Raw genomic sequence first — 94,791 nt, 5'->3', positions numbered from 1 at the left:
AACAAATTCCGCTTCTCGTGCGAATACATGGACGACGAGCTCGGCCTCATCTACTACAACTACCGGCATCTCAATCCGCGCGACGGAAGGTGGATCAGCCGCGATCCCCATTAAGGAGGAAGGCGGCTGAAATTTGGTTGGGATAAGTCGAATAATACGAGCTATTATTCCCCGCGCCGGAGGACAGCCCCCTTGCTGGCATTCGAGGCGAGCTGGCGGTAACGGCTCAGCCAGGAGGAGGAAACCTTGTTATAGGTAGGTTTCCAATCCGCACGGCGGCGTGCGATCTCCTCCTCGCTCAAACAGGCATTCAGCGTGCGGTCCGGAATGGAATACTCAATCATATCCCCGTTTCTCAGCAGGCCGATCAGGCCGCCTTCCGCCGCTTCCGGAGAAATATGGCCAATACAGGCTCCGTGCGTGGCTCCGGAAAAACGGCCGTCCGTAATAAGCGCCACTTCCGCGCCAAGGCCCTGCCCCATAATATAGGAAGTGGGAGCCAGCATTTCCTGCATGCCGGGGCCACCCTTGGGTCCTTCATTGCGTATGACAACCACATCGCCGGACTTCACCTTCCCGGCAAGGATGCCTTCGCAGGCCTCTTCCTGAGACTCGAAAATCACGGCGGGCCCGCGGAAACTCATCATATCCGGATGCACACCCGCCTTTTTCACCACAGCGCCCTCCTCGGCCAAATTGCCGAACAGAATCGCCAGGCCGCCATCACGGGAATAGGCATTTTCCAACGGATGAATCACAGTTTCATCCGCAATGCCGCATCCCTCCACTGTTTCACCCAGCGTTTTCCCGCTGACGGTCATGGCGTCCAGATGAAGGGCTCCGGGAATTCTGGCAATTTCATGAATGATGGCACTCACCCCGCCTGCACGCAAAACATCCTGCATGTGGAAGCGGGAGGAAGGAGCCACCTTGCAGATGTTGGGGGTTCGTCTGGAAATATCGTTGATGCGCTGGAGGTCATATTCCACGCCGGCTTCCCGGGCAATGGCCAGCGTATGGAGCACGGTATTGGAACTGCCGCCCATGGCCATATCAATTGTGAAAGCATTGTCGATGGCGTCACGGGTTACGATGTCTCGCGGCAGGGGGCCGTCCGCCTTCGCCATCTCCACGGCGCGGCGGGCAGTCTGCTTCCAGAACTCCTTTCGTTCCTCTGAAGTAGCCAGCAGGGAACCGTTGCCGGGAAGGGCCAGGCCGATCACCTCGCTCAGGCAATTCATGGAATTGGCCGTAAACATGCCGGAGCAGGAACCGGCGCCGGGGCAGGCGCGGCATTCCAGGGAATGAAGTTCCGCCTCATTAATCTTGCCTGCCTTAAAGCGGGCGACAGCCTCAAACACGCTGTTCAGGTCCAGCACCGTGCCGTCCTCCGCCATGCCGGCGGCCATCGGACCGCCGCTGCAGAAAATAGTGGGAATATTGCAGCGCAGGGCGCCCATAATCATGCCGGGAACAATCTTGTCGCAATTAGGGATGCAGATCATGGCATCAAACGCGTGGGCGCTCAGCATCGTCTCTACGCTGTCCGCGATCAGCTCACGGCTGGCCAGGGAAAACTTCATGCCGCCGTGGCCCATGGCAATGCCGTCACAAACGCCGGGAAGGTTGAATTCCACGGGAGTTCCTCCGGCCTTGCGTACCTCCTCCTTAATGAGGGCGGCCACCCTGTTCAGGTGGACATGGCCCGGAATCACTTCATTAAAAGAATTGCAAATAGCAATGAAAGGACGGCTTAAATCCTCATCCGTCATTCCGGTGGCACGCATCAAACTGCGGTGCGGCGCACGCTCGAACCCTGCTTTAACTCTATCGCTTCGCATAACAATACAACTGTTGCGGGGCAAGTGTATCACATGACGCAGGGAAGAGAAGTTGAATCTGGGCCAGCCTTGCAAAACGGAAACGCTTCCGTTACAGTATGTTTGCATAAGAAGAGGCTTTAACTGTCCGGAACCGCCTCCCGGGCGGGGAAATGTGAACGAATCGTCACATCTAATATCGGGACACCGCCCTTTCTTTCATCGTAAAAAACAGACATGGCAACCATTCTTATCGCTGAAGACGACCACGCCATTTCAGATCTTGTGGCTTATAATCTGGAACGTGCGGGCCATACGCCCCTGGCGGCCTATGACGGCCTGACCGCGCTGGAAGTGGCGCGCCGGGACAAGCCGGAACTGATCCTGCTGGACCAGATGATGCCGGGCATGGACGGACACGGCGTACTGAGAGAACTGCGCCGGGACAGCCGCACCCAGAACATTCCCGTCATCTTCCTGACAGCCAAGGCCCAGGCGGAAGACCGCATCCAGGGGTTGGAACTGGGAGCGGACGACTATGTGACCAAACCGTTCAGCCCCAAGGAACTTGTCCTGCGCGTGGCCAGCGTGCTGAAACGGTGTGAGCACACGCCGGGCAGCGTCATTGCGGAATACGGCCCCTTCACTTTTGACAAAAACGCCCTCAAATTCTATATCGACAAGGAGGAAGTAGATCTGACGGCCACGGAATTCAAGCTCATGATCCATATGGTTGAACGGGAAGGCCAGACCCTGAACCGCAACGACCTGCTCAGTTGCGTATGGGGGTACAGCCACCAGGCCCAGAGCCGTACGCTGGACACGCACATGAAGCGGCTGCGCCAGAAACTGGCTCCCTATGCGGACTGCATTGAAACCGTCCGCAGCATCGGCTACCGCTTTACCCTGCCGGGACGCCGCATCCCGGAGGAAAAGGCTTAACACTCCGGTTCCATGTCGGCCATCGACTACATCCTAACCATCCTTATTCTGGCCTCCCTGTACCTGAACTGGCATCTGGTCCAGGTATGCCGGTCCGCCATGAAAGCCCGGAAAAAAGCCTTGCGGGACGCTCAGCGCCTGCTGAAGCGCGGGGAAGAAGCGCAGGAACAGGCCATCGCGGACAAACGGCGCTTCCTGGAAGCTCTGGGAGAGGCCTTCCTGCTCATCGGTCCATCCGGACACATCGTGCTGGCTAATACGCTGGCCAAAGAACTCTTTCAGGAAGAAAAGCTGGAAGGGCGCAAAGTGGGGGCCCTGGTCTGCAACCAGGAATTGCTGGGGCATGTTCAGGAAGCATTCGATACGGACGGCCCCGTCACCAAGGAATTCACGCTGAGCGCCGCCAATTCCCCCGGCGGCGTGCAAAACGGCATCACGGCGTGGCATCTGGACAGCGCCATCACGGACGCCCCAATCAGAGAAAAGCGCATCCTGCTGCGCAACATCACGCAGAACTACCTCACCAACCAGATGCGCCGGGACTTCGTGGCAAACGCCTCCCACGAGCTGCGTACGCCCCTCACCATCATCGTGGGATATCTGGAAAACCTGATGGAGGACGATCTGGTGGAGGAAAGTCCCGGACTGGCCCGCAAATTCATCGGAGTCATGCACCAGAACAGCCAGAGGCTGATGAACATTATTGAAGACATGCTCATGATCTCCAAACTCGAATCAGGCCACAAGGCGATTCTGAAGGAGCAGTGGTTCCGCCTCACCTCCTGCGCGGACGACGTCTTCTCCCGTCTGGATTCCATCCGGGAGAAAAAACAGGCCGTCCTGCACATGGACATTCCCACGGATTGGGAACTTTATGGAGACCCCTTTTACTGGACGCAAATTCTGTTCAATTTGGTGGAAAACGCCCTCAAGCAAAACACGGAGCCGGGACTTTCCATTACTGTGGCCGCCGCCAAAACACAGGACGCCTGCGTCATCACCGTCACGGATACGGGCGTGGGCATTCCTGCGGAAAGCATCCCCTTCCTTTTCAACCGCTTTTACCGGGTGGAAACCCACCACTCCTCGGAAATCAGGGGAACGGGCCTGGGCCTTTCCATCGTGAAACGCGCCGTGGAAGCGCACGACGGCGCCATCACCGTCTCCAGCATCCCCCACCGGGAAACTGTTTTTACCATCACCATTCCCCTGAAAAGATTCCGGGAAGAAAAGAGGATACGGCAACTATCACAGGTATCGATTGAAACATCTGCTAACAAATCGACATAATGGAATATAACACTGAAACGCCTTTAAATAGAAGGTTTGCTTGTTGCGCAAATTTTCCTTTCTGGAAATCATTATTAAATACTTGAGCCGATTCTCCATCTTCTGTATTACAACAACATCCTTGATCTTCAGACAACCCTGTTCAATGTTCTTCCTGAGCCTCCGCATAACGGACAAGCGCCCTTTTGTCTTCTAAATGAGTGGCTACTTTCAGCCCTATTTCTGCCACCTTTTTGCGTACAGGCGCCTTGTCTGCCTCCTTCAACCATGCAGTCAAGCAAGCATCGGCCCGCGCAGACAGCTGTTTGTCTTTCCACAAGTCAAGTATCTGACCATAAAATCCGAGAAATTGAAGAGCCGTTTTTTCGTGGGTCAACAACGGGGGCAATGCCTTTTCCAAGACGGCACAGGTCTGAACTCTCACCTTCCGATCTACTTTATTCTGCTGGTAAAATTTCAGCCAGTTTTTGAAAAAGATTCTCTTGGTTTTCACTTCATAAGACAACTTTCCGGCCATGTCGGGAATATCCCTCCGGGCTAAAGCGCAAAAATTACGCATGTAGGCATCCACGGAATCCCACGATTCATTTTCAGCCAGCAATCCGGGATAAACGGCATAACCATTCGCTTTTTTCCAATCAAGCCCCAGTTCTTTTTTCAGAAAGTATTCCCACATGGTGGGATTTCCGGAGAAAGCTTCCTTGAACTGTTCTAGCAAAACCAGTTTTTCTTTCTCGGACCGCTTTGCATTTCTCTTCGTCAAAGCCTGCCACGCAGGATAATTGGAAGCATTCCGTTTCAACGCTTCTTTCAGTAATGTGCCCGCCTTCTGTGGATCGGCAGCCAGCAGGGATAAATAATAACAGAGATTGGATGCAGCGGCATTCTTCTTCCAAAAACGGGGAAGCTCTGTAATCGTGGAAACGGCTCCCTTCCAAGGCCCTCCAGAACCGCCCTCCGACCACACCCATCCATAAATGTTATTTCCTATCTTCCATTCTCCGTCTATCCCTTTCCACACAAAGGCGCAATGCCCTGGCTGGCCAATCGTATAGGAAGGAATTCCCTTCGCTTTCACAAAACCGGCTGCCCCTTTGGAAACGGCGCCGCACACGCCTCCATATTCCACGTAAATCTGTAAGGAAACCGGTTTGTGATCGTAAAACGCTCCACCCACATGCACACTGATTCCCTGTTTATTCTTCATCCGGTATGGAATCAATCCGCAACAGGCATACCCGGCGTTCCCCGCCTGGATCTTCTTTTTGTCGGCTAGATAATCCTGCGCCCAGGCAAGTTCCTCAATACTTTCCCGCCCCCGGAAAAGAATTCCGAATTCCCACGGCTCCAACGTAAGGAACTGCGGAAACAGTTTTTTCTCCATAAAAGACTTTTTGTAAAAATCATACCGCGCTTCGCATGCCTCCGGCTCCCGAGATGAAGAAACCAACGCCGCCCCCAATGCCATGTTAAGGCCAACCCCGGAAAGTTCCTTCCCTTCCTTCAGCCAAATGTTGCGCAGGACTGCCAGAGTATCCTTTCCCGAAGCCTTGGCAAATGACAACTTCTCAAACACTTCCGGATGATTCAACAGCCACAGAACATACTCCTTGTCCTTCAATTCATGAAGGATGTAAGTCCTATCCTTCCCCACCAACGCAAAGAAATGGGCCATATAGCAAGCCTGCGCCAGCTCCCGATCCTTCAACAGGGATTCCACGGAAAACGTTTTTTCCGCCTCCAACTTCTTTTGTACATATTGGCGACACAGTCCGGCAATACTCCGTACATCCCCTCCCTCCATCTGCCATGCCAGACGCTGATAGGATAAATTTTCAGCAGCAACCACTGATAAAAAATACAGAGAAAAGAACAGAAATTTAAACACAGAAACGTTAAAAATAACAATTATGCATCTCAATTTAAAATATGGAACATTTAATTTATTATATTCTATTTATAATTAATCAGTTAATTTATATTTTAATAAATATTCTATAGGCAAAAAACTTCTAAAATTTACTCATCAATCCTATCTCATATACACAAAAATAAAAATCAAGCATTGGCGCAACAAATACTTCTCTAAAATAGTTTCTTACTATTAAAATTCATTTTTGCACACTAATCATACCAGGAGCGATTTCTTTCAAATTAATCTCATGGGTCTTTCTGTATTCATTAATATGAGCCGATACATCAAACATCAAAACTCTAGTATCATCCTCTTTTTCCAACCGGACTCGATCAATAAACTTTTTCCCAAATACCCATGTTGCTCTTGAAATTACTTGATAACCAGGAAAATTTTTCTCCAAATAATTCTTCTGTGCTTCCAAAACTTCCTTCTCAGTTTTAGCATCTTTCAATTCAATGGGAAAATCATAAGAACTTCCTGGTTCCTTATCTTCTTTTACACGTTCTTTTTGTTTCCGGAGATCTCTAGAAATTTTAATAATTTCTTTTTTATGAAGCTCGTTAAATTTCTTTCGATAATCCGTAATATCAAAACACACTTCTATTACATTTCCCTGTTCGTTTTTTAAATACACAGTTTCAATGATTGATTTCTTACTGGAAAGATCCACTTCCCTGTCACCTATATTATAACCAGGATAATTTGTTTCCACATAATTTTCAATCCAGCTATCCAGTTCTCCACGGTTTTTTACACCTTCTACAACGACAGGGGAAGAAGAGTCATTCTTTTCCAAATTGACTTTGCTATCCCTAGGAACTTTATTCATCATATCCTTTTCATGTGCATAAAGAAACCCTGTAGAAAGTAAAATGAGGTTTATTAATATAATTTTTTTCATAATATTTTATCAATGATGTTTTTCACATTCTTCTTTAAGTTCCTTTTCAAATTTCTTAAGAAGATCTCTTTTTGCTGTAGACACGGCACTTTGAGCACTTTTTTTCCCTTCAATATTCGGATCAAAAAAATCCTTCATCCCATCAGCTAAATGTGTTTTCATCCCCGTTTTCCATGGAGTTTTAAATTTATGATTATGAACAAATCTGTAGGCATACCATAGATGAACATGATAAGTATGTTTCATGGAGGCCCCTACTAGATGATCCATATCCACTATCCCTGTTTCTGCGCCTAGAGCTTCAGTAAGAATAGATTCCACCATATCACCCAATGCCTCCTCAACAATGTCAGGCGGAGTAGGAGGCTCTTTACCCCAAGGAGTAAAGAAGGCAAGATATCTTCTTTCTACACGGCATCTTGGCTGATCAGCAGCCAAGACATTTCCCTGAAAAAACAGTAATATAGAGATTATCAAAATAAACACACGCCTCATAACTTACTTCCTAATCTATTGAAAAAAAAGAAAACATCAATATCTATTTCAACATGAAATCAAATTAATATTTTTTGGCTCATTCAAATACATAAAAAACGGCGTCCTTCCGTGATAAGGAGGACGCCGGAATTTTCCGGAAATCGGACAGACTGCCAGTTTGAGCAGCGAAGCGCACAAACCTTAGGACTTGTAACGCAAACGCTTCTTGTGACGGTTCTGACGCATGCGCTTGCTGCGCTTATGCTTGTTGATTTTTGCTTTACGGCGTTTTTTGAGCGATCCCATGATTGTGGTTCGTTTGTTGTTTTACTGTGGTGAGAAAAAAATCTAGTAAACCAGCTTGTTAAGCGGGTATTCAATGATGCCTTCCGCTCCCAGGGCCTTGAGCTGGGGAATGATATCCCTCACAACGGATTCGTCAATGACCGTTTCCACGGCCAGCCAGCCTTCTTCCGCCAAATGGGAAATAGTGGGACGGCGCAGAGACGGAAGAGCCTCTACCAGGCCGTTCAGGGAAGCAGCAGGAAGGTTCATTTTCAGGCCCACTTTCCGGCGCGCTTCCAAAGCGCCCTTGAGCATCATGACCAGGCGTTCCAGCTTCTGTTTCTTCCACTCGTCCTGCATGGTTTCCCGGTTCGCGATAAACTGGGGATAGGAGGTCATCAGGGTGTCCACGATGCGGAGCTTGTTGGCCTTGATGGAGCTTCCCGTTTCCGTGATGTCCACGATGGCGTCCACCAGTTCCGGCACCTTCACTTCCGTAGCTCCCCAGGAGAATTCCACGTGGGCTTCAATACCCTTTTCCTGAAGCCAGCGTTCCGTGATGCCCACGCCTTCCGTGGCGATGCGCTTGCCCTGAAGGTCTTCCGCACAGGTAATGGGGGAATTTTCCGGGACTACCAGCACCCAGCGGGTAGGCTTGGAGGTAGCCTTGGAGTATTGAAGATCCGTCAGCACTTCCACGTCCGCCCTGTTTTCATAAATCCAGTCGCGCCCGGTAATGCCGCAGTCGATGAAACCGTCATTGACATAACGGCCTATTTCCTGGGCACGGATCAGGAAGAGCTCCAGATCGTCGTCGTCGCAGGCCGGGCGGTATCCGCGGCTGGACACATACACATTGTAGCCGGCCTTGCGGAACAATTCCACGGTGGAATCCTGCAAACTGCCTTTGGGAAGAGCTATTTTGAGTTTCTTCGACATGATGGGACGGGAATGAAAACCCACACGGGCCCCATTGTCAAGTTCAGAACCGTATCCGGCCCATTTTACCGGGCCATGAGCCGTTCAATGTCATCAGGCAGCAAAGGCACGTCTCCCAGCAGGTCGATGTTTTCTGTTTCCCCGATCAGGACATCGTTTTCCAAACGGATGCCTATGCCTTCTTCCGCAATATAGATGCCCGGTTCCACGGTGAAAACCATACCCGGCAACACAACGGGGTTGGCTTCGCCTACATCGTGCACATCCAGCCCCAGGAAGTGGGAACACCCGTGCATGTAATATTTCCGGACAATGGGAGGATCGGACGGTTTTTCCGCCACCTGCGCGGGTGTGATGAGCCCCAGCTTGACGAGTTCCCCGGCGGCAAAAACGCGCACCAGGCGTTCGTACTCCGATTTCAGGATTCCGGGTTTCAGAATCTTTTTGGCGTAGGTCATCATATTCAGCACGCTTTCATACACAGCGCGCTGGCGGGGGGTGAATTTTCCGTTCACGGGAACGGTGCGGGTCATGTCGGAGTTGTAATTCCCGTATTCCGTGCCTATATCCATAAGCACCAGATCGCCGTCTTCGCACCGTTTGTCGTTTTGGATATAATGCAGCACGCAGGTATCCTTTCCGGAAGCGATGATGGGCAGGAAGGAGAATTTGCGCGGACCGCGGCTGATGAATTCGTTGGCCAGGAATCCCTCAATCTGCCATTCGCCCACCCCCGGCCTGATGAATCGGAGCAATTCCCGGAAGCCTTCATTGGTGATGTCGCAGGCTTTTTTGAGAGCCTTGATTTCTTCCGGCTTTTTGATTTGCCGCATATCCGCCATGATTTCATAGACATTCTTCAAAACAGCGTCCGGGAATTTTTCCTTCAGCTCCTTGGTCATGCGGGCATTGCGCGTTTCCACCGGGCATGTGCATCGCGGATGCTGGTTGGCTTCCACAAAGACCATGGATGCGGACGGCACCAGGGCCTCCAGCAACGCATCATATTCATCGGTCCAGCGCACGTCCTGGATGCCGCTCAGCTCTCTCGCCTGTTCCTGCGAGAGCCGGGCACCTTCCCAGATGGCAATCTGTTCATTTGTCTCACGCAACAGCAGAATCTCATCCCAGCCGTCCTCCCGGATGGTCATGACCAGGACGGTTTCTTCCTGGTCAACTCCCGTAAGATAAAAGAGGTTGGCATTCTGATGCAGGGCAAAAGTGCCGTCCGCATTCGTAGGAAATACGTCGTTGGCGTGCAGAATCAGCATACTGCCGGCAGGCAGGCGGGAAGCAAGTTCTTCACGGTTGCCGGCAAAAAAGGAAGAAGGAAGCGGCTCGTATCTCATATCAACAGCATGCCCCGCTTTTCCGGCTTGTCAATCATGCATCCGGACACGGGGCAACCTTGCGCGTCTCCTTGTCGTCCGGAGTTCTTCTGACCGTGCCGTTTCCCCGCTCCGGCCTATTCTTATGCGATTGTCCATTTCCTGCCGTCCCGCTACCCGTCCGTTCATCATGCATACCGTTGAAGGAAGCACGGAACCGCCCCGGAATTTCCGGAGACACCCCCTCCGGAAAAAACTCCCGGAGCCAATCGGGTCATGACTCGAACACCACCCGGGCGGATGCCGTCTTATCCTGCATGCACGGCGCTATTCCACGGCTATTCCTGGCGCTGGGAACAGGTTTGGTTTTTTCCTGTTCCAGTTCCCGGACAATGCCCGTTTCCTCTTTGATTACCCATCCCCTTCACACGGACTCCAGGCAGAGTTGTTTTGGAGGCGTCTGGTATAATCCCTCGGAACAGGCCGTCTGGAATTCCCCAAGGCTAAAAGTATATGTAGCCCCCGTCAATATTGACTACATCAAAGCCAGATTCCCCAAGGAATCCCCGGCGCTGGCGGCACAATTCAGGGCCGGGCTGCAAAAAGACATCCGCAACGTGCTGGAAAACAAATCCAAACAGACAGGCGGGAGGATGAAATGGCAGTTGGTTGACCGCCCCGTTCCGGGATCCGTAACTCTCCGCCTCGCCATAGTCAAGCTGAAGCCTACGGACGTGGGCGGCAACATCATGTCCGATCTTGTTTCCCTGGTCTCCCCCCTTCCGGGAACCTCCCTGATCCTGGGGCGCTTCATGAGCGGGGACGTAGGCATTGAGGGACGCCTGTCAAATACGAATACGGACGCCGGCATCATGGAATTCAAAGCTTACAACACGGACCCCATCACCCTGTTTTCCGTCAAGGAATTTGAACGTTTTGCCTTCGACCAACGGAATTTGCGGCTTTTTTCCAGCTGCATTGCAGATATTTTCAAAGCTGGTCCCGCCAGCAGTATTCCCAAAACAGGGGAATTTGACCTGGACCCGTTTTAAACGGCCTTTCCGGACGATTCTTTCCCGTCTTTCTTTTCAGGTTCATAGAAAGCGCATTCCTGAACCGTCTGCCTGGTCTTGAAGGCATATACAAAAAAAGCGGCGCCCACCAGCACGAGGAAAACGGAGAGGAACTGCCCGCGGGTCAATCCCATGGAGAAGGGGGAATCCGGCTCCCGGTACTCTTCGCAAATAATTCTGCCCGCAGCATAAAGAACGGCAAAAATACCGCAGAACAAACCGTTCCACGCACGAGGAAACCTTACCCGTACAAACCACAGCACGGCAAAGAGAAGCACACCTTCCGCAAACGCTTCATACAGCTGGGAGGGGTAGCGTGCATGATCCTGCATCATCTGCCCCACGATTTCCCTGATGGCGGGTGTATCCCTCACCCGGTCGGTCACCCAGGCGGCAGTCATTCGTTCCGGCACAGCTATGCCGGAAAGGGACAGTTTGTCCAGCAATCCGGGCGTTTCATAAATACGGGAGGCCACCCGCACGAACAAGTCCGGATCCTGGGAAAGCTCCGCCGGAAAAATCATTCCCTGGGAAGAGCCGGGCGGGACAATGCGCCCATACAGTTCCCCGTTGATAAAATTGGCCATGCGCCCGAAAAACAGCCCAACGGGAGCTACAATGGCCAGGCCGTCCAGAAGCGCCACCCACTTGACGCGGTGCTTCCACGCATAATAAAATGTGTACAGCCCCACTCCAATCATTCCCCCGTGGCTGGCCATGCCCCCTTCCCACACCCTCAGTACCATGAGCGGATCCGCCAGAAACTGGGACCAGCCGTGATTGGGAATCTGGTAAAAGAGCACATATCCCAGCCTTCCACCGATCAGAACACCAAAAATAGCCACATAAGTAACAAAATCCGCCATTCTGTCCTGAGGGACAGGATACAGCTTCCGGCGGGAAAGCCAGGAAAGCAGATAATACCCGCCGATGAAGCCCATTAAATAGGCCAGGCCATACCAGCGCAGGGCAATTGAGTCCGTTATCTGCCAGATGACAGGGTCCAGATCATGTACGTAAACGGTCGGATTCATGAGCGTTTCTTTCAGGGCAGGTAATGGGTAAGGGCTTCCACGGCCTCCTGGTCCAGGGAACGGGCCAGAGCCACCGTCAATTCCACCGCGGCGCGGTAGTCCCGCAGATCCAGCACGCCGTTATGGGCATGAATGTACCGGGTGGGAATTCCCAGCACAATAGTGGGAACTCCCTTTCCGGAGAGATGCAGGGCTGCCGCGTCCGTTCCGCCGGAACGGCGCACCGTCAACTGGAATGGGATGCCCGCATCCAAAGCCGTTTTTTCGGCCAGGGCGGCCAGCCGGGGATTGGTGATGGCCGTGGGGTCAAACAGCCTGATTTGCACGCCTCCACCCAAGGCCCCTTGGGAATCCGTCACGGCAAACCCGGGGGTGTCGTCTGCCGGCGGCCCTTCCAGAACAATCACGCAATCCGGTTGCATGGCGACGCCGGCCGTCCTGGCGCCCCGCGTGCCTACCTCCTCCTGAACCGTCGCGGCGGCAATCAGGGTGTTGGGATGCCCTTCCCGGCATAATTTCTTGAATGCCTCTATCATCACAGAAAGACCGGCGCGGTTGTCAAAGGCTTTCCCCATGACCCGGAACGGATTTTCCAACGGGGAGAATTTCACGTCCGGCACCACGGGATCCCCCAGGTGAATACCGAATTCATTCTTCACCTGTTCCGCGCTTTCAGCGCCCACGTCCACAAACAGGGCTTCCATGCTCATGACGCTGTTGCGCTGGCCTTCCGGCAGAAAATGGGGAGGCTTGGAACCAATCACACCCCGGATGCCGCGGCCCGAGCGGGTTTTTACCAGGACACGCTGGCTTAACAGGGTATGTGGCCACCAGCCGCCTATCCCCACCAACTGAAGGAAACCGTTCGACGCTATATTCTGCACCAGGAAACCTATTTCATCCATGTGGGCGGCCAGCATCACGCGGGGGCCGGCCCCGCCGCCGGTGCAAAACAGGCTGCCGGAACCATCGGAAGAAAATTCTCCATATCCTTCAAGTTCCTGAGCCACCAGGCTTCGCACTTCATCCTCATGCCCCGAAATACCGTGGGCCTCTGAAAACTTTTTCAGCAGATCAGTATCAATCGCCATGGGCCGAGCATGTGGAAACACCTCTGCCAGGTCAAGCCCGCAGCCATGCCGCATGTTTTTTTCTTGACCGCCCGGGTAGAACCGCCGGACGGAGCCGTGTCATGCCCACACTCGCTACATGGAAAGAAACAAGAGATTTTTGCTAGCCACAGTTCGGTTTTTGGTGTAACTAATCAGGGAATCGAATTGTGCTATGAAATCCATCCTTAACACTATCACGGCCATGCTGGCTGCGGTGCTTTTCGTCCCTGCGGCATCGGCGCAGACCACCAGCAATCCCAGAATGCAGGTGCGGGTCTCCCTGGAAAAGCTGTCCCTGTATATGCGCCAGTCCCCCAACGTCCTGACGCAGGACGATCCCCGGCCGCTGCCGAAACCGAAGAAATGGGCGGATTTTGAAATTCCCTTCAAGGTGGAAGCCGCTCCCACCCCCAAATCCGGCTATATTGATGCCCTGACGTTCAAATTTTACATCGCGGTAGTCAATCCGGACCGCGCCCGCCAGTACCTGAAACTGTATAAGGAGGTCAAATACGTCAATGTTCCGGTGGGAGAAAACACGTACGCTTCCGTGTATCTCTCCCCGTCCTCCGTCAAGCGCATTACCGGTGTGGAAGGAGGAAGAGGAAAATGGGTGAAGTACCAGGGCGTAGTGGTGGAATACAACGGCAAGATTGTCGCCACTTATTCCTCCGAACGCGGCAAGATGGAAAAATGGTGGACCATCCAGTCCCCCAGTATCGTGGAGACCTCTTATTACCCCCTGCTGAACAAGGATGAAACGCCTTTCTCCGTGTTCTGGTACGACCGTTATCCGGAAATTATGAGGCCCAACAGCCAGCAGGCGGCTTCCGGTTCCGTCCCCGCCCCGTTCGGTACTCCTGTGATCCCCCCGGCGGACGGCGAATAACGTTCCATTAATGCTATCATTTCATCTTATTTAACAGAAATCACCCATGGCTAATTCACGACCAATCGTCGCATTAAACGTAGGTTCCCAGAGAGTTTCAATGGGCGTCTTTTCCAAGACTTCCAAAGACGCCCTTATCCTGGACCGCTATGCTACGCGCCTCGTAGTGCTGGACCCGTCAGCAGAAGGCTTGCGCCTGACGAAAATAGGGGAAGCCATCGCCGACCTCGTCCAGGAACTCAACGTCAAAGGAAGCGTCGTCAACTATTCCGTTTCCGGACAATCCGTTTTCATCCGCTTCGTCAAGCTTCCGGCTCTGGACGATACCGATGTGGAACAGCTCATCCGCTTTGAAGCCCAGCAGCACGTCCCCTTCCCGCTGGACGAAGTCGTGTGGGACTACCATCTGCTTCCCGCCAAAGGTCTGGAACGGGAAGCCATCCTGGTTGCCATCAAGGCGGAAGACCTGGACTCCCTGAATGATGAAATCGTCTCCCACGGCCTTTCCACCGGCAAAGTGGACTGCGCGCTTACCTCTCTGTACAATGCGTATGTGGACAGTTATCCGGATGAGAAAGAACCGGTCATGCTCATCGACATCGGTGCCAAATCCACGGATTTGATTTACAGCGAACAGGGACGTTTCTTCACCCGCAGCATTTCCGCGGGGGGAATCTTCGTAACCTCCGCTATCGCCCGTGAATTCAATATTTCCTTCATGGAAGCGGAACGCTTGAAAACCACCAGCGGGCTCGTTTCCATGAGCAACGGGCAAACGGAAGGACTGGATCCCGCCACGGCCAATCTGGCTACCGTCATCCGTACGGCCATGACCAGGCTCGCCTCAGAAATCCAGCGGACCACCAACCATTACCGCGCCCAGATGAGCGGAAGCGCTCCCGTCAAGGCATACCTGTGCGGCGGCGGAGCTTCCCTGCCCTATACCAAGGAATTCCTGGAAGATAAACTGGGCATTCCGATCTCCTTCTTCAACCCCATGCACAACGTAGGCGTGGGTTCCGGCGTGGACGTGAACACCATCTCCCGCGAAGCCTTCATCCTGGGCGGATTGATCGGCACCGCCATTCACTCCATCGGCAGGGCCTCTCTCAATATTGACCTGGAACCCACCGCAGTTGCCAAAAAGCGGGCCAACCAGAAAAAAATGCCCGCCATCATCGTCGGGGCAGCCATTGCCGTTCTTGGTGCCGCAGCTTATGCCGTCACAGGATATATGGGAGAGAAAAAGGCGGAGGAAATCCTCGCCGGCGTCCAGCCCACCGTTACTTCCATCAAATCGGCACAATCCGCCCTGCGCCAGAAAGAACAGGAGCTGAAAAAACTGGACTCCACCCTGGCTTCCTACCAGCAGCTCACGCTTCAGCGCTACGGCTACGCGGACATCATCAGGCACCTGCTGGAACAGTCGGAACACAAGGATTATCCCTACTGGTTTACGGATTTTGAACCGCTGGCCCACTTCAATCCGGAGGATACCACCCAAATCACGGGATACTCCGTCATCAAGGATTCCTTCACATCGGACAAAAATACATCCCTGGTGGATGACATCAGGACGGAGGCCTCCGCCAACGCATCCAGCGAGGATGAAGCGGGCGTTTACAGCGTCAACGCCATCCGCCTGACCGGATTCGTCCGGCGCAGCCTGGGCGGCCAGAGAATCATCCAGGACCTCCAAGCAAAAATAGACGGGAACAAGGAATCCCTGTTCACTTTCAAGCCCGGAGACGTCAAACTGGAAGCCCGCCAGATCATGGAACTGGGAGCCAAGGACGCCAAGGTGGACGCGGCGGCAGGGGCCTTTGTACCCTTCAAGCTGGTGCTTCCGTTAAAAACGCCCATTCCCGTGAACTTTAACAAATAAGATTACCCAACCCGAACAAGACATATTTTATGAGCAATTGGATTACAGACAACAAGCCCGCCGCCATGGTCGCGGGCGTGGGGCTTCTCTTATTCCTGGGGTTATCCGCGACAGGGTACATCGTCAATTCCAAACGCAGTGAACTGGACAAAAAAATCAGCATCGCCGCCAAGGAAATCAAGTCCGCCAATGCTGCGGAAATCACTCCGAGCCGCTCATCCAACGAAGAGCTGGAAAAAGAACTGAACCGCTATGCCAAGGCCGTGGGCAGCCTGGAAACGGCCTACAAGCCCTTCCTTGCCTCCTCCGCGCTGGTCCCCACCACGCCCACGGCATTCCAGAATGAACTGAAAACATTCAGGGATTCCCTGATCTCCTCCTGCAAGAAAAAGAACATTCTCATAACGGACACATCCTCCTGGCTCGGCTTCCAGGTTTACAGCACCCAGGCTCCCTCTGTTCAGGCGGCCTCCACGCTGGGTTTTGAATTGAAAGCCATCAACAGCCTGGTCAACAAACTGGCGGAATGCGGCCTGTCCAAATTCATCAAGGTGTACCGCCCCCAGCTCCCCATTGAAACCCCGGCGAACAATCCGGAAGAATCGGACGAAGCCGACCAGGCTCCATGGACTCCCATGCCTCTGGAAATAGCCTTCCAGGGCGACCGGGAAAGTGTATTGAAAGCCATGAACGCCATAACCGGCATGCAGGATTATCTGTTCACGGTCAACTCCATCCGTATCCGCAACGAACGGATGATGCCCCCTCCCATCGCCAATCCGGCAGCCGCCAAGCCTGCCGCTGCCCAACCCGCCACGGGTGCGGCTTCCCTGACTCCGGCGGATGAGGCGACCGCACCTGCAGCCCCGGCCATCCAGCAAGTCATCAAGCCTTACATGGGCAAGGAGCAGGTCTTTGTCCAGGTCTCCCTGAATCTGGTCCACTTCAACCAGCCCAAAGCTCAGGAACCGTCTGAAGATTAACCAAGGCAACACCAACCGCAGCAAATACTTTCAACATGTCTGAAAAACAAAATTACGACAAAATCCTGTTGGCATCCGGAATCGTCCTGGGCCTGGGAGTGGCCGCCTATGGTACGCTGACCTTTCTGGGACTGAATGACAAATACAAATTCACCACGCAGGTTTCTGAAAAAGCCATCGAACCGCCTCCCGGCATCAAGAAAGCCGCAGAAGTAGGCCAGGAACTTTCCGCCTCCCACGAACTCAAGCCGATTGCCCAGGAAACACAGAAGTATGTGGGCTTCGTCGCCCCCAATCTCTGGATTAAGGAGGGGGGAATGGAACCCTTTGACATCATCTCCGGTCCGCCTATCCACGGCAACATTCCGAACAAATGGTTCCTGGACAACGGACTGGAAAATGAATTCGTTTACTCGGACGTCCTGACCCGGGACCCGGACAACGATGGATTTACGGTGCAGGAAGAATATGCGGCCAAAACACATCCCAACGACCCCAACAGCCATCCTCCCCTCGTCAGCAAGCTTTTTGTCGACGAAATCAAGCAGTTCGGCTTCTATCTGGCTTTCACCCAGGCGGATGGCAATGACTTTACCTTTAAGGGTATGAACCGCGCCAAACAGGAAATTTGGAAAAACATCGTCCAGACCAACGGCAAGTTCGGCGCCCGTAAGAATACAAAAGACGAGCCCAGATTCGAACTTGTCAGCGTTGTCAAAAAGGAATTCAAGAATCCCAGCCTGGACATGGTGGAAACGGACGAGGAAGCCGTCGTCAAGGACTTGAAGCCGACCAAGAACGGACAAACCTACACCATCAGGCGCGGAACAAAATACGTCATTCCAATCATTGATAAGAAAGTAAACCTTACTATCACGGCCGGCCCCGAACGGGATACCAGCTTTGAAGTAGAGGAAGGTTCCGACTTCCGGATTCCGGGAGACGCCAAACAGATCTACACGCTGAAAACCGTTGATAATGCTACACAGACCGTAACCATTGCCAACAAAACCACTGGAGAACAAACAACACTGAGCAAGAAAAAATAGAGCCGGATTTAAACTTTTCTGAAAAAAAAGCTTCACAAATCCGAAAAACATGTAAAAAGAAGAACCTAACTATGGACCACGCACCACTTTATCAACCGAAGCGTTCCCTGATCGCGCTGATGGCCATTGCTGCCTCCTGCCCGTTTGCGCAGGCTGGTGATGGCGGCGCCGTCGGAACCTCCAGTGCCTTGGGATCGTCCTACGCCGGACCGGGCAGTTACCAATACCAGTCCAGTGCAGCGCGCACAGCCATGGCCCGCCGCGAAGCGCAAACCCAGGAAGCCATGCAGCTCCTTGCGGAAGGCCGCAACCTGTACCGCGAAGGCAAGTACAAGGAAGCCCTGGACAAATACAACGCCGCTTACAACATGCTGCCTTCCGCGCCGATCAACGACCAGCGCAAGGAAGCTATCGCCAACCATATTGGCGACGCCAGCATCGCCGTTGCTCAGGAATACATCAAAGTGGGGCGCTATGACGAAGCCGACAAGCTTCTGCAGGATGCCATCAAGCTCAATCCCCGGAGCGCCAAGCTTGCCAAGCAGACGCTCGAATACATGAAGGACCCGATTCGCACGAATCCGGCGCTCACCCCCGAACACGTGAAAAACGTGGAAAAGGTGAACACCCTCCTTCACATGGCCTATGGTTACTATGACCTCGGCGACTACGACAAAGCCATCGCCGAATTCAACAAGGTTCTCTCCATCGACCCGTACAACGTGGCGGCCCGCCGCGGACAGGAAACGGTCAACCGCCGCAGAATGGCTTACTATGCAGCCGCTTACGACGAAACCCGCAGCACCATGCTGGCGGAAGTGGACAAGATGTGGGAACGCCCCATCCCGATGGAAGTCCCGACCGGAGCCGACGGCACTGACAACGCACCGATCACGGACATCAACGGCGCCACGGCCAATCTGATGAAGCTCAAGAGCATCATCATCCCCTCCGTCTCTTTTGAAGACACCACCGTGGAAGACGCCATTGACTATCTGCGCAAAAAGTCCATTGAACTGGACCGCACGGTAGGCCCGAACGGTGAACGCGGCATCAACTTTGTCATCAATGATTCCCAGCCCGCTGCCGTCGCCCCCGCCGTTCCCGCAACTGATGAAGACGGCTTTGGCGAAGAAACTGCGGAAGTCACGGAAGCTGCTCCGGCAGCAGCCCCGCAGGAAAGCATCCGCACCCGCAAAATCGGCCAGTTGAAGCTGACTAATGTTCCCATGCTGGAAGTGCTCCGTTTCATCTGCAGCAATGCCGGCCTGCGCCAGAAGGTGGAAGACTATGCAGTGACCATCCTTCCTGCCGGCGGTAATGACGTGGATCTGTACCAGCGCACCTTCTCCGTGCCCCCGGGCTTCCAGTCCGCTCTCCGCACCACCGTCGGCGACGGCGGCGGCGAAGTCAGTGACGACCCCTTTGGCGGCGGTGGCGAAAGCTCCTCCGGCCTTAAACCCATGCCCTCCATCCGCAGCCTGCTGCAAAAGAGCGGCATCAGCTTCCCGGAAGGCGCCACGGCATTCCTTGTCAACGGCAATTCCTCCTTGGTCGTCCGCAACACTTCCGGCAACCTGGACCTGATCGAACAGCTCATTGAAAACACCCGCGGCGAATCCCAGCAGGTGCGCATCATGACCAAGTTCGTGGAAGTAACCCAGGAAAACACGGAAGAACTCGGCTTTGACTGGATTGTCACCCCGTTCTCCGTAAGCAATGACCGCAGCACCTTCCTGGGCGGCGGCACGAACTACGGCACCGGTTCCACTTCCGACAGCTTTACCCAGTCTCCCGGCGGCGTGACCGGCTGGCCTGTAAACAGCGGCAGCGACACCATCAACGGCCTCGTTACCGGCGGCAACCGCACGGGTGACTACGCCATCACCAAGAACTCCGTGGACAATCTGCTGAACAGCACCAACCGCCCTGAAGCCTCCCAGAAAAACGCCGCTCCCGGCATCATGTCCCTGACGGGCATTTATGACGAAGGCTCCTTCCAGATGCTGATGCGCGGCCTGTCCCAGAAAAAAGGGTCTGACGTTCTCACTGCCCCCAGCGTGACCGCCAAGTCCGGTGAAACCGCCAAGATTGAAATCATCCGCGAATTCTGGTATCCCACCGAATACGAACCGCCGGAACTCCCCAACTCCGTAGGCAGCGGCTATAGCAATGGTTACGGTTATGGGAACAACGGTAACACTCTGAACGGTCTGTTGGGCAATCAGATCCAACCCCAGATATCCAGCTTCCCTGTCACTCCCGCCACTCCCGGCGTGTTTGAAATGAAGCCCGTCGGCGTAACTCTGGAAGTGGTGCCTACCATTGGAGACAACAAGTACATCATCGACCTGAACTTCAAGCCCAGCATCGTGGAATTTGAAGGCTTCGTGAACTACGGCAGCCCGATCCAGTCCACCGGCGTTGGTTCCGACGGCAAGCCGATGTCCCTGACGCTGACGGAAAACCGCATCGATCAGCCGATCTTCTCCAAGAGGTCCGTTGAAACGTCCCTGTTCATCTACGACGGCCATACCGTGGCAATCGGTGGTTTGATCACGGAAAACGTGCAGACGGTGGAAGACAAAGTGCCGATCTTCGGTGACCTGCCTCTCATCGGCCGCTTCTTCCGCAGCAACTCCGACAACCACATCAAGAAGAATCTGATGATCTTCGTAACGGGACAGATCATTGACGCCACGGGCCAGCCCGTACGCGGCAATGCCCTTCCCACTGCGACCGCTCCGGAAAGCGCCCTTCCCGCCTCCGAAGGCCTGCTGCCTCCCATGTAGGCTGCGTGCATAACGTCCATATTGGAGCGGGTGAAAGGGTAACCCTTTCACCCGCTCTTTATATCCCAGAAGCGCCTTACTTTCCCTTCCCCCCATGAAAACCCTGATTGTTACCGGAGGAATAGCCACCGGGAAATCTACATTCATCCGTCTGCTGATGGAGGCGGGAGGCGCGCGCCTGCGCCTGTTTGACTGTGATGCGGAGGCGGGCAGATTGCTGGATGGCGGTACGCTGAAAGCCCCCCTCTCCAGCGTCTTCGGCCCAGCCAGCGTAGACTCCTCCGGAAAGGCTGACAGGCATTTTCTGCGGGAGCTTGTTTTCCGGAATCCGGAAAGCCGCAGAACGCTGGAAGGGATCATTCACCCCCTGCTGCATCAAGAATGTCTTGCGCAAATGCTGGCGGCGCGTCAGAATACGGAGGTGGACGGGTTTGTCATTGACGTGCCCCTGTTTTTTGAAACTTCGGCGCGCTATTGCCAAGATGCCGTGTGCGTGGTGGCTGTTTCCAGGGGAACGCAGAAAACCCGCCTGGCTATCAGGAATGGATTCCGGGAGGATATGATTGAAGCCATTCTGGCGGCCCAGCGGCCTATCATGGAAAAAGTGGCTGCGGCCGACTTCGTCATCTGGAATGAAGGCCCCCCGGACCTGCTCCGCCAGCAAACCCAAAGACTTTACCAACATTTTTTCATGACTGAAGAACTCGACAACACCCCTTCCCCCGCCGGAGATATTCCGCAGGAAACCCTCCCCAAGCCCCTGCCCGCGCCGGAAGAAACCGCCGGGGAACAGCCGGCTGCCGCTCCGGAGGAAAATAGTGGAAACGCAGTCCGGGAGGAGGAGGAAGCAGCCCCTGTTCTGGAGCAGATTGACATCAATGAACTGCGGAAACGCCCCCTGAACGATCTTCAGGAAATGGCGGAAGGGCTGCCCATCCGGAACGCGGCCTCCCTCACCAAGTCCCAGCTGGTTTTTGAATTGGGGAAACAGCTTCTGGCAAAGGGCCATGAAGTCGTAGTTTCCGGGGTCATGGAACAAGCCAAGGATAATTACGCCATGCTGAGGGATCCGGTGAAAAGTTTCCGCACCTCTCCGGATGATATTTATCTGGGCGGCAATCTCATCAAACCCCTGCATCTCCGCGTAGGCCAGCAGATCAAGGTCAGGCTGCGCAAATTGCGGCCTCATGACAAGTACCTTTCTGCAGCCTCCGTCATCAGCGTGGAGGACATCCCTGCGGAAGACTACCGGGCGCGCAGCGATTTTGAACGCCTCACCCCCCTCTTCCCCAAGGAACGCCTCCTTCTGGAAAACAAGGGGGTCAATTCCGCCGCCATGCGCGTACTGGACCTCATGACGCCCTTCGGCAAAGGGCAGCGCGGCCTGATTGTGGCCCCCCCGCGCGGAGGAAAAACCGTTCTTCTGAAAACAATCGCCCGTTCCATCAGGGCCAATTATCCGGAAGTGGAACTGATTGTGCTGTTGCTGGACGAACGTCCGGAGGAAGTAACGGATTTTGAAGAAACCGTGGATGCTCCGGTATTCGCCTCCACTTTTGACGAACCTTCCCGGCGCCATGCCCAGGTTTCCGATCTGGTTATCGAACGGGCCAAACGCCTGGTGGAAATGGGCAGAGACGTCGTCATCCTGCTGGATTCCCTCACCAGGCTGGCCCGCGGCTACAATGCCAACCAGACGGGAGGACGCATCATGTCCGGCGGCCTGGGGTCCAATGCATTGGAAAAACCGCGCAAATTCTTTTCCGCGGCGCGCAATGTGGAAGAAGGAGGCAGCCTGACCATCATCGCCACATGCCTGGTAGACACGGAATCAAGAATGGACGAAGTGATTTTTGAAGAATTCAAGGGAACGGGCAATCTGGAAATCCGCCTGGACCGGGAACTTTCCGAACGGCGCATTTATCCGGCCATTTCCCTTTCCCAGAGCGGCACCCGCAATGACGACAGGCTGTATAACGAACAGGAATTCGTCAAAATCATGCAATTGCGCCGCCAGCTCGCCATGAAACCGGGATGGGAAGGCCTTCAGGCTCTCCTGCAAAATATCTCCAAGACACAGAATAACGCGGAACTTCTGCTGACGGGGCTGCGGTAAGATTTTCTGCCCGGCCTGTTTTTCCCCCGTCCTCCGTTCCGCCCGCCGGCACGGAGGTTTTTTTATCAGGATATCTTCCGCTGTTCCAAGATTCCGCGGCAGCATCCGGATATCGGGATGGGGGCATCCTCCCATAAACAGGGGGAGGAAGAGAGTTCCCTTTCGTCACATGTCCAGCTTCACCCGGAAAATACGCATGGAGTTGCCCACCGCAAGCAGGCAGACGCCCACATCCGCCATCACGGCGGCCCACATCCCCGCCAGCCCCAGAATACCCAGCACCATGACCAGAATTTTGACGCCCAAAATAAGAACGATGTTCTGCACAATGATGCGCTCTGTGGCTTGGGAAAGCATCATCCCCAGCGGAACGGCCAAAGGATCTCCCTTCATCACCACTACATCAGCCGCCTGAAGAGCCGTATCGGACCCTACACCGCCCATGGCAATGCCGATGTCGGCAGCAGCGAGGGAAGGGGCGTCATTCATACCGTCCCCCACAAAGGCAAGCAGCCCCGTTTCAGGTTTCAGCCGGCGCACATGCTCCAGCTTGCCGGCAGGCATCAGCCCGCAGAATACCCCGTCCATCCCCAGCTTAAGCCCCACTTCCGTTCCGGCGGAAGAAGAATCCCCCGTCAGCATGACCAGGTTGGAAACGCCCAGTTCCCTCAATTTCCGCACCGCACGCTCCGCTCCCGGCTTGACGCGGTCAGACAGGCGGAGGCATCCCAGAAGTATGCCGTCCAACGCCGCATAAACGGTCACGCCATGGTCTTCTCCCTCCTCCGTCCTTACGCCGGCCTCTTGAAGAAAAGACTTTTTCCCCACCAGAACCGGTCTCCCTTCCACGCGGGCTGAAACGCCGCCGCCCGTCACCTCTACCAGTTCCGCCACGCGGTCCGGAAACAGAGTCCCTTCATATGCCTTCACAATGGAACGCCCCAGCGGATGGGAGGCAGAGAGTTCCGCATGGGCCGCCCAGTACAGCAGTTCCTCCGGGGAAACGCCGTCACGGGGAAGCACTTCATCCACGGAAAAAACGCCTTCCGTCAAGGTTCCGGTTTTGTCAAACACCACCGTCTTCACCTTCCGCAGGGCATCCAGATAGTTGCTCCCTTTCAGCAAAATCCCCTGCCGCGCCGCTCTCCCTATTCCGGCAAAAAAGCCCAGCGGGATGGACAGTACCAGCGCGCAGGGGCAGGAAATCACCAGCAGGACCAGGGCGCGGAACAGACCGTCCGCCCAGCTTCCGCCCGTCACAAGGGGATAAAGCAAAAATACCAGAGCGGCTATGGAAATCACCAGCGGCGTATAAATGCGGGAAAATGAGGACAGCCTCCCCTCCAGAGGGGATTTGCGGCCTGATGCGGCTTCCACCAGTTCCTGGACCCGCGCCAGGGCGGAATGCCGCCAGTCCCGCTCCGTACGCACTTCCAGCACACCCTGCCCGTTGATGTACCCCGCCAGCACGGGGCTTCCGGATCCGGCTTCCACCGGCAGGGATTCCCCGGTCATGGCGGAGGTATCCAGCACGGAGAAACCTCCCGTTACCACACCGTCCAACGGAACGCGTTCGCCGGGGCGCACTTCAATCAGGGAGCCGGGCAGAACCTCGGAAGGAGGAACGTCATCTACGGCTCCGGCTTTTTTCACATGGACGGCCTCAGGCCTCAGACTCATCAGTTCGCTTACGGACCGACGGGAGCTGCCCACCGCACGTTCCTGAAGGTACTCTCCCACGCGGTAGAACAGCATCACCCCCACCGCCTCGGAATAATCCCCCAGGAACATCGCCCCCAGGGAAGCAATACTCATCAGAAAATTTTCATTGATGGCGCGGCCGCGCATCATCCCCAGAAAGGCGGCCTTCAGTACATCCCAGCCTATCAGCAGGTAGGAGCCCACGTAGGCGGCCATACCGGCCAGGGAATCGCCGCCCGCCGCCAGCGCACTGATGAACAGGGCAATGCCCAGCACGGCGGGAACAGGCCCGATGGCGTCTCCGGAGCAGCAACAGCTTCCAGAACCGCAGCTTCCGGAACAACAGGAAGCACCTTCCGGAAAATGTTCGTGGGAATGTTCCGTGCTCATGACCTGTTCCGCTTATACGCCTGCCTCTCCGGCATGGCAAGCCCTATATTAGCCCAAACTAACAAAAAGTCTGCGTTGATTTCTGATTCTTAAACCGTTCCAAAATCCCCATCCCCATGAATTCATCCATCGCCATGGCTCCCGCTCCCAGCAACCCCGCCTCCGCTCCAAATCTGGCAGGCAGAATTTTCAAATCCTCCATCAGGAGAGGAAACAACTGTTTCCTGAGGTTCTCCAGCAGTGGCTTCATCAACAAATCCCCTGCCTTGGCCACACCGCCCCCGATGATGAAGGCGTCCGGCACCAGCGTATACATCAGGTTCATGATCAGGCAGCCCAGCATTTCCGCCGTATCTTCCCATAATTGAAGGGCTATAGGACATCCGGACCGGGCAGCCTCGTCCAGATGCCTGGGCGTGCATTCATCCACCGTCTTGATGATTCCCGCCCCGGCATACCGTTTAACCGCCTCCGCCGCCAGTTCGTTGTTGCCGATGTATTCCTCAATGGCTCCCCGGCTGCCGAACGGTCCCGTTTTCCCCTGGTAATGAATGCTGGTCTGGCCCAGTTCCGCAGCGGAAAGCCGCCTTCCCCGCAGCATGCGGTCATGCACCACGATTCCCCCGCCTATCCCCGTTCCCATCGTCAGGCACACCAGGCTGGACATGCCGCGCCCGGCGCCCATCTTCCATTCCGCATAAGCCATGCAGTTGGCGTCATTATCCAGCACGACGGGGAGGCCCAGGGCCTGCTCCATCATCTCTTTCACCGGAATTTCCCTATCCCAGACCCTCACATTGGTAAGCTGGTAAAGCACTCCCCGCTGGTAATCACACCATCCCGGCATTCCCATGCCCATCACACAGGCGGAGGGGAATTGTCCGCGCAGGGTGCGGGCGGACGCAATCATGGCATCAATGATTGCCTGCGGGCTTTCGAACATGGCAGTAGGGATGCGGTCGGCCGTCGCCAGAATACGCTCCCCCGCCGTTACGCCCATTTTGATGCTCGTGCCGCCGAAATCAACGGCCAAGGCACAGGGTTCTGAAAAGCTCATAGTCCATACTTATGCCACCCATTCTCCGGAATCAACGTAAAAACGCATTCATCCCCACCCCTTTCCGCGGCATGGCGCACTTACCGTATAAAACACAATAAGAATCTTCCAGAAAGAGCTTGCCAGAACCGCGCCGCCCGGTCCATGATAACCTCCGTAATGATGGAAATGCCCGGTTCGGACGAATGGTTCATGCGCCAAGCCATGAAAGAATCCAGAAAGGCCCTCGTGAAAGGGGAAGTGCCTGTTGGAGCCATTGTGGTGAAGGATGGCCGCGTGATCGGCCGGGGCTGGAACCAGGTGGAGACGCTCAAGGATGCTACGGCCCATGCGGAGATGATTGCCCTGACGGCGGCCCAGGAGGCTTTGGGCGACTGGCGGCTGGAAGGCTGCACCCTGTATGTCACCAAGGAGCCGTGCCCCATGTGCGCAGGAGCTATCGTCCACTGCCGTCCGGACCGCGTCGTTTTCGGCTGCCCGGATGCAAAAACCGGGGCTGCGGGGGGCTGGATCAATCTGCTGGATTCCAATCCGCCCCTGAACCATAAGTGCGAGGTGCGTCCCGGCGTACTGGGAGACGAGTGCCTGCTTCATCTCCAGGAGTTTTTCCGTGCGGCGCGTCTGGCGGCAAAAGAACGGAAAAAATTGTCTGCGCGTCTTTCTTCCCCTCCGGATGAAAACGGGGAATGAAGTCCGGAATAAAACACTTTGCATTTGCCAAAGCAGCAGAGTCACGGCAAGCTAGCGGGACTATGGAACGCCGGAACGACAATGAGACTGCGGAAGGAACGGAACGCAAACCGTCGTGGATCAAGGTTCGTCTGCCCAACGGCCGGGAATTCTGGGACGTCAAGCAGCTTGTGGAAGGCAAAAACCTCTTCACCGTCTGTGAAGAAGCACACTGCCCCAACCGTTATGAATGTTGGAACCAGGGTACGGCCACGTTCATGATTGCCGGAGAACGGTGCACGCGCGCCTGCGGATTCTGCGCCACCCGCACGGCCAAGCCCGGCCCGCTGGATCCTGAAGAATCGCAGCACGTGGCGGAAGCCGTCGTGCACATGAAGCTGCGCCACGCCGTAATTACCATGGTCACCCGGGATGATTTGCCGGACGGCGCCGCCGCGCATTTCGCCCAGGTAATTAGGGCCGTCAGAAAAGCCAGCCCTTCCACGATCATTGAAGTGCTTGCCTCGGACTTGAATGAGAAGCCCTCCTCCATCCAGACGCTGATGGCGGCCCGTCCGCATATTTTCGGACACAATCTGGAGACGGTGGAACGCCTCACGCCCATTGTCCGCTTCCGCGCCCAGTACCGGCGGTCCCTGCGCGTTCTCCGGATGGCTCTGGAGTGCGTGGACGGCAAAGTGTCTACCAAGAGCGGCATCATGCTGGGCCTGGGGGAAACGGAAGAAGAGCTTTTCCGCTCCATGGACGATTTGCTGGAGCACGGCGTCACGGTCCTGACGTTGGGGCAATACCTGCGCCCCTCCCGCAACCATCTTCCGGTGGTCAAATACGTCCATCCGGATGATTTCGCCCGGTATGAGGAAGTTGCGCGCTCCAAAGGCTTCAGGCACGTGGCATCCGGGCCGTTGGTCCGCAGCTCCTACCACGCCGCCAATTTCACCCCGGAAGCGGATGTTCTGGAAGCCATTAATGAAGACCTGAGAAAGGCTGGCGAACTTTAGAATAAATCTTGATTTTTTATCCCTCCCCTTTTACCATCCGGGCAATTCCACGTCATTGAAAATCTCATGAGCAAAACATGTTCCTTCATCAAGGCAGGAGCCATTCTGGGCGGCACGGTCATCGTGACGGCGGCTGTCGCCCCCCTGTTCCTGCCGAACCAGAATGTCAAGCCACTGACGTCCGCCCAGGCGGCGGAAATTACCGCACAGACCATGAATTCCAAATGTGCGGACTGCCACAAGCCCGGCACTCACATTTCCGAACTGGTCAATACTCTTTCCGGAGGCCTGCTGGCGCGCCATATCAGGGACGGGCAGCGCAGCTACAATATGGAAGAACCTCCCACTGCCGTTACCCTTTCCAAGCTGGAACATGTGCTTCAAATCAATTCCATGCCCCCCACTTCCTACACCATGGTGCACTGGGGCAGCACGCTCACTCTCCGGGAGAAAAACGCCATGCTCCAGTGGATCAAGGATGAGCGCCTGAAAATTTTCGGCGATATGGTAGGAGAGGAATACGCCCTTTCCCCTCTTGCCCCCATTCCGGACGCCCTCCCCACGGATCCGGCCAAAGTTGCCCTGGGCTACAAGCTTTTTCATGACGTGCGCCTTTCCACGGACAATACCGTCTCCTGCGCTTCCTGTCATTCCCTGGAAAAAGCCGGGACGGACAACCTGCCCACTTCCACTGGAGTCCGCAGCCAGAAAGGCGGCATCAATGCCCCCACCGTTTTCAATGCCGCTTTCCATGCCAAGCAATTTTGGGACGGACGCGCAGCCAACCTCCAGGAACAGGCCGGCGGACCACCCCTGAATCCGGTGGAAATGGGGTACGAACATCCGGATGACTGGAAGAAGATCGCTGCCAAACTGGACCAAGACACCGCTTTTGCCGCAGAATTCAAAAAGGTTTACCCCCAGGGATTCACCGGAGAGACCATCACGAATGCCATCGCGGAATATGAAAAAACTCTTATCACGCCGAACAGCCCGTTTGACCGCTACCTGAAAGGGGATGAAAACGCCATCAGCGAGAACGCCAAAAAAGGTTACAAGCTTTTCCTGAAGCTTGGTTGCCAGACCTGCCACACCGGTCCCGCCATGGGAGGCCAGTCCTTTGAATACGCCGACCTCAAAGGCGATTTCTTTGCCGGACGCGCCAAGACCAATGACGATAACGGCCTGATGAATTTCTCCAAAAAGGAATCGGACAGGCACCGCTTCCGCGTTCCGACCCTCCGCAACGTGGAACTCACCTGGCCGTATATGCATGACGCCTCCGCACAGACGCTGGAGGAAGCCATTACGAAAATGTACCATTACCAGCTCGGTTACGATAAACTGGACAAGAAGGAAGTGAGACTGCTGGTGGCTTTCCTGAAAACGCTTACCGGAGAATACAACGGCAAACCCGTCCAGGGCGAAGTTTGCCCTGCCTCCTGAATCTGAAGAAAAGCTCTTTTTCCAGCCGCGCCAATGAACATTCATTGGCGCGGCTTTTTTGCATTTCCCTTCCAGTTCCTACGGCAGGCACTGCCGGGAAACTTCCATTCCCCGCCTCTTCCCCGCCGGCCATACTTAGATTAAACTAATACGCAAACAATTTATATTAAACGCATTTTACATTGATTGAAAATATATCCTAATAATATCATTGACTTATCAGTTTGATAAAACTAACTTCTTTCCGGATTTGATTCATACACGCACCATGCCACTCTCCATGCTCAACATCGGCGATATTCGCCAAGTCAACAAAATCCATGGCAAGGATGAAACCCGGCGTTTTCTGGAAAGCCTGGGCTTCGTTGCCGGGAGCACGGTCTCCATCGTTTCCGAAAACGGCGGTAATTTCATTATCAACGTCAAAGGCTCCAGGATTGCGCTCAGCAAGGCGCTTGCCAGCAAAATATTCGTTGCCTGAGTTATTCCATCCAACAACCAACCATTATTCTATGACCAAACATCGTACATTGAGAGATGCCCTCATCGGGGAAACCGTCACCGTCGGCAAACTGGCGGGGGAAGGCCCGGTCAGAAGACGCATCATGGACATGGGGGTTACCAAGGGAACGCAGATATTCATCCGCAAAGTCGCCCCTCTGGGAGATCCCATTGAAGTTACTGTCCGCGGGTACGAACTCTCCATCCGCAAATCGGAAGCGGAGAACATCCATATCCATTGATTCCGCCTCTATTACCGCACGTTTCCTGACTTTACAGCAAGACGGGCACCCATATATCAAGACAAGGAAACCATTCATGAGCAACATTACCATCGCCCTGGCGGGCAACCCCAACTGCGGGAAAACCACGCTCTTTAACGCCCTGACAGGCGCCAACCAATACGTCGGGAACTGGCCCGGCGTCACCGTGGAAAAAAAGGAAGGCCGCCTGAAAGGCCATAAAAATATCATCATTGAAGACCTTCCGGGCATTTATTCCCTTTCCCCCTATACCCTGGAGGAAGTCGTCAGCCGGAATTACCTGGTCACGGACCATCCCTCCCTCATCCTGAACCTGGTTGACGGCAGCAACCTGGAACGCAATCTTTACCTCACCACCCAGCTTTGCGAACTGGGCGTTCCCGTCATTATAGCGCTGAACATGATGGACATTGTCCGGAAGCGCGGCGACAGGATCGACACGGAAAAACTTTCACGCAACCTCGGTTGCCAGGTGCTGGAAATCAGCGCTCTCAAGGGGACCGGCATTCGTGAACTGATAGACGCCGTGGTAACGACGACTGCGTCGGACGACGCCCGGACCCCGCAGGCCGTCCACTTTCCGGACCATCTGGAAAAAGCCATCGGAGAAATTGGGGAAATCATCACCGGCAAATGCCTGGATCAGCAGAAAAAATGGTTTGCCGTTAAAGTTTTCGAAAGAGACCAGAAAGTCGCGGACCAGCTCGCGCTCAATCCCGAGGAACAATCCCGCATCAACGGGATTATTGAAACCATGGAACGGGAAATGGATGACGACAGTGAATCCATTATCACCAATGAACGCTATAATTCCATTTCCCGCATCATCAAAGACGCCGTCGTTAAAGCCAGCCCCGGCAGCCTGACGGGCAGCGACAGGATTGACCGCATCATCACCAACCGCTGGCTGGGCCTCCCCATTTTTGCCGTCGTCATGTGGGCTGTATATTACATCTCCATTCAGACAATAGGCGCATGGGGTACGGACTGGGCCAATGATACTTTCTTCGGGGAATGGGTTCCGGAATGGGTAGGAAGCCTGCTGGAAAACGCCGGCTGCGCCCCATGGCTGGAAAGCCTGATCCAGGACGGCGTGATTGCCGGCGTAGGAGCCGTTCTGGGATTCCTCCCGCAAATGGCGGTTCTGTTCCTGTGCCTGGGCATATTGGAGGATTGCGGCTACATGGCCCGCGTAGCGTTCATCATGGACCGCATTTTCCGCAAATTCGGCCTTTCCGGGAAATCCTTTATTCCCATGCTCGTTTCCATGGGGTGCGGCGTTCCTGGAGTCATGGCGACCCGCACCATTGAGAACGAAAAGGACAGGCGCATGACTATCATGACCACCACGTTCATCCCCTGCGGGGCCAAAACTCCCATCATTGCCCTGATTGCCGGAGCCTTCTTCCCGGAAAATTCCTGGGTGGCTCCGGGGGCCTATTTCATCGGGGTGGGCGCCATCATCCTTTCCGGCCTTATTCTGAAAAAGACTGCCATGTTCGCCGGGGATCCCACTCCCTTCGTCATGGAACTTCCCATTTACCACATCCCGGCCTGGAAGAACGTCATCATTCATGCATGGGACCGCTGCAAGGCTTTCGTGCAAAAAGCCGGGACCGTCATCTTTGTGTCCAGCGCCCTGATCTGGTTCCTCTCCAGCTACAACTGGAAGGTGGATTCCGTAGAGCAGAATGACAGCATGCTGGCCTCCATCGGCAATGTGGCCGCGCCTGTCTTCCAGCCTCTGGGCTGGGGTGAATGGAAACCCACCATGGCTACCATTACCGGATTGATTGCCAAGGAAAACGTGGTAGGCACCTTCGGCGTCCTGTATGCGGACGGCAGTTCCGGGGAAGATGAAGCGGAAAAAACGGAGGACTCCCCCGAAACGCAGGAAATGGCCCCCGCCGGCCGGGAGCTCCAGGCATCCCTGGAGGAAGGTTCCGGAGAATCCGCTGCTGAAGCGGAAGAAGAGGAAGATGAAGATGAGGAAATCAGGGAAACCGGGGACCGCCTGGTCCAAGCGGGAGCCTTCACCTTCCTGAGCGCTTTCTCCTTCATGATTTTCAATCTTCTCTGCGCCCCCTGCTTCGCGGCCATGGGCGCTATCAGAAGGGAAATGAACAGCGCCAAATGGACCTTCTTCGCCATCGGCTACATGTGCGCCTTGGCGTACTGCCTGGCCTTCCTGATTTACCAGCTGGGAGCATGGCTTTATGCGGAAGCTTCCTTCGGCATCGGGCAGGGCATTGCCCTATTGCTCCTGCTGGGGCTCGTTTACCTGGTGGCAAAGAAACCTTATACAGCCTCCAAATAACTTCTAAACCAACCCCTTAACTCTACTGAACAATATGGGAACATATATCATCGCCACCCTTCTTTTCCTGGCCCTAGCCTACGCGTTATACAAAATTTTCAGCAAGCGCGGCAAGTGCTGCGGCAACTGCGGATGTTGCGGCAACGACAGCGACGGCTGTTGCGGTGGCGGCGGAAATTGCTGCGGCGGCCACCATCACGACCACGAAAAACAGGATTAAATCCCGGCCCCGGTTATCCCATTCAGAACCTGCAAACCATTTTCTGCGGTTTGCAGGTTCTTCTGCTACGGCGCCTGCCGCAGCCAGCCTCTACCCTGTCACTCAATCCAACCGTGCTGATATGCCGCCATGGCCGCAATTACCAGCGCAATGAACAGGAAGATGAACCACATCACATTGTGGCGATGGCGGTATTCCACGGCCATCAGAGGTTCCCATTCCTTTTCCACAAAGGAAAAATCGTCCCCATTGGCAAAACGATCGTAAAGCATTTCCAGCTCCTTTCCCGTCACCCCTTCCGGGGCGGCGAATACCGGCGGGCAGCAGGAATCCGTCTTGAATACAATTTCGCAATGGTACACGCCATCCGCTTCCTTATAAGACTGGAGGCACGCGCCGTCGCGGGCGCACACCACGTGGCCGGTCGTTCCTTCCTGCAAGCGGCGCAGAGCAGTATCACGGTCGGTCACTTCATCATTTGAAATTTCCCATTGAACCTTACTCATTCTGTCAGTTTAAGATAATTCCCGTTTAAGTCAATATGGTTTTAAACGCTTCGGCCCCCGGAAACGTTGCGGCTCCCATCCATCTTCCGGCGTGGCAAAAAGCCTTCTTTTCCGTTTTTTCCGGGAACGGAGACAGGGGCGGGAAAGCCCATTTTCAGGCGGCTTTTATTTTTCCCCGGGATAAAAATTCTACGGAATAGCCTTGGGGAAGCCTCCTACCTTCAACAGTCAGTATTTGACGGTAGATAAGGAAAGGCTGAAGGCCATTCCATGACCCGGCATACATTGCCGGTCCAAGCTCCGCCAGCAGGCATCAATAAAGGAGGGTAAATGGCTCCGTAATCAAATAAGCAACGCCGCATCCTCTACCTGATCGAGAATGCGGCGTTGCCGCCAGGTCATGCAGACCCCTTCTATATCTTTCTCACGCAGGATTCCGCTCACTGCATGGAGACAGACAAGGAAGATTTAATGTCATTATGTTTTCATGAAACTCCGGCCATGCCTGATTTAAGAGAAAAGGCGGCCATGTCCAGGATCAGCTGATCAGAAAGAAAAGACTGCCTGAACGCCCCAGAGAATGTTTTCGCTGGAAGTGCTGTAAGCCGGATTCGCGATGTACTGGAAGTGAGGAACAACTTTGAAATAATCATTCACCTGGAAGCTGTACATGACTTCCAGCACCTGTTCGCGGTTATGCTCAGCGCGCTCTCCGTCACAGGGGGTCTGCCCCTTGAACACACCGTAGGAAATGCCCAGGAAGTCATCTTCACGGGAAGGGAAGAGCTTAATGTTGGCGCCCACGGAGAATTCAGCGGAGTTGCTCAAGTATTGTTTGGCGGCAAATCCGGCGCGAGAGTAAATGGTCAGAGGATCGCAGGGAGTATATTCGATGCTCGCGACAAGCCCGGCATTTTGGCGGCGGCGTTCCCCGGTCCCGTCGTCCATGTCCACATCCGTGCTGGTATAGAACGGATTGATGCGGAGAGTCGCAGCGCCGTCGGCAAAGATATGGCCGTATTCGCCAACCACGGCATAACCATCGCAATAATCGGAATTAAAAGGATTGTATCCAGAATCGCATCCCGTGCGGGAAACGGCAACCATCATGTAATTATTGCGGTTGAGTTCAACTTGCAGAATACCGCCAATATTGCTGTCCACCAAAGGCAGGATAGTGGAGTTCACAAACCCGTCATTGGTGAAAGAGGAGAAGGAGTCATTGGCAATGCTGACAGCATCAAAGTAGTTGGTGAGATTCACCATACCTGCGATGAGGCAAGCGCGCTTCCCTGCAAAGTATTGCATCAGCGCCACTTCAGGGAATATTCCTTCATGAGGCCCCATCGCGTCAGCATGCAAGCCGGAAGCCGTGGCATAGGCTTCAGTGAAAAACGTATCGCTCTGTGCGGATTCACGATCCAGCCCCCATGAACCGGAAAATTCCACACGCAACCAGGTTCCCCCGTTGGCCTTGTCTTCAATAAGGCGCTGATTAAGCTGGGCATGAAGAAGAGCCAGGTTGTTATGGCGCTTAACATCGGAAACCTTTTCCGTATTCCAAAGTCCGTAGGCCATATCCACACCCCATTGGGTGCCGTATTTCTCATTGGCCTTCACCTTGTAGGCAGGATCGCCTTCTTCCGGAGTGAACATATTGATGCCCTGCAAAATATCACCGACAGCAGGGGTGCTGTCTTGAGCGATTACAGGAAGCGCCATGAGGCTCGTCAACGCCATTGCTATTATGTTATGCTTCTTCATAGAAAACGGTTAGTCTTATCGTTGGATGTTTGTGGTATAATACTTATATGATTGATCCAGAGGTGGAGAGGGGCGCTTTCCTTTTACAGGGAAAGAGCTCCGCTTCCGTTCTCCCGGGCTTGCTCTTTCACAGCTCTGCCGCATGCCCCCATACAGAACCCACAGTCTCCGCAGAGCAGACGGTATCTGGGACGCCGGATGAGCAGCCCGGCCAGTTTCCTGTACCGGCAGACCCGGCGGAAGAAACGGTGAAGTCCTGTATGGGTCAAGTTCATGCAACGCGGCAAAGTTAGATTAAACTAACTATTCAGTCAACACTTTTTCTTCCCAATGCCCTTGCCCTGCTCAGTACAACATTATGTTGGTTCATTATATTTTATTTGTTTTCAACGTATTAAAAATATCGCAAAAATATTTTCATGTCTGCTAAAAATTAGTTTCAGCTAATTCATCTTGACCAGAATACGGGGGCACGCTAAAAAAATGCAGGCTGGATTGGATATAATCCAATCCTTCCGGAAAAGAAGCGGCTGCATGCCGCCAAGGCCGGATGAACCCAATCAAAACATTACCATGAGTTACATGAACAACAAAGGCCTCTGGGGCTTCGTCGGAGGAATGATCGCCGCCGCCATCGGAGCGAAAGTAGTAAAAAGTCCTGTTGCCAGGAAATTGGCCGTCCAGGGCCTTTCCAAGGCCATGCTCATCCAGCAGAAGGCCATGGAACAACTGGCAAACATCCGGGAAGAAGCCCAAGACCTGTGCCATGAGGCCGCCGCGAAAAACAGCAGGCCGGAACAGTAGCAATCTCATTGTCCATCACCAAACAGCGGGGTGCCCGTTTCCTTCTCCGCCAGCGGAATGGACCGCCCCCAACGGGGGAAACGCACGGAGAAGGGCGTTTCCCCCTTTTCTTTTTCCTTATCCATGCATTACCAGGTTATCCATCATACGCCCGGCAGGCTCCGTGTACGCAGCGGCCGCTGCGCATTCAATCATGATCAGGCTTACGGCATCGAATGCAGGCTCCTGAAACAGAAAGGCGTATACTCCGTCAAGGCCACCCCCTGCAACGGAGGTGTGTTCATCCTGTATGAAGGAACCAGCCCCCAGGCCATTTTCCGCACGCTGGACAGGCTCAGGCCGGAAACACTCCGCAGCCACGAACCGGAAGAGCGCGCGGAGGCCAGGAAACTGGCCCGGTCCTTTTTTCTCCGCATAGCGGGGAAAGCTTCCTCTTTCCTGTTTTGCAAGGTGTTTCTGCCGCCCCCGCTCAGAATGGCCAAAGTATTCTGGAATTACAGTTCCTATTTACGGCGCGGAATGGCCGGCCTGGGAAGCGGACGGCTCAACGTAGCCGTTCTGGACGCCGTCTCCATCGGGGTTTCCATAGGCACGAAGGCTTACGGAACGGCCAATTCCATCATGTTCCTTCTTTCCATTTCAGACCTGCTGGAAAATTACACTCGGAAAAAGACCCGGGCGGCGCTTGCGGCCAGCCTGAGCATAAATATAGACCGCGTCTGGCGGGTGGAAGAAGGAGGCATGTGCCAGGTTCCCATGGAGCAAATCCGCCCGGGGGAGAAAATCCGCGTGGACGCGGGGAACGTCATCCCTGTGGACGGTACCGTGCTGTCCGGAGAAGCGGAAGTCAACCAGGCCGCCATGACGGGGGAATCGGAAGCGGCTTCCAAACGGGAAGGGTCCGTCGTCTTTGCCGGAACCACGCTGGAAACGGGTTCCCTCGTCATCCGGGTGGACGCCGCAGGAGACCAGTCCCGCATTAACAATATCATCGCCCTGATCGACCATTCGGAGGAACTGAAAGCGCGCATCCAAAGCCGGGCGGAAAAGCTGGCGGATTCTATCGTTCCCTATACCCTGCTCACGGCAGGGGCGCTGTTTCTGTTCACCAGGAATATCTCCAAGGCTCTCTCCGTGCTGATGGTGGATTATTCCTGCGCCATCAAGCTCGCCACCCCCATCTCCGTCATCTCCGCCATGAAAGAGGCCGCAGCGCGCAAGATCATGATCAAGGGCGGGAAATTCATGGAGCTGTTCGCCAAAACGGACACCATCGTTTTTGACAAGACGGGCACGCTGACCTCCGCCTGCCCTCAGGTAACGCAGATCATCCCTTTGAGCGACTGCAGCAGGGAATATATCCTGAAAACGGCAGCATGCCTGGAAGAACACTTCCCCCACAGCGTGGCGCGGGCCGTTGTGCGCAAAGCGCTGGAGGAGGGCCTGCACCATGAAGAAGAACACGCGGAGGTGGAATACATCGTGGCCCACGGCATTTCCTCCCGCCTTCATGGGAAAAAGGTTCTTGTGGGCAGCTACCATTTTCTCTTTGAAGATGAACGCATCCCCCTCACGGAAGAGCAAAGGCAGACCATACGCAATCACGCCAGAGGCAAATCCAACATCTTTCTCGCTATAGGCCGCAGAGCGATCGGCATGATCGGCGTCAGCGACCCGCCCAGGCCGGAAGCCGCAGAGACGATCGCCCGGCTGAAACGGCAGGGCATTTCCTCCATCATCATGCTCACGGGGGACAGCGAATCCGCAGCCCGCGCCATCAGCCGCCAGTTGGGCATCACGGAATACCGTTCCCAGGTTCTGCCTGAAGATAAGGCCCGCTTTATCCAGCAATTGAAGAAATCCGGCAAAACAGTGTGCATGGTGGGAGACGGCATCAACGATTCCCCAGCTCTTTCCTGTGCAGACGTTTCCGTCTCCATGAAGGATTCTTCCGATATCGCCCGTGAAGTGGCGGATATTTCCCTGTTGTCCAGCTCTCTGGCAGAACTGGTTGTTTTAAGGGAACTGAGCTGTGCCGTCCTTGAAAAAATAGAACGCAACTACCGCTTTATCGTCGGGTTCAACTCTTCTCTGATACTGCTGGGCATGTTCGGGCTGATTACCCCGGCCTTTTCCGCGTTCCTCCACAACGCTTCCACAGTGTACGTCAGTGCGCGCAGCACACGCCGATGCCTTCCTCTAGTCCGGGGTTCGAAGTAAAAAAGAGAGGGATGAGCCATTCCCTCATGAACCGTCCCCCCCGGAAAATCATGCGGGAGTATTTTATTCTCCTCTCTCCCTGCAACGATCCGTCAGAAGCTGGAAACGGGAGATTTCCTCCAGAGTCATGATATGTTCAATGCAACAGGCCACTTCATCGGCGCGTTTTTCCTCCATCTTCAGCACCGTAATGAGGAACTCCTTCACCATGGTATGGCAGGAAATGACCCGGTCCGCGTAATAACGGCCTTCCCTGGTCAGGACAATGGGAGAATACTGCGTGTATTCCACCAGGCCGCGTTCCTTCAACTGCTTCATGGCCAGTGAGGCGGAAGGTTTTTTCACGTTCAGGGATTCCGCAATCTCCCCTACGGTGGCGCATCCCTTTTCCAACTCAATGTTGCGGACGGCCTCAATATAATCCTCCAGGCTGTTGCTCAACTCCGGAGTGGAAAATTTTTCATGTATCATGATTGATGCTTATTAGGTTTAACTAACAAAAAACAATAACCAAGGCTCTGTCCAAGTCAACCTCTTCTTGAAAAAGATTAGGTGAGACAAACTTTTTTCTTGCAACATAAGTTAGTTTTCGCTAACTTTGCTTCATGGTCAGTCCCAATTCGGAAAGAAACGGTGAAAGAAAGTGCTCCGGCGGCGCACCCGTCAGAATGGAGTCCTTCTTCTCCAAGTTTTTTTCCTCCTCACGCCCCTGCTGCTGCCGGGGCTGCGCCCTGAAAAGCTCCGGGAAAAACTGTCCCGCCGGCTACCAGGGAAAACAGGCACGGCCAAATTCTATGGGGAACGCGTCCACAAACTGTATGGACTAGTCATCCGGTGCTCTAACACATTATCGCCTAAACACGGACGCGTTCCCCTCACTTTTTTCCCGTGGGCATTAATCAGCGGAGAATTGCCTCCGGGCCATCATATCCTCCGGGCGTATAACTGCGGATGGAGACTCCTCTTTCCGGCGTTACGTCCGCCGCCCAGCATCTGGCATGGCGGAAACAGGCGCCCAGGTTGACGTACAGCCGCCGCCCCTTTTTCCCGCTCACCGCCCGCCGGTGAAGATGTCCAAAAATGACGACTTCCGCTTCCGGGAAAAAACGGTCTGCAAATTTCCCCATGCGCCACATCATCGTCAGCCATGCCAGAAGAATCCGCACGGGCCGTTCCGGCGGCCAGGCAGAATGAGCTAAAAAACGCACCAGTTTATTTTGATGTGTTCCGGAACGCGTGTAAACAGGCGGCACCAGCACACTCATGGCACGGGCCAGCTCCAGCCGCCGCAGCAAATCTGCCTCCGCCTCCGGGAACGCAGCGATCAGTTCGCGGGAAATCTGCTTGTTTTTCAAATATTCCCATCCCCACGGAGCCACCTCCCTGAACAGCGCATGGCCGTGCAAAGCGCAGATGCGGCCACCCTGCAATTTCAGCAGTCCGGCTTTCTCGTCCGGATCATGGTTGCCGGCCAGCAGAACGGGCTGCACCCCGGCATCCCGGCACATCCGCAGAAAACGGGCCCGTTTTTCCAATCCTTCCTCCCGGCAGGGGCTTTCACGGGTTTCACTGAGGTCCCCGCACACCACCAGATGGGAGCACCCCTCCAGAAGAAACCCCAGCTCTTCCGGCTCCCGGGTCAGCGCCTTGGCATGGCCGAAATGGATGTCTGAAATAAACCTGGCGCGTTCCCCCGAAGCAAGATCAAGTTCCTGAATCATAAAGACGAGGGAAGGAGAAAAACAGTCATGGAATCAGGAACGCTGCCGCACCATTTCATACAGGCATACGCCCGTAGCCACAGATACGTTCAGGCACGGAATGCTTCCCTTCATGGGAATCCTCAGCAGGAAATCGCAGTTCTCTTCCGTCAATCTTCTCATCCCTTCCCCTTCCGCCCCCATCACCAGTGCGGCCGGTCCCGTGAAGTCCGTTTCATACAGGCCGCGGTCTCCTTTGTCCGACGTGCCGAATATCCAGATGCCGCGGCTCTGGAGCTGCTTCATGGTGCGCGCCAGATTGGTCACCTGAATAAAAGGCACCTTTTCCGCAGCGCCGACAGAAACGCGCAGCACCGTCTCCGTAATGCCCACGGATTTGTCCCGGGGGGCGATGACGGCATCCACTCCCGCACCGTCCGCCGTCCGCAGGATGGCTCCCAGGTTGTGGGGATCCTGCACGCAATCCAGAATCAGCAGCAGAGGGTTGGGGGATTTGTCCAGAATCCCGTCCAGCACCTCCTCTCCCAGCGCCTTCACGGCAATTTTGGACGGCGCGCTGCGCACATGCTTGTTCCGGCGCGCTTCCTGTTCGTTCCCTTGAGGTCTCATGCCCATGAATTAGCGTGTTTCACACTTCTTTTCCAGACAAATATGCCCTTCCGCCCCATCATTGGGCGTGACTTGGCAGCCCGCGTCATGGTACAATTCCGTACCATTCAAGATGAAGACGAGCGACTTTTTAGTCATTGGGGCAGGTGTTGCCGGATTGAGTTTCGCCTTGAGAGCGGCGAAACACGGCAAGGTTGCAGTCATTACAAAAGGCAAATTTCTGGATTGCAGTTCCGCCAAGGCACAGGGAGGCATCGCCGCCGTATGGGACCGCAACGATTCCTTTGAAGACCATGTTGCGGATACGCTGGACGCCGGAGCGGGCCTCTGCAACGAACAGGCCGTGCGCACTATCGTGGAGGAAGGCCCGGACGCTATCCGGGAACTGCTGGAATGGGGAGTAAACTTTGACCCCGGCAACCAGGGAGAGGATTATGAACTGGCCAGGGAGGGCGGCCACACCAAGCGGCGCATCCTCCACGCCAAAGACGCAACCGGACTGGAAATTACCTCCAAACTTCTGGAGGCGGCCAAGCTTCACCCCAACATTGAATTGCTGGAAGACCATTTCGCCATTGACCTGATTACGACCACCAAACTGGGCCTCGTCACGGAAGACCGCGTTCTGGGAGCCTACGTGCTGGACCGCGTCTCCGGGGAAGTGGAAATCTTCCGGTCAGACCGCGTGCTGCTCGCCACCGGCGGCTGTGGGCGCGTATATCTGTACACTACCAATAATGATTCCGCCACGGGAGACGGCGTAGCCATGGCCTGGCGGGCGGGGGCCACCATCGCCAACATGGAATTCGTGCAGTTCCATCCCACCTGTTTCTTCAACACCCGCGCGGAAGGCGCGGAAGCGCGCTCCTTCCTCATCTCCGAAGCCGTGCGCGGGGAAGGCGGCGTGCTGATAGGCGCGGACGGGAAGGAATTCATGCACAAATACGATCCCCGCAAATCTCTGGCCCCACGCGACATCACCGCCCGCGCCGTAGATTCGGAAATGAAGAGGACGGGCAGCATGTGCGTTTATCTGGATATCTCCCACAAGCCGGAAGGGTTCGTCCAGGAACGTTTTCCCCTGATTTACGAGACATGCAACCGCTACGGCGTCAATCCCGCCAGGGAGCCTATTCCCGTTGTTCCCGCAGCGCATTTCCAGTGCGGCGGCGTGCTGACGGACGTCAACGGCCAGACCAGCCTGGATGGCCTTTACGCCGCAGGGGAAACCGGCTGTACCGGCCTTCACGGCGCCAACCGGTTGGCTTCCAACTCCCTTCTGGAATGCGTGGTGGTCGCCAAGAGGGCGCTGAACTCCATGCTCTCCCTGCATCCCCTGAGAAAGGACTCCCCCACTCCTTACGACATCCCCGCCTGGCACCACGGAGATACAGCCCTGCCTGACGAACTTTCCGTCATCTATCATAATTGGGATGAAATCCGCCGCCTGATGTGGGATTACGTCTCCATTGTGCGGACCAATAAAAGGCTGGACCGCGCAGCCACGCGGCTCCGGATGCTGCACCGGGAGGTAAAGGACTTCTACTGGGGATACCGCATTACGCCGGACATTCTGGAATTGCGCAACCTAGTGGCGGTGGCCTCCCTGATCGTGGACTGCGCCATGCGCCGCAATGAAAGCCGCGGCCTTCATTTCAATACGGATTATCCCGGCAAGCTGGACCACCGCTTCGTCACCCAACTGCACCGATGGTAAACTACCGGCAGCGTCAACAGGCATTACGGAAGGGGTTCTTCGGGAGCCCCCTCCTGTCCGCATGCCTGCTCACGCTGCCGATTCTGGTTTCCGCAGAAACCGCCAGGGCGGACATCCAGACAGGCCGGAGCGCCACCCGCGCCCTGACGAACAGTTCCGGACGGCCCAAAGGCCCCGTCATCGTCACCCCAACGCAACGGGACCCCCTGCCCCGGGTCATCGTCAAATCACCTGTTGCTGCAGAGGCAGGGAAGCGGCCCGCGCCCCGCATCCTTCCCAGGACGTCCAGGCAAAGCCCCGGCACCTATCCCTGGCGTCTCAATATTACCGCCACGGTCTTCTGGGTGGGGGAAGAACCCACGGAACGCAATCCGGTAGCCAACCACAAAAGTTCGTGGGATTCCGCATGGCGGGAAAACTTCGGCGGCTTCGACAACCCGGATCCCGTTTGCCGCACGATGGACTTCCGCCCGAAAACATTCATCCCCCGGCAAAACCCCTTTTACGTGGCGCTCCCTTATAATGACGTTTCCAGAGGGGAGCATAAGGCGGAGGCGTCACGGGTCATCCCGTGGTTCCGCCGCGAATACGCGGGAAAGGGACAATCCGTCTGCAAGGGCAGATGGGTGCAAATCGTTTACAACAAGCGTTCCTGTTTTGCCCAATGGGAAGACTGCGGCCCCTTCACTACGGAAGATTGGCCCTACGTCTTTGGAGACAAGCCTCCCGTCAATACCCAGAACAAAGGGGCGGGCATTGACATCTCCCCTGCCGTACGCGACTATCTGGGCATTACGGGAGGAACAGCCATTGTCCACTGGCGCTTTGTGGAATTTTACCGCATTCCCCGCGGCCCGTGGTCCAAATACGGGGACAACAATCCTTTTGTCAATGCCGGGCTGGGAGCCGGGAAAAAATCCCTTCAGCCACGGGAAGACCGTCTGCGCCGACAGCAGGAAGCCATTCAGCGGGAGCTATTGAAGGATCCCGCGAAACTCAGAAGGGAACTCCAGGGATAACCCCCTGTGCCGCCGCAGCCATGCAACGTCCACGCATTCTACATATTTTCAGCCGTTACGGCGAGGTTGGGGGGGAAGAAATCTGCTTCCATGCCATTACAGAGGCTTTGGGTGCCATAGCGGATGTCACGCCCTTTGTCTATTCAACGGAGGAGCTGTTCCATAGCCCCCACGGCGCCCTGACGAAAATGGGTTATTTGCTCCACAACAGGGATGTGGAGCAAAAACTGCGCAAATGCCTGCGTGAAAACCGCTATGACGCATGGATCATCCACAATACGTTCCCGGCCATGTCCCCCTGCGTCTATGAACTGGCCCTGCATCAACCCGCTCCCGTCATCCACTACATGCACAATTACCGCTCCGGCTGCCTCAACGGAGTATTTTACCGGGACGGAGCGCCCTGCTTTTCCTGCCAAGGCGGCAACTATTTTCCCGGCATCATGCACGCCTGTTGGAGGAAAAACGCCGCATACTCCTCCCTGGCCGCCGCCGTCCTGTATAAAACGCGCCGCATGGGAGCCTGGAGCCGCTTTTCCTCCTATATTGCCATCAGCCGGCGCCAGCGGGAACTTCTCATCCGAACCGGAATACCGGAGGATAAAATCAGGGTTATTCCACATTTCATCCGGCAAAATCCTGCTCCTGCAGCCGGCCAGCCCCGCCGGGACGTCCTTTACGCCGGACGCCTGACGCAGGAAAAAGGAGTCCTGCAACTGGTTCAGGCGTGGGAACTCCTATCCCCCCCCGGCCGCATTCTCTACCTGATGGGAGACGGCCCCCTGCGCGGAGAACTGGAGCGTTATATCTCTTCCCGCCATCTTGAATCCATCCGCCTGACCGGGTTCATTCCCCATGAGGAACAAGGAGCCGTCCGCGCCGCCTGCGGCCTCTCCGTAGCGCCCTCCCTCTGGGAGGAAACCTTCGGTATGGTTGTCCTGGAATCATGGCTCCACGGCACGCCCGTCATCGTTACCCCGAACGGCGGCCTGCCGGAGCTCATCACCCACGGCAGGAATGGCTGGATTGCACAGGAACCTTCCGTGGAATCCCTGGCGGAGACGCTGCACACCGCCCTGAAGCAAGAAGAACGCTGGCCGTCCATGGGCGCGCACGGGCAACAACTTTTGTCCTCCACATACTCCCCCGCCGCATGGCTCCGGTCCATGGAAGCCCTTCTTGGCGAACTCCGCGTTTTCCATTCATCTTCCACCCCACCAACATCATGAAATGGTACACATGCACTCCGGTGTCCTTCAAGGGAGACCATACTTTCTTTTCCCGTGATTCAGGCGCTTTCTGCAAGGCCTTTCAGAGAATCGGGGTGGAAAGCAGGGCCATCATGCCCACACCTGCCCAGGAAGGAGATGAACCCGACCTCATCCGCACGGAATACGCCAACCTGGAAGACCCCGCCTGGTGGAAGTCCCTGGGTATTGACGGAGTGATCCTGTACGCCTGGGGAGTGGGCAAATACCTTCCCATCGCCAGAGCCATCCATGACGCGGGAATCTTTCTGGTAGTGTACATGGATTCCTCCGGGCTGTTTTTTCCGTGGCAATACTGGCTTCCCATCGCGAAAAACATGTACACCAAAGACGTTTTCATTCACGGGAAAATCAAAGGTTCCGCTTTTTTCCTGCTGCGCCTTCTGAAACAGCACACATGGAACCTCGCCAGCAGGGGGCGCAGAAAACATTTGGACTCAGGGGACATGGTCACCTTCCCCATTCCGTCCGCCCTCCAATCCGTCGCAGACAGGGAATGGCTCTATGGAAAATCCATCGTCCGGAAACTGGCCCTGGTTCCCAACCCCATTTCTTCCACCTGCCGCTTTGCCGGAGAGAAGCGCAACATCATCATGGCCGTAGGCCGCTGGGACGATCTTCTCTATAAACGCCCTGGACTGCTGATGTCCACGCTGGAACAGGCTCTTGTCCACGCCCCGGAATGGGAAGCGGAAATTTACGGCAATCTCCCGCCTTTTCTCCGGGAATGGCACGGCAACCTTCCGCAAGGCCTTCGCTCCCGCATTCATCTGGCCGGCTACATTCCGAACATTGAGCTGCAAAAGAAACAATCCCTGGCCAAAATCAGTCTTTGCACCTCCCTGTCCGAGGGAACGCACCTTGCCTCCGCAGAAGCGTTGTGCGCCGGAGCCTCTGTCGTAGGGCCCCGCCTCACCCCCCAGCTGAACTGCCTGCAATGGTACGTTTCCCATGATTCAGGCACGCTCAGCCCGCAGGATTCTCCGGAAAGCCTCTCCCAAGCGCTGCTGGAAGAAATACGCGCCTGGGACTCTGGAAAACGCAACCCTGAGGAAATATCCCGCTACTGGGGTTCCCTGCTGCATGCGGAAAATTCCTGCAAACGCATTATTGCCGCCTGTGAAGCCGCCCAAAGCGGAAAAGCCGCCCTCTAACTCCCCGACAAGGCATGCGCCTCAATCCACACGTCTTCCCATTTCCTGTCCGCCAACGCCCCGTAGAGCGGATGGCTCCACAACCGGGCGCGCATGGCCGCGGGGGAAGCCAGCCCCAGCAAAAAGCGCGCCAACTGGGAAGGGCGGGCCAGCGCGGGCTTTCTCTGCCCCGCCAGCTCCATGACGGCGGAACGCAGCTCTTCCGGTAACGGGGAGGGTTCCTCTTCTTCCATGGCCGCGGGCTCCATCCCGCAGCACGCAGGGCAATGCCCGCAAGGTCCGGATGCGTCCCGGAAACCGAAATAGGCATCCAGGCTTCTATTCAGGCAGGCGGAAGACGTCAGCGTGGAAACGCAGGTTTTCCAGCGTTCCAGCCCATTTAGCCGGGATCTGGAAAAATATTGCGCAAATTCCTCCGCAGCCTCTTCCGCGTCAAACCCTTCCGAATACAGATGAAGGGCTGCTTGGCGCATCTCCACTTTCCATTCTCCGGAAAGAGCCAGGTCTCCAAGCCAGGCGGCGGCTTCTTCCCATGAAATTCCCCATTCCACGGCCAGATCTTCCACCTCCCCCTGCCGGCGCATATCCATCCATTGCAGCCGGGCGCATTCCTCCCTGCTGCGGCCGCACAGGATTTCTTCCATCCGGAACAGAGGGCGCACCTTGTAGTACTTGTGCCCCGTCCCCTGCTCCCGTACGGAACCGGAACGCTTCAGGTCAAACAGCATCCGGTCCACCGCCACATCCGGCAAATCATAAACGGAGGAAGCCTCATACAGGGAAATAATGTGCTCCCCCCTGCGGGACAACAGGGATACCAGCCCTTTCATGCCGTGCCGGTCCGGCTCCGCCGCATGCAGCCGGTTGACTGCGGCCACACTGTCGCGGGCGGACAACATCACCAGGCTGAAGGAAGGAAGACCGTCGCGGCCCGCACGGCCGGATTCCTGAACATACGCCTCCAGACTGGCGGGGGGATGGTAATGCACTACGGAACGCACGTCCGGCTTGTCAATCCCCATGCCGAAAGCAATCGTCGCCACCAGCACGTCCGCCGCGCCTGCCAGAAACTCGTCCTGAACCAGCCCCCGCGTTTCCGGAGGCATGCCCGCATGGTAGGACTTGACGGAAAAACCGGCTTTCCCCAATTCGTAGGAAAGGTTTTCCGCATCTTTGCGGGTCCGCGTGTACACCACGGCGGGACGACGGCCTTCCTCTTTCAACAATTCAACCAGCCGCGCGGTCTTATCCTGCTCCCTCAACGTTTCCACCTGACGGAAAATATTCGCACGGTACGGAGCAGCCCGGAAAATACATTCATCGCGCACGCCAAACAGGCCGGCCAGATCGCGGCACACCCGCTCCGTAGCCGTGGCCGTCAACGCCATAACGCAGCGGAATCCGTGCTTTTTGAAAAAACCGGGCAGCCCCAGATAATCCGGACGGAAACTGTGCCCCCATTCCGAAAGGCAATGAGCCTCATCCACCACGAACAAGCCGGGAGGGACAAGCTCCATGGCCTGCTGAATCCACGGGGATTCCAGAGATTCCGGCGCGGCAAACAGAAGGCGGACGCTTCCGGACGTCAATCTGTCCATCAGGGCGGCCTTATCTTCCTCCGCCAGGGTCGAATCATACCTGGCGGCGGCCACCCCCAGTCTTTCCAGCCCCGCCACCTGGTCGCGCATCAGGGCAATCAGCGGAGAAACCACAACCGTCAGCCCGTTTCCAAGCACCGCCGGAATCTGATAGCAAAGGCTCTTGCCGGAACCCGTAGGCAAAATACCGATGCAGGAACGGCCCTCCAGCGCACACTCCACCAGCTCCCTCTGCATGGGACGGAACCGCTCCTTGCCGAACAAACGCAGCGTGTCTTCCAGAGTAGAGGAAAGCATGGGGCAAGAATACCATAACGCAGAATACCGGCAAAAGGAATCCTATGACATTGACACGGCGGCGCCATCCTATATCCTCCAGGCAATATGAGACCCTTGAAAACCATCGTCGCCGGAACTCTGGCCCTGCTGGCGGCAGTTCCCCTGTCAGCCCAAACCAGGGCCGCGGAAAATAAGAAACCGAACATCCTCTTTATCATTACGGACGACCACGCCTACCAGACGCTGGGCACCGGCAAAGACGATTCCCCCGTCGCCCTGCCCAACTTCAACAAACTGGGACGCCAGGGCATGGTTTTTGACCGCAGCTACTGCGCCAACTCCCTGTGCGGCCCCTCCCGCGCCTGTATCCTGACCGGCAGGCATTCCCACATGAACGGCTTTGTCTTCAACGGCCAGAAACCGCTGGACGGCTCCCAGCCCACCTACCCGAAAATGCTGCAGAAAGCCGGATACCAGACGGGCCTTTTCGGCAAATGGCACCTGGAATCAAATCCCACCGGGTTCGACACGTGGGAAATCTTCCCCGGCCAGGGCAGCTACTACAATCCGGACTTTATCAGCCTCAAGCCGGACGGCAAACGCCAGACGAAGCGATTTCCCGGCTATGCCACGGACGTGGTCACGGACAAATCCATCCAGTGGCTGGAAAACCGGGACAAGAACAAGCCCTTCCTGCTCGTTGTGGGCCACAAGGCTCCCCACCGCGCCTGGTGCCCTGCTCTGCGCCACCTGGGCAAGGTGGACACCTCCGGCATGACGCCGCCCGCCAACTTCCATGACGACTACGCCAACCGTCCGGAATTCCTGAAGAAAAACCAGCAGACCGTCGCCAATCACATGGCGATTTATTCCGACCTCAAAGTGCTTAAGGACCAGGTTCCGGAAGAGATGCGCAAAAGCATCGTTTCCCCCGGTTACGGCTGGGACCTGGGCGAGTTGAACCGCATGACTCCGGAAGAAAAGAAAACCTGGACGGACTATTACGCCAAGCGCACCAAATCCCTGGTGGACGGCATGAAATCCGGAAAACTGAAGGACCCGAAAGCGTTTGCGGAATGGAAGTGGCATGCCTACATGGAGGATTATCTGGGATGCCTTCTGTCCGTGGACGACAGCATCGGCCGCCTTATGGAATATCTGGACAAAGAGGGGATTGCGAAAGACACGCTGGTCATCTACTGCGGAGACCAGGGGTTCTACATGGGAGAACACGGCATGTACGACAAGCGCTGGATTTTTGAAGAATCCCTCCGCATGCCCCTCATCATGAGATGGCCCGGCAAAATTCCCGCGGGCATCCGCAACAACACCATGGTGCAGAATATCGACTACGCTCCCACCATCGTTTCTGCGGCAGGGGCGGACACCCCGGAAAACATGAATACCTTCCAGGGCGTATCCCTGCTTCCCACCGCTTTCACGGGCAAAACTCCCGACAACTGGAGGGATGCCATTTACTACTGTTTTTACGAAAATCCCGGCGAACACAACGCCCCGCGCCACGACGGCATCCGGACGGACCGCTACACGCTTTCCTACATCTGGACCAGCGACGAATGGATGCTCTTTGACATGAAAAAGGATCCCATGCAAATGAAAAACGTCATTGACGATCCTGCCTACAAGACTACGGTGGAACAGCTCAAGAAGCGTTACCACGAACTGCGCAAAACCTATAAAGTTCCGGAAAACAGCCCCGGAGGCAAAGGAACGCCTATCCCCAAATTCGACGCTTCCTGGTAAAAGCCACACGGGAAACTACCTTTCCAAGCGCCGGTTTTTCCGGCGCTTTTTTATTTTCGTCCATAGCAGGCCGGAGAGATCCGTCACGGAGGCCGAAACAGGCAAACTCCCCTTCCGCACACAACCGTCCATCAACCGTAAAACCCGCGGAGGGGTCTCAAGCCCGCCAGCTTCATCAATTTATTCATGGCTTTTTCATACAGGAAAAACGCCTGTTGCATGCAGCAAAGCACGGGCATTAAGGGATGCTCCGCTTTCTTTGCGCCAAGCTCTTCCAAAAACCAGTCCGGGTCTTTGTCGTCAAAACCGGGATGCCGCTCAAACGCCCGGCGGCCTTCCAGATGAATGACGCCCTTCCCGGAATACAGGCAGTCCAGATGATGTTGCGCCGCCACGAGAGACAGCAGCGTCTGATCGTGCGTATGAGCTACAAAATTATCGCGGCAACGGCTCTCTTCTTCCGTAGTGGCAGAAGACACCAATTTGAACTGACGGCACAAATCCATCCATTCACGGAGAATTCGGAGGCTTTGTTCCGATTTTTTCAAGAAAAGGAAGGAGCCCTGAATCAGGGGAGCCTGTTCAAAAGACCCGCTATCCAGCTTCAATTCATCAAAAACGCTCTGCTTGCACCACCGCGTAAGGCCTCCCGTATAATAGGAAATATTCACGCCCGGCATCATATCCTGCCCCTTCTCCCGGAGCCATTGGACAAACGGCTCCAAGGAATGATGGAAAAGCCTCCCCGGCGGGCGCCCCGCATCCGTATAAAGCAGGTAATCCCCTTCCTCCAAATGTTCCAGCTCCTTGAGAATGATGAAGGGTTTCCATACCCAAAACCCGGCACCCTGTAAATTCGGGTCAAACCATGGAATAGCCTCCCTGATTCCTTCCCTTTCCAGGCGATTAAGATTCCAACAGGACAACTCCACTGAGGAATCCGCCAGCCTCAGGCTCATCATCTGCATCCATTGCCGCAAATGATAGCCGCGGGTCGCGAAAGAACAATAACGGATAGCCATACTCCCAGATTCCGGTGGAAACCATGTCCCTAAAAACGGGAACACATCTTCTGCATCCGTACCTATAACGAGTTGTAAATCCGCTGTCAATGGAAAACTTTAACGGAGAATCATCTCCGTGCATGGAACCACGGATTGAAACAGGATTTTTTTAATTATCAAAAAACCATTCAACACGATAAGTTATTTATAGTTATTTTTTTATAACTATATTCAAACTTTTTTAAAAACAGGCGGATTTACAATCCCCCGTTCAAATACACCACAATGTCCAGAATTTGACTTATCCCCGTGTCATCTGCTCCGCAGCCAGCCTTTTATCCAAATCAAGGGCCGCCCTCATGGCCGCATCCATATTGTAGTATTCCCACTCCGCAAAACGGCCTAATAAATAAATGCCTTTCGGTTCCAGGCACTCCTTTAGTTCCCGTATGAGGGTTCGGCTGGAAACATCCTGAACGGGATAGGTATATTCTTCCCAGTGATGGGCCAGATACACAGGGGAAAAGGGAATAAGCTCCAGCTGGCGCCTGATTTCCCCTTCCGTCATTTGCTCGGAAAATTCAATAGTCGCGGTGGTGATGTCCCCGTTATTATTATTTCTGGAAAAATTCCCCGTGCAAATGATCCGGTGAGAACGGTGGGATGGAGAGGGCATGTAAATCCAGCTGTAATCATTGGGGGAAATCCGGCAAAGCACGGAAGTGGTTCCGTGAAAGCGCAATTCTGAAATCCGGGGGAAAAACGGGCGCAATTCATCCATGCAGGGAAAACAATCCCCAAGCTGCCTGACATTCCCCGTAAAGACAACTCTGTCAAACAATTCTCCCTGTACGAGCCATTTCCCGTCCTTCGGGAGGATATTTACAGCTTCCTGCCGATACCTGACCTTGAGGCCGCGAGCCAGCGTATCCGCCAGAAACTGGGAACCGCCGTTTTTCGCATAAAAGAAAGAACTGTGCACCATGGCGCTTTCATTGATGTGCCCAATATTGTTCAACAGGATTTCCGCCACGCTCGGCATGGGAAGCTTGTCTTCCAGCCAATCCATGGCAATTTGGCTGATATCCTGCCTCCACACTTTGTTATTGTACGGCGTAAAATAAAGGCTGTTCAGGGTTTTTCCGAAACGGTTCAGAAAAAACTCACCCAGGGAGCGGGGCTCCGCGGGAGGATTCCTGTAAAGTTCCAGCAGCTCATGGACGATGGAGGAACGGACGGCCTCGGGAAACTGGTCGAGGTGGTTCTCAATGGGATAATCCACCACAGCCCCGCCCTCCAGGGAAATAACAGCCCGTCTCCGGGCGGAAACAAAATCGCGCTCCTTGTCAAACCGGGACCAAAACCAGTCCAGCACTTCCTGCCGCCGGGAATTGAACACATGGCCTCCCACACGATGATACAGGTTCCCCTGTACTTCCGTGCATTTAATCAGGCCGCCGGGCCGGGAGTCCCTCTCATAAACGACTACCTCATGCCCTTTCTTCAGCAACATTCCGGCCATGGACAATCCGGAAACCCCGGCTCCGATCACAGCATATTTCATCATGGGATAAAAAACAATTTATGAACGCCACTATCTGGCGAAACGGGACAATTTCACGGGATGGAGATACAGGTATTCCTCCGGAAAGGAGGCAAGCAGCTCGCTGAGGTCTCCTCCGGAAGAGGACACGAGCCCGTCAATGACGGCATTCATGGCTTCAAAGTGTTCCGGATCCTGGGGAAACCAGACGTTTCCCGACTTGTACTGCGTGTCCTCCAGCGTAGACAGCTTTGTTCCGGGAAGAAGCTGCAACGCCGTGGGAATGGCCAGCTCCACAAACATGTTCCATGCGGAGAACACTTCAAGGATACGGCAGAAATCGTCCAATTTCCCTTTCGGAATGCAGACAATGTCCGAATATCCGAAAACGACAGGATAGGAATACTGGTATTTTTTAATCCGGTGCTTCCAGTAATTCAGCAGATGCCATACCCTGCCCTTCAACACTTTCCAATTCGCATGAATCCCCCCGGGGCTCCATTTGGGCAGAAACATGCGTACGCGCGACAATTCATCATGCCGCATGAGGTTCCTGGATTTTAAAATCCGCCTGGCCTCCTCATAGGACGGAACGTTCCTGTTGACGCTTTCCGCATCAATACCGGGAGGGGTTATGGAAAAATGGTGGGCTTCCGCCGTTCCCCGGTAACACACCGGCAGAGAAACGTCCACAAAACCGTCAAGGTAACACGTATCCTCCCCATGGATTCCCAGCAGGGACGGCGTTGAAAATTCGTCAAACCTGGGATTTAAAAGAAGATCGTCTCCAATGATGAGAAGATAATCGCCATCCAACTGCCTGATTCTTTCCCTGGACTGCAAAATATAATTATAGAACTGGAAAGAATTCCCGAAGACGGAACATACGTCAGGGGCATCTCCCTTGTAGTAGGGCATTAATTGAAGCAACCCGGAAAAGCGTCTTGAATAAAGCTCTCTGATTACCGGAATGTTACGTTCATACTGATGGTTGAACAATACAACAAGAGACGTTTTCCGGGAAGAAGTATCCATGGCCGTTTGATGTTGAGAAACAAACCGTACCCTTCAACATAAATTATTGAAAAAAAGGGATTTGCTCTCTGAGTGCACGCACAGTAAAAAGAGTGCGGGGCATATTACACGGATTCCAAATTCGATTGGGGAATTCCAAATCCGCTGTAATTAAAAAGAGATTGCGTGCGGTTGTTTCTGCATGACAGGAGAGCCTCTTCGTAGAAAGGAAATAAAACTGATGATCAATAATTTTCTTTGAAATACGGACTTTCCGGCAGGTATGGATGTTTCTGCCGGAATGGGAATTGATGGGGTTACCCGGATGGAATCATGAAGACGGAAGATTCCGGTCATTGGGGAAGCTTATTTTCAGAAGTTCCTTTCTTTCAAAATTTAACCTTGACTCCGGATTTGGAATTCGTTATTTTTAGACAGTTTAAAAAAACTTAAACTGTTTATTCGATTTCATGATTTCAGCCATTCTTCTTTGTTACAATCAGAAACGTTTTATCAAGGAACAGTTCCGGGCTATTTTAAAACAGGATTATCCAGGAGAATGGGAAATAATTATTTCGGACGATTTTTCTCAGGACGGTTCTTTTGAATGCCTGGAAGAAATGGTGGAAAAAGAGGGAGAAGGACGGCGTATTATTCTCCACCGTAACGAAAGCAACCGGGGAATTGCAGGGAATTTGCAATGTGCCGTTCATTTGTCCCGGGGGGAATGGATTATCAAGTTTGACGGCGATGACATCGCACGGGAAGACAGGATCTCCTCGTTGGCATCTCTGGCGGAAAAATATCCCGGTCATCTGGTTTACTGCCATTCTTATAATGAAATCGATGAAGATGGACAACCCGCTTATGGACGCATGTTGCCAGATTCAGATTCCGTCGTCGTCAAACCCTACAGGGAATGTATTTTTGACATTTCCCATGTTTACAGCTGTTTTGGCGGAAATGCCATGTACCACAGGTCTTTGTTCAGCGACTTCGAATATTTGCCTTCAGGGCCCGGCATTGCGGACGATACAATGCTGTCCATGCGCGCCTATTTGAAAAAATCAGGCATGGTCGCATCCGGCAAACGGTGTTCGTACTATCGGAGACACAACAGTAATATCTGCAATTTTAAGAGCGGGAACCCCAGGACAATCCTGATCAAGAGATCGGAATTCCTGATAACAACCTGGATAATGATCATGAAAGAGGTATACGGAAAGCATAAGTCCGGGGAAATAACATACCAGGCCGCCGATCGCCTGATGAGTCTGATTCAGGCGGAACAGAGAAGGCTCCTGCTCTTCCCCTATGCTTCATTCGATAACAGCCTTCTTACCAAACTCAAATGGTTTTGGAACATTCTGCAATGCAGGCCGAGGCTCTGGCTGGTCAGCATTCCAAGATTGCTCCCGTTTTGCCTGCTGCAAAGGTATTTGAACATTAAAGACCGGATAAAAAGTCTTCCTTTTTTTCACTAACAGCAGGGAACCTGCATAAAAAACAGGAAAAAAAATAAACGTACCGTTATCCTGCTTCCCTCCATCATCGGGAAAACAAAAAAGCCGTTCCGCCGGACAGGCCTGCGCGGAACGGCCAGGAAAAGAAAACCTTGACAAGGTTAATACCTGTAAAAGTCCGGCTTATAAGGACCTTCCACCGGAACGCCGATGTAGTCCGCCTGCTCCGGACGCAGGACAGTCAGCTTGCACCCTATCTTGGCGAGGTGCAGCCGCGCCACTTCCTCATCCAGCACCTTGGGCAGCACTTCCACGCCCACGGAACGGTCTTTACGGGTATTCCACAGTTCCAGCTGGGCCAGCACCTGGTTGGCGAAGCTGTTGGACATCACGAAGCTGGGATGACCCGTAGCGCAGCCCAGGTTGACCAGGCGGCCTTCCGCCAGAAGATACAGGCTGTTGCCGGACGGGAACGTGTAGCGGTCCACCTGCGGCTTGATGTTAAGATGCCTGATGCCGGGATACGTCTGGAGCTTGTGTACCTGGATTTCATTGTCGAAGTGGCCGATGTTGCAGACAATGGCCTGGTCCTTCATTTTTTCCATGTGTTCGATGCGGATGATGTTGCAGTTTCCCGTAGTGGTCACGTAAATATCCGCCCAGCCCAGCGTGTCTTCCACCGTCAGTACGCGGTAACCTTCCATGGCTGCCTGAAGAGCGCAGATGGGGTCTATTTCCGTCACGACCACCTGGGCTCCCATGCCGCGCAGGGACTGGGCGCAGCCTTTGCCTACGTCCCCGTAGCCGCAGACGACGGCCACCTTCCCGGCAACCATCACGTCCGTGGCCCGCTTGATGCCGTCCACAAGGGACTCACGGCAGCCGTACAGGTTGTCAAACTTGGACTTGGTTACGGAATCGTTTACGTTGATGGCCGGAATCAGCAGACGGCCGGCGGCCTGCATCTGGTACAGGCGGTGCACGCCGGTGGTCGTTTCCTCGGAAACGCCCTTCAGCTCGGGAAGCCAGCGATGGAAAATGCCCGGAGTCGCCGCGGCAATTTTTTTCAACAGGGCCTTGACGACTTCCTCTTCTTCCGATTCCGACGGGGTATCCACCCAGTCGGAGCCTTCTTCCATTTCATACCCGCGGTGGATAAGCAGGGTGGCGTCTCCGCCGTCGTCCACAATCAGCTGCGGCCCCAGCCCGTCCGGAAAGTTCATGGCCTTCCACGTACAGTCCCAGTATTCCCGCAGCGTTTCCCCCTTCCAGGCGAAGACGGGGGTGCCGGATTTGGCGATGGCGGCGGCGGCGTGGTCCTGGGTGGAGAAAATGTTGCAGCTCGCCCAGCGGACGGAAGCGCCCAGAGCCGTCAGCGTTTCTATCAGCACGGCCGTCTGCACCGTCATGTGCAGGGAGCCCATGATGCGCACGCCCTCCAGGGGTCTGGCGGCAGCGTACTTTTCGCGCACGGCCATCAGGCCGGGCATCTCATGCTCCGCAATATCCAGTTCCTTGCGTCCGAAATCCGCCAGGCCGATATCGCGCACCTTGTATTGTTCCGTTTCTGAAAACATGTCTGTAAGCGTTGTCGTAGGATTAATGAAGAAGTTGTTTCAGGAAGGCCAGGCGCGTTTCGTCCAGCTGTTCCCAGGGCAGTTCCGGATTAGTGAAATGCCCGTAGTGCGTCGTCTTCCGGTAAATAGGCTGAAGCAGATTCAGCTGTTTCACCATATCCGCGGGCTTGAAGGAAAAGATGTTTTCCAGCGCATTTTCAATGGATATTTCCTCCACTTTCCCGGTACCGAACGTATCCACCCGGATGGAAACCGGAGCGGGGTAGCCAATGGCGTAAGCCACCTGCAATTCACATTTGTCCGCCAGTCCGGCAGCCACAATGTGCTTGGCAACCCAGCGGCACATATACGCGGCGGAACGGTCCACCTTGGACGGGTCTTTCCCGGAAAAGGCTCCGCCGCCGTGGCGCCCCATGCCGCCGTATGTGTCCACAATAATTTTGCGGCCCGTCAGGCCGGAATCCCCGTGGGGACCGCCCACGACGAATTTCCCGGTGGGGTTGATGAAATATTCCGTCCTCTCATCCAGAAGCTCCGCAGGAAGCACATTTTTAATGAGTTTGACGCAATATGAGTAAATCGTGTCATGGTCCACGTCTTCCGTGTGCTGGGTGGAAATAACTACGTTTTCAATATGCGCGGGACGCCCGTCTTCGTCATAGGCCACAGCCACCTGGGACTTGCAGTCCGGGCGCAGCCAGTCCACATGCCCGCGCTTGCGCCTCCTGGCCAGCTCAATGAGCAGTTTATGCGCAAACACGATGGGGGCCGGAAGCAGCTCCGGCGTCTCATTCGTTGCGAAGCCGAACATAATGCCCTGGTCTCCGGCGCCCTGCTCCGCATGGCCCTTGCCCTCCGCCTCCCGGGCGTCCACTCCCTGGGCAATATCCGGGGACTGTTCCGTGAGCAAATTCGTGAAAAAGACGGTATCCGCATGGAAAACGTCGTCGTCCTGCCTGTTGCAGTACCCGATCTCCCGAATGGCCTGGCGGGCGATTTTTTCCGGATCGATCACCGCTTTGGTCGTCAGCTCTCCGGCAATGATGACCATATTGCTCTTCACCAACGTTTCACATGCAACGCGGCTAGTTTTGTCTTGAGCCAGGCAGGCGTCTAAAATAGAGTCGGAAATGTAGTCGGCCACCTTGTCCGGATGGCCTTCTCCAACGGATTCCGACGTAAAGATGTGAGGGGTGTTTCTACTCATATCGACAAATCTCGATGTGTTGATATATTATTCCGCTATGAAGTCAACCCTAAAAACGCTCAAACTCCTGGCAGATCCCACCCGCCTGCGCATCATCAACGTTCTGAATGAAGAATCCCTGAGCGTCGCGGAACTTCAGGAAATTCTCGGCATGGGGCAAAGCCGCATTTCCACCCAGCTGGCCCAGCTCCGGCAGGAAGGGGTGGTGGAGGACGCCCGTTCCGGCAAAAACGTCTTTTACACTCTTTCCCTGGCAGGTGATCTGCACAATGTAGCCCTGAAAGCCTGCGAGGAATTGCCGGAGGCGGAAACGGACAAAAAAGCCCTTCAGGTTATCCTGGACAAGCGCAAAAACCGCACCCAGGCCTATTTTGACGAAGTAGTGTGCCGTCTGGGCAAGAACTACGCGCCCGGCCGTTCCTGGAAAGCGCTGGCCGGTGCTCTGCTCCGCATTCTGAACTATGACGTAGTGGCGGACCTGGGAGCCGGGGAAGGTTTCGTTTCCCAGCTCATCTCCCCCAGCGCCAAACAGGTGATCGCCGTAGACAACTCCCCCAGCATGGTGGAGCTGGGGCAGGAGCTGGCGCGCAAACACGGGCTGGACAATCTGGAATACCGCCTGGGCGATATCGAAGCGCCGCCCATTAAACCCGGCACGGTGGATCTGGCCCTGCTCAGCCAGGCCCTGCACCATGCGCAAAAGCCGTCCAGAGCGCTGGAAGCTGCGTGGGATATCCTGAAATCCGGCGGTTGCCTGGTGGTGCTGGATCTGCTCCAGCATGGACAGGAGGAAGCCCGTGAACTTTACGCGGACCGCTGGCTGGGCTTCACGCCCGCCGCCCTGGAAAGCATGCTGAAGGAAGCGGGATTCCGGAACATCCACACGGATATTGTGGACAGGGAGCCGGACCCGCCCCATTTCCAGACTCTGATGGCCGCCGCCTGGAAACCGTGACGTACAGCCGTCTTAATCCATTTTCCTTCCGGAATAGCCGGAGCGGACTTTCCGACATGCCTCCACAAGATTCCTCACGGTACCGGCATGCCATCCATGAAAAGCCGCTACATCCCGGAAACCCTGTCTTCCGGAGGCCTTTCCGCCGGAAAGGGGCGGCTTCCGGATTGCAGGGCTTCCCGCATTCCCCGGACAATATCCATCATCTGTCCTGCAGACAGCTCCTCCTTACCCTCAATTTCCTCATCCACCAGCGCTTTCATTTCCTCCAGCAGATGCTCCGGCTCCAGACGGTAAGTAAGCAGCACCCGGAACAGCTCTCTTCCGGCAGCCTGCAGAGGGACCGCAGGAAAATCCGCGACACTATTCAAATCTTTTTCTTCAAAGGAATTCAGGAGCTTTGCATACCGCAGGAAAGCGCACTTGAATTCCCCTGGGCATCCGCCCATATCCACTGAAGCCAAATACCGGCGGAAGGAAATCTCCGCCGCCAGATGCACGGCCTCATCCCCCGTGGATTCCGCCAGCCACGTTTCCTTTTGCTTCAGATGCACAAGCAGGAGGACCTTCCTCATGGCTTCCCTCTGTCTGCCCTTGGGGCCACTTTTCAGTTTGACCAGATCCAAATCCAGATCGCGGCATCGGGGCTCGCTACATCCTGGGCGAGAGACACACCCAGGGAGGCCGCCATTATGACAAACGGCAGCCACCTCCTCATGCATTCCCGAATATGGACCATTGCGGTCAGCCATTACATGAAAAACGCCGGAAAATCAACCCAAATCCAGCGCCTCCGGCATGAAGAAAATCCATGCCGGAATGTTGTGCCCGCCCAGAGGAACACCCGGAACTGCAGATCATTCCGACATAAGCTCCATCCCTCCGTTTTCCAAGCGTTCCGGGCGGGAAAAGAAGGAAAAAACGATGTCCGCACCCGTACCCGGCTGCTGGCCGGGAAGGACGGCTTCATGCCAGCCGGAGAGATTGACGGACACACGGGCATATGAGAAAAAACCGTCTATGCTATTCGCAGTAGTGATTTTCCTTTCCGTGGTCGTGCTCGGTGTCATTGCCGCGCTGCGTTTCACCAAAGGCATCATTCCCCTGCGCACCTACGAATCCCGGGAACTGCCCGGCTTCCCCGGCCCGGCGGGATTAATCCACCGCCTGGACGGTGCGGAAAAACGCCAGCGGAAACTGGAGAAAGCCCGGTTTCCCGGAGTGGATGAAAACGGATTCATCAGCCTTCCTCCGGCATGGGAAGGCAAGGTGACCGCAGGCCGGCTGGCCTGCGTAGCCCATACCTGGGCCATGAGCAGCCTGGTCCGGGAAGACCCGGAGGCGGCAAAAGCCCGCAAAACCGCCTCTGCGCGCGCCACGATGATTCCTTTTTTCACAGCTCTTATCCTGCTGGGAATGCTGACGGCCGGACTGTTGAAATTCCAGATCGCGCTGGCCATCGGGCTGGCCTGCTGGGCCTTTTTCACTTTCTCCGCCCTTCCCTCCCAGTTCCGCGAATGGAAAGCGGCGGAAATAGCCAAATCAGGGCTAAAGGAAGCCGGGCTGTGGCCCGTGCTGCCTTCGGACGCCATGGCTGTGGAACAATGCCTGAAAGCGTTGTCATGGTGCCACGTGGCAGGCTTCCGACGCATTCTGCCCAGATAGCGGTTTCCCCGGCGATGAAGCGCATTTTTCCGGTCAAACCGGCCTTTGGGAGAAAAAAATCTTGAAACGGGGATGCGTGTAACCCACTCTTTCATCGTCGTCAACTTTTCCTTACCGTTTCCATCTCTCCATGAATGAGTCCGCAAACCCCATCCTCAAATATTTTTCGGAATTCAAGATCCTGAAAACCGTATCCAAGGATTTCTGGCTTACCAACGTCGTCCAGTTCTTCGACGGAATGGCCTATTTTTCCATGATTACGGTATTCGTCCTCTACCTGACGGACTATTGCAGCTTCAACGATGCGGACGCCGCCCTCTGGGTAGGCCTGTACACCCTTTTCATCTCCGCCTTCGTCTTCGCGGTGGGTTCCATCTGCGACATCATCGGCATACGGCGCACTTACCTGATCGGCTTCATCATCCTCATTGCCGGGCGCCTTATCATGGGCTTCGGTCCGGACCTCAGCCCAACCGTGGACTCCGGAAGGCTGGCCGTCATGGCGGGCATTCTGATTATGTCCTTCGGCACGGCGTTCATGTCCCCCGTCATCCAAACTTCCATCCGGCGCTTCACTCCGCTGAAAGCGCGTTCCACGGGCTTCAATATCTACTACCTGCTGATGAACATTTCCGCCGTCATCGCGAACGTGTTCCTGATTGAATTTTTCCGCAAGCACTTCGGCGCCGTGGACGGCGGATACTGGATTATCAACTTCGGAACGCTGATGGTGCTGCTGGGCTGCATCACCACCCGTTTTATTAATGAAGACAACTACGCGGAACCCAGCGAACGGGAGGCGAACATCAATGCCCCCCTCCGCAGACCTCTCCAGCTCTTCATGGAGGTGTGGAAGGAATCCGCCTTCCGCAAACTTATCCTCTTCCTTGTGCTGACCATGGGCGTGCGCATCGTTTTCACGCTGCAATTCCTGGTGATGCCCAAATACTACGTGCGTACGCTATATGACGACTTTGCCATAGGCTCCATCAATGCCGTCAACCCGGCCATCATTGTCTCCGGCCTCATCCTGCTCATTCCGGTGCTGGGCCGCTTCTCTACCGTTGGCCTCATGATTGCGGGCATGTCCATCTCCGCTTTCTCTCTCGTTTTCATGGCCATTCCCATTGAATGGTACTACCTGGTGCCCGGCATTGAAACGCGCTCTCAGGCGTATCTGGTAGCCATTGTGGCGCAGATCCTAGTATTCGCATTCGGGGAACTGCTCTTCTCCCCCCGCTTCTCCGAATATGTGGCGCGGGTAGCTCCGAAAGACAAAGTGGCCTCCTACATGTCTCTGGCGGCGCTTCCCATGTTCATCGCCAAACCCATCAATGGCATCATCGGCGGCCTGCTCGTCGCCTACCTCTGCTATGACGGCATCTGCGCCAAGATGGATACCGGGCACATCGGCTTCTGGGACTCCCCGGAATTCATGTGGACCATTTACCTGGCCATGGCCGTAATCAGCCCCATCGCCATTATCATGACCCGCAGGACCATCACCTCGGACCATCCCGAGGAAGACGCGGCATCGCCACCCATCAGCGCCATTGAAGCGGAAACGGATCCCGCCCTGACGGCGGAAGAATTTACGGAAGCCAACTCCTGAACTTACGAGACCATGAACCAGCACACGCGCAACATCATTGTGGATTCCCTCATCCTGGTAGCTTTCAGCTCCCTCCTCGGCGGTCTCAGCCTGTTGGTCTCCAAATCTTTCTCCGGAGATCCCAACCCGGCCCTGGACCTTATCACCGTAATGAAGAAAGCGGAGGCCAAAGAAGTCAACGCTTCCTCCGAACAGGAGGAGAAGGAAGCCCGAGTCAAGGGGATGAAGGAATTCGAACAAACCCTGAAGGAAGGGGAAGAACTGGCTGCGGCAGAAGGAAAGGCTTTTGTCAACATGACGGATCCCCATGGCAGAACTCCTGTCATGTGGGTATGCTACGCCAACTACAACAACATTGAGACCACGCTGAAGCTGGAAGCCACTCGGGCCCCCTATCTGGACCGGCTTCTGGAAGACCCCCGCGTGGAAATCGACCGAAAGGACAAGGACGGGTGGACCGCGCTGCACTGGGCTTCCTGGAGCGGGCTGGACCGCCTGTCCGACATGCTGATTGAAAGGAAAGCAGACATCAACAACCGGGAGGGCAACGGCTTTACGCCCCTCATGCTGGCAGCCATGCGCGGTAATTTCCAGGTGGCGGCCCTGCTACTGGAAAAAGGAGCGGATATGACTGCCGTCAACAAATTCGGGAAAAACGCCCTTCAACTGGCGGAAGAAGGAGCTCTCGCTTATCAATCCAGCTTTGACCTCACTAAGACGGAAGTTTCCAAAGCCCCGGTGGATTCCTTCATCCGCGCTTATGAAAAGGCCGTGGCCGGCCTGCCGCCCGAACACGCCCCGGAATTCATGGAAGCCATGAAAAAAGCCGTGGGACGCCAGTCTTTCGTGGAAACAGGGTACGTCCTCCAGCTCATCACGCGCTCCCTGAGTTCCAAAAACCTGCTCACGGAAGAACAGTCCGGAAAATTCCGGGAGGAAATCACCGGAGCAATCGCGGAAAACTCCCGGATCATTGATGTCCGCGGCGTGGCTTTTGAACACACCGTGGACCTGCTCCGCAAAGCGGCGGAAAAATAACGGCCTTTCCTTCAGGGTTCAGACATCCGCCACTTTTGCTCTTGACGCTTTCACGGCTCCTTTCTAGGATTCGCGGCATACCATGGTTAGAGCATTGCGCACCGGCATCATGCTGCTCACCCTTCTGCTGGTCGTCGTAGGCGGAACGGGTATGGTTTCCGTGTGCCCGTGTCATGAAGAAATTTTCATTTTTTCCTGTTCCTGCCATCAGGATGCCGCCCCCTGCGAATGCCACGGGGACGATGTGCCCCGCACCGGCTCTTCCAGCCCTCTGGCCGGGCACCTCTGCGAACACCGGCAGCTGGAGATTAATGATCTGACGGTTCCTGTTCCTCATGCACCTCTGCCCCAGCCTTACGTCATCTGGCAGACATTGCCGGATTTCCACCATCTGGCCCGGCCTCTTCTTTTAATAAGCCAAACATCGGATTCCGCAACACCGGTTCCCCCTGACCCCTTCAGGAACACCGGCCCGACGCATGAAGGCTTTCAACTTCCCCTGCTGATTTAACGGCTCTTTTTAGAAACGTCCTTAAGGGCGTTTCCTGCGGTACGCTGCCTTTAATACGGCGGCCGCTTTTATTTGTTTCCGCGGAATTATTCGCCGCATTGTCCAAACCTGATTGGACCGAACTGTTTTTATTATCTTTTCCATCATGAAATCCACACCATTCTTCGCCGGAATAGGCCTGGCAGCCCTGCTCAGCTCATGCAGCGTCTACCACAGCGCGCCTATCGACCTGAACGCGGAGGAAGCCTCCTGGAAAGAGGCGTCCAGCGTAGATTCCCCTACCTCAATCACTCAGAACCAGGCTCGCCAGATCGGCCTGGTCATGAATCCGGATCTGAACAAAGCCCGGCTGAAACTGGCTTCCAGCAATGAAGTAGCCAGGCAATCGGGCTGGTGGAACGATCCCTCCTTTTCCTGGGATATTGAACAAGTCCTCCAGGAAAATACGGTCAACATGTCCGGCAGCCTGGGCTTCACCATTCCCGTAACCGGCCTCCCCGCCCTGGAAAAAAAGGTGGCGGAACAATACAAGGAGGCCGACTTCTGGACCCTCCGCCAGGCTGAACTGGATTTTCTCAGTTCCCTGGACCAGGCATGGAGCAAACTGGCCGTTACCCAGCGCCGCAAGACGGTCATCCGGGAACGGCTGAATGCCATCCGGCGGGAAAACGGCATGATTGAACAGCTTATCGGCGCGGGGGAAGTGGATTTTTCCTCTCGGCAGGTAGCCTCCCAGCGGATGAATGACGCTATCCGGGAACTCCAAACCGTGACGGAAACGGAATTGGAGCAAAAAATGGAACTCGTCAAGCTGATGGGCCTGCATCCTTCTGCGGTACGGAAACTCGGTTTCCTGACGAAACAGAATTTCCAGCTTCCCGCCGCCGTACCGGCTCCCGGCCCTTCAGCTTTGACCGCCTCTCCAAAAATCAAGGCACAACTGGCGACCTACGCCACCACGGAGACATTATTCAAAACGGAAATCCGCCGGCAGTACCCGGAACTGGAGCTCGGTCCCTCCTTCACCCGCGACGAAGGAGAAAAGGAAGTAGGCGGAGAAATAGGGTTCAATCTTCCCCTTTGGAACCGCAATCGCAAGGCCATTGCGGAAGCCCGAGGCACACGGGACTTGTCCAGACAGGAAACCATCCAGCTTTGGAAAACGGAATTATTCAACGCCCGCCAGCTTGACGCCAGCCAGCAGATGGCACTCCGCCACTGCCGCACGGAACTCCAGCGCATGGAATCCTTCGCCGCCTCCGTCCGGACCATGGAAAAGCTGCACGGCATTGGGGAAGCATCCCTGCTGGAACTGGCGGAAAACCGCCACCAGCTTTACGAAAGCCGCCTGGCTTTCCTGGACAATCTGGACAAGCTTCTGGCCGTTCAGGCCCAGCTCCGCTACCTCACCCACGCCAACCTTTAATCCACATCAATCTTCCACCATCTTTAATGAATATGAAACATCTTTATTTTTCCATCATGCTGGGACTGGCTCCTGCTTTCTGTCTCCATTCCGCACGCGGAGAACAGCCTGCCCCTGCAGAACACAAACACGAGGACGGTTCCGCCTGCACGGCGGATCACGGCCATGACGACCATCAGCACAAGGCAGGGGAAACCTGTACTCAGGGCCACGCCCACGAAGAACACAGGCATGCGGACGGAGCCGTCTGCACAGGCGACCATGAACTGGAAGGTCACCAGCACGCGGAAGGGGAAGCATGCACGGGCGACCATGAACGCGAAGAGTCTGCGGAAAAAAATTCCAGCCAACCGGGGGACATGATTCCCGTGCATGTGGATGAAAAAGCGCGCCATTCTCTGGACATGCGCTTTGAGAAAGTGGAGGAAACCTCCCACGGAGCGGCGAAAACCCTTCACGGGCAGATGGTCATTCCTCCCCATGCGGTAACCACATACGCCCTTCCCGCCGCAGGGCGCGTGACATTCAACGTCAAATCCGCACAACAAGTGCGCAAAGGGGAACTGCTGTACACGCTGGCATCCCCGGATATTGTGGAAATGGAAGGAAACGCCTCCCAGGCCAGGGCCGCGCTGGACCGTGCCGCAGCAGAACTCGGAACCCTCAGGGAACGCCGGGCCCAGTTGGAAAAAATCGGCACCCGCAACAGCGAACTGAATACTTCCATCCAATTCAAAGAGGCGGAAATCCACAGCCTCCGGGCTGCCCTGAACGCCAGCAACAATAAATTGAAACTGGTGATGGAGTCCGGCGTATTGAAAAATAACCTTCTTTACATATACGCAGCGGCGGATGGTTCCGTTCAGTCCGTGAACATGACCCAAGGGGCCTGGGGAGAACAGGGCGCACCTGCCCTCGTCATGACCAATAAAGGGGATCTGGAATTTACCACGACCATTTATGGGACGGATCCCGTCCATTATGCAAAAGCCCGGCTGACTCTGACCAGCGGTAAAAACACGGAACTGCTGAACGGCTCCCTGAGGGTGGCCGAACAGGTAGATCCCGCCACCCAGTCCAGGGCCCTGTATTTTACCCCGGACCGCATACCGGAAGGGACACATGCCGGCCAGCTGGCCCGGTTGGATCTGTACTCCCATGACGCCGCCACGGAGGGCTTCATTCCCGTCCCCAACAGCGCCGTCGTCAAGGTAGGGGTGAACGACGTGGTTTTCATCAAGGCGGGAAACGATACATTTGTCATGAAAAAAGTGGAAACACTGCCTTCCCGTCAGGGAAAAACGCCCGTCAAGGGACTGATGCCGGGACAGACTATCGTCACCAAGGGCGGGTATGAATTGAAATACATCCTGCCCACCGGAGAGGCCGGAAGCAAAAAAGCAGCCGGGCACTTCCACGCGGACGGCCAGTTCCACGAAGGAGAACACTAAACGATGTACAAAATAAAAGATTAAGGAACAAATACCCCGAATTCCTTTGGAATAAACCCTTGAATCTTAGGTATTCAGCAATCAGAATCCATGAACTTTCTCATTTCATTCTGCCTGAACAACAGGATTACTGTGATCCTGCTGACGATTGCGCTGGCAATCATCAGCATTTTCGTGGTGAAGAACATTCCCGTGGACGTATTCCCGGAACTGAAGGTCCCGCGTGTCACCATCCAGACGGAAGCCCCCGGCCTTACTGCGGAAGAAGTGGAACAATACATCACCATTCCCATTGAGTCCGCCATGAACGGAACCGCCGGAGTCAAAGGCGTCCGCTCCTCCTCCGGCAGCGGGCTTTCCTTCGTATGGGTGGATTTCGACTGGAACAAAGATATCTACCAGGCCCGGCAGATTGTAACGGAACGTCTTGGAGCAGTCCGGGAATCCCTGCCGGAAGGGACATCCCCGGAGCTGGCCCCCATCGTCTCCATAACGGGGGAAATCATGCTCATCGCCCTGACTGGAGACAAGGATACCTCCCAGCTGGACATGAGGCAACTGGCGGAATACAAGCTGCGCACGCGCCTGCTGGCCATTCCCGGGGTGGGGCAGGTCACGGTGCTGGGCGGGCGTCTGCCGGAATACCAGGTGATTTATGATCCCAACAAACTCAAACTGGCCGGGGTGGACCTTTCCAGCCTGAAAACGGCTATTCAGGAATCCCAATCTTCCGTCCCCGCAGGGTATCTGGAGGATGTAGCCGGGCAGGAACTCCCCATCCAGCAGGATACCCGCACCGCCAATATTGAACAGCTCAACCGCGCCCTGGTTCCGGACCATGCCTCCGGAATACTCCGGCTCCAGGATGTGACGGAAGTCAAGATAGACGGTGCGCCGCGGCGGGGAGATGCCGGATTTATGGGGGAAGACGCCGTAGTGCTTTCCGTGCAGAAGGTGCCGGGAGCCAATACTCTGGCCCTGACACAGGCCGTGGATGCAGCCGTCAGGGAATTCAGTCAAAGCCAGCTTCCCAAGGGAATGAAACTGCACACCGCAGCCTATCGGCAGGCGGATTTTATTGAAATGTCCCTGGATAACGGCACGGAAACCCTCCTCATTGCCGGAGCGGTGGTCATGATCGTCATCTTCCTGACGCTGCTGAACCTTCGCACGGCCATCATCACGCTGATTTCCATGCCCCTGTCCATCCTGTTCGGGATGATGATGTTCCCCGTCTTCGGGCTGGCCATCAACATCATGACCCTGGGCGGCCTTGCCGTAGCCGTGGGAGACGTGGTGGACAACGCCATTATCTTCGTGGAAATAGCCTGGAGGCACCTGAACAGGAACGCCGCCCTGCCGAAAGATAAGCGCAAGAGCAAGTATGAGGTTCTGATGAAAGCCAAGAGCGAAATCGTAGGCTCCATTTCCTTCTCCTCCGTCATCATCCTGCTGGTATTCACTCCGGTGCTCTTCCTGTCCGGTCTGGAAGGCCAGTTTTTCCGGCCCCTGGGGATCTCCTACATGCTGGCCCTGCTTTCTTCTCTTATTGTAGCTGTCACCATTACTCCGGTTCTCTGTTACATATGGTTCAAGAAAAGCAAAAACGCCGCTACTCTGGAAAGCGGGGATTCCTTCAGCTCCCGCCTCATTAAACGCATTTATGCCCCCATCCTGGAATTCTGCCTGCGCTTTTCCAAAACGGTCTGCGCCATCATGACGGCCATTACGCTGCTGGCCCTGTGGCTGGGTTCCACGTTCGGAACCAGTTTCCTGCCGCCGTTCAACGAGGATTGCTACACAGTCTTCGTCAGTACGGTGCCGGGAACTTCCCTGGATGAAACGGAGCGCATCTCCCGGAAAGTGATGAAAGATATTGAACAGATTCCGGGGGTTCTCAGTGTCACCCAGCGCACGGGACGCGCGGAAAACGACGAACACGCAGAACCCGTCAGCGCCTCCGAGCTGCTCGTGCGCGTGGATCTGAAGAAAGACCAGAAAGAATTGCGCGCCGCCATCAAGAAATGCATTGACGGCATCCCCGGCACCAGCTCCATGATCGGCTATCCGCTGGCCCATCGCATCAGTTCCGCTCTGTCCGGCTCCAACTCGGAAATCGCCATCAACATTTACGGCACGGAGCTGCCCCAGCTCCGCCTGGCGGCCCGGAAAGCCAAGGAAATTCTGGAGAACATGCCGGAAGTGGCGGATGCACGCGCCAACCGGGAAATTATGGTGGATACCATTCGCGTGCAATACAATCAGGAAGCCCTGGCTTCCTACGGCCTGACCATGGCGAATGCTGCGGAACAGGTTTCCACGGCCATGAACGGACAGAAACTGGGAGAAGTCATCAAAAACCAGGACCATTGGAACATTGTCCTGCGCATTGACCCCAGACTTAAAACGTCCATGGAAGATGTCAAAAACCTGGAACTCATTTCCCCCAATAAAAAAACCGTGCGCCTGGACGACGTGGCACAGGTGTACCGGGAGGAAGTTTCCAACCTCATCCTGAGGGACAACACCATGCGGAAAGCCATGATTTCCTGCAATCCCTCCCCCAATTCCAACCTGGGAGACCTCGCGAAAGCCTGTCGGGAACAATTGGACCCGGTAATGAACGCCATGGGCTGTACCGTAGACTATGACGGCACTATCAAAGCACGGGAATCCGCATCACAACGGCTTTACGTCCTGGGCGCCATCGTCATGGTGCTCATCGTACTGCTCCTTTCCTCCGCACTGGGAAGCGTCCGGCGCGCCATGCTGACTCTGGTGAACATACCGCTGTGCCTGGTGGGCGGCATCGTAGCCGTTTTCCTTGCCTCCCCCGGTACGCTGTCCTCCCTGTTTGGAGGAACTTACATTCCTCCCATTCTTTCCGTGGCTTCCATTGTGGGGTTCGTGACCGTCATCGGCTTCGCCATCCGCAGCGGCCTGATTCTGCTCAACAGGTACCGGGCCCTAGAACATCAGGGGATGGAACCCGCGGAAGCCATACGGGAAGGTTCTCTGGAACGCGTGGTCCCCATCATCATGACTTCCCTGACTACCGTGCTGGGGCTGCTCCCGCTGATCTGGGCCATTGACCAGCCCGGAGGCGAACTGCTCGGCCCCCTGGCCATCGTCCAGTTCGGCGGGCTGGTGACAGCCACCATCCTGAACCTGCTTATCATTCCGGCCACGGCCAAACTCTTCTCCCGCTGGATTGCCTCCCGGCGGAAGGAATTGAAAGCAACCTCCTGATTCATTCAGGACTCCGGCGGCGGGACCGGGGAGAGGATGAGCCCCGGTTCCGCTTTTTACAGCAACAGACATAACGAGTCCTTGCCTTGCAGGCCGATAAGGGGCACACATGGAGGTTCAAGCTTCACCTTCATGCCCAAACGGAAATCCACCAGAGAGCACCTGCTCAATACGGGTGCCATGATTGTCGGGGAATCCGGGCTGCGCGCCCTTACCGTTCGCGGCCTGTCCCTGCGGGCCGGCACCAATACAGGGAGCTTTGTCTATCACTTCGGCAACCGGGAAGCTTTTCTGACCGAGCTTCTGGAACGCTGGTACGAACCTCTGTTCACCGGCATCAGGACCCATGCCAACATTCATCTTCCGGCCTTTGAAAAACTGGAAGCCATCCTGGGAGACGTCATGGAGTTCCTGCTGCGTCACGGCCAATTCATTGCCCAGCTGGTTCTGGACGCCCTGGCAGGGGAACAGGCGGCCATCCGTTTCATTTCAGGAATCCATACGCGCCATCCCCTTGTGCTGCTGGAAACCATACGGGAAGCCCAGCAGGAAGGATCCGTGCTCATGGGAGACCCCATGAACATCCTCATTTACCTTGTCTGCTGCGGGGGAGCCCCCTTTATCCTTTCCGGACAGCTCCAAGTGCACGACTCCAAAGCAGCTCGGCCCGTTCTCGACTTGCTGGGTTCTATCCTCAATGATCCGGAAAGCGCCAGACAACGCATGACCTGGGCGCTCCGCGGCATACGGCGGGTCTGAGATTTCAGCAAAGGGGCAGACCGGAAAAACGCGTCGCCTCCCGGCCCCCTGCCGAACCAAAATATCGCCGCCCTTACACGCACGCTCCCTTCTTACCTCCGCCATTGGGGGCGATGAGGCGGACGGGGAGGCGGAGGAGGAGGATTATGGTGGCGCCAGTCATTGCGGTACCTGTCCTTGTCACGGTCATGCTGGACAGCCGCCCCAATAGCAGCGCCGGCAGCCAGCGCCCCCACACCGATGGCGGCGGCTCCACCGGGCGTTACGGAACTGTTCCCGTAGCTGTCCGTCGTGCAGGACGGCATGAAAGAAAGCGTCATTCCCGCCAGGGGAAGAAGCCAGAATGATTTAATATGCCTGTTCATGAGATAAAAAATAAGGATTAACACCGGCAGCCCGGTTACATCCGGTAAGCGCGGAATCCCTTGATGATTTGTTTAAATATGTCACAGTCCTGAACGGAATTCCCGGAATCATAACAGCTACGCGCGCAGCAGGCTTTTCATTACCCCCCTGTTCCGGCGTTCCTGAATACGGAAATCCGCATGCACTGTAAAAAAACAGACATGCGGATGGAAAAAGCGTTCATCTTCCGGAAAACTTCGGAAACGTCCGTAGGATTACTTCTGTTCTACCACAGGCTCAATACGAACGGGACTCTGGATATCAAACAGGCTCTTGCGCAGCAGGTAGCCTCCGCTCTGCAAGGCAAATGCACTGGCCGGAAATTTCTCCGCCAGTTCACGGTAAAAGGCGCCTGCGGCGGCATTGTCTTTCTTAGCCCGGGCAATGTCCCCCAGGCACATGGTGGCAAAACCGGAAAAAGTAGGATCTCCCGCATCCACCACGGAACGGAACAACCCTTCCGCCTCATCCGCTTTCCCCCGGTTCATCAGACGGCAGGCCAGGGTAACGGAAGCCTGGGCTTTCCATTCCTCCGTGGGAGCGGAATCAATAAAAGCTTTCATTTTGGCCACGCCTTCATCCTCCTTGCCGGCGTTCCACAAGGCAATGGCCTGAAGGTAAGAGGCAGTGACGGCGGCGCGGGAACTGTCAAAGTCAGCCACCACCTGCTGAAGCCCCTGTTCGTCCAGGGAAATTTCCCCGGTTGCCGGGGATTCCGGCATAGCGGCCACCAGAGCGGCGCCTGCCTTTCTTTCCATGGAATCCTGCACGCCATTATAAATAATCCATCCGGCAGCCCCAAGGACGCATAGCAACACAACCAGCGCAACCTTGCCGTAATGTTCATCCAAAAACTGTTCATGCTTGGCCGGGCCGACGGAAATTTCCGCAAACGCACTTCCGTCGCCCATCGGCATATTGTCCATGGCCCGTTTAATATCCTTGATATCCATAATATGTTGAAGAGGGTTCTACCGTGTTGTCCCAACCAAATCAATCAGCTTTTTACTTATCTTCGCCATGTTCCAAAAGCTGCAGGGAATCCTTCAGTCCCAGATTCCTGTAAATTTCCCGCGTTGCCCGGCTCTGGTTAAGCGTATAAAAATGAATGCCGTCCACATCGGAATCCAACAGTTCGGCGCACTGGCTGGAGGCGTATTGGATGCCTACCTCCTGAATAGCGTCCGGATTGGAACCCGCACGCTTCAGCGCCTTAAGCAGCCTGGCCGGAAAACAGGTGCCTCCGGAAAGCTCTGCCATGCGGTTCATGCCGGACAGGCTGGTCACAGGCATGATTCCCGCCAGGATAGGCACCTTGATGCCGGCCAGCAGACAGCGTTCCCGGTAATCCAGGAAAGAATGATTGTCAAAAAACAGCTGGGTGCAGATATAATCCGCGCCGGCATCCACCTTGGCTTTCAGGAAATCCATCTCGCGCAGACGGTTGGGAGTGGCCGGATGACCTTCCGGGAAGCCGGCCACGCCTATGGCGAATCCATCCGGATCCGGGTGACGGCCGGATTCATTATATTCACGGATAAACGTCACCAGATCCGCCGCATGGCGAAAAACATCCGCATCGCGGTTGTAATCCTTCGCTCCCCGGGGAGGATCTCCCCGAAGTGCAAGAACGGCCCGCACTCCAGCCCGGGCGTATTGGTCCAGGATATTCCATACCTCCTCCCGGCTATGCCCTACGCAAGTAAGGTGGGGCACCGTAGGAATACGGGATTCATGCTGGATGCGCAACACCACTTCGCGGGTAAGCTCGCGGGTGGAGCCCCCTGCACCATACGTCACGCTGACGAAACTGGGGCGGTAAGGCTCCAGTTCACGGATAGTCTGGTACAAGGCCGATGCTGCCTGCTCGTTTTTGGGCGGGAAAAATTCAAAGGACAGGCTGGGACCGGCGCCCGATTGCAATCTTTCTCTCAGGTGCACTTCTCTTTACTTGGCTTGGCTAAATACGGATCCGCATCACGGCTCCATGGGAATCATCACCGGTTTGGGAGCTTCCACGGGGACGGGGGCAGAGGGAGAAACCATACCGGACTTGTCTTCTTCCGTCATGTTTTCCTGCCAGCTCGCAGGCGGAACAATGACTTCATCCCCCGGCTTGATAGGTTCCTTGTCATTATTATCAAAAAGCGTATTACGCTTCACGTAGGACTGGAACACTTTCCCGTCCGGGTCAACTCCGTCGATAATCAGGGATACGAAAATGCTCCCGCGTCTGCGGATTCCCAGTTCCTGCCCCACTTTCAAGTCAGGTTGGCCGATGGACTGGAACAGGACCAGGTTGGCGTCACGGTAGTATTCCGTCACACGGCCCACCTGCTCCGCATCCTTGATTTCATTAAGCCATTGCAGCCGGGGATCTCCCTTTTCCATGCTCTGACGTTCCAACAAATCGCGTTCTTCCTCCGCCAGGGCATGACGCTTCTTCAGTTCTTCATTCTCCTTCTTCATCCGTTCCAGCTCCGCCGAGACATGAGCCAGTTCCTCGCTCACCACAGGATCCGCCACCACCACCGGCTGAACGGCGGAGGCAGGAGCCTGCGTGGGCATCGGAAGATACGGGGAGGGATTGACAGGTACCGGAGCGGAGGCCATCTGCTGCTGTTGCTGAATCACATCCATTCTTGAAGAAATATTCACATAAATCATTCCCAGAACGACCAGCACCACCACCAGAAACGCCAGGATAAAAATGCGGAAATTACTCATGTCGTCAAACGGTAGAGAAATTATCAAACGTAATTAATAGGAATAATTGAGATAGAACTGGAATTGTCCTCCGCGGTCAATGGCGTTGTTCTTCTGAATCGGAATGGCATAGTCCACTGCCAGCGGACCGATGGGCAGGTTCAGGCGCAGGCCGATCCCGTAGTCGGAAACTATTTTGGACGTGCTGAAGTCAAAAGAATCTCCGTTGACAAAACCGATGTCATAAAACACCGCGACGCGCACTTCTTCAATCACAGGAATGGAATATTCAAACTGGCAGAAGAAGGAGGAACGGCCGCCCATCGTCTCATCACCGCTCAGGGCGGGATTGTACGGCGCCACGTCCCGGAAACGGAAACCGCGCATGTTGTATGGCCCGCCGAGGTAGAGGCGCTCAAAAATGGGCACATCGTGGTTGCCATAGGAATCCACGGTAGCCGCACCGGCATTGATGCTGAAAATGGTGTCTCCGCGCAAATTCCAGTAATAGGAGCCATTCACGCCGAAATTGTATGTATGCACATCGCCGCCCAGGCCGGAATAACCGGCCAGCACTTCAAATTTGCCTCCCTTGCGGGGAAAAATCTGCGCGTCGCGGGTATCAATGGTGTAGGAAAGTTCCACATGGCTGCGCAGGTAGTCTCCGTCCTGTTGCCAGAAGAAGATAGGGGCGTTCCCTTCGGCGTCAATACGGTACTGTTCCAGGCGGTATTCCAGTTTCACGTAATCCAGTTCCCCGATCGGCTTGCGGAGAGAAATGGCAAAGCCATAGTTCTGCTGGTCGTAATAATCGGAAAAATATGTGGAATTGCTGTAGAAGATTTCCGTCCCGAAGGCCAGCTTGCGGTGCAGGAACCACGGATCCACCCAGGAAATACTGGCATCCTGCGTTTCAAAACCGACACGGGCGTTAATCGCGAAACGCTGGCCGCCGCCCACGAAAGAGGACCAGTCATACATGTCAAAATTGGACTGGGTGATGCCTGCGAACAGGTAAACGCTTTCAATAGAGGAAAATGCCACGCCGATATTCAGGGACCCCGTACGTTTTTCCGCCACCTCGATATTGATATCACGGTAGCCGGGCCGCGTGGATCCCACCTGGGCTACGTCCACCATGTCAAAATAGTTCAGGTTCTGGAGGCGCTTCTGGGCGGTATCCAAATCCACGGCGTTCATGGGGTCATTGGACTGGAGGGGAAGTTCCTGGCGGATGACGTAATCCTTCGTGCGGTTATTCCCGGTCAGGCGGATATTGCCTACGCGGTAGGGATTGCCTTCCGTCACATGGTACACGATGTTGATTTGTCCGTAACCTGTCTTGGGATCAACGCCCACTTCCTGAATGTCCGGACGCACGGAGGCGTCCGCATACCCCCGGGAACCGTAATAACGGCGGATCATCGTCACGTCGTCGGCCACTTTCTGGGCGGAATAGGTATCCCCGTTGTACATGCTCAGGCCGGGAATCAGTTCCTGGGCCGTAAACACCTTGGTGGGGCCGAAGGCAACCTGGTTGACCTTGTAGCGGCGCCCCTCGGTAAGGGTAATTCTCATCGTCAGCTTGTGCTCATTGCCTTTGCCGGCGTCAAAATATTCCACCTTGTCCAGCTTGACGCGCAGATAACCTTTATTACGGTAATAAGTCACCAATTCCGCCAGATCGTCCTCCACTTGTTCACGGTCAATGCGTCCGGATTTGGTAATCCAGGTCAGCCAGCCCTTCTCCTTGGTTTTCATCACCTGTCGGAGATCCTTGGCGCTGATGTGTTCATTGCCCACAAAGTCAATCTTGATAATATTGGCCTTCTTTCCTTCGTTAATGTCGAAGACCACATCCACAAAGCCGGGCCGTTCCGTTTTCTGGTAAAAATAGGAAACACGTACATCCGGATATCGGGCTTCCTGGTAATAAGTGCGCAGCTTGGCAATAGCGCTGCTCAGGGCCTTGTCGCTGAGAGCTTCCCCCCCCTTCAGCCCGCATTCCTCGGAGAGGTCCCTGTTGTCGAACGCGGTATTGCCGCGGAACCCCACGCCGCCCAGCAGATTCTGGGCCGCCATTTCAAACACCACCGCCACGCCGTCGCCGGAAGGCTCCACGGCTACTGTTGTATTGCCGCCTACCAGACCGCTTTCCAACAACCGTTCCAAGTCCTTGTTAACCACTTCCGGGGAATAACTGGTGCCCGGCTGCGTAGCCAGCAAATTTTTCAGACGGTCTTCGGACACGGTCTTGCCGGTGCTTCTGTACCGCACGGAAACGCTCTTCACAGGCCGCCCCTCATACGCCTGGTCACCGGGAAGAAGCCCCGTGCCCGGCCCCAGTTCCCGCATTACCTGTTCCGGAGTCATCACGGAACCATAGGCGCCTCTGTTAAGGGAAGTTTCATCCTGGGCCAAAACAGCCGAACACGCTATCAAGGGAAAGGAAACACACAAAAAAACGGGACGGATCATGAGCGCTGAACTTAATGCTTGGGATATAAAGGACTTTTCCTCTTGCATAGTCAAGACGTGATTCCGCGTAGAACACAGTTGCCCCGTATTTCTTACGCCGCGTGCGCATGCGCGCTCAGGAGGACAATTGTGTCATTCCCGTGCAATAGCTTGCACTCCAGATACCCTCTCATTAAAGTTGTCGCCGCTCGTGTTTTGACCGCTGCCGCCATCCCGGAGCTGAAACAGAACCACTTTCAATTAACACTGACCGTATTATTTATGGAAATCAACGTTGATATTCAACCGGACTGCACAGCCACGCTGAAAGCTTCCATCCCCGCAGAAACCACGGCTGCGCGCCGCGCCTCCATTGTAGATTCCTATGCCGCCAAAGCCAAGCTTCCCGGCTTCCGCCCCGGCAAAACACCCAAGTCCATCATTGAAAAGCGCTTCAAGAAAGAAATTGAAGAAGAACTGCTGGACACCCTTTTTGAAACGGCCTGCTCCACCGCTCTGGAAGAAAACCCCAAATTGAAAGTGCTCAACTTCGGAAAGCCGGAACAATCTCTGGATGACCAGGGCAACTACACCGCTACCAGCACGATGACCGTGGTTCCCGAATTTGAATTGCCGGAATACAAAGGCATCGAAGTCAAGGTTCCCTCTTCCGAAGTAACGGAAGCAGACGTAGAGGAAGCTCTGAACTCCCTGGCTGAACAAATCGCGGAATTCACCCCTGTGGACCGCGCTGCCAAAAAAGACGACGTAGCGATTATCGACTTCAAAACCACGTTGGACGGCAAGCCCGTAGCGGAAGCCGTAGGCAAACCCGTAGGCTTCCTGGAAGGCCGTGACGGCCAGTGGATGAAGGTGGAAGACGATCAATTTCTGCCCGGCTTCGCCTCTGCCCTGGAAGGCCTGAATGCCGGTGACAGCAAGGATATCACCGTCACGATTCCGGATACCTTCCCAATTACGGAGCTGCGCGGCAAGGAACTCGTATTCCATGCCACTGTGAAAGAAGTACGGGAAAAACAGCTTCCGGCCATGGATGACGCTTTTGCGGAAAAAGTTCTTCCCGGCAAAAACCTGGAAGAATTGAAAACTGCCCTGAAGGAAAACCTGGCCCAGCGCAAAGCCATGCAAATTGATGAAGCCAAGGCCGATCAGATCACGGAAAAGCTGGCGGACATGCTTGACTTCAACCTTCCGGAAGCTGTCGTAGAACGTGAAGTGTACGGCATCCTCCAGCAGAAAATGCAGCAGGCCATGTACAGCGGAAATGCCCCGGCAGACATGGATAAGTTTGTGGAGGAAGCCCGGGAAGAAGCCAAACAGGAGGCCAAGCGCAACCTCAAGGTCTTCTTCATGCTTCAGGAAGTGGCGCAGGTAGAAAAAATTGCCGTCACGGAAATGGAGCTTTACAACGAAGTGGCCCGCCAGGCCCGCCAGCAGAAAAAGAACCTCAAATCCTACATTCGCGAACTCCAGCGCGAAGGCCGTGTGCATGGCATCAGAATGAGCCTGCTGACAGCCAAGGTTCTGGACTTCCTGACAAAAGAGGCCAAAGTAACGGTAGACGAGCAGTAACCCCTCCTCTGCACAAAACACCTTACCAGGGGGAGTTGGCGCACACATGCCCGACTCCCCCGTTTTGCGTCCTGCGGACGGGTAACATACATTGAAAAAACAACATCCAATCTTCCATAAACATGTTTCAAGACCAATCTTCCAAATCAACCCCCGCAAACTCCTATTATGTGCCCATGGTGGTGGAGCAGGACGGCCGCGGCGAACGCGCCTTTGACATTTACTCCCGTCTCCTGAAAGACCGCGTTATCTTCATCGGCTCCGCTATTGACGACGATGTGGCGAATTCCGTCATTGCCCAGCTTCTGTTCCTTCAGATGGCTGACCCGAAAAAAGACATCCACGTCTACATCAACTCCCCCGGAGGATCCGTCACGGCGGGTCTCGCGATTTACGATACGATGCAATTCGTCTCTTGTGACGTAAATACATATTGCCTGGGCATAGCGGCCTCCATGGGTTCCGTCCTTCTGGCTGCAGGAACTCCCGGCAAACGCTTCTGTCTGCCGAACTCCCACGTTATGATTCACCAGGTTTCCGGAGGTGCCCAGGGAACCGCTTCAGATGTGGAACGCACCATCGGCTTCATGTTCAACCTCAAAAAACGCCTCAACGGCATTCTGGCCAAACATACCGGTAAGACGGAAAAGCAAATTGAAAAGGATGCTGACCGCGACAACTACATGACTGCTGAGGAAGCCGTGGCCTACGGCCTGGTTGATAAAATTCTGGCGCATCACTCTGATGACCAGGGCGACAAGAAAAAGACCAAGGCCTGACCCTTTCCCTCCGCCATTTCTCTCTCTCTACCTGAAAAACCATGTCCGGTTCCACCCCTCATCTTCCTGCCTGTTCCTGCTGCGGCAAGCCCGGGAACAAGGTGGACAAACTCATCCAGATTGCGGAAGACTTTTACATCTGCAACAATTGCGTTGAAATTTGCGTCAACATGATTGTGAAGGACACAGGCCTTCCGATGGCAACCCGTTTCATCCGCGGCATCCTGAACATGGAACCCTCCGCGTACGCCATGTGCCAGGCGGAAGCCCGCAAGGCGGCAGCCGCGGACATGCTCAGGGAAACGGCGGCCGGCCCGGCCTCCTACGAAGGCCCGCTGCCCACCCCGGAAGAAATGTGCGCCACGCTCAACCAGTATGTCATCGGGCAGGACTACGCCAAGAAAGTGCTTTCCGTAGCCGTGTACAACCACTACATGCGCCTGCGCCAAAGCGCCGTCATGCTGGAAGACAAGTCCCTGGACGATGTGGAAATTGAAAAATCCAACATCCTGCTGGCCGGCCCCACCGGTTCAGGGAAAACCCTGCTGGCGAAAACGCTGGCGAAAATGCTCAACGTCCCGTTCTGCATTGTGGACGCCACCACGCTGACGGAAGCCGGTTACGTAGGAGAAGATGTGGAAAACATCATCCTGCGCCTGCTTCAGGCTGCCAACTTTGATGTAGCGAAAGCGGAACAGGGCATCATCTATGTGGATGAAATCGACAAAATCGGACGCAAAACACAAAATGTCTCCGTTACGAGGGACGTCTCCGGGGAAGGCGTGCAGCAGGCTCTGCTGAAAATCATTGAAGGCACCATCTGCAATGTTCCTCCCACCGGAGGCCGCAAGCACCCGCAACAGGAATACATCCGCGTCAATACGGAAAAAATCCTCTTCATTGTGGGCGGCGCTTTCGTCGGCCTGGAAGACATCATCCGCAAACGCCTCGGCGCCACCCAGATGGGATTCGGAGCCATCACGGAACAACGCGACCGCAAGGAATATTCGGAAGAGGAAATACTGGCACAGGCCATGCCGGAAGACCTCTTCTCCTTCGGCATGATTCCGGAATTCGTGGGACGCCTGCCCATCTTCTGTCCGCTCTCCAAGCTGGATGAAAACCAGCTCGTCCGCCTTCTTACGGAACCCAAAAACGCCCTGGTCAAGCAATATTCCAAACTGCTCGCCATGTACGGCGCCAAACTGGACGTGCAGCCGGACGCCCTGAAAGCCATGGCCGCCGAAGCCATGAAACGCGGCACGGGAGCCCGCGCTCTGCGTTCCATCTTTGAAACCCTCATGCTGGACGTCATGTACAAAGTGCCCAGCATGAAGAATGCGGATACCGTTACCATTACCAGGGCAACGGTTACCGGCAACAAGCCGGCCCAAATCCACCAGGCCTCCTAACCTCCCCTCCCTGTTCTTCCTCCATGCCGGAATCCCTTACCGTTCTGGGAATAGAATCCTCCTGTGATGAAACGGCAGTCGCCATCCTGCGTTCTGCCGGAGAGGAAAAAGCTCCGGAAATACTCTCCTCCGTCATCTCCTCCCAAATTGCCATTCACCGCCAGCACGGCGGCGTAGTGCCGGAACTGGCTTCCCGCAACCATTCAGCGGATCTTCCCGGAATCATCCGGACCGCTTGCCGCGAAGCCGGAACAGTTCCTGCGGACATTGACGTCTTCGGCGCTACGGGAGGCCCCGGCCTGGTAGCTGCGCTTCTGGTAGGCAACAGCACGGCCAAGGCTCTGGCTTTGGCATCGGGCAGGCCCTTCGTCTCCGTCAATCATCTGGAAGGCCATCTGCTTTCCCCCTTCCTCAAACGCCCCGGCGGTCCCGTTCCCCATCTGGGCATGGTCGTTTCCGGAGGTCACACCCTTTTTGTGGATGTGCGCGGCGTAGGGAACTACCGCCTGCTGGGCCGCTCTCTGGACGACGCAGCAGGGGAAGCCTTTGACAAGGTAGGCAAAATGCTAGGCCTTCCCTATCCCGGAGGGCCGGAAATCGACCGCTTGGCGGCGGAAGGCGACCCGGAAGCCTTTTCTTTCCCCCGGGCCCTGATGAAGGAGCATACAGCCAACGTATCTTTCTCCGGCCTGAAAACGGCCGTTCTCTATACACTGCCCAAAATTACGAAAAACGGCGATCCTCACGGCCTGACCCGGCAAACTCTGCGCGACCTCTGCGCTTCTTTCCAGCGGGCCGTGACGGACGTCCTGATTCACAAGGCGCTGAAAGCTTTGCGCGCCTCCGGTCACCGCACCCTTTCCATCTCCGGGGGCGTCTCCTGCAACAGAGAGTTGCGTTCCCGCCTGAAAACCGCCTGTGACCGTGAAAAAGTGGAACTGGTTCTCCCGGACTTCGACCTGACGACGGATAATGCCGCCATGATCGCTTATGTCACCTGTCTCAAAGCCCGCAGGGGACTGTTCCACTCTCTGGATGAAGACGTTGACCCCAATCTTAAATTGACGGAGGATTTAAACAGATCCAAACATTCAACACATTCCTGATAAATATATTATACATGAATCCCCTGTATTTGCGGCATAAAGCTGAAAAAATGTTCATGTTTTCATTGACATCCCGCATCTAAAAACGTAACATAGCGTCCGCTTTTCGTCAGGCAACACGGGAGGATGCTATTTATCCGCTAGAACCGCAGGTTTGGGCGGATTTACGACTTCTCTAGGAGCAGCGAAAGGCGGAAGAAGTCTATGCTTCTGTAGCTCAGGGGTAGAGCGCATCCTTGGTAAGGATGAGGTCGCGGGTTCAATTCCCGCCAGAAGCTCCATCTTCAAGCTAGACCCATAGCAGCCCAAACCTAAACATAATATTATGGCTAAAGAGCAATTCCAGCGCAACAAGCCCCACGTGAACGTGGGCACCATCGGTCACGTTGACCACGGCAAAACCTCCCTTACCGCCGCCATTACTTCAGTGCTCGCTAAGAAGGGTTTCGCCGAAGCACGCGGCTATGACCAGATTGACGCCGCCCCCGAAGAACGCGAACGCGGCATCACCATCTCCACGGCTCACGTTGAATACGAAACGGAAAACCGTCACTATGCCCACGTTGACTGCCCCGGACACGCCGACTATGTGAAAAACATGATCACCGGCGCTGCCCAGATGGACGGCGCCATCCTTGTGGTTGCCGCCTCCGACGGCCCGATGCCGCAGACCCGCGAACACATCCTCCTTGCCCGCCAGGTGGGCGTTCCCGCCATTGTCGTTTACATGAACAAGTGCGACCTGGTTGACGATCCCGACCTGCTTGAACTCGTGGAAATGGAAATCCGCGAACTTCTCAACGAATACGAATTCCCGGGCGACGACACCCCCATTATTAAGGGTTCCGCCGTTAAGGCTCTGGAAGGCGACGCCGCTGCCGAAGAATCCATCATGGAACTTATGGCCGCTGTTGACTCCTACATCCCGCAGCCCGAACGTCCTGTAGACCAGCCCTTCCTCATGCCTGTGGAAGACGTATTCTCCATCTCCGGCCGCGGCACCGTGGCTACCGGCCGTATCGAACGCGGCGTCATCAAGAAGATGGAAGAAGTGGAAATCATCGGCATCAAGGACACCCAGAAAACCGCCGTTACGGACATCGAAATGTTCCGTAAGTTGCTTGACGAAGGCCAGGCCGGCGACAACGTTGGTCTGCTCCTCCGCGGCCTGAAGAAGGAAGATATCGAACGCGGCCAGGTAATCATCAAGCCCGGCACCGTGAAGCCCCACAAAAACTTCAAGGCAGAAGTTTACGTCCTGACCAAGGAAGAAGGCGGCCGTCACACTCCGTTCTTCAACAACTACCGCCCGCAGTTCTACTTCCGTACAACGGACGTGACCGGTTGCTGCACCCTTCCCGAAGGTGTGGAAATGGTGATGCCCGGCGACAACGTCAACCTGGAAGTCCAGCTCATCACTCCGATCGCCATGGAAAAAGCCATGCGATTCGCTATCCGCGAAGGCGGCCGCACCGTGGGTGCCGGTCGTATCAGCGAAATCCTTGACTAAGTTCCTCAGGAACTTGTAGAGGAATCTACATCAGGTTTAATGAGGGGGCCTCCCCGCAGGCCCCCTCATTTCCCACGAAAGAAGAGACTCCAACAGGTCAGTAGTTCAATTGGTAGAGCGTTGGTCTCCAAAACCAAAAGTTGGGGGTTCGAGTCCCTCCTGACCTGCCACTTCTTTCCAAATACACCACCCCACCTTGAAGCATGTTTCGCAAGATTTCTCAATTCATCGCCGAAGTTAAGGGCGAACTTAAGAAGACGACCTGGCCCTGGGAAAGCGACCCCAAGGTGAAAGGTTTCAAAAAATTCCGCGAACTCTGGGGTTCCACTCTCGTCGTACTGATTGCCATGGTATTCCTTGGCGCGTTTGTTGCATCGTTCGACATTTTTCTTCACAGCGTGGTCAACTATCTCATCCAGTTGGCAATCTAGTTTTACTCTCCCCACTTCTTTCTCCGATCATGCCCAGTACCCCAGAGCCTCACGAACAATGGTATGTCCTTCACGTCCTCTCCGGACAGGAAAACAGCGTTCGTGACCGCATCATCCGCAAGGCGAAGGACGCCGAGCTTTCCGACTTCATTTACCGGGTGGAAGTCCCCACGGAACTTATTTCCGAAGTGCGCAACGGCAAAAAAACGGAACGTCACAGCAAACTCTTTCCCGGGTACGTTTATGCCAACATGTACCTGCTGGAAGCGGACGGCACCCTGAACAAGGATCTTTGGTACTTTATCCAGCAAATTGACGGTGTCATCAGCATTGCCGGCTCCCGCAACGCCCCCCTCCCCATGCGCAAGCGCGAGGTGGAAGACCTTCTGCCCCTGTTGGATGCGGAAGCCGTTGCCGCTCGTCCCAAGGTGGAATTCGCCGTCGGCGACCCTGTGCGCGTGTGCGAAGGCCCGTTCCAGAGCCAGGAAGGCACCATCGAAGAAATCGACCCGGAAAAGGGCAAGCTTCGTGTCAGCGTCTCCATTTTTGGCCGTGCCACGCCTGTGGACCTGGAATACTGGCAGGTGGAAAAAGCCTGAATCTTCTTTGCGTCTCCCCCCCATCAGCCCCCTTCCCGTTTATTTTCTCCGCTAACAAAGCAAAACCATGGCAAAAGAAATAACCAAAATCATCAAGCTCCAGATCAATGCCGGAGCCGCTAACCCCTCCCCGCCCGTGGGTCCGGCACTTGGTCAGGCCGGTGTAAACATCATGGCATTCTGCAAGGAGTTCAACGCCGCCACGCAAAAGCAGGCCGGCGATCTCCTGCCGACCGTCATCACGGTTTACAAGGACAAGTCATTTTCTTTCATCACCAAGCAGCCCCCGGGCAGCGTACTTCTCAAGAAAGCCGCAGGCATCGCCTCCGGTTCCGGCGAACCGAACAAAAAGAAAGTCGCCACTCTTTCCAAGGCCAAGCTGATGGAAGTTGTCAACACCAAACTCCCTGACCTCAACACGAAAGACCCTGAACGCGCCGCCCGCATTCTTGCCGGCCAGGCTCGCCAGATGGGCATTGAAGTTGAAGGTATGTAACACTCACCGCAGGAGGATTAAACCAGTCCGAACGCACTGCCAAATACACACATGTCTACCAAACGCAGCAAGCGATATCAAGAAGCAGCCAAGCTTGTTATCCCTAACAAGAACTACAGCATCACGGAAGCCGTGGAAACCATGAAATCCTTCCCGGCACCGAAATTCGACCCGACCGTCACCGTCTCCTTCCACCTGACTGTGGACCCCCGCAAATCCGACCAGATGGTTCGCGGCAGCGTTTCCCTGCCTAACGGCACGGGTAAAAACGTCCGCGTCCTCGTCTTCGCTCAGGGCGATGCCGCCAAGGCCGCCCAGGAAGCCGGAGCCGAATTCGTGGGGTTTGAAGATCTCATCAAGAAAGTCCAGGGAGGATTTGTTGACTTTGATACGGCCATTGCCACCCCCGACGCCATGACGGAGGTTCGCAAGGTTGCCCGTGTACTGGGTCCGCGCGGCCTGATGCCCAACCCGAAAACCGGTACCGTCACGGACGATACGGCCAAGGCTGTGAAGGAAGTGAAGGCCGGCCGCGTTGACTACAAGGTTGACAAGAACGCCAATATCTCCGCCGCTGTAGGCAAGCTGTCTTTCTCCAACGAAAGCATCGCCGAAAACATCGCTGCCCTGATTGATTCCGTCGTCAAGGCCCGCCCGGCTTCCGCCAAGGGCGCCTACATTGAATCTGTCACCGTTTCATGCGCCATGTGCCCCGGTCTGCCGGTTGACACCGCTTCCATCGCCAAACTGTAACCCGAACCGATTTAGCACACCATGAATCCTGACAAGCGTATCATCATTGACGACCTGACCGCTCGCGTCAACGCCTCCCCGTTCCTGATCGTCGTGGACTACACCTCGATCACCGTGCCTGAGTTCACCAATCTGCGTTCCGCCCTGGCCGCCTGCGGCGCTCAGTGCCACGTAGCCAAGAACAACTTCATGCGCACGGCTCTGACGGATGCCGGTCTTCCCGACATCGGAGAACACCTCGTCGGCCAGACCGCTTTCGTGACCGGCGCGTCCGACGTAGCAGGCGCCGCCAAGGCCATCAACACCTTTGCCAAGGCTTCCAAGAAAGCCGAATACAAGGTGGCGATCCTGGATGGAGCCATTCTTTCCGCGGACGAAATCCGTGCCATCGGCGAACTGCCTCCCCGCGATCAGTTGCTTGCCAAACTCCTTGGCACCATCAACGCGGCCGGTTCCGCTCTTGCCCGAGTTATTCAGGCATATGTGGACAAAGAAAACGGCGGCAGCGAAGAACCCGCCGCCTAATACCAACCCCTTGACCGGACGGTCCGGTTGCACTCTAGCCAAATGTGTGAAAACTGGACCCGACTCTCCTACAGGTTCCTTGTCGGAACTCCGGCCGGAGAACTGAAATGCCAAGTTGGCTCTTGGCGCGACTCGAAACCAAACTAGAAAATAATACAATGGCTGATATTAACAAAATCGCTGAAGAACTCGGCACCCTTACCATCTTGGAAGCTGCCGACCTCGTCAAGCTCCTGGAAGAAAAGTGGGGCGTTTCCGCCGCTGCTCCCGTAGCTGCCGCCGGCGCTGCCGCCGCTCCTGCCGAAGCTGAAGAAGAGAAGACCGAATTCAACGTCGTCCTGACGGAAGCCGGCGCCAACAAGATCGCCGTAATTAAGGCCGTCCGCGAAGTGAAGGCCGGTCTCGGCCTGGTGGACGCCAAGAAACTGGTTGAAGGCACTCCCGCCGTCATCCTGGAAGCAGTCTCCAAGGACGAAGCTAACGCCGCCAAGGCCAAGCTGGAAGAAGCTGGCGCCAAGGTAGACGTCAAGTAAGCTTTTTACTTCCCGCGCAACAGGAGAAAAGCCGTTTTTCTCCTGTTGCGCTTCCTCGTCTTCACATCCCGCGTGACCGACTAGAGGCCTTTTATTTCGTAAAACGCTTCCAGTCGGTTCCGTCCCCCAGGGAAAGAACCGCCCAACCCGGCATCCGGGTTCTTTAGGATGCAAACCATAACATCTCCGCCACAGCAGCCCATGTCAAAGCGACTCTACTTCGGGAATATCAAGGAAGTCATCGAACCTCCGAACCTTATTGAGATTCAACTTCAATCATACTTCGATTTTCTACAACAGGACACGCCGGCCGCGGCTAGGAAAAACATCGGGTTACAAGGCGTTCTGAAGGAAATCTTTCCTATCAAGAGCTATGACGAAAACATTGAGCTCGACTTCGTCTCCTATGACATTGAACAGCCGAAGATGAGCGATTACGAGGCCATCCGCGCGGGGGAAACCTACAGCGCCGCCCTTCAAGTCACCTTCAAGCTCAAATCCGACAACGAGTCCAAGGAAGAAACGGTCTATATGGGAGAACTCCCCATGATGACCAACCGCGGCACCTTTGTCATCAACGGTGCCGAACGCGTCATCGTGTCCCAGCTCCACCGTTCCCCGGGCATTTGTTTTGAAAGCGCCCAGCACCTGAACGGAAAACTGCTCCACTCCTTCCGCATCATCCCGGATCGGGGCTCCTGGCTGGAGGTTCAGTTTGACACCAACGACCTGCTTTACGTTTACCTTGATCGCCGCCGCCGCCGCCGCAAATTCCTTGCGACGACGTTTATGCGCTACCTGGGCTTCAAAACGGACCGCGACATCGTCAGCCAGTTCTACAACATCCGCACGCTTCCCCTGAGCGAAGACATGACGGAAGAAGATCTGCACAACCTTGTGGCTGTGGACACGATCAAGGACAAGGATCTGGTTCTTGCCAAGGCTTTCGAACAGCTCAATATGGGTGTGGTTCGCCAGCTCCTCCAGTTCGGCATCAAGAAAATCGACGTCATTGACCAGAGCGAGGACGACGTGCTGATTAAAACCCTGAAGAAGGATCCCGCTCACGACGAAGAATCCGCCCTCAAGGAAATCTACAAACGCCTGCGTCCCGGAGATCCCGCTACTGCCGCTCAGGCACGCACCCTGCTTAAGAGGCTTTTTGACGATCCCAAGAAATACGACCTCACCCGCGTGGGGCGCTACAAAATCAACCAGAAACTCGGACTGGACACCAGTCTGGACCAGCGCCTGATGACGGCGGAAGATTTCCTGGCCGCCCTCAAATACCTCCTGCGTCTCAAGAAGGGCGAAGGCATGGTGGACGACATCGACCACCTGGGCAGCCGCCGCGTACGTGCCGTAGGCGAACTCATGGCCAATCAGTGCCGCGTAGGCCTCGCCCGCACCGAACGCCTGGTCAAGGAACGCATGACCCTCATTGACCAGAACATTGAAGGCGTCACGCCCAGCAAACTTATCAATCCGAAGGCCCTCAGCGCCGTCGTGCGCGATTTCTTCGGCCGCTCCCAGCTCTCCCAATTCATGGATCAGATCAACCCCCTTGCGGAGTTGACGCACAAGCGCCGTCTTTCCGCCTTGGGGCCCGGCGGCCTGAACCGTGACCGGGCCGGTTTTGAAGTCCGGGACGTGCATCCCTCCCACTACGGGCGCATTTGCCCCATTGAAACGCCGGAAGGCCCCAACATCGGCCTGATCAACTCCATGTGCACCTACGCCCGCATCAATGAATTCGGGTTCATTGAAACGCCTTACCGCAAGGTGGAAAACGGCCGGGTCACCAATACCATCGAATACGTCACCGCCGATCAGGAAGAAGGCTATCTCATCGCCCAGGCCAACAACCCGCTGGACGAACAGGGCAACTTCACGACCTCCCGCGTAACCGCCCGTGAAAAAGGCGAATTCATCGAAGTGGATCCGGCAGACGTGCATTACATGGACGTTTCTCCCAAGCAGCTCGTTTCCATCGCCGCCGGTCTTATCCCCTTCCTGGAACATGACGACGCCAACCGCGCCCTGATGGGTTCCAACATGCAGCGCCAGGGCGTGCCTCTGATGGTAGCGGAATCTCCATACGTGGGAACCGGCATTGAAGGCAAGTGCGCCAGAGACTCCCGTTCCGTCGTTCTGGCGGAAGCGGACGGCATCGTGGCCTCCGCCACGGCTGAAGTCATCATCACCACGAAAGACGGGGAACTGCCCGTGCGCCCGGAAGTGTTCCTGTCCGATCCCGACAGTGTGCGCACGGACCGCGACAATGGCGTTTACGTCTATCCCCTGCGCAAGTTCATGCGTTCCAATGCCGGAACCTGCATCAACCAGCGTCCGATCGTGCGCCGCGGCGACAAAATCAAAACCGGCGACGTGCTGGCGGACGGACCGAACACGGACCAGGGCGAACTGGCCCTCGGCCGCAACGTTCTGGTAGCCTATATGCCGTGGAACGGCTACAACTTTGAAGACGCTATTGTCATCTCCGAAAAAACCGTGAAGGAAGACACCTTCACCTCCATCCACATCTCCGAGTTTGAAGTGCAGGCCCGTGATACCAAGCTGGGCCCGGAAGAAATCACCCGTGATATCCCGAACGCCGGTGATGAAGCCCTGAAAAACCTGGACCATGACGGAGTCATCCGCATCGGCGCGGAAGTGAAGCCCGGCGACATTCTCGTCGGCAAAATCACGCCTAAATCGGAAACGGAACTGGCCCCGGAAGAACGTCTCCTTCGCGCCATCTTCGGTGAAAAGGCCGCGGAAGTGAAAGATACATCCCTCCGCGTTCCCTCCGGCTGCACCGGCATTGTGATGGACGTGCGCATTTCTTCCACAGGCTCCGGCCACCACCGCGGCGACCTCGTCGTGGACAGCGCGGAGAAGAAAAAGCAGTTCAAGAAAATCAACGACGAACACAAGAAGAAGAAAGAGCAGCTTATTGACCAGTTGACCAAGAAGCTCTCCGACATTCTTCTGGGCGAAAAAATCCCGTTGGACGTCGTCAACGAACAGACCGGTGAAATCATCATCCCGGCCAACCGGAAAATCACCAAGACCCTGCTGCGCAAGCTGGCCCTGGTTCACGACCACATCGAAATCGAGCCCAGCCCGATCCGCAACAAGATTCTGGAAATCATCACCTCCTTTGAAGGCCGCTTTACGGAACTGGATGACGAACGGGAACACCGACTGGATCAGATGGAATCCGGAGACGAATCCGAACCCGGCGGACTGAAAGAAGTCAAAGTATACATCGCCGCCAAGCGCAAGCTCGGTGTGGGTGACAAGATGGCCGGCCGCCACGGCAACAAGGGCGTTGTCGCCAAGATCGTTCCGGAACAGGATATGCCTTTCCTCGCGGACGGCACTCCGGTGGACATCGTGCTGAACCCCTTGGGCGTGCCTTCCCGAATGAATGTGGGACAGGTGCTTGAAGCCCACCTCGGCATCGCTGCCAGGGCCCTTGGCTTCAAGGTGGCTACCCCGGTGTTCGACGGCATCAGTGAAGAAACCATCTGGAATTACATGTCCGAAGCCAAGAAGGTGGACGGTTTCACATGGATCGGCGACGGCAAGGACGGAACCGTAGGCGGGAAGAGCACCCTTTATGACGGCCTGACCGGCGAACCTTTTCACAACCCGGTGGTGGTAGGCCAGACCTACATGCTCAAGTTGAACCACCTGGTGGCGGACAAGATTCACGCCCGTGCCGTGGGTCCGTACAGCCTGGTCACGCAGCAGCCCCTGGGCGGCAAGGCCCAATACGGCGGCCAGCGTTTCGGGGAAATGGAAGTGTGGGCGCTGGAAGCCTATGGCGCCGCCTATACCCTCCAGGAGCTTCTCACCGTCAAGTCCGACGACGTTCAGGGCCGTACCCGCATTTACGAATCCATCGTGAAGGGGGATAATACCCTGGAAGCCGGAACTCCGGAATCCTTCAACGTTCTGATGAAGGAAATGCAGTCCCTGGGGCTGAACGTACGCCCCGGAAGCAAGGATGAACAACCCTCCCTGCAACTCGGCGGCACGGATCTCACTCCTGTGGACGGCATGACGGAAGGCTTTGACAGCGACGACATGGCCGGCCTGGCGGACGTCGACTTCTCCGACCTCAAATTCTAATATCCACCGCATTCCGCCCCCGTGCCGCAAAACGCGGGGGCGGGCACCAAACATCCTTTAAACTTTCAATATATGTCTGACACCCCCACCATCAGGGAAATGCACGGCCTGAGCGACAAGCCCCGGACCTTTGACCAGGTTGCCATCACCGTGGCGGATCCGGATACCATCCGCAGCTGGTCATTCGGTGAAGTCGTCAACCCGGAAACCATCAACTACCGCACGTTCAAGCCGGAAAAAGGCGGCCTGTTCTGCGAACGCATCTTCGGGCCTACCCGAGACATGGAATGCGCCTGCGGCAAGTACAAGCGCATCAAGCATAAGGGCATCACCTGCGACCGCTGCGGCGTGGAAGTAACCAACGCGCGCGTGCGCCGCGAACGAATGGGCCATATTGAACTGGCCGTTCCGGTTTCCCATATCTGGTTTTACAAATGCATGCCCAGCCGCATTGGCCTTATGCTGGACATGACAGCCCGCCATTTGGAACGCGTGATTTACTATGAAGACTACATCGTGGTAGATCCCGGCAGCACCCCTCTGGAAAAGGGGGCCATCCTGACGGAAGAAGAATTCCGCAATGCGGAAGACGAATACGGCTATGACAGCTTTGAAGCCGGCATGGGCGCGGAAGCCATCCAGAAAATGCTGGCGGCCATTGATCTGCCCACCCTCGTCGCGGATCTTCAGGAACAGCTGGACAATACCAACTCCAAACAGAACAAGCGCAAGATTGCCAAGCGTCTGAAACTGGCCCAGGGGTTCCTTCAGTCCAACACGCGCCCGGAATGGATGATTTTGAACGTTCTGCCCGTCATTCCTCCGGACCTGCGCCCGCTGGTTCCCCTGGAAGGCGGTCGTTTCGCAACGTCTGACCTGAATGACCTGTACCGCCGCGTCATCAACCGCAACAATCGCCTGAAAACCCTCCTGAGCCTCAAAACGCCGGAAGTCATCATCCGTAATGAAAAACGCATGCTTCAGGAAGCCGTGGATGCCCTGTTTGACAACGGCCGCCACGGTCGTGCCGTCACCGGCGCCGGCAACCGCCCCCTCAAATCCCTCTCCGACATGCTGAAGGGCAAGGGAGGCCGTTTCCGCCAGAACCTGCTCGGCAAGCGCGTGGACTACTCCGGCCGCTCCGTTATCGTTATCGGTCCGGAATTGAAACTCAACCAGTGCGGTCTTCCCAAGAAGATGGCGCTCATTCTGTTTGAGCCCTTCATCATCCACCGTCTGAAAGAGCTGGGCTACGTGCACACGGTGCGCTCCGCCAAGAAGCTCATTGACCGCAAGACGCCGGAGGTGTGGGATATCCTGGAAGAAGTGACCAAGGGCCACCCGGTCATGCTCAACCGCGCGCCCACCCTGCACCGCCTCTCCATCCAGGCTTTTGAACCGGTTCTGATTGAAGGCTCCGCCATCCGTCTGCACCCGCTCGTCTGTAATGCGTACAACGCGGACTTCGACGGCGACCAGATGGCTGTACATGTGCCTCTGTCCGTGGAAGCGCAGATGGAAGCCCGCCAGCTCATGCTGGCGCCCAATAATATTTTCTCGCCTGCCTCCGGCAAGCCCATTGCCACACCCACGCAGGACATCATTCTGGGCGCGTACTTCCTGACACACACCCGTGCTGCGGAAGTGCAGAACAATCAGGATAATCATCACCATCTTCCCCTCTTCGAATCCATCGACGAGGTGGAATACGCCATTGCCGCCCGCAAAATCGGCTACCATGACTGGATCCGCCTGCACAACCCGGACTACGGTAAAAAGCCTTCCGAAGTGGTGTATGGGGATGTCACCAAGAAGGTTATCATCACTACTGCCGGACGCGTGCGTTTCAATGAAATCTGGCCCCGGGAACTCGGTTACATTAACCGCAACGTAGGCAAGAAACAGATGGGCGACATCATCTGGCGCTGCTACCAGACCGTCGGCAAGGAACGTACCGTACAGACTCTGGACGCCCTGAAAAACCTGGGCTTCAAGGAAGCAACCCGTTCCGGCTGCTCCATCGGCATCGTGGACATGGTGGTTCCCTCCCAGAAAAAGACGGAAATTGAAAAAGCCTATGCGGAACTGGACAAGGTGACCCGCCAGTATAAGAACGGTATCATCACGGATGGGGAACGCTACCAGAAGGTGGTGGACATCTGGACCCAGACTACGGATGTCATCCAGGCGGCTCTGTACCGCAAGCTGGAACACAACGAAGGCTCCAAGATGGCCAGCCCGCTCTTCATGATGGTGGACTCCGGCGCCCGAGGCAACAAGGCGCAGATCAAGCAGCTCTCCGGCATGCGCGGTTTGATGGCGAAACCCAGCGGCGAAATTATCGAACGCCCCATCACGGCCAACTTCCGTGAAGGCCTTTCCGTGCTGGAATACTTCATCTCCACCCACGGCGCTCGCAAGGGTCTGGCGGATACCGCCCTGAAAACGGCGGACTCCGGCTACATGACCCGCAAACTCGTGGACGTGGCCCAGGATGTCATCGTCCATGCGGAAGACTGCGGCACCAGCAACGGCATCACCGTTCACGCCATTTATGACGGCGACGAAGAAGTGGCGTCCCTTGCCTCCCGTATCTACGGCCGGACTTCCTGCGAACGCATCGTTGACCCCGTCAGCGGCGAGGTTATCGTGGACATCAACGACCTCATTAACGAAAAGCAGGCGGAACAACTGGAAAAAATCGGCATTGAACGGCTGAAAATCCGTTCCGTGCTCACCTGCGAACTCAAGAAAGGCTGCTGCGCCAAGTGCTACGGCCTGAACCTGGCCACCGGACAGGAAGTGAAGATCGGGGAAGCGGTCGGCATTATTGCCGCCCAGTCCATCGGCGAACCCGGCACGCAGCTCACCATGCGTACGTTCCACGTGGGCGGAACGGCCACCACGGCGTTCAAGCAGCCCATTGTGAAAGCCAAGAACGACGGCCGCGTCATCTACACGGAAGATCTCCGCACGGTGGAAAACGCAGACGGCAACTTTGTCGTTCTGAATAAAAACTGCTCCGTCCGCATCGAAAACGAACAGGGCCGCGAACTGGAATCCTACCAGCCCGTCATCGGCACCATCCTGTACGTGCCCAACGGCGGCGCTATCAAGAAGGATGAAACCCTCGCCACTTGGGATCCGTACAACGTACCCGTGATTGCAGAAAAGGGCGGCATCGTCGAATTCAAGGATATGATCGTCGGCATCACCGTTTCCAAGGAAACGGACCGGGAAACCGGAGCCTCCTCCCTTGTCGTCATGGAACACAAGCAGGAACTTCACCCGCAGGTGGTCATCCGCGATGCCAAGACCCGTGAAGTTCTGGCTCATCATGCCATTCCCGCAGGCGCCAACCTCACCGTGAAGGACGGGGAAACCATCTCCGCCGGCACGATGGTGGCCAAGACGCCCCGCAAGGTAGCCAAGACGAAGGACATCACCGGCGGTCTGCCCCGCGTGGCGGAACTGTTCGAAGCCCGCAAGCCCAAGGATGCCTGCACCATTGCACGCGTGGAGGGCATTGTGCGCCTCAGCAGCAAGAATACCTCCCGCGGCAAGAAGGTCATTACCATTGAAACACCCACGGGCGAACTGGTGGATCATCTGGTTCCGATGAACAAGCACGTTATCGTTCATGAAGACGACCATGTGCATCTGGGCGACCAGCTTACGGAAGGCCCCGTCTCTCCGGAAGAAATTCTGGATGTCTGCGGCAAGGAACGCCTTCAGGAACACCTCGTCAACGAAGTTCAGGAAGTGTACCGCCTCCAGGGTGTGGAAATCAACGACAAGCATGTGGAAATCATCGTGCGCCAGATGCTTCGCAAGGTAGTCATCACGGAACCCGGCAATACCGAATTCCTGTGGGGAGACCAGGTGGACAAGACTACGTTCGACCGCATCAATGAACAAACCGTAGCCCAGGGAGGCCAACCGGCCGCAGCCAAGCCCGTTCTGCTCGGCATCACGAAGGCCTCCCTGGAAACGGAATCCTTCATTTCCGCGGCATCCTTCCAGGATACCACGCGCGTTCTGACGGAAGCATCCACCCTCGGCAAGACCGATACGCTGGAAGGCTTCAAGGAAAACGTCATCATGGGCCACCTCATTCCCGCCGGCACCGGATTCTCCCGTTACAGCAAGATTGAAGTGGAACCCGCAGAGGGCGCAGAAGAAATCGCGTCGGCCAGCGAAGAAGAGGAAGCGGCGGAACTTGCCGAAGACATGTTGAACGATACCATCAACTTCGACAACGAACGCTAACCTGTTCTCTCCACCCACACTTCAAGGGCCGCTCCCCGTTTCCGGGGGGCGGTCTTTTTTATGTCTTCTCCGCGTTATTTCACGAAAAGAGGAAAAGCGGATTGAAAATTCGGCGATGATTCCAATATTGGCCCATGCAATATAAAATTTGATATTTTATATTCAAAATGAAAGTCTTATAGTATACCTCCCTTGCTTCAAGGGGGGAGGTAAATGAAAAGGTGAAAATCCCATTTTAGAAATTTAAAAAATCATAATGCACTTACAGTAAAAGTATGAGAATCCGGGAACTGGTATTTTCAACTTGACATCGAATTTTCAATCCGTTATATACATAAAAAATTAACATCTAATATTTTTATAATGCGTCTCCATCTGCCTATTACCCTGCTGGCGGCTGTTCTGGCTTGTTACACCAGTGTTTCCCTGGCCGTCCCAACATCTGAATCCCCCGCATGGGGAGCGAACTCCACCTTTAATAACAATGAGCCCGCCAATGAGTATTCAGTTACTGGGAGCCAATCCGTCAACCTTGATGTAAATTCAGGAAACAACAATTATTCCACAGGACTTTATATCGGAGCAGGCTCCTCGTTTACCATTAATCAGAATACGAACGGCGCCTGTACCATCAATTTGAACGGGGCATTTGCCGGAGAAGGAAATTTGACGCTGGTAGCGGCTAACGGCAATGCCGGCTATGCCTCCAAGTTTGTGCTTGGTTCCCAGGAAAGCAGTTTTTCCGGGAACATTATCCTTTCCCAGAAGGGGACGCAGCCCGGCGGGGCCATTCTCCAGATTACGGGAACGGCTCTCGCCAACGCAACGGTAGATTTGTCAGGCTCAATCAATCAAAGTTCCAGCGCCCTGACGTTGCAAATTTCCAATGCCGCCTCTCTGGCCGGTTTAAATGATGCTGACGGCTTCAGCGGAACACATAAAGGACGCGTCCAGTCGGCTAATTCCTCCAGAGCGAATCTTACCCTGACGGGCAACGGAAATTACACGTATGGGGGAAGTATCGGGGCAACCACGCAGCATTCCGGAGTAAACGGCAACACTACTCCCACGGGAGGAATAAATCTGATTATGGCCGGAACAGGCACGCAAAACCTGACGGGATCCGTCATCAACGCGAATATTACGGCCCAAGGTGGCACCTTGAAAATCAACAATTCTTCCCTGGCCTATTCCGGAATAATCACCATGGCGGGAGGAACGCTGGATTTCACCTCCGCCACTCTGGGGGCAAATTCCGTTCTGAACATGAACGGCACCGGCATATTGAAAAACGCAGCAATTGACGGAGCCAAGCTAACCTATACGGAATCCGGTTCCTCCTTTACCAAGGAAAATGTAACTTTCACTTCAGGCACCATTGACATCGGCGGCGCGCTTGACAGCCTGGTAGAGGGAGAGCAGGGATACACGTTTGATTTAGGGAACAACCTTGGTACGAATTTTACCGTATTGGGCTTAGAGACAGGGCAATATAGAATAGAAGGCAGCGTGCTGACGATAGAAGACGGGGCGATATCCAGCGTGACGTGGGTATCTGCGGGAGCGGGAGGGGCATTGGAAGAAACGGTCAAGAATGCCTTTACGCTGGCTCTTGGGGAGGGAAGTGCGGCCAACGTCAGCCTGGGCTATCTGAACGGTACGCTGACGACGAGCGGGGACAAAGTCTATCAAATCACCAACACCGGCGGAACCAAAATCAACCTGAACGGGGTATACAACAGAGGGGAGACGCTGCCGTCC

At 55.4% G+C, this 94,791-nt stretch carries 77 protein-coding genes, 2 tRNA genes and 1 pseudogene; 50 read left to right on the top strand and 30 right to left on the bottom strand.

Annotated features, from left to right (window positions below):
• Positions 1 to 114 (top strand): RHS repeat-associated core domain-containing protein (locus BHW66_RS12790; protein ID WP_343124356.1); only part of this gene is annotated, 114 nt, incomplete at its 5' end.
• A gap of 50 nt (positions 115 to 164) precedes the next feature.
• Here the strand turns inward: BHW66_RS12790 and ilvD are convergent.
• Positions 165 to 1,841, bottom strand: coding sequence for a dihydroxy-acid dehydratase (gene ilvD, locus BHW66_RS05190; protein ID WP_046437609.1), 1,677 nt, complete (start codon positions 1,839 to 1,841; stop codon positions 165 to 167).
• Positions 1,842 to 2,057: 216 nt separating this feature from the next.
• Here ilvD and BHW66_RS05185 point away from each other — a divergent pair, with 216 nt between their 5' ends.
• Positions 2,058 to 2,762 (top strand): response regulator transcription factor, encoded by a 705-nt coding sequence (locus BHW66_RS05185; RefSeq protein ID WP_012420151.1) that lies wholly within the window; start codon positions 2,058 to 2,060, stop codon positions 2,760 to 2,762.
• Positions 2,763 to 2,774: 12 nt separating this feature from the next.
• Entirely contained in the window at positions 2,775 to 4,052 is a 1,278-nt protein-coding gene (locus tag BHW66_RS05180; protein WP_094140239.1) for an ATP-binding protein, read from the top strand.
• A gap of 142 nt (positions 4,053 to 4,194) precedes the next feature.
• On the opposite strand, the gene BHW66_RS05175 is transcribed toward BHW66_RS05180, so the two are convergent.
• The 6 genes from BHW66_RS05175 to BHW66_RS05155 form a co-directional block, all read right to left on the bottom strand.
• A complete protein-coding gene (locus BHW66_RS05175; RefSeq protein ID WP_128153480.1) occupies positions 4,195 to 5,772 on the bottom strand; it encodes a hypothetical protein in 1,578 nt (525 codons plus the stop codon).
• 391 nt (positions 5,773 to 6,163) lie between these two features.
• The gene (locus BHW66_RS05170) at positions 6,164 to 6,871 is read right to left on the bottom strand and encodes a hypothetical protein (RefSeq protein WP_022197934.1); all 708 of its coding nucleotides are present in this window, start codon (positions 6,869 to 6,871) and stop codon (positions 6,164 to 6,166) included.
• Between the two features lie 9 nt (positions 6,872 to 6,880).
• Positions 6,881 to 7,309 carry a hypothetical protein gene (locus BHW66_RS05165; protein ID WP_128191287.1) on the bottom strand — a complete coding sequence of 143 codons (429 nt, stop codon included), beginning with the start codon at positions 7,307 to 7,309 and terminating at the stop codon, positions 6,881 to 6,883.
• A 240-nt stretch (positions 7,310 to 7,549) separates the two neighbouring features.
• Complete coding sequence (locus BHW66_RS12785; RefSeq protein WP_012420149.1) at positions 7,550 to 7,654, bottom strand: hypothetical protein; 105 nt, start codon at positions 7,652 to 7,654, stop codon at positions 7,550 to 7,552.
• 42 nt (positions 7,655 to 7,696) lie between these two features.
• Positions 7,697 to 8,572, bottom strand: coding sequence for an ATP phosphoribosyltransferase (hisG, locus tag BHW66_RS05160; RefSeq protein ID WP_022197933.1), 876 nt, complete (start codon positions 8,570 to 8,572; stop codon positions 7,697 to 7,699).
• A 65-nt stretch (positions 8,573 to 8,637) separates the two neighbouring features.
• Positions 8,638 to 9,921 (bottom strand): aminopeptidase P N-terminal domain-containing protein, encoded by a 1,284-nt coding sequence (locus BHW66_RS05155; RefSeq protein WP_094140243.1) that lies wholly within the window; start codon positions 9,919 to 9,921, stop codon positions 8,638 to 8,640.
• A gap of 371 nt (positions 9,922 to 10,292) precedes the next feature.
• On the opposite strand from BHW66_RS05155, the gene BHW66_RS05150 reads away from it, so the two are divergent.
• Positions 10,293 to 10,952, top strand: a complete 660-nt coding sequence (locus BHW66_RS05150) for a DUF3313 family protein (RefSeq protein WP_022197931.1) — start codon at positions 10,293 to 10,295, stop codon at positions 10,950 to 10,952.
• Here the strand turns inward: BHW66_RS05150 and lgt are convergent.
• A complete protein-coding gene (lgt, locus tag BHW66_RS05145; RefSeq protein WP_022197930.1) occupies positions 10,949 to 12,007 on the bottom strand; it encodes a prolipoprotein diacylglyceryl transferase in 1,059 nt (352 codons plus the stop codon). The genes BHW66_RS05150 and lgt overlap by 4 nt on opposite strands.
• 11 nt (positions 12,008 to 12,018) lie before the next feature.
• Complete coding sequence (locus BHW66_RS05140; RefSeq protein ID WP_022197929.1) at positions 12,019 to 13,098, bottom strand: M42 family metallopeptidase; 1,080 nt, start codon at positions 13,096 to 13,098, stop codon at positions 12,019 to 12,021.
• Positions 13,099 to 13,291: 193 nt separating this feature from the next.
• Between BHW66_RS05140 and BHW66_RS05135 the strand changes: the two genes are divergently transcribed.
• The 6 genes from BHW66_RS05135 to rho all read left to right on the top strand — a co-directional run bounded on the left by BHW66_RS05135 (position 13,292) and on the right by rho (position 22,833).
• Positions 13,292 to 14,008, top strand: coding sequence for an Amuc_1102 family pilus-like protein (locus BHW66_RS05135; protein ID WP_046437598.1), 717 nt, complete (start codon positions 13,292 to 13,294; stop codon positions 14,006 to 14,008).
• Between the two features lie 46 nt (positions 14,009 to 14,054).
• On the top strand, positions 14,055 to 15,893 hold the full coding sequence (locus BHW66_RS05130) for an Amuc_1101 family PilM-like pilus complex protein (protein WP_094140245.1): 1,839 nt from the start codon (positions 14,055 to 14,057) through the stop codon (positions 15,891 to 15,893).
• 29 nt (positions 15,894 to 15,922) lie between these two features.
• Positions 15,923 to 16,876 carry an Amuc_1100 family pilus-like protein gene (locus BHW66_RS05125; protein WP_094140247.1) on the top strand — a complete coding sequence of 318 codons (954 nt, stop codon included), beginning with the start codon at positions 15,923 to 15,925 and terminating at the stop codon, positions 16,874 to 16,876.
• A 35-nt stretch (positions 16,877 to 16,911) separates the two neighbouring features.
• Complete coding sequence (locus BHW66_RS05120; RefSeq protein WP_022197925.1) at positions 16,912 to 17,925, top strand: Amuc_1099 family pilus-like system protein; 1,014 nt, start codon at positions 16,912 to 16,914, stop codon at positions 17,923 to 17,925.
• 71 nt (positions 17,926 to 17,996) lie between these two features.
• Positions 17,997 to 20,717, top strand: a complete 2,721-nt coding sequence (locus BHW66_RS05115; protein ID WP_286688940.1) for an Amuc_1098 family type IV pilus outer membrane protein — start codon at positions 17,997 to 17,999, stop codon at positions 20,715 to 20,717.
• Positions 20,718 to 20,811: 94 nt separating this feature from the next.
• Positions 20,812 to 22,833 (top strand): transcription termination factor Rho, encoded by a 2,022-nt coding sequence (rho, locus tag BHW66_RS05110; protein WP_022197922.1) that lies wholly within the window; start codon positions 20,812 to 20,814, stop codon positions 22,831 to 22,833.
• 165 nt (positions 22,834 to 22,998) lie between these two features.
• Here rho and BHW66_RS05105 read toward each other — a convergent pair whose 3' ends face one another.
• Both BHW66_RS05105 and BHW66_RS05100 read right to left on the bottom strand, forming a co-directional pair.
• Complete coding sequence (locus tag BHW66_RS05105; protein ID WP_022197921.1) at positions 22,999 to 24,924, bottom strand: heavy metal translocating P-type ATPase; 1,926 nt, start codon at positions 24,922 to 24,924, stop codon at positions 22,999 to 23,001.
• Between the two features lie 58 nt (positions 24,925 to 24,982).
• Complete coding sequence (locus BHW66_RS05100; protein WP_094140251.1) at positions 24,983 to 25,981, bottom strand: ROK family protein; 999 nt, start codon at positions 25,979 to 25,981, stop codon at positions 24,983 to 24,985.
• A 144-nt stretch (positions 25,982 to 26,125) separates the two neighbouring features.
• Between BHW66_RS05100 and tadA the strand changes: the two genes are divergently transcribed.
• From tadA to BHW66_RS05065, 7 genes are all read left to right on the top strand, one after another.
• The gene (tadA, locus tag BHW66_RS05095) at positions 26,126 to 26,671 is read left to right on the top strand and encodes a tRNA adenosine(34) deaminase TadA (protein ID WP_012420134.1); all 546 of its coding nucleotides are present in this window, start codon (positions 26,126 to 26,128) and stop codon (positions 26,669 to 26,671) included.
• 62 nt (positions 26,672 to 26,733) lie between these two features.
• The gene (gene lipA / locus BHW66_RS05090; RefSeq protein WP_022197919.1) at positions 26,734 to 27,672 is read left to right on the top strand and encodes a lipoyl synthase; all 939 of its coding nucleotides are present in this window, start codon (positions 26,734 to 26,736) and stop codon (positions 27,670 to 27,672) included.
• Positions 27,673 to 27,738: 66 nt separating this feature from the next.
• On the top strand, positions 27,739 to 29,118 hold the full coding sequence (locus BHW66_RS05085) for a cytochrome c peroxidase (protein WP_022197918.1): 1,380 nt from the start codon (positions 27,739 to 27,741) through the stop codon (positions 29,116 to 29,118).
• A gap of 250 nt (positions 29,119 to 29,368) precedes the next feature.
• Positions 29,369 to 29,599 carry a FeoA family protein gene (locus tag BHW66_RS05080; protein ID WP_204801215.1) on the top strand — a complete coding sequence of 77 codons (231 nt, stop codon included), beginning with the start codon at positions 29,369 to 29,371 and terminating at the stop codon, positions 29,597 to 29,599.
• 31 nt (positions 29,600 to 29,630) lie between these two features.
• Entirely contained in the window at positions 29,631 to 29,861 is a 231-nt protein-coding gene (locus BHW66_RS05075) for a ferrous iron transport protein A (protein WP_012420130.1), read from the top strand.
• Between the two features lie 76 nt (positions 29,862 to 29,937).
• Positions 29,938 to 32,199, top strand: a complete 2,262-nt coding sequence (gene feoB, locus BHW66_RS05070) for a ferrous iron transport protein B (RefSeq protein ID WP_094140253.1) — start codon at positions 29,938 to 29,940, stop codon at positions 32,197 to 32,199.
• Positions 32,200 to 32,233: 34 nt separating this feature from the next.
• Positions 32,234 to 32,419, top strand: coding sequence for a FeoB-associated Cys-rich membrane protein (locus BHW66_RS05065; protein ID WP_012420128.1), 186 nt, complete (start codon positions 32,234 to 32,236; stop codon positions 32,417 to 32,419).
• Positions 32,420 to 32,517: 98 nt separating this feature from the next.
• Here BHW66_RS05065 and BHW66_RS05060 read toward each other — a convergent pair whose 3' ends face one another.
• The 3 genes from BHW66_RS05060 to BHW66_RS05050 all read right to left on the bottom strand — a co-directional run bounded on the left by BHW66_RS05060 (position 32,518) and on the right by BHW66_RS05050 (position 34,964).
• A complete protein-coding gene (locus BHW66_RS05060) occupies positions 32,518 to 32,925 on the bottom strand; it encodes a hypothetical protein (protein ID WP_012420127.1) in 408 nt (135 codons plus the stop codon).
• A gap of 546 nt (positions 32,926 to 33,471) precedes the next feature.
• Positions 33,472 to 34,647: a carbohydrate porin gene (locus BHW66_RS05055; RefSeq protein WP_161994154.1), complete on the bottom strand. Its 1,176-nt coding sequence runs from the start codon at positions 34,645 to 34,647 to the stop codon at positions 33,472 to 33,474.
• 125 nt (positions 34,648 to 34,772) lie between these two features.
• Positions 34,773 to 34,964, bottom strand: coding sequence for a hypothetical protein (locus tag BHW66_RS05050; RefSeq protein WP_042447906.1), 192 nt, complete (start codon positions 34,962 to 34,964; stop codon positions 34,773 to 34,775).
• 298 nt (positions 34,965 to 35,262) lie between these two features.
• Between BHW66_RS05050 and BHW66_RS05045 the strand changes: the two genes are divergently transcribed.
• Entirely contained in the window at positions 35,263 to 35,493 is a 231-nt protein-coding gene (locus BHW66_RS05045; RefSeq protein ID WP_031930743.1) for a hypothetical protein, read from the top strand.
• Positions 35,494 to 35,616: 123 nt separating this feature from the next.
• A complete protein-coding gene (locus BHW66_RS05040) occupies positions 35,617 to 37,713 on the top strand; it encodes a heavy metal translocating P-type ATPase (protein ID WP_123052520.1) in 2,097 nt (698 codons plus the stop codon).
• A gap of 63 nt (positions 37,714 to 37,776) precedes the next feature.
• Here BHW66_RS05040 and BHW66_RS05035 read toward each other — a convergent pair whose 3' ends face one another.
• The 3 genes from BHW66_RS05035 to rlmB form a co-directional block, all read right to left on the bottom strand.
• Positions 37,777 to 38,184: a metal-dependent transcriptional regulator gene (locus tag BHW66_RS05035; RefSeq protein WP_012420123.1), complete on the bottom strand. Its 408-nt coding sequence runs from the start codon at positions 38,182 to 38,184 to the stop codon at positions 37,777 to 37,779.
• A 428-nt stretch (positions 38,185 to 38,612) separates the two neighbouring features.
• The gene (locus BHW66_RS05030) at positions 38,613 to 39,434 is read right to left on the bottom strand and encodes a metallophosphoesterase (protein WP_102735813.1); all 822 of its coding nucleotides are present in this window, start codon (positions 39,432 to 39,434) and stop codon (positions 38,613 to 38,615) included.
• 33 nt (positions 39,435 to 39,467) lie between these two features.
• Positions 39,468 to 40,049 carry a 23S rRNA (guanosine(2251)-2'-O)-methyltransferase RlmB gene (rlmB, locus tag BHW66_RS05025; protein WP_102733448.1) on the bottom strand — a complete coding sequence of 194 codons (582 nt, stop codon included), beginning with the start codon at positions 40,047 to 40,049 and terminating at the stop codon, positions 39,468 to 39,470.
• Positions 40,050 to 40,155: 106 nt separating this feature from the next.
• Between rlmB and nadB the strand changes: the two genes are divergently transcribed.
• The 4 genes from nadB to BHW66_RS05005 are packed head-to-tail and all read left to right on the top strand — an operon-like array spanning position 40,156 to position 45,201.
• Complete coding sequence (gene nadB / locus BHW66_RS05020; RefSeq protein ID WP_102734424.1) at positions 40,156 to 41,760, top strand: L-aspartate oxidase; 1,605 nt, start codon at positions 40,156 to 40,158, stop codon at positions 41,758 to 41,760.
• Complete coding sequence (locus BHW66_RS05015) at positions 41,754 to 42,779, top strand: hypothetical protein (protein ID WP_253822328.1); 1,026 nt, start codon at positions 41,754 to 41,756, stop codon at positions 42,777 to 42,779. The genes nadB and BHW66_RS05015 overlap by 7 nt, the downstream gene beginning before the upstream one ends.
• A 20-nt stretch (positions 42,780 to 42,799) precedes the next feature.
• On the top strand, positions 42,800 to 44,008 hold the full coding sequence (locus tag BHW66_RS05010; protein ID WP_094140259.1) for a glycosyltransferase family 4 protein: 1,209 nt from the start codon (positions 42,800 to 42,802) through the stop codon (positions 44,006 to 44,008).
• The gene (locus BHW66_RS05005) at positions 44,005 to 45,201 is read left to right on the top strand and encodes a glycosyltransferase (protein WP_182916651.1); all 1,197 of its coding nucleotides are present in this window, start codon (positions 44,005 to 44,007) and stop codon (positions 45,199 to 45,201) included. The genes BHW66_RS05010 and BHW66_RS05005 overlap by 4 nt, the downstream gene beginning before the upstream one ends.
• On the opposite strand, the gene BHW66_RS05000 is transcribed toward BHW66_RS05005, so the two are convergent.
• Positions 45,198 to 47,096: a RecQ family ATP-dependent DNA helicase gene (locus tag BHW66_RS05000; RefSeq protein ID WP_102758921.1), complete on the bottom strand. Its 1,899-nt coding sequence runs from the start codon at positions 47,094 to 47,096 to the stop codon at positions 45,198 to 45,200. The two genes, BHW66_RS05005 and BHW66_RS05000, sit on opposite strands and share 4 nt — an antisense overlap.
• Before the next feature lie 87 nt (positions 47,097 to 47,183).
• Between BHW66_RS05000 and BHW66_RS04995 the strand changes: the two genes are divergently transcribed.
• Positions 47,184 to 48,842, top strand: coding sequence for a sulfatase (locus BHW66_RS04995; RefSeq protein WP_102735815.1), 1,659 nt, complete (start codon positions 47,184 to 47,186; stop codon positions 48,840 to 48,842).
• A 131-nt stretch (positions 48,843 to 48,973) separates the two neighbouring features.
• Here the strand turns inward: BHW66_RS04995 and BHW66_RS04990 are convergent, their stop codons facing one another.
• The 3 genes from BHW66_RS04990 to BHW66_RS04980 form a co-directional block, all read right to left on the bottom strand.
• Positions 48,974 to 49,864: a hypothetical protein gene (locus tag BHW66_RS04990; protein ID WP_102732973.1), complete on the bottom strand. Its 891-nt coding sequence runs from the start codon at positions 49,862 to 49,864 to the stop codon at positions 48,974 to 48,976.
• 283 nt (positions 49,865 to 50,147) lie between these two features.
• The gene (locus BHW66_RS04985) at positions 50,148 to 51,413 is read right to left on the bottom strand and encodes an NAD(P)-binding protein (protein WP_215833725.1); all 1,266 of its coding nucleotides are present in this window, start codon (positions 51,411 to 51,413) and stop codon (positions 50,148 to 50,150) included.
• Between the two features lie 27 nt (positions 51,414 to 51,440).
• Positions 51,441 to 52,307 (bottom strand): hypothetical protein, encoded by an 867-nt coding sequence (locus tag BHW66_RS04980; protein WP_237970281.1) that lies wholly within the window; start codon positions 52,305 to 52,307, stop codon positions 51,441 to 51,443.
• Between the two features lie 566 nt (positions 52,308 to 52,873).
• Here BHW66_RS04980 and BHW66_RS04975 point away from each other — a divergent pair.
• Entirely contained in the window at positions 52,874 to 53,887 is a 1,014-nt protein-coding gene (locus tag BHW66_RS04975; RefSeq protein ID WP_102735818.1) for a glycosyltransferase, read from the top strand.
• Between the two features lie 140 nt (positions 53,888 to 54,027).
• Here BHW66_RS04975 and ahcY read toward each other — a convergent pair whose 3' ends face one another.
• Both ahcY and metK read right to left on the bottom strand, forming a co-directional pair.
• Entirely contained in the window at positions 54,028 to 55,443 is a 1,416-nt protein-coding gene (ahcY, locus tag BHW66_RS04970) for an adenosylhomocysteinase (RefSeq protein WP_102732976.1), read from the bottom strand.
• Between the two features lie 22 nt (positions 55,444 to 55,465).
• Positions 55,466 to 56,650 (bottom strand): methionine adenosyltransferase, encoded by a 1,185-nt coding sequence (gene metK, locus BHW66_RS04965; protein ID WP_046434549.1) that lies wholly within the window; start codon positions 56,648 to 56,650, stop codon positions 55,466 to 55,468.
• Between the two features lie 37 nt (positions 56,651 to 56,687).
• On the opposite strand from metK, the gene BHW66_RS04960 reads away from it, so the two are divergent.
• Positions 56,688 to 57,605, top strand: a complete 918-nt coding sequence (locus tag BHW66_RS04960) for a metalloregulator ArsR/SmtB family transcription factor (RefSeq protein WP_022197900.1) — start codon at positions 56,688 to 56,690, stop codon at positions 57,603 to 57,605.
• A gap of 107 nt (positions 57,606 to 57,712) precedes the next feature.
• Here the strand turns inward: BHW66_RS04960 and BHW66_RS04955 are convergent, their stop codons facing one another.
• Positions 57,713 to 58,180 (bottom strand): hypothetical protein, encoded by a 468-nt coding sequence (locus tag BHW66_RS04955; protein WP_286688939.1) that lies wholly within the window; start codon positions 58,178 to 58,180, stop codon positions 57,713 to 57,715.
• A gap of 282 nt (positions 58,181 to 58,462) precedes the next feature.
• Positions 58,463 to 58,600, bottom strand: coding sequence for a hypothetical protein (locus tag BHW66_RS04950; RefSeq protein WP_164907830.1), 138 nt, complete (start codon positions 58,598 to 58,600; stop codon positions 58,463 to 58,465).
• Between the two features lie 25 nt (positions 58,601 to 58,625).
• Here BHW66_RS04950 and BHW66_RS04945 point away from each other — a divergent pair, with 25 nt between their 5' ends.
• From BHW66_RS04945 to BHW66_RS04910, 8 genes are all read left to right on the top strand, one after another.
• Positions 58,626 to 59,270: a hypothetical protein gene (locus tag BHW66_RS04945; protein ID WP_022197898.1), complete on the top strand. Its 645-nt coding sequence runs from the start codon at positions 58,626 to 58,628 to the stop codon at positions 59,268 to 59,270.
• Between the two features lie 130 nt (positions 59,271 to 59,400).
• Complete coding sequence (locus BHW66_RS04940) at positions 59,401 to 60,882, top strand: MFS transporter (protein WP_022197897.1); 1,482 nt, start codon at positions 59,401 to 59,403, stop codon at positions 60,880 to 60,882.
• Positions 60,883 to 60,894: 12 nt separating this feature from the next.
• Positions 60,895 to 61,920, top strand: a complete 1,026-nt coding sequence (locus BHW66_RS04935; protein WP_012420104.1) for an ankyrin repeat domain-containing protein — start codon at positions 60,895 to 60,897, stop codon at positions 61,918 to 61,920.
• An 82-nt stretch (positions 61,921 to 62,002) separates the two neighbouring features.
• Positions 62,003 to 62,431, top strand: a complete 429-nt coding sequence (locus tag BHW66_RS04930) for a hypothetical protein (RefSeq protein ID WP_128153476.1) — start codon at positions 62,003 to 62,005, stop codon at positions 62,429 to 62,431.
• A gap of 145 nt (positions 62,432 to 62,576) precedes the next feature.
• The gene (locus tag BHW66_RS04925) at positions 62,577 to 63,857 is read left to right on the top strand and encodes a TolC family protein (protein ID WP_022197894.1); all 1,281 of its coding nucleotides are present in this window, start codon (positions 62,577 to 62,579) and stop codon (positions 63,855 to 63,857) included.
• Between the two features lie 32 nt (positions 63,858 to 63,889).
• Positions 63,890 to 65,308, top strand: a complete 1,419-nt coding sequence (locus BHW66_RS04920) for a hypothetical protein (protein ID WP_146023978.1) — start codon at positions 63,890 to 63,892, stop codon at positions 65,306 to 65,308.
• Positions 65,309 to 65,398: 90 nt separating this feature from the next.
• Entirely contained in the window at positions 65,399 to 68,557 is a 3,159-nt protein-coding gene (locus tag BHW66_RS04915; protein WP_046434537.1) for an efflux RND transporter permease subunit, read from the top strand.
• Positions 68,558 to 68,689: 132 nt separating this feature from the next.
• Positions 68,690 to 69,316: a TetR/AcrR family transcriptional regulator gene (locus tag BHW66_RS04910; protein WP_031930717.1), complete on the top strand. Its 627-nt coding sequence runs from the start codon at positions 68,690 to 68,692 to the stop codon at positions 69,314 to 69,316.
• A 92-nt stretch (positions 69,317 to 69,408) separates the two neighbouring features.
• On the opposite strand, the gene BHW66_RS04905 is transcribed toward BHW66_RS04910, so the two are convergent.
• From BHW66_RS04905 to bamA, 5 genes are all read right to left on the bottom strand, one after another.
• A complete protein-coding gene (locus tag BHW66_RS04905) occupies positions 69,409 to 69,681 on the bottom strand; it encodes a hypothetical protein (RefSeq protein WP_012420098.1) in 273 nt (90 codons plus the stop codon).
• A 255-nt stretch (positions 69,682 to 69,936) separates the two neighbouring features.
• Positions 69,937 to 70,674, bottom strand: coding sequence for a tetratricopeptide repeat protein (locus tag BHW66_RS04900; RefSeq protein WP_102739818.1), 738 nt, complete (start codon positions 70,672 to 70,674; stop codon positions 69,937 to 69,939).
• Between the two features lie 52 nt (positions 70,675 to 70,726).
• Entirely contained in the window at positions 70,727 to 71,662 is a 936-nt protein-coding gene (gene metF, locus BHW66_RS04895) for a methylenetetrahydrofolate reductase [NAD(P)H] (protein WP_012420096.1), read from the bottom strand.
• Positions 71,663 to 71,698: 36 nt separating this feature from the next.
• The gene (locus BHW66_RS04890; protein WP_102739819.1) at positions 71,699 to 72,448 is read right to left on the bottom strand and encodes a hypothetical protein; all 750 of its coding nucleotides are present in this window, start codon (positions 72,446 to 72,448) and stop codon (positions 71,699 to 71,701) included.
• 33 nt (positions 72,449 to 72,481) lie between these two features.
• Positions 72,482 to 74,800, bottom strand: a complete 2,319-nt coding sequence (gene bamA, locus BHW66_RS04885) for an outer membrane protein assembly factor BamA (RefSeq protein WP_237970283.1) — start codon at positions 74,798 to 74,800, stop codon at positions 72,482 to 72,484.
• 366 nt (positions 74,801 to 75,166) lie between these two features.
• Here bamA and tig point away from each other — a divergent pair, with 366 nt between their 5' ends.
• The 16 genes and pseudogenes from tig to BHW66_RS04805 all read left to right on the top strand — a co-directional run.
• Entirely contained in the window at positions 75,167 to 76,477 is a 1,311-nt protein-coding gene (gene tig / locus BHW66_RS04880; protein ID WP_102737570.1) for a trigger factor, read from the top strand.
• Positions 76,478 to 76,599: 122 nt separating this feature from the next.
• Positions 76,600 to 77,256: an ATP-dependent Clp protease proteolytic subunit gene (locus BHW66_RS04875; RefSeq protein WP_022197884.1), complete on the top strand. Its 657-nt coding sequence runs from the start codon at positions 76,600 to 76,602 to the stop codon at positions 77,254 to 77,256.
• 41 nt (positions 77,257 to 77,297) lie between these two features.
• Positions 77,298 to 78,668 (top strand): ATP-dependent Clp protease ATP-binding subunit ClpX, encoded by a 1,371-nt coding sequence (gene clpX, locus BHW66_RS04870; RefSeq protein ID WP_046434524.1) that lies wholly within the window; start codon positions 77,298 to 77,300, stop codon positions 78,666 to 78,668.
• Between the two features lie 23 nt (positions 78,669 to 78,691).
• Positions 78,692 to 79,774 carry a tRNA (adenosine(37)-N6)-threonylcarbamoyltransferase complex transferase subunit TsaD gene (tsaD, locus tag BHW66_RS04865; protein ID WP_046434522.1) on the top strand — a complete coding sequence of 361 codons (1,083 nt, stop codon included), beginning with the start codon at positions 78,692 to 78,694 and terminating at the stop codon, positions 79,772 to 79,774.
• Between the two features lie 206 nt (positions 79,775 to 79,980).
• A tRNA-Thr gene (locus BHW66_RS04860) sits at positions 79,981 to 80,055 on the top strand.
• Positions 80,056 to 80,099: 44 nt separating this feature from the next.
• Positions 80,100 to 81,284, top strand: a complete 1,185-nt coding sequence (gene tuf, locus BHW66_RS04855; protein WP_102734414.1) for an elongation factor Tu — start codon at positions 80,100 to 80,102, stop codon at positions 81,282 to 81,284.
• Positions 81,285 to 81,378: 94 nt separating this feature from the next.
• A tRNA-Trp gene (locus tag BHW66_RS04850) sits at positions 81,379 to 81,454 on the top strand.
• 33 nt (positions 81,455 to 81,487) lie between these two features.
• Entirely contained in the window at positions 81,488 to 81,715 is a 228-nt protein-coding gene (locus tag BHW66_RS04845) for a preprotein translocase subunit SecE (protein ID WP_012420088.1), read from the top strand.
• Between the two features lie 29 nt (positions 81,716 to 81,744).
• Positions 81,745 to 82,314 carry a transcription termination/antitermination protein NusG gene (nusG, locus tag BHW66_RS04840; RefSeq protein WP_012420087.1) on the top strand — a complete coding sequence of 190 codons (570 nt, stop codon included), beginning with the start codon at positions 81,745 to 81,747 and terminating at the stop codon, positions 82,312 to 82,314.
• Between the two features lie 67 nt (positions 82,315 to 82,381).
• Positions 82,382 to 82,810, top strand: a complete 429-nt coding sequence (rplK, locus tag BHW66_RS04835; protein ID WP_022197881.1) for a 50S ribosomal protein L11 — start codon at positions 82,382 to 82,384, stop codon at positions 82,808 to 82,810.
• 51 nt (positions 82,811 to 82,861) lie between these two features.
• Positions 82,862 to 83,563 carry a 50S ribosomal protein L1 gene (gene rplA / locus BHW66_RS04830; RefSeq protein WP_022197880.1) on the top strand — a complete coding sequence of 234 codons (702 nt, stop codon included), beginning with the start codon at positions 82,862 to 82,864 and terminating at the stop codon, positions 83,561 to 83,563.
• 21 nt (positions 83,564 to 83,584) lie between these two features.
• Entirely contained in the window at positions 83,585 to 84,088 is a 504-nt protein-coding gene (gene rplJ / locus BHW66_RS04825; RefSeq protein WP_012420084.1) for a 50S ribosomal protein L10, read from the top strand.
• 158 nt (positions 84,089 to 84,246) lie between these two features.
• A complete protein-coding gene (rplL, locus tag BHW66_RS04820) occupies positions 84,247 to 84,621 on the top strand; it encodes a 50S ribosomal protein L7/L12 (RefSeq protein WP_012420083.1) in 375 nt (124 codons plus the stop codon).
• A 201-nt stretch (positions 84,622 to 84,822) separates the two neighbouring features.
• Positions 84,823 to 88,761 (top strand): DNA-directed RNA polymerase subunit beta, encoded by a 3,939-nt coding sequence (gene rpoB / locus BHW66_RS04815; RefSeq protein ID WP_012420082.1) that lies wholly within the window; start codon positions 84,823 to 84,825, stop codon positions 88,759 to 88,761.
• 72 nt (positions 88,762 to 88,833) lie between these two features.
• Positions 88,834 to 93,030: a DNA-directed RNA polymerase subunit beta' gene (rpoC, locus tag BHW66_RS04810; RefSeq protein ID WP_046434515.1), complete on the top strand. Its 4,197-nt coding sequence runs from the start codon at positions 88,834 to 88,836 to the stop codon at positions 93,028 to 93,030.
• Between the two features lie 363 nt (positions 93,031 to 93,393).
• Positions 93,394 to 94,791 (top strand): annotated as a pseudogene (locus tag BHW66_RS04805) (autotransporter domain-containing protein); the annotation flags it as partial.

The organism is Akkermansia sp. 54_46 (assembly GCF_001917295.1).
Classification (GTDB): domain Bacteria; phylum Verrucomicrobiota; class Verrucomicrobiia; order Verrucomicrobiales; family Akkermansiaceae; genus Akkermansia; species Akkermansia muciniphila.
This window is presented reverse-complemented; position numbering and strand designations above follow the sequence as displayed.

Bases quoted from the DNA above. Each gene is read 5' to 3' on its own strand.
- ilvD (WP_046437609.1), bottom strand. From the start codon at position 1,841: ATGCGAAGCGATAGAGTTAAAGCAGGGTTCGAGCGTGCGCCGCACCGC.
- BHW66_RS05185 (WP_012420151.1), top strand. From the start codon at position 2,058: ATGGCAACCATTCTTATCGCTGAAGACGACCACGCCATTTCAGATCTT.
- BHW66_RS05180 (WP_094140239.1), top strand. From the start codon at position 2,775: ATGTCGGCCATCGACTACATCCTAACCATCCTTATTCTGGCCTCCCTG.
- BHW66_RS05170 (WP_022197934.1), bottom strand. From the start codon at position 6,871: ATGAAAAAAATTATATTAATAAACCTCATTTTACTTTCTACAGGGTTT.
- BHW66_RS12785 (WP_012420149.1), bottom strand. From the start codon at position 7,654: ATGGGATCGCTCAAAAAACGCCGTAAAGCAAAAATCAACAAGCATAAG.
- hisG (WP_022197933.1), bottom strand. From the start codon at position 8,572: ATGTCGAAGAAACTCAAAATAGCTCTTCCCAAAGGCAGTTTGCAGGAT.
- BHW66_RS05155 (WP_094140243.1), bottom strand. From the start codon at position 9,921: ATGAGATACGAGCCGCTTCCTTCTTCCTTTTTTGCCGGCAACCGTGAA.
- BHW66_RS05150 (WP_022197931.1), top strand. From the start codon at position 10,293: ATGCCCGTTTCCTCTTTGATTACCCATCCCCTTCACACGGACTCCAGG.
- lgt (WP_022197930.1), bottom strand. From the start codon at position 12,007: ATGAATCCGACCGTTTACGTACATGATCTGGACCCTGTCATCTGGCAG.
- BHW66_RS05140 (WP_022197929.1), bottom strand. From the start codon at position 13,098: ATGGCGATTGATACTGATCTGCTGAAAAAGTTTTCAGAGGCCCACGGT.
- BHW66_RS05135 (WP_046437598.1), top strand. From the start codon at position 13,292: ATGAAATCCATCCTTAACACTATCACGGCCATGCTGGCTGCGGTGCTT.
- BHW66_RS05130 (WP_094140245.1), top strand. From the start codon at position 14,055: ATGGCTAATTCACGACCAATCGTCGCATTAAACGTAGGTTCCCAGAGA.
- BHW66_RS05125 (WP_094140247.1), top strand. From the start codon at position 15,923: ATGAGCAATTGGATTACAGACAACAAGCCCGCCGCCATGGTCGCGGGC.
- BHW66_RS05120 (WP_022197925.1), top strand. From the start codon at position 16,912: ATGTCTGAAAAACAAAATTACGACAAAATCCTGTTGGCATCCGGAATC.
- BHW66_RS05115 (WP_286688940.1), top strand. From the start codon at position 17,997: ATGGACCACGCACCACTTTATCAACCGAAGCGTTCCCTGATCGCGCTG.
- rho (WP_022197922.1), top strand. From the start codon at position 20,812: ATGAAAACCCTGATTGTTACCGGAGGAATAGCCACCGGGAAATCTACA.
- BHW66_RS05105 (WP_022197921.1), bottom strand. From the start codon at position 24,924: ATGAGCACGGAACATTCCCACGAACATTTTCCGGAAGGTGCTTCCTGT.
- BHW66_RS05100 (WP_094140251.1), bottom strand. From the start codon at position 25,981: ATGAGCTTTTCAGAACCCTGTGCCTTGGCCGTTGATTTCGGCGGCACG.
- tadA (WP_012420134.1), top strand. From the start codon at position 26,126: ATGATAACCTCCGTAATGATGGAAATGCCCGGTTCGGACGAATGGTTC.
- lipA (WP_022197919.1), top strand. From the start codon at position 26,734: ATGGAACGCCGGAACGACAATGAGACTGCGGAAGGAACGGAACGCAAA.
- BHW66_RS05085 (WP_022197918.1), top strand. From the start codon at position 27,739: ATGAGCAAAACATGTTCCTTCATCAAGGCAGGAGCCATTCTGGGCGGC.
- BHW66_RS05075 (WP_012420130.1), top strand. From the start codon at position 29,631: ATGACCAAACATCGTACATTGAGAGATGCCCTCATCGGGGAAACCGTC.
- feoB (WP_094140253.1), top strand. From the start codon at position 29,938: ATGAGCAACATTACCATCGCCCTGGCGGGCAACCCCAACTGCGGGAAA.
- BHW66_RS05065 (WP_012420128.1), top strand. From the start codon at position 32,234: ATGGGAACATATATCATCGCCACCCTTCTTTTCCTGGCCCTAGCCTAC.
- BHW66_RS05060 (WP_012420127.1), bottom strand. From the start codon at position 32,925: ATGAGTAAGGTTCAATGGGAAATTTCAAATGATGAAGTGACCGACCGT.
- BHW66_RS05055 (WP_161994154.1), bottom strand. From the start codon at position 34,647: ATGGCGCTTCCTGTAATCGCTCAAGACAGCACCCCTGCTGTCGGTGAT.
- BHW66_RS05050 (WP_042447906.1), bottom strand. From the start codon at position 34,964: ATGAACTTGACCCATACAGGACTTCACCGTTTCTTCCGCCGGGTCTGC.
- BHW66_RS05045 (WP_031930743.1), top strand. From the start codon at position 35,263: ATGAGTTACATGAACAACAAAGGCCTCTGGGGCTTCGTCGGAGGAATG.
- BHW66_RS05040 (WP_123052520.1), top strand. From the start codon at position 35,617: ATGCATTACCAGGTTATCCATCATACGCCCGGCAGGCTCCGTGTACGC.
- BHW66_RS05035 (WP_012420123.1), bottom strand. From the start codon at position 38,184: ATGATACATGAAAAATTTTCCACTCCGGAGTTGAGCAACAGCCTGGAG.
- BHW66_RS05030 (WP_102735813.1), bottom strand. From the start codon at position 39,434: ATGATTCAGGAACTTGATCTTGCTTCGGGGGAACGCGCCAGGTTTATT.
- rlmB (WP_102733448.1), bottom strand. From the start codon at position 40,049: ATGGGCATGAGACCTCAAGGGAACGAACAGGAAGCGCGCCGGAACAAG.
- nadB (WP_102734424.1), top strand. From the start codon at position 40,156: ATGAAGACGAGCGACTTTTTAGTCATTGGGGCAGGTGTTGCCGGATTG.
- BHW66_RS05015 (WP_253822328.1), top strand. From the start codon at position 41,754: ATGGTAAACTACCGGCAGCGTCAACAGGCATTACGGAAGGGGTTCTTC.
- BHW66_RS05010 (WP_094140259.1), top strand. From the start codon at position 42,800: ATGCAACGTCCACGCATTCTACATATTTTCAGCCGTTACGGCGAGGTT.
- BHW66_RS05005 (WP_182916651.1), top strand. From the start codon at position 44,005: ATGAAATGGTACACATGCACTCCGGTGTCCTTCAAGGGAGACCATACT.
- BHW66_RS05000 (WP_102758921.1), bottom strand. From the start codon at position 47,096: ATGCTTTCCTCTACTCTGGAAGACACGCTGCGTTTGTTCGGCAAGGAG.
- BHW66_RS04995 (WP_102735815.1), top strand. From the start codon at position 47,184: ATGAGACCCTTGAAAACCATCGTCGCCGGAACTCTGGCCCTGCTGGCG.
- BHW66_RS04990 (WP_102732973.1), bottom strand. From the start codon at position 49,864: ATGGCTATCCGTTATTGTTCTTTCGCGACCCGCGGCTATCATTTGCGG.
- BHW66_RS04985 (WP_215833725.1), bottom strand. From the start codon at position 51,413: ATGATGAAATATGCTGTGATCGGAGCCGGGGTTTCCGGATTGTCCATG.
- BHW66_RS04980 (WP_237970281.1), bottom strand. From the start codon at position 52,307: ATGCCCTACTACAAGGGAGATGCCCCTGACGTATGTTCCGTCTTCGGG.
- BHW66_RS04975 (WP_102735818.1), top strand. From the start codon at position 52,874: ATGATTTCAGCCATTCTTCTTTGTTACAATCAGAAACGTTTTATCAAG.
- ahcY (WP_102732976.1), bottom strand. From the start codon at position 55,443: ATGTTTTCAGAAACGGAACAATACAAGGTGCGCGATATCGGCCTGGCG.
- metK (WP_046434549.1), bottom strand. From the start codon at position 56,650: ATGAGTAGAAACACCCCTCACATCTTTACGTCGGAATCCGTTGGAGAA.
- BHW66_RS04960 (WP_022197900.1), top strand. From the start codon at position 56,688: ATGAAGTCAACCCTAAAAACGCTCAAACTCCTGGCAGATCCCACCCGC.
- BHW66_RS04955 (WP_286688939.1), bottom strand. From the start codon at position 58,180: ATGAGGAAGGTCCTCCTGCTTGTGCATCTGAAGCAAAAGGAAACGTGG.
- BHW66_RS04945 (WP_022197898.1), top strand. From the start codon at position 58,626: ATGCTATTCGCAGTAGTGATTTTCCTTTCCGTGGTCGTGCTCGGTGTC.
- BHW66_RS04940 (WP_022197897.1), top strand. From the start codon at position 59,401: ATGAATGAGTCCGCAAACCCCATCCTCAAATATTTTTCGGAATTCAAG.
- BHW66_RS04935 (WP_012420104.1), top strand. From the start codon at position 60,895: ATGAACCAGCACACGCGCAACATCATTGTGGATTCCCTCATCCTGGTA.
- BHW66_RS04930 (WP_128153476.1), top strand. From the start codon at position 62,003: ATGGTTAGAGCATTGCGCACCGGCATCATGCTGCTCACCCTTCTGCTG.
- BHW66_RS04925 (WP_022197894.1), top strand. From the start codon at position 62,577: ATGAAATCCACACCATTCTTCGCCGGAATAGGCCTGGCAGCCCTGCTC.
- BHW66_RS04920 (WP_146023978.1), top strand. From the start codon at position 63,890: ATGAAACATCTTTATTTTTCCATCATGCTGGGACTGGCTCCTGCTTTC.
- BHW66_RS04915 (WP_046434537.1), top strand. From the start codon at position 65,399: ATGAACTTTCTCATTTCATTCTGCCTGAACAACAGGATTACTGTGATC.
- BHW66_RS04910 (WP_031930717.1), top strand. From the start codon at position 68,690: ATGCCCAAACGGAAATCCACCAGAGAGCACCTGCTCAATACGGGTGCC.
- BHW66_RS04905 (WP_012420098.1), bottom strand. From the start codon at position 69,681: ATGAACAGGCATATTAAATCATTCTGGCTTCTTCCCCTGGCGGGAATG.
- BHW66_RS04900 (WP_102739818.1), bottom strand. From the start codon at position 70,674: ATGGATATCAAGGATATTAAACGGGCCATGGACAATATGCCGATGGGC.
- BHW66_RS04890 (WP_102739819.1), bottom strand. From the start codon at position 72,448: ATGAGTAATTTCCGCATTTTTATCCTGGCGTTTCTGGTGGTGGTGCTG.
- bamA (WP_237970283.1), bottom strand. From the start codon at position 74,800: ATGACTCCGGAACAGGTAATGCGGGAACTGGGGCCGGGCACGGGGCTT.
- tig (WP_102737570.1), top strand. From the start codon at position 75,167: ATGGAAATCAACGTTGATATTCAACCGGACTGCACAGCCACGCTGAAA.
- BHW66_RS04875 (WP_022197884.1), top strand. From the start codon at position 76,600: ATGTTTCAAGACCAATCTTCCAAATCAACCCCCGCAAACTCCTATTAT.
- clpX (WP_046434524.1), top strand. From the start codon at position 77,298: ATGTCCGGTTCCACCCCTCATCTTCCTGCCTGTTCCTGCTGCGGCAAG.
- tsaD (WP_046434522.1), top strand. From the start codon at position 78,692: ATGCCGGAATCCCTTACCGTTCTGGGAATAGAATCCTCCTGTGATGAA.
- tuf (WP_102734414.1), top strand. From the start codon at position 80,100: ATGGCTAAAGAGCAATTCCAGCGCAACAAGCCCCACGTGAACGTGGGC.
- BHW66_RS04845 (WP_012420088.1), top strand. From the start codon at position 81,488: ATGTTTCGCAAGATTTCTCAATTCATCGCCGAAGTTAAGGGCGAACTT.
- nusG (WP_012420087.1), top strand. From the start codon at position 81,745: ATGCCCAGTACCCCAGAGCCTCACGAACAATGGTATGTCCTTCACGTC.
- rplK (WP_022197881.1), top strand. From the start codon at position 82,382: ATGGCAAAAGAAATAACCAAAATCATCAAGCTCCAGATCAATGCCGGA.
- rplA (WP_022197880.1), top strand. From the start codon at position 82,862: ATGTCTACCAAACGCAGCAAGCGATATCAAGAAGCAGCCAAGCTTGTT.
- rplJ (WP_012420084.1), top strand. From the start codon at position 83,585: ATGAATCCTGACAAGCGTATCATCATTGACGACCTGACCGCTCGCGTC.
- rplL (WP_012420083.1), top strand. From the start codon at position 84,247: ATGGCTGATATTAACAAAATCGCTGAAGAACTCGGCACCCTTACCATC.
- rpoB (WP_012420082.1), top strand. From the start codon at position 84,823: ATGTCAAAGCGACTCTACTTCGGGAATATCAAGGAAGTCATCGAACCT.
- rpoC (WP_046434515.1), top strand. From the start codon at position 88,834: ATGTCTGACACCCCCACCATCAGGGAAATGCACGGCCTGAGCGACAAG.